Origin of the sequence: Nisaea sp. (assembly GCF_034670185.1) — a bacterium.
Classification (GTDB): Bacteria; Pseudomonadota; Alphaproteobacteria; order Thalassobaculales; family Thalassobaculaceae; genus Nisaea.
In genome coordinates, this window is record NZ_JAXMNY010000001.1 from 1137324 (window position 1) to 1252666 (window position 115343).

Here is a 115343-nt window from a genome sequence, read left to right on the forward strand (position 1 = left end):
CATCGCACATCTTCCTTTAAGCGGACAAACGGGCGGACCTGTCGCCCTCTCTGGATAGATATAGATCGCGTGCCCTTTCTCGCGGCGAACTGGAGCCTTGGAGGGTTTCTGCTTGCCGAAAGGATTCCTGATCTGGAGATCGGCGACAGGGTGCTCACACGGTTGTCCCTCGATCCGATTACGGAATCTCCATTCGCTTACATTTTTGCGCGCGTTGTGCGGATCACATCGGAAGGAACCGGCTTCGCGTTCACCGAAATGCCGCAACTCGCCTTCGATCTAATGGAACGCGCGATCTTCGCGCGCCACCCGATGGAAAAGCGCGCCAGCAGCGCGCGGAACAAGAGGTCAAGATGACTGATACGCTCTTTGGAACAGATGGAGTGCGCGGCAAGGCAAATGCCGGAAACCTCCGCCCCGATGTTGTTGTCCGTATCGCTCAGGCTGCCGGCAGCCTACATCCCCCTTCACCGGGCGAGCGCCACTCTGTCGTTATAGGCAAGGATACGCGACTGTCCTGCTACATGATCGAAAATGCCCTGGCCGCCGGTTTCGCATCGGTCGGGATGGATATCGTGCTGACGGGACCGCTGCCGACCCCCGGTGTGGCGATGGTAACCCGCTCCATGCGGGCCGACCTCGGAGTGATGATCTCGGCATCGCACAATCCATTCGACGATAACGGTATCAAGCTGTTCGGTCCTGACGGACGCAAGGTCAACGGAGATGTTGAGCAACGGATTGCCGCACTTGTCGCGTCGCCAGACCAGATCACGCTCGCGGATGCCGGGCGCGTCGGGCGGGCCCGGCGGGTCGAAGACGCGATCGGTCGCTATGCCGAATTCGTCAAGGCCAGCTTTCCTCGCGAGCTCAGCCTGCGCGGCATGAGGATCGTCGTGGATGCCGCCAACGGTGCAGCCTACAAAGTTGCCGAGAGCGTTCTCTATGAACTCGGTGCCGACGTTATTGCAATCAATGTCAGTCCGAACGGCAGGAATATCAATGACACCTGCGGCGCCGTCGAACCCCAGGCGCTCTCCGAAGCGGTGAGCACATATAGGGCGGATATCGGGCTGGCACTCGATGGAGATGCCGATCGCGTCATGCTCGTCGACGAAATGGGATGTGTTGCGGACGGAGACCAGCTCCTTGCCTGTATTGCCCGGCGCTGGTCGGCCGCCGACCGACTTACCGGAAATGGCATCGCGGCAACTGTCATGTCCAATTTCGGGCTTGAGCGCTGGCTCGGCGAGCAAGGTCTGAAACTTCATCGTACGCAGGTCGGGGACCGGCATGTCGCCGAATGTATGTTGGCAAAGGGGCTCAACCTGGGGGGTGAGCAATCCGGCCACGTGCTTTGCGGCGATATCGCAACAACCGGAGACGGGCTCATTGCCGGTTTGCAGGCAATAGCGGCGGTGATCGAAACCGGCCGGCCAGCGAGCGAAGTTCTCCGTTTGTTTGAACCGGTACCGCAACATCTTGTTGCCGTTCAGTGCCGGGACAGATCCATTGTCCAGAGTGAAGCCGTGAGGACTGCGGTGGCGGAAGCCGAACGCGCGATTTCCGGCAAGGGGCGCGTTCTTGTGAGGCCGTCAGGCACCGAGCCTGTTGTCCGGGTCATGGTCGAAGGCGAGGCCCCCGCTCTTGTCGAAAGCCTTATGGAAACGTTGACGGATGTGATTGCCTCCGAAGATCGTGTCACCAGTAAAGCGGCGTGAGAAAGCGCTGGGTTGAATCTGTTCAAAAGCTGTCCGCTCATCGCTAGGATGGCTTTTGGACGGGCTCGGGTTTGACGGGGGAAGTCAGAACTTGAACGTGGAATCCAAGCGCTCGGTGCCACTGGTACTGGTTATTGCCAGCTTCATTCTGTTCACTGCCGTTTTTGGCATAGCGCTTTACATATTGATCGACCGTCACGAGCAATCGGAACGGGAAATGGGGGCTTTGCGGACTGCGGAGAACCTCACGCAGGGAATTTCCGCTTTTCGCTCTTATTACTCTGAACGGGTTCTGCCGCGCGCGATTGAGGCTGGGAGTGATATTGCGCACGGTCCGGATGCCGAAGGCGGAAAAGCGCTTTTACCTTTCACCATGGCCATGGACTTCAGCAGGTTCCTGCGCGAACGCGGAGCCCAGTTGAATTATACTCTCTTCAGCCGCCATCCTTTTCCGGGCCGGGAAGACCGGGCATTGGATGACGTTGAGGGTCAGGCGCTTGATCGGCTTGAAGAGCATGAAGTCAAGAGCGTCGCGGTTCAATCTCGTATCGATGGACGCGATGTTATCCGGTATTTCACCCCGGTTCTGATGGCTCAGTCCTGTGTCGACTGCCACAATTCGCACCCCGAGAGTCCAAAGAAAGACTGGACGGTCGGTGCCGTTCGCGGCGTACAGGAGGTGGTCATCCCTGTCGACGCCGCAAGCGGCAGCTCTGGAGAGACCGACGAGAGCTTTGCCAACATTCTCTTTCTGGTCGTCACCGGTTTGCTCGGCTTAAGCGGTTTTGTCTGTTTTCTCCTCTACCGTGATCGTCAGGCAGTGATCGCACTCGGCCGAATGGCCGATCTTGAGCGCGGGAAGAACGTGGAGCTCGCCGAAACGGCATTGAAGCTCGAAGAAGGCATGGCGCGCTTGAACGCCGTGCTTGAAAATGCCGCGGACGCAGTCATCACGATCGATGCGGACGGGATCATAGAATCCGTCAATGGCGCGACCGAACAGATATTCGGATATCCGCGCGGTGAGCTGATTGGCCGCAACGTTAAGGTTTTGATGCCGGAATCCTATGCTTCCAGGCATGACGGATATATTCGAAATCATCTGGAAACCGGCGAAAGCCGGATCATAGGCGTTGGTCGGGAAGTTGAAGGCCGCAGAGCAGATGGCACTGTTTTCCCGCTGGATCTGTCCATCGGCCGTGTTGCTGTTGGCGGCAGGAAGATCTTCACGGCGATCCTGCGGGACATCGGTGAGCGCCGAAAGTCGGAAGAAACCGAGAGAATGCTTTCACTGGTTGCGTCCCGCACCGACAACGCGGTGATAATCACGGATCGGAATGGCATCACCGAATGGGTGAACGAAGCGTTCGAAAGAATAAGTGGATATGCACCCAAAGAAATCATCGGAAAGAAGCCGGGGATGCTCCTGCAGGGTGACAAAACCGACCCACGGGCGGTGGAGCGTATTAGCGCGGCTTTGAGCGAGGCCCGCGGCTTCAGTGAGGAACTGGTCAATTACTCCAAGAACGGAACTCCCTATTGGGTCTCGATCGACGTTCAGCCGGTCCATGACAGTGCAGGGACCGTAGTCCGGTTCATCGCCATCGAGCGGGACATTACCGAAACCAAGGAGAGGGAAGAGGAACTCAGGCAGGCACGCAGGCAGGCCGAGATCGTCCAGCGCCAGCTGACCGAAGCCCTCGATAGCTTGCCCGACGCCTTCGTTATTTTCGATGCGGACGACCGGATTTCACTCTTCAACGCCCGCTACAAGGAACTGTACGCTGCCTCGGCACCGATGATTGAGACAGGTAACAGATTTGAGGACGTTCTCCGGTTTGGGCTGGAAAACGGGCAATACCCAGATGCGGTAGGGCGTGAGGATGAATGGCTCGCGGAGCGGCTGGCAGCCCACAACAACCCGTCGGAGCCTGTGGAGCAAAGACTGGAAGATGGGCGCTGGCTTCGCATCGTCGAGCGCCGGACCCCCAATGGCGGTTGCGTTGGCTTCCGTGTCGATATCACCGAGTTGAAGGAGAAGCAGCAGGCGCTGGATGATTCAAGGCTGCAGGCGGAAGTCGCCAACGAGACAAAATCCCGGTTTCTTGCCACCATGAGTCACGAGATCCGGACGCCGCTGAACGGGGTAATCGGCGCCTTGAGTCTGCTATCCGAGGCGACCCTAGACAAGCAGAACCAGCAGTTCGTCGCCACCGGACGGCGCGCTGCCGAAAGCCTGCTCAGCCTGATCAATGACATCCTGGATTTCTCCAAGATGGAGGCGGAGAGGCTGGAACTGGACCCGGTTCCCATTGATCTGACGCGGATTGTCGGGGATGTGCTCGCTGTTCTCCGTCCCAAGGCTGAGGAAAAAGGGCTGGCCCTGGCTGAGGAGTTCGATCCGGATCTACCGACCGCAGTGATCGCCGATCCGGATCGCCTGAAGCAGATTCTCTTCAACCTAGCCGGCAACGCAGTAAAATTTACAGATAAAGGCAGTGTCACTGTTCGCTGCCGAAAAATAGCCATTGCGGAGCCATCCGTCGTTCTGAGGTTTGAGATTTTGGATACCGGTAAAGGCGTTCCGGAAAGCGAGCAGAAGAACCTGTTTGACGAATTCTGGTCGACCGGGCGTGATGGCGGCACCGGCCTCGGTCTGGCAATATGCCGGCGCCTGGTCGACATCATGGACGGCGATATCGGTGTTGAAAGCACGTCCGGCGGCGGTAGTCTGTTCTGGGTCGAATTGCCGCTGAAACAGGCCTCCGCAGAGGCTGTGCAGGCACGGCAATGGCCACTGGTTCGTGGCAACGAGCGACCGGAAGATATCGGAATCCTCTCGGGTAACGTGCTTCTTGCCGAAGATAATCCTGCAAATCAGCTCATTCTGAAAGCCATGGTCGAGCGTTATGGCCTGAACGTGGAAACCGTCGGCGATGGACACGAAGCAGTCGAAGCTGTGCGTGTGCGCGACTATGATCTGGTCCTTATGGACGTGAACATGCCTCGTATGACCGGGACCGAAGCAGTCAAGGCTATCCGGAGCATGGCGGGCGGGAAGGCCGGTGTTCCAGTCGTTGCGGTCACGGCACATGTGATGTCGGGTGATAGGGAAACTCTCATTTCAGAAGACTTCGACGACTATCTCGGCAAACCGGTGCATTGGTCGGAGCTTGGACAATGCCTTGCTTACTGGCTGTCTCCCGAAAACCTTGGAGGCCGCGCGGCGGCTCTTGCAGCGCCGGGCGGCATCGAAGATCAGGAAGAGGCAGAATTAGCGGAGGAAAGGGATTCACAAGTGGACGGGCGCGCCGCGGCCACCGTGCCGGTGTCAGCTTATGACGCAAGTACGGTTGATGAACTCGTGCGTAATACCAGCCCGGAGATCGCTATTGAAATCATGGACCTTCTTGCGGGCGAACTGCACAAGAGCGAGGCAGAGTTACGTGGGTTGCTCGCGGAAGAGAAATGGACCGACGTTGGCCGGCTGGCACACCGGATCAAGGGCAGTGTCGCCAATCTTGGTTTGAAGGGAGTGACAAATCTTTGCCTCCACATGGAGATAGCTGCCGCATCCGGCCGCGTTGAGGAGCTCCCGGTACTCTGCGAAACCTATCTTGCTTCGATTGAAGGCGCATGCGACCGCCTTCGTTTGTTCCAGGAAGAACTTGTCAAAGCATAGATATTCGTCGGTGGGGCTTGCTCTCATTGCCAACAGAATGTGCAATAGATATATTTCCCATAATATACATTATGAAACTTTTCTTGTGAGCCCGGGCGCTCTAGCCGAGCGCTGAGATTGAGTTACATGATTTCCCGTAACAGCGCGGGCACCTCACCGACATTCTTCAGGCGCCTGAACTGTTTTGCTTTGGCTGGCTCGTCCGCATGCTCCAGCGCCCAAGTAAGGTCATGCGGGATATGCACCCCCCAGCTTCCGGCCGCGATTGCGGGAACAATGTCCGACTTCAATGAGTTACCGACCATCATTGCGTTCTCCGGGCTTTGACCGGCCTCTGAGAAAATCCGGCTGTAGGTATCGGCCGTCTTGTCGCTGACGATCTCAATCGCATCGAACAGTTCCCCCAGCCCCGACGCCGCCAGTTTCCGCTCCTGATCAAACAGGTCGCCTTTGGTGATCAGCACCATGCGATAGTCCGGCGCGAGCTGTTCGAGGGTTTCACGCACGAAAGGAAGTGTTTCGACAGGATGCGCATGCATCTCCCTGCCGGCAGACAGGATTTGCTCAATCACGCGCGCCGGAACGCGTTCATCCGTCACTTCAATCGCGGTTTCCACCATCGACAGGGTAAAGCCCTTGATCCCGAACCCGTAGACCTTGAGGTTGCGTCTCTCCGCAGCCAGAAGTCTTTCGCGGAGATGGTCGGGCTCAGCGAAATCGATGAGGAGTTCGGTGAAGCGCTCTTCCGTCAGCTTGAAAAAGCGCTCGTTCTCCCAGAGCGTGTCATCGGCATCGAAGCCGAGTGTAGTCACTTTCATGGTTACTCCATTTAGGCCAATATCGGCATCCGAAGCATCAGGCCATCTGCAGGATCTCATTCTGCCTCAGATTCTCCACCATGAAATCCACCAGCGCCCGCACTTTTGCCGAGGCGATGCGACCTTCCGGATGAACCACGTGTACGGGAACCGGGACCGGTCTGAAGGCATCAAGGACCGTCTTTAACGTACCGTCCCGGATACCCGCTGCAACCTGATAGGACAGCAGCCGCGAAATCCCCCATCCGCCGCGCAGAAGTTCAAGAATTGCATCGTTCGTATTGAGCGCCAGACGCGTTTCGGATTCGAAGACGAAAGGCTTTCCGTTCTGCATGAAGGTCCAGGAGATCCGGCTGCCAAATGCAAGCGGGTTGATAAGGCGATGGTCGGCAAGATCGGAGGGATGTTCCGGTGATCCGTGCTTTTCGAAATAAGCCGGAGCCCCTACGACCACGCGGCAGACCGATCCCACGCGGATCGCCGTCAGGGATGAGTCCGGTAGCTCCCCGATGCGGATGGCGACATCCAGCCCCTCCTCTACAACATTCACGACCCGGTCGACGAACAGGGTTTCGGCCGTGACGTCGCCGAACTTGTCGAGAAACGCTCCGAGTATGGGTGTAACGACGTGACAGCCGAACAGGACAGGCGCTGTCACCCGGATGTGTCCTCTTGGGGCCTGGGGGGAGCCTCCGACCGATTCTTCAGCCTGCTCGAGCGCATTCAGGATTGAACGCCCGTCCGCCAGCAGCCTGCGGCCGTTTTCGGTCAGGCGAACGGACCGGGTCGTGCGGACAAGGAGCCGGGTATTCAGACGCGCCTCAAGCGCGGAGACCGCGCGCGTGACCGCAGGCGGCGACATGGCAAGTAGCCGCGCCGCAGCGGCAAAACCGCCCGTTTCAGCGACTTTCACAAAGACCTGTAACTCGCGAAATCGATCCATCGTTAATTCCGGAAATTGGAATAGTTTTTTCCATTATATGCGCATTCATTCTTTTATCGGAATAGACGATCTGAATTGGGCGCCGGAGATCACTGCTTCCCCAATCCATAACCGCCGGCGATGAAAGGATCTGACATGAGCCGTATTGCCAAAATCACCACGGAAACCGCAAACAATGAACAGAGCGCCCTGCTCGATGCCATTAAAGGCAAGCTGGGTATGGTGCCCAATTTCCTCGCCGTTCTCGCCCAGTCGCCGACAGCGCTGACATCCTTCCTCGGCCTGCATGAAATCGCCGGCTCAGGAGCCCTCGACGCACAGACCCGGGAACGGATCGCCATTGCCCTCGCCGACCGGAACAGCTGCCAGTATTGCCTCTCCGCCCATACAGCCATTGGCCGCAAGTCGGGCCTGACGGATGCGGACATGACCGCAAACCGCTCCGGCGGGTCGACCGATGAACGGGCTGCGGCCGCCGTTGCCTTCGCGCTGGCCTTGAGCGAGCACAAGGGATCACTGACCGAGGCCGAGTTCAGTGCTGTCCGGGACGCCGGCTATTCGGATGCAGAAATCGTCGAGATCGTGGTCCATGTCGGCATGAACCTGCTGACCAACATCCTCGCTAAATCGACCGAGGTCGATATCGACTTCCCGAAGATCGCGCTGACGGCCCGCGCCGCCTGAGCGCTACCGGAGGGGCGGCCTGCCTGCCGTCCCTCCTCGCCCATCAGACAGGAGACCGCGACCATGCCCAGACCGTTCGCAGAAATCAGCTTTACCCCCAATGTTGAGGCCGCGCAGGAACGCTACGGCAGCCGGACGCAGATGAGCCGCTTCCAATCGTCCGGAGAAGACAGCTTTATCGGGCTGAACGAGACCGAGACCTCTTTCATCGAGGCCCGGGATGGCTTTTACCAGGCAACCGTGTCCGAGACCGGCTGGCCCTATGTCCAGTTCCGTGGCGGCCCTGTGGGGTTTCTCAAAGTGCTCGACGAGAAGACCATCGGCTACGCGGATTTCCGGGGGAACCGGCAGTATCTCAGCGTCGGCAACATGAACGGTAACGACAGGGTCTCGATGATCCTGATGGATTACGCAAACAGGCGCCGGCTGAAGCTCTGGGCACGGGCGGAAATCCGGCATGCCGAGGATGCGCCAGACATGCTGGAGCGCCTGCAGCTTCCCGATTACCGGGCGCGCGTCGAACGCGCAGTCGTTCTTACCGTTGAGGCAACAGACTGGAACTGCCCGCAGCACATCACGCCCCGCTTCACGGAAGCAGACATTGACAAAGCCGTTGCGCCACTGCGTGACCGGTTGAGCTATCTGGAAACCAGGCTGGCCGAACTGGGGGGATGATTCTGTGCCGAACCTTCTTAGGAAAATGACCGGCGGTGGCGCCTGCCCTGAACCGGCAAGACCGACCGCAGCGCTTCTCAGTGGCCTTGGCGCCATGCTTGCCATCGGTTTCGCCGCCGGCCTCTCGGAAATGCTGGACGCCGTGCTGATGATGGCACCGTTCGGTGCCTCCTGTTTTCTGGCCTTTGCTCTACCGGAAAGCCCCCTCGCACAGCCGCGCAATATTGTATTTGGTCACCTGATGTCCAGCCTCGTCGGTCTTGCGGTTCTGTCTATCTTCGGCCCGGAGTGGCCCGGCATGGCACTCGCTGTCGGACTGGCTATTTCCGCGATGATGTGGACTGGAACAGGGCACGCACCGGCGGGGGCCGATCCGGTCGTGATCTTCGTACTTCAGCCGGGCCCGGCATTTCTGCTGACACCCGTCCTGTCCGGAGCTCTTTTGATCGTCGTCGCGGCGCTGCTTTTCAACAATCTGCGCCCGGGTAAGAAATATCCGGTCTATTGGTGACTGTTCAGTCGCCCCTCACCGCGCCTTCACGCCGCGGATCGGCCGCGCCGGAGAGCTTGCCGTCACCGATCATGATGGCGTGGAGTCCGGAATTCATGGACCGGACCTTCACCGTGTGTCCTTTCGCTTCGAGCGCCGAACGCCACGACGCAACCGGCGTTCCTTCTTCCAGATCCGTCGGGCCGTTCCGGTTGCTGACATGCCCCATATCGACCGCCTGCTGCGGGTCCATACCCCAGTCGATCATCCCGATCAGCGCCCAGGCCACATAGGGAATGATCCGGCTGCCTCCGGGTGAGCCGATAAGAATCACGGGACGCCCGTCCTTCAGAACAATCGTCGGCGCCATGGAGCTGCGCGGGCGCTTGCCGCCTTCAACGCGATTGGCGATCGGCTTGCCATCCTTCTCCGGGAGGAAAGAGAAATCGGTCAGCTCGTTGTTCAGCAGGAAACCACCAGCCATCAGACGGCTGCCAAAGCCGGTCTCGATCGTCGTGGTCATGGAGACCGCGTTTCCAGCAGCATCGACAATGACAAAATGACTGGTCCCGGCCCGCTCCGGCTGCTGATCGGGAAAGAGATCCCCCTTTCTGGCGAAAGGAGGAGTGCCGGGCTCAGCTTTTTCCATGGCATGCCGGGTATCGATCAGTGCCGCCCGCGCTCTCAGATAGTGCGGGTCGAGCAAACCGCGTACGGGAACCGGCACGTAATCGTCATCCGCCATGTAGAGCGCCCGATCCGCGTAAGCGAGCCGCGACGCCTCGGCAAAAAGATGCGCTGCAACAGGGCCATAGCCGACGGACCTCATGTCGAATTGAGCAAGCATTCCCAATATCTGGCCGACAGTCAGTGCACCGGAACTTGGCGGCCCCATGCCGCAGATTTCATATGTCCGATAGGCAACGCAGACCGGTGCCCGCTCAATCGCCCGGTATCCCGCTAGATCAGCCGCTGTCATGAGGCTGGGGTTATCCGGTGTGGACGCCAGTGCGGTCAAAATGCTTTCCGCGATCTCGCCTTCATAAAAAGCTTTCGCGCCGCCGGTCGCTATCGTCTCCAGACTGTCTGCAAAAGCCGGGTTCCTCAGGACGGCTCCAGAGGATTTCGGCGAGCCGTCTGAATTGAAGAAATAGTCGCCGCTGCCTGATTTCTGATCAGGCAACCCGCGCTCTGCCGCCCGGGCAATGGCTCCGGCGAGCCGTGGTGAGATTTCGAAACCGTCCCTTGCCATCCGGATCGCCGGCTGGAACAGATCAGGCCACGGCAGGCTTCCATGCGCTTCATGTGCCATATCGAGTAGTGCGACCGTACCAGGCACACCGACGGAGCCGGCGCCGTTCACAGCCTCCCAAAACCCTTTCCGGTTGCCGTCAGACTTCAGGAAGTAGTCAGATCCCGCCGGAGCCGGTGCGGTCTCCCGTCCGTCATAAGTTGTGAGTTGTCCTGTAGCTGCGTCCCAGTAGACGAGAAACGCACCACCGCCGATACCAGAGGATTGCGGCTCCACGAGATTAAGCACCATCTGCACGGCAACCGCCGCGTCGATGGCGTTGCCACCTGCCTTGAGGATATCGTACCCGGCTTCGGCAGCATGCGGATTGGCGGCCGCTACCATGAACTGCTTGGCAGTCGCACCGGTTTGCTCCGTCAGCCCGCTTGGGCCTTCCGGTTGAATGTCGGCTGCGAATGCCGCGCCGCCGATCAGGCCAAGCCCGACAGCAGCTATCAAATGCTTGTAAATGGTCATCAGTCACTCCCCCCGTCGGATGTACAGGTGGTGACGCGGGCGGATTTTGGGAAGATTAAATTTTGGTGACCCCTACGGGAATCGAACCCGTGTTTCAGCCGTGAGAGGGCCGCGTCCTAACCGCTAGACGAAGGGGCCGAAGCCAGAATTTTCGCGTCAAACACGCGATCAAGCAGGATACAGGTCACGTCAGAAGAGCTTTCCACTCCGCCTCAATCACCGGCAAATCGTACTTGTCGCGAGTATATGCCTGCCCCTGATGCAGTTTGTCGAGATAGAAATCAGGCCGCGCCAGAACATCCCTTATCCCGCCGAGAAAATCATTTGTCAGAACTGACCATTCGGCAAGAGACTGATAGCTCGGAATTGGCGCTGCAATGGCAAGCCGCCCGGCTGCAATGGCCGTAACCAAGCGGTTGGCGCTCTTCAATTCACTCCAACCGTCATTCCGTTTAGGGATCAGCACCAGATCGGTTTCAGCCAGGATCTTATCCTGAAGATCGGGAACCCATTCCTCGAACCGGATAACAAAGTCTGCCGTGCTTGTGGCCAGAACCTGATCGAACGACGATTTGAAAGCTGACAGTATGGTCAGTTCAATCCGTCTGTCCGCTGTCAGAGGAGCAAGAGCATCGGCTATGCCCGCTAATGATGCTGCATTCGTGTTGGAACCGTACCAGAGAAGCCGAAGCCGGGAGTCATTCGGTGCCAGAACCGGCTTACCAAAGGTGCAATCCGGAGGCTCGTTCACGGTTTTGATCGGGATACCGAGCCGTGATCTGAGCTTGGCTGCAAGTCCGTCTGAACTTGTCGTGCAGAAATCAGCCTGCGCAGCCAACGGTATCATTTCATGCAGCTCAGGATAATCCCACGGATCATCGCAAATATCGAAGATGACCCGTTTTCCATCGTCCCGGCACTTCTCTAACAACCAATACATCGGCTTGACCATCTTGCCGAATACGACCTGATCCGCCTTTTGAAATTGCTTCGTGCTGATTACATCGGCTTCGTCGGCTGAAGCGAAAATCGCCGGATTAAAGCCTGCCCGCAACAAAGCGTTATAAGCCGGCACCAAGCGCAATCTGTTACCCGCGGTGAGAAAGTAAGGTTCTCCGCCTCTATTGGCGACCTTGGAATAAGTGATTAACGCTGTTCGCATCGCCCTATCGTGACGAGTCACCCCTTTACCAAAGATCAAGCTCTTTGATGACGACCTCTACGGGATTCGAACCCATGTTGCCAGCTGAAAGACCGGTGGTCCAGGTCTCTAGACGAAGGAGGAGCCGGCGAGCGCAAGGTGTGAACAATACACTCGGCATACTGATGAAAGTGGTGACCCCTACGGGATTCGAACCCGTGTTGCCGCCGTGAAAGGGCAGTGTCCTAGGCCTCTAGACGAAGGGGTCGCCGATGGAGATCACGAATCACTCCAACCGCTCGACACACCGAGAAAGTGGTGACCCCTACGGGATTCGAACCCGTGTTGCCGCCGTGAAAGGGCAGTGTCCTAGGCCTCTAGACGAAGGGGTCATCGTCGAGCGAGGCGTTGGTGTACTCGTTCAACATCGGGAAATCAAGCCCAGAATCTTCATTCGCGCCACACGCGTTAAATCCCTTTTGATGTTCTTTCAAAAGTCGCGAATAATCACCACCAAGAGCAAGGACGGCCTCTTTGTCCCCTAAACGTGCCGTCCGCAAACCAGGGAGGAATTCATGAAAAAATATGTAGTCGCCGTAATGGCAATCGCCGGGGCGCTCGGATTCGGGGGTGCAGCCAATGCTGAGTGCACACCGGAAAACTGGAAAGGGTGTGCCGGCAAGCCCTGGGTCGACGGTGACAAGATGGAAACGCCGCTCGGCTCGAAATGGTGGCCGAATCCGCTGTGGGGCGCTGGGGATGAAGCCGGTTCAACGAACTGGTATCTGAAACCGGAAGTCGTGATGCGCGCCCTATCCCAGATCAAAACCGGGAAAACCTACAAGCTCGGGCATCCGTATACAGCGGACATGCCGCTTTTCGGCGCCCGTAAATTCTCGCTCCGCATTCCTGGGGCGCCGACCGGAGGGGCCTTCGGCGGCAATCAGGTGCTGTGGAATGACGAGTTCCTGGCGACCGAGATCGGCCAGGTCGGCACGCAGTTCGACGGCCTCGGCCATATCGGTGTGAATAGTGGAACCGGCGGCAACAAGGGCGAAATGCGTTGGTACAACGGCTTCACCGCCGATGAGATGATCACGCCTTACGGGCTGAAAAAGCTCGGCACAGAGAAATTGCATCCCATTGTGGCCCGCGGCATCCTGCTGGACATCGCTGCGGCTCGTGGTGTTGACGCAATGGCTGCGGGTGAAGTCATCACCATGGCCGATGTGCAGGCCGCTCTGAAGAAACAGGGAATGGAAGGCTTCCAGTTCACCGAGGGAGACGCGATTATCTTCCGCACCGGGTGGGAAAAGTACTGGGACGACGCCGCAACCTACAACAATGGCTGCCCCGGAATCGGCATGGAAGTCGCACGCTGGGTCGCCGAAGACGTCAAGGCCGGCGTAACCGGTGCCGACACCTGGCCGGTCGATGCGGTTCCGAACCCGGATCCGGCCTGTGTGTTCTGCGTTCACACCTTCCTGCAGACCAGGCACGGTATCGTTAATCAGGAAAACATGAAGCTTTCGGAGCTGGCCGCCGACGGCGTCTACCAGTTCGCCTACATCTACACGCCGACTCCGGTGGCGGGTGCGACGGGCTCAATGGGCGCTCCTCTTGCGATTCGGTAGAGGCGCAACCTTACGATCAGAAAAGCGGTGCTTCAGGGCACCGCTTTTTGTTTGTCAGGAAACGTCTGCGGCGTCGTCGATCATGATCTGCACATCGTTGCGGCCATTCCAGTCATCCGGCCGGAGGTGGCCCGCGACATGGATCGGGCGTCCACTGCTCTTAAGCAATGCCGGTCCGAGATCACCTTCCAGAGCGCGAAAAGCGATGCCTTTCAGACGCTTGCCGTCGGGGCCCGTAAAGACACAACGCACATGGCCTGTGCCGACTTCACGAACATCAACAAGGCGAACATCGGTCAGAACGAAACGCGGCTCTGAATTTCCGGCACCGAACGGGCCGACTTTCTGGATGGTGTCGACGAGATCCCTACTCGCTCCCCCAATGGCAAGCGGCGAATCGACCGAAAGCGTCGGCACTATAGGTTCGCCTTCCAGCTCGCTGTGAATACGCTCCCCGATAAAGGCCCGGAAGGCATCCAGCTTGTCTGCTTCGATTGTGAAACCAGCAGCCATGGCATGCCCCCCGCCCGCGACCAGCAGTCCCGCCTGATGGGCCGCGATGATAGCTGGGCCGAGAGACACGCCCGGAACGGAGCGTCCGGAACCCTTGCCGATCCCGTTATCCAGCGCGATCACGCAAGCCGGACGATCATACCGTTCTTTCAGGCGTCCAGCGACAATACCGATGACGCCGGGATGCCAGTTCTTTGCAGCCACAACAATTGCCGGCGCATCATCAGGTTGCTCCGCTGCAAGTGCCTCGGCTTCCGCCAGCACCTGCGCCTCGATCTCACGCCGGTCCGTATTGAAGCTGTCGAGTTCAGCCGCCAGTGCGACGGCCTCTTCCGGAGAATCGGTCAGAAGCAGACGTGCGCCCAGATCACTTTTGCCGACACGCCCGCCCGCATTCACACGCGGGCCGAGGACGTAGCCCAGATGATAAGGCTCCGGACGTGCATCGACACCGGCAACGTCAGCGAGCGCCACAAGGCCCTTGTTGCCGCGCTTGGCCATGACCTTGAGGCCCTGGATGACGAAGGCACGATTCAGGCCTTTCAAGGGCACCACGTCGCACACCGTGCCGAGCGCCACCAGATCCAGAAGGTGCAGCAGGTTCGGCTCCTGCCGACCATTGAAATAGCCAGCCTCGCGCAGAGCCCGGTTCAGTGCGACTGTGACGAGGAACGTGACACCACATGCCGCAAGATGGCCGAGCGATCCGTCCTCATCCATCCGGTTCGGATTGACGATCGCGAGCGCTTTCGGCAGATCCGGTTCCGCCATGTGATGATCGACGACAATCATCTCGATACCGGCATCTGCCGCTGCTTGCAGAGGATCGTAGGCGGTCACGCCGCAATCGAGCGTGATAATCAGGGAAGCACCCTGCTCCTTCAGCTTCAAAAGCGCGGGCGCGTTCGGCCCATAGCCTTCGCTTATCCTGTCCGGGATGTAGAGCAGCGGATCAACACCGACCCAGCGCAGGTAGCGGATCAGAATGGCGGCAGAGGTCGCTCCATCAACGTCATAGTCGGAGAAAACCGCGATCCGTTCGCCGTCTCTCACCGCTTTAGCGATCCGCTCGATGCAGGGCGCCATGTCCTGCAAGATGCCCGGATCCGGCATCAGGGATTTCAGGGTCGGATCGAGAAAGCTCTCGACCTCATCCAGCCCTATATTGCGGGAGGCGATCAGCCGCCCGACCAGTTCCGGAAAACCGAATCTCTGGGCGATAGCGAGCCCGACACGTTCGGTTTCCGGATTCGTGCCATGCCTCGGGATCCAGCGTTTGCCGGTGAAGGAGCGCTCAACCCCGAGGAAACTCTGCACGGGTTTACTGGTCTTTGTCGAAGCCGGTTTCGGAGGATTTCCGGGTCCAGTCGTGATGCGCTTCAACAGTCCGGACGGTGCCGGTCTTGGAACGCATGATGATCGAGTGGGTCATTGCCCCGCCCGGATATTTGCGCACGCCCTGCAGCATTGTGCCGGTGGTAACGCCTGTTGCCGCGAACATCACGTCGCCGCTGGCCAGATCCAGCAGGCCATACTTGCGATCGAAATCGGTGATCCCGAGACGGGTCGCCCGGCCACGCTCATCATCATTACGGAACAACAGGCGGCTCTGCATCTGACCGCCGATGCAACGCAGTGCTGCCGCGGCCAGAACGCCCTCGGGGGCGCCGCCGGAGCCCATATAGAGATCAACGCCGCTGGTCGGCTGGGACGTCGCGATAACACCGGAAACATCGCCGTCGTCGATCAGCATGATCCGTGCACCCGCATCGCGCACCCTGGCAATCAGATCGCTGTGCCGCGGGCGGTCGAGGATACAAACCACCAGATCCTCAATCGCCATCTTCTTCGCCTTGGCGAGATTGGCGAGATTTTCCGCAACGCTGTTGTCAAGATCGACCACGCCTTCCGGCAGATCGGCGCCAACGGCGATCTTGTCCATATAAACGTCCGGCGCATTCAGGAATCCGCCCTCGTTCGCCATTGCCACGACGGCAAGCGCGTTCGGGCCGCCCTTGGCTGTAATCGTGGTGCCTTCCAGCGGATCGAGTGCGATATCAATCTTCGGGCCACCCTTGCCGACCTTCTCACCGATATAAAGCATCGGCGCCTCGTCGCGTTCGCCTTCGCCGATTACCACGGTGCCGTCGATCTCAAGATTGTTGAGGGCACTCCGCATAGCGTCGACGGCAGCCTGATCGGCTTCCTTTTCGTCGCCACGCCCCATCAGGCGGGACGCCGCGAGCGCCGCTGCTTCCGTCACCCGCACAGCTTCGAGCGCAAGGTTCCGGTCCATGGTCAGCGCGCCCTGCGTTTCCCTCTCAGCCATAATTGTCGTCCTTTTTTGTCATCTTGGTTTTGTTAATTCCTGTCCGGTGCCTGTGGCAGCCGAAAGTCAGAAGTCTTCTATCCTGATCTGCCGCGGCTCTTCCAGCACGCAATCCAGCCTCGCCAGTTCCTCGAACGATGCTTTGATCGCCGTTTCCGAGGTTTCATGCGTAGTCAGAACCAGCGGCACCGCTTCTTCCGGATTGCGCGCCCGCTGGATCATCGCCTCGATAGAGACATCATGATCCCGGAAAATTGCCGTTACATCGGCGAGCACACCCGGCCGGTCGATCACCATCAGCCGCAGATAATAACATCCCGTTAATGAAGAGATCGGCGCTGTCCGGGCCGCCGAAAGCTTGCTTGAATCAAGACCGAATACCGGCACCCGACGGCCAGCCGCGAGATCCATGACGTCGGCAATCACCGCCGATGCAGTTGGCCCTGCTCCGGCGCCGCGCCCGTAGGAGAGCGTTGTGCCCACGGCGCTGCCTTCCGCAACCACGGCATTAAACACATCCTCGACCTGCCCGATAGGCGTATCCGCCTTCACCATGCAGGGGTGGACGCGCTGCTGCACGCCTGAATCCGTTTCCTCGGCAATCCCGAGCAGCTTGATGCGGTAACCGAGTTCCTCGGCGAACGTGATGTCCAGTGGCGAGACATGACGGACCCCCTCGACATGGACGTTCTCGAAATCGACATGGTGTCCAAAGGCGATGGCCGAAAGAATAGCGAGCTTGTGCGCCGCATCTACCCCGTCCACGTCAAAGGACGGGTCGGCTTCGGCATATCCAAGCCGCTGTGCATCGGCCAGCACATCGTCGAACGGGCGGCCGGTCTCGCGCATCACACTCATGATGTAATTGCAGGTGCCATTCAGAATTCCATAGATCCGCTTGATATGATTCCCAGCAAGCCCTTCACGCAGCGACTTGATGATCGGGATACCGCCGGCAACTGCAGCCTCGAACCCGAGGCCAACATCTTTCTCTTCGCATGCTTTGGCTATTTCGGATCCGTGATGCGCGACCAAAGCCTTATTCGCTGTAACGACCGACTTGCCCGACTTTATAGCGCCCAGCACGAGGTCATAGGCCACGCCTTCAGAGCCGCCGATGAGTTCCAGCACGCAATCGACGTCGTCGCGGCTAGCCAACGCTGCCGCGTTGTCAACCCAGTCAACACCGGCAAGATCGACACCGCGATCACGGCTCCTGTCCCGAGCCGAAACGGCCTTCAACTCGATGGCACGCCCGGCACGGGCGCTCAGCATCGCTGTGTCAGTCAGCAAAATACGCGCCGTCTCCGCCCCGACAGTACCCAGCCCGGCGATTGCTACTCTGAACGGCTGCATGGATGCATTCTCCCTAACGGACATGCGCCGGAATCCGTCCATTTATGGATCCCGCCGCAGCAGATTTAACGTGCGGCCCGGCGGCGGAGCCACCAAGGCCCCGCTTTCATACCCCGCAGGGAGCGCGGGTCAATAGATGAGATAAATTTCAGCCCGACGATTTTCCGCTTCTCCTGCCGGCATCGCTTCTGAGGAGACAGGCTGGCTGTCGCCAACAGCAAGCACGGAAATCCGGTCGGACGGCGCTCCCGCATTGATCAGCGCTTCGGCAACCACGTTCGCACGCTTCAAGGAAAGCTCGAAATTAATCAGCTTGTGCTCGGACGGATCCATGTTCCGGGTACGGCTCGACGCGTGGCCGACGATCTCGACACTCGCGTTGTAGTCCCGAATCAATGGCACCAGCTCGCGAATTACACCGCGGTCCGAGCCGGACAGCCGGGAGGACCCATTGGTAAAGCGAATTACTCCTGCCTGGTATGAACCGCCACCACCAACTGGATAGTTTTCGAAGGATCCCGGCAGTGCACTCTCGTCAACGATCACACTCGGGTCGTCGAAATTGAATGGCTGGTTCTCCGGAATAGTAAGGGCCAGAAGCCCGGTTTCCGCAGCAAGCGGTGCCGGAACCGGCTCAGGTTGGATGACAGGCTCCGGGGTCGTTGGAACCGATGCCGTCTGAGTTACTGTTGCCGCCGCCGATACTTCCTCCTGGGCTGTTTCCGATGCCGGAGGGGGTTCAACAGCAACGGCTTCTGAGGAGCCAGTTTTAGCGTCAGAGATAAATTTCTTATAGCGCGCGCCGAGCGTCCCGGTTTGGGGCTGGTCTGCGCGACTACTGCGTGTTGTCGGCTCCCCTACCCTGGCGCTTGTTACCGGCCGATCGCCCTCTGATTCAGGCGCTGGCGAATTTGGCCACAAGCTGGACCGCGATGAAGTGTTTCCGGTATCGGCCACAGCCTGAGACGGCAGCGACGAAGCTGCTGCCTTCGCCGGCTCCTCCATCTGCTTGGTTGCTTCATCCGAAGCTGTCATCCGAATTGGTTTAATCTCTTCTGCGGCGACACTTTCGGTCCCTCCGCTAGGCTCGGAAGCAGCAGGGGCTTTCGGTTGAATCTGCGCAAGTGAGCCAGTGCTGGCATCTGTCACCGATGGTGCGGAGCCTTTGTCGTCATACTGCGCATTCGCCCTGTCAGAGACCAATTCATCCTTGATATCCGCCCGCTCCGCAGCCGTCGTGCGCGGCGCCGGATTATCGGGGACAGAAGAGACATTCGGATAGGTGCCGGTATCGCCGGACGTATCGGCATCGGAATCATCGAACCAGCCACCGACGGCAGACGCGGAGTCATTATACCATTCAACCGGATTAAGCGCGTCCGGCACGGATGAGCACCCCGCAAGCGTCAAGCTTAAGGCCGTTACAAGACCCAAAGCCGATTTGTGGCGCCCTTTATACATTTCCGTCATCCTTCAGAAACTCCGACCCTCGGGCCAGTCTCGCGAAACCGGCCTTAGACAGTAAACTTGCTGCGAACGGATTTATCATAGTTGCTTGGAAAAACACAGATTACTATCTGATTTTAAGGGTATGATTCTTTGAAATGCCACACTCTATCCCTACTATTGCTACAATCGATTTCAAATGATCGGCTGAGAGAGTGAGGCGGGGATGCATGAGCATTCGGAGGAGATGAAGCAAATCGACCCGGTTGAATTCGCCAACACCATGCAAGACATCGCAACACGATCGCAAAAGCTCGTGAGCAGCTTCATGGAGCGCCAGAAACTTGACGGCAAGGCTGCGGATTCCGATCCGCTGCATCTGGCCGACGCTTTCATGTCCCTGACGAATCAGATGATGAACAATCCGGCTCATCTCGTTCAGGCCCAGATGGACCTCTGGCAAGGCTATATGGATATCTGGAACCGGTCCACGCAGCGCTGGCTGGGAAAAGAAACCGAACCAACCGTTCAGACCGAGACAACCGACCGCCGGTTTCGCGATGAGGCCTGGCAGGAAAATGTCGTCTTCGACTTCATCAAACAAAGTTATCTTCTGACATCACGCTGGACGCAGGACCTGGTCGGACAGACCGAGGGGCTCGATCAGAAAACCCAGCAGAAGGTCGACTTCTATACCCGCCAGTTTGTCGACGCGATGGCACCGACGAACTTCCTGATGACCAATCCGGAGGTGCTGCGGACCACCGTTGAAACCCACGGCGACAACCTTGTACATGGCCTGCAGAACCTGCTTGAAGACCTTGAGCGGGGCAAAGGCAAACTGTCGATCCGGATGACAGATCCCGATGCTTTCGAAGTCGGCAAGAACATCGCCACGTCGCCCGGAAAAGTGGTTTACCAGAACGACCTCATGCAGCTGATCCAATATTCACCATCGACCGAGACGGTCTATCGCCGTCCGCTGCTGATCGTGCCGCCGTGGATCAACAAGTTCTATATTCTTGACCTGCGAGAGAAGAACTCCTTCATCCGCTGGGCCGTATCCGAGGGCTTCACTGTCTTCGTCGTCTCCTGGGTCAATCCGGACGAGAAACTGAGCCGGAAATCCTTTGAGGATTATATGCTCGAGGGACCCTTGGCCGCACTCGATGCAATCGAGCAGGCAACAGGCGAGAAAGAGGCGAACGTCATCGGCTATTGCATCGGCGGCACGCTGATGGCGGCCACCCTCGCCTATATGACCGCGAAGAAGGACGACCGCATAAAGTCGATCACGTTCTTCACCACCATGGTTGATTTCGAGGAGGCGGGCGAGCTCAGCGTTTTCATCGACGAGGAGCAGCTCGCGGCACTCGAAGAGAAGATGAACAAGCGCGGCTATCTCGACGGCTCCGAGATGGCGACGACATTCAACATGCTGCGCGCCAACGATCTTATCTGGTCATTCGTGGTGAACAACTACCTGCTCGGCAAGGATCCCTTCCCGTTTGACCTGCTGTACTGGAATTCCGATTCAACCCGGATGCCGGCAGTGATGCACAGCTTCTATCTGCGCAAAATGTACCAGGAGAACAAACTGATCGAGCCAGGCGCCCTCACGCTTGCGGGGACGCCGATTGACCTCAGCACGATCAAGACACCGGCATTTATCCTTTCGACCAAGGAAGACCATATCGCCCCATGGAAATCGACCTATCGGGCGACACAAATCTATTCCGGTCCCATCAAGTTCTGCCTTGCAGGCTCGGGCCATATCGCCGGTGTTGTCAATCCGCCCGGCGACAAGCCGAAATACGGCCATTACACCAATAGCCGGCGCCCGAAATCACCGGATAAATGGCTCGAGGGGGCGACCTATCACGAAGGCACCTGGTGGCCTGAATGGGCGAAATGGATGTCTCGCCATGGTGGCGGTCAGGTCGAGGCGAGGGTCCCCGGTGACGCAGCCTTGAGCGTGATCGAGGATGCACCCGGCAGCTATGTGAAAGTACAGAAAAAGGACTGACAGACCTTAGGGGCACCGCGTCAGTCCTCCGCTAGGTATTCCTGCGCCAACTCCCAATAATGGACGGAGACATAGGAGAGATACTGTTTCTCCTGCTCCGTCAGATCGCGTGTGTATCGCCCCGGATTACCCATCCAGAGTTGGCCCGTGCGAACAATCTTGCCCGGAGCGACAAGCGCGCCCGCAGCAACCATCGCGCCGGTTTCGACGATGGCTCCGTCCATCACGGTCGCCCCCATGCCGACAAAGGAGCGGTCTTCCAGAATACAGGCGTGAATGATTGCAGCGTGTCCAATCGACACATCGTCGCCGATCTCCGTGCCCTGCCCTATTGAGCTGACATGCACGATTGTCCCGTCCTGGATATTGCTGCGGCGCCCGACTCGGATCGGATTGTCATCACCACGCAGGACAGCGCCGTACCATATGCTGCTCTCCGCACCGACGGTGACGTCACCGATAAGCGCTGCAGTTGCCGCCAGAAAGGATGGGGCCGCGACCGTCGGCGTCTTCCCCTTAACACGTCTCAAAAGTGCCGGCACTCTCGTCTCCAGGTAGCCAGTGTATGTCATCACATATCTAGACCAGTCCCGGCCGTCATGCAGCATCAGGACTTGAATTGTCAGGAGCGAAAGTTCAGAACCGCTCGTCCTTATGCAATACGGCAATTAAGCATTCCATGAACAGTGACCAGCGAATCTCCCCGTCATGCTGAATCGGAAATGGCGCAACGTCGCGCTGCTGACCTTCTGCGAAGTCCTCGCCATGACGCTCTGGTTCAGCGGCTCGGCGATCATTCCCGGACTTCGACAGGAAATGGTACTGAGCGACAGTCAGGCCGCTGCCATGGCGAGCGCCGTATCCTTCGGGTTTGTCGCTGGCACTCTGCTGAGCGCATTTTTCACACTTGTCGACCGGGTCAGACCGCAGACGCTGTTCATGTTAGCCGCGCTCACGGCTGCCGCCGCCAATCTGGCGACGCTTGCGATCGATCCGGCCGGCCCCTGGATGCCTTTCCTGCGCTTTATCGTCGGCGCCTGCATGGCCGGGGTCTATCCGGTCGGCATGGTTCTGGTTTCCTCCTGGACAGAGAAAGACCGCGGCTTCCTGGTCGGACTGCTGGTCGCGGCCCTGACACTGGGCTCCGGGGCGCCACACCTGATCGATCTGTTCGGTGGCCTCGACTGGCGTTTCACCATTATTGCCAGCTCATCCATGGCCGCAGTCGCCGGGCTTCTCTGCCAGCTCTTCGAGCCCGGCCGTCCCTTTGCCAAGGCCGCGGCCTTCAAGCCCGGCCAGATGCTTCAGGCCCTGACCGATCCGGCACTCAGGCTCGCCAATTTCGGCTATTTCGGACACATGGTGGAACTCTATGCCGTCTGGGCCTGGATCGGCCTGTTCCTCGCGTCCAGCCTGGCAATCTATCCGGGCGGTGAACATGCTCCGGAACTGGCAAAACTGCTCGCCTTCACCATGATCGGCTCCGGCGCCGTCGGCAGCATTGCCGGTGGCTTTCTCGCGGATCGCATCGGCAGGACCCGGCTTACCATCGGCGCGATGGCAATCAGCGGAGTTTGTTGCATCCTCGCCGGTTTCGCGTTTGGTATGCCAACTTATGTACTTGTCATCTTGTGTGTGGTGTGGGGTATTTCCATCATTGCCGACTCAGCCCAATTCTCCGCAAGCGTAATCGAGCTCTCCCCGCCTGCCTATGTCGGCACCATGGTCACGACGCAGACCTGCATCGGCTTCGTGCTGACCATCGCGACGATCCATGCCGTTCCTTTCCTGGTCGATTGGTTGGGCTGGAGCGGCGCTTTTGTTCCACTAGCGGCCGGCCCATTCCTCGGCGTTTTGGCCATGGCTAAACTCCGGGCCATGCCGGACTCCGTCAAGCTGGCACACGGACGCCGTTGACACTGGGATGTGGCGTTCGTCCTCCTTGGAATCTCGCGGCGTCACTCACCCAGAAACAGAAACAGTCTTTTTCCAGATACAGGAATCCTCTTTTTAACCTTGTCCAAATGTGGCCATCTCCCATCTGGACAAGAACCGGAACGTCGGCCCGGACCCGAAACCATATGAACGGATGAGGCTTCATGAACGATCAAGCGCCCTATACGCCCCCGAAAATCTGGACCTGGGATAAAGAGAATGGCGGCAAGTTCGCCAGCACCAACAGGCCGATCGCAGGCGCCACGCACGAGAAGAAGCTTCCGGTCGGGGACAACCCGCTCCAGCTCTACTCGCTGGCAACGCCGAACGGTGTGAAAGTCACCGTCATGCTTGAGGAACTGCTGGAGCGCGGCCACAAGGGCGCTGAATACGACGCCTACACCATTCGTATCGGCGACGGCGACCAGTTCGGCAGCGACTTCGTTGCCATCAACCCGAACTCCAAGATCCCCGCCCTGCTCGACCGCAGCACACCAACGCCGACCCGCGTTTTCGAGTCAGGCTCGATCCTGCTCTATCTCGCCGAGAAATTCGGCGATTTCATTCCAAAAGATCCCGCCAAGCGGGCAGAATGCCTGAACTGGCTGTTCTGGCAGATGGGCAGCGCGCCGTATCTCGGTGGCGGGTTCGGACATTTCTATGCCTATGCGCCGGAGAAGTTCGAATATCCGATCAACCGGTTTGCCATGGAAACCAAGCGTCAGCTCGATGTTCTGGACCGGCAGCTTGCCGAGACCCCATACATCGCCGGCGATGACTACACCATCGCCGATATTGCGATCTGGCCGTGGTACGGCGTCCTGGCACAGGGCAAGATCTACAACGATTCCGGCACCTTCCTTGAAGTCGACAGCTACAAGAACGTTCAGCGCTGGACCAAGGAGATTGCCGCTCGCAAAGCCGTGAAACGCGGCCGCGTCGTCAATCGTGTCTCCGGTGATCCGAGCGAACAACTCGAAGAACGGCATTCCGCCGCCGATATCGACAAGCTCGGTCTCTAGAGCCGCGACATAGAACCGCCCAGGCCATCAAGTGGCCTGGGTGGCCATCTTTCCTGCCCGCTTCCTCGCGTAAATCACAACGATTCCTCCGCTTACGATCAACACTCCAGCGGCTACCTGGAGCGACCCGATATTCGGCCAGGCACCGTAGCCGTACGTGGCGATGAAACACTCGAGCACAGCGCCAACCATCGGCAGCGCGAGCGCCGCGGCAAGGTAGTTGTGCGTGCCGGCGACTGCGGCTGCGCGCAAGCCGAGATATGTCGCCAGTCCCCTGAGTGTAATCCCGAGCCCAAGTCCTGCCGCCCATAGCTCCGGCCTCATAAGCTCGGCAATATCCGCATCTCCAGCCAATCCCGCCGCTGACTGGAGGATACGCCAGACGGCAAAGCCGATTGCGGTCAACAACAGGACAATCCCCGTAAGACGCAGGCGCGTGCGCGGCGCCAGTGCCATCATGTGGGGATGCCGCTCCGCAAACAGACTGGCACTCAGAACGCAGACTTGCGACAGAGCCAACAAAAGGAGTGCCGGGTTTTCGAGGCTGCCATCGAACCCGAAAGCTGTCGTTACGGAACCCGCAACAAGCGGAATATGCCCCAGCAACTCAAGGCGTGTCGGTTGCCGGTTAAACAGCAAACAGACAGCAAGCGCAGACATTGGAACGCCAATGGATCCGAAAAACCCGGCCTGAAGCACATCGACATGGATCAGCGCGGCCATATACAGCGCCGCTGTTCCAATTCTGAAAATGCCAATCAGCCAGGTATCCAGCCGCCAAAGAGCACTGACGCCGACTTCCGCCCCCCGTGAAATCACGATGAAAAACAGGCCGCCGGAACCCATTTGCAGGAACGTAAACATCCATGGATCGAGGCTGAGTCCGATTATCAGGGCACGACTGCACACAAGCAGCAATGCCCAGGTCGCGATGGATGATATCAAAACCGGGGCAGCTGATCTCTGCATGAAAATTGATCCGCGACAGCGTCGGAGTGAAGACAGAATAGCGATACATTTGTCGGCTAAAACATCAATTACTGACTCGATTGATACAAAAATTAATCAATTGGCCTAACGTCATGAACTGGGATGATCTCCGCATATTTCTGGCTGTCGCTCGAGAGGGAACGCTGCGGCAAGCAGCGGCAACACTCGGCATTACGCAGCCAACCGCCGGGCGCCGATTGCAGGCCCTGGAAGCGGCTCTTGGTGTCACATTGTTCACGCGCGGACGCTCCGGACACCGACTGACAACAGCGGGGAAATCCCTTAGACCGACCGTGGAAGCGATGGAGAAATCGGCGGCCGAACTCGCCCGGCAAAGGGATCACCTGCAGGCACCGGCCGGGGGCATTGTCCGGATTAGCGTCATGGAATGGCCCGGTGCATTCCTTGCACGCCACTTGTGCACGGCACGCCAATCCGGCCTTGCCATTGAACTGGTTTCATCGGAGCGGACCGAGAGCTTTGCACGCCGGGAAGCGGACCTCGCGGTGCGCCACGGCCTGCCGCTCACCGGAGCATTCATCACGCGCAAGGTCGGGACCATGAGACCTGCGATCTACGCAAGCCACGCCTACGCCTCAGGTCATCCGGAAGCCCAAACGGAACACCGCTACCGGCACTGTGACTGGGTGCTCTTTACCGAAGAGCAAGCCCATTACAAAAGCATGCGCTGGTTGGATACCCGTCTCGACCCATCGAGACCTGCCTTGCGGGCGACAACGACCGATCTCGTCCGCGAGGCGGTCGGGTGCGGCGGCGGACTGGGGCTACTGCCCTGCTTCATCGGCGACGAAGATAAGCGGCTTGTTCGGGTCACGCCCCCGATTGACGAACTGGCGTCGGAATACTGGATAATCATGCCACCCGAGACCGCAGAGTTTCCCTATCTGAGGCGGGCCGTCGACTGGGTCGCCGACAGCTTCAAGGACGATCGGGTTTCCCTGCTCGGATAGCACACGGGATGCACGTCATTTGCCGGTGCCCTTGAGCACATCACGCACGATGTCGAGAACGATTCCGGTTGCCTTCTCGATCAGTACCACGTCCGTTCCGGCGATCAGCCGCTCCGTTCCCGGCACGGCCGGTCCCAGTCGCGCCGTCAGACCGGGCGGCAACGGACGACCTGACAAACCCGGAGGCAGCGGCTCACCCCGGTCCAGACGTTTCTGCAGTCCGGGCGGCAGTTTCCCGTCCTTCGCGCGACCGGACGCCGCCCCTTTACCCGGCTTCTTGCCTTTGGCTTTCCCTTGGTCCTGGGTGTCGTCTCCGGCAGGTTTCAAAAGAGTGCCGACCAGATCGGTGATGACCAGGATATCCTGTTGGGAAAACTTGGCGCCGGACGGCGCCTGACCTGCATTTGTCAACGAGGGTGTCGCTGCAAGCACGCATGTCATCACGGCAATCAGCAAAAATCTCATAGTGTGTCCTTTTCATCCCCTGGATGTTCTTCCAGATTGAGCCGACCCAGAGAGATCCTAACCCCAGATTTACCGGCGTGGTCAAAAACACTGCTTCAAAACAGAAATTCTGGTTTAAAAGGTATCCAAAATGGCGGCCGCGTGCGCTGCGAGCGGATGATTTTGCAAAAGGACTGATACCATGGGTGCGAAACTGAAGATCCTGTCGGCCATCCTGCTCATTGTCGGGCTTGCCGGCTGTTCTCCGGAAATCGGATCGGAAGCCTGGTGTGCTGACATGAAAGAAAAGGCCAAAGGGGATTGGACCGCCAACGAAGCCGCCGACTTCGCTAAACACTGCCTGGTCTAGCGGGCTGAGGCGCTGGCCTACCGCCCAGGCCGATCGGTCTCCGCGTAGCATCCGCGTTCGATTTCCTCGATCAGGCTGAGCGATTTCGGCGCCCAACCCATTTCCGAGCAGTCGAGGCCGACGGCGGTCATGGCCTGCTGCCATACTTCATAGGAGACGAGGATCAGCGGCTCTCTCGCGTCACCCCTCCGATTGAGGAGCTGGCAGCCGAATACTGGATGATCATCCCGCCCGAAAGCGCGCAGTTCCCTTATCTTCGCCGCGCAATCGACTGGGTGCCAAACCGGGCTGACTATTCACGCGTGATCCCTGGTCGATCAATTCAATTCCAGAAAGCTTCCTGGATCTCAGCAGTTCGGGGACCGTCAGGGGTAACTACGCTCACCTTGGTGCCGCTGTCCCAGTGCGTAACGTGAACCATGCCGATTGAGACATTGGTCTTGAAGTCTGGAGACCATACTGCCGAACTCACGCGCCCGACTGTCTTTCCGTTCGCCTTAATCGTCCAGAATTCCTCACAAGCGGGCACCGGGTCCCCATCAATCGAGATCGGCCGAATTTGTTGAACCGGCCCTTCCTTTGCCACTCTCAAGAGAGCATCCCGTCCGATACACCCGATTGCGCTTTGCGTATTACAGAACCGGCCCAATCCGCATTCGTGCGGTGTGTTGTCGTCGGTCATGTCGTTTCCGTAAGAAAGAAGACCGCTCTCTATTCGCTCGATCAGATTTGGGCATCCGGCATGAACATCCAGGTCCTTCCCTGCTTCCATCAGGGCATTCCATAGAGGCATTCCCATATCGGAACCATTGAGATAAATCTCGAAACCGCCTTGTTTCGAATATCCCGAACGGGCAACAACCATGTCCCGCCCCATGAATTCAAAGTGGCTGAAGCGGAAAAACCGAATCCTGCGAACAGAATCGCCGAACACCCGGGCCATCAGGTCCTCGGCTTTTGGTCCCTGAACGGCCAATGGCGAAACATCGGGTTCGTCCACCAAAACATCGAGGCGGTATCCGTAGGCCAGCCCTTTCACCCAATAGAGCAGATCGCTGTCAGCAATGGATATCCACCATCTGTTATCGCTTAACTTGAGGAGTACCGGGTCATTCAGCATCCCTCCCGTCTCATCCACGATCGGTATGTAAGAACACTGGCCCGGCAACATGCTTCTCAAGTCGCGAGGGGTCAGCATTTGTACCAGTCGACCTGAATCCGGTCCGCGGATCTCCACCTGTCGCTCACACGAGACGTCCCAGACCTGCACGGCTTCTTTTAGATGGCGATAGTCTTCCTCTACCGACCGGAACACCGTTGGCAGCAACATGTGATTATAAACAGTGTAAGCACGGACACCGGCCTGCTCGACTCCGTCTGAGAAAGGCGTGCGGCGCAATCTGCGTGACGCCGAAAGGAAAGGAACACCCATGGAATTGCGCCTTGAACCTATGCAACAGATTTCTTCTGTTTACTTTGGTTAGCGCCACCAATACTTTCTTTTAAACGACAAAATGCAGTAACGAAAAAACAAAACGTGGAATTTAGACCATATTATCGGTCTGTGTTTGATGTTCGAAAGAAACAAAACACCGTCATCTCAACATAATAATACTGCAGTTGAGAGAGCGCCAAATACCCTCAAAACTGCAGTTTCCGATCAGCTTCCCGGCTTAGGCTCCTGCGTAGCAGCCGCTCTCAATTTCCTCGATCAGGCTCGGTCCATTCGGCTCCCAACCAAGTTCAGCCCGAGCCCTTAGTGCCCGCACCCGGCTATTCGATCCCATGGTGTCGTTTGCCGGCCCCTCGCCCCAATGCCCCGCCGCTTCAGCCAGGGTCATTTCCGTGGTGCCTTCGCCATAGCCGAGCGTTTTGCCAATCGCGGCGCAGACGTCGCGCATCGCGTTCTCTCCATTCTCGGCATAGAAGAACGATCCGGCTGGCGCGTTCTGCAATGCGAGAAGATAGAGATCTGCAAGATCGCGAATATGGACATTCGACCAGACATTGGTTCCGGGCCCGATATGGCGCGCTGCGCCGGTCTGCTGGGCGAGATCAATCAGCCAGGGAACCTGCATGCTATCCGGATTGACGCCGAGACCTTCTCCATAAATCAGACTGGGCGCTATAATCACGGCACGCACACCGTTCTCCGCCGATGCCAATATATCCCGGTTGAGAGCGACACGCGCCGCACGCGCCGGCGACGGCTCGATAGGCGTGTTCTCATTGAATACGGCCTCGCCATACCGCCCTTCGTCGCGGCGTCCGACAATGCTCGATCCGCTTGTATGGAGAAAAACCTTACTGCTTCCCGCCAGTGCAGTGAGCATCGCCTCGGCGGCTGGCCGGTGGTCAGCGCTTGCCGCATTCACGACAGCGTCGGCGGCCTGCGCCTCCCGCACCAGAAGTGAACTGTCATCGAGATCGCCGATAACCGGATCAATGCCCTTCGCCCGAACGAGGGATGCTTTTTCCTCTGTCCGCAACAGACCTCGAACAGTATGGCCATTCTCCATTAAACGGGCAGCAACTGATCCGCCTATATATCCGCTCGCTCCAGTAAGAAAGATGTTCACTTCATTCCCCCAAAAGCCGGTTTTTTGTTATCTGATGCATATGGCTCCGGATCTACCTGAAGATATCAAACACCCCATGGCGCCGAGGCACAGCAGCCCCATTAGACGTTCAGAGGGCCTGGTAGAACAGTCAACAGGTTGCCAATAATCTGGTTCCGTATTTTGAAAGTTGGCCAAATAAAAAAACGCGGCACAAGGCCGCGTTTTTCCGTCTGAGATATTTGGTCGCGTTAACGCTTGGAGAACTGGAAGCTCCGGCGCGCTTTCGCCTTACCGTATTTCTTACGCTCGACCACACGCGAGTCACGGGTCAGGAAGCCAACCTTCTTCAGCGGCGGGCGCAGGCCCGGCTCGAAGTAGGTCAGTGCCTTGGATATACCGTGACGCACGGCACCGGCCTGGCCCGAGAGGCCACCACCAGTGACGGTGCAATACACATCGAACTGGTCTTTGCGGTCCGTAACGTCGAACGGCTGATTGATCACCATGCGCAGCACCGGGCGGGCGAAGTACACGCTGTCTTCGCGACCGTTAATGCTGAACTTGCCGGTACCCGGCTTAATCCAGACGCGGGCGATTGCGTTCTTACGCTTGCCAGTGGCATAGGCCCGACCGAACTTGTCGAGTTTCGGCTCAGCTTTCACCGCCTCTTCGGCCGCGTCCTGCTTCAGAGCCTCGAGCGCTTCCAAGCCTGCGCCTTCGTTGGTCTCTTCAGTCTCAACTGACATGGCTTACCTCTTGTTCTTCGGGTTCATCGCGGCGACGTCCAGCACTTCAGGCTGCTGCGCCTCATGCGGATGCGCGGCACCGGAATAGATACGCAGGTTGCGCATCTGCTCACGGGCGAGCGGGCCACGGCTGATCATCCGCTGCACGGCTTTCTCAAGCACCCGTTCCGGATGCTTGCCGTCCAGGATCTTGTCCATGGTACGGGACTTGATGCCGCCCGGATAACCGGTGTGCCAGTAAAAGGTTTTGTCGGTCCGCTTGTTGCCGGTGAGCTTCACCTTTTCAGCATTGATCACGACGATGTTGTCGCCACAATCCATGTGCGGGGTGAAGGTCGGCTTATGCTTGCCGCGCAGGTAGTTTGCGAGAACGGAAGCGAGGCGGCCCAGGATCATGCCTTCGGCATCAACGATCCACCACTTCTTTTCGATCTCGCTCGGTTTTGCCGAGTAAGTACGCATCTCTTTAACCATCCAGTGATGCTGCTAAATCCAATAGCCACACAAGAACAGAAGTCCTCTGCAGCGGTCGGCGTAAAATACGGATGCGCGTTATGAAGTCAAGCGCGAAAAAGTACGTTTTTTCAATAGCTTTACAGCAACGGTATTATATTACCGCGCATGTAAGTCGTTTTATAACCGAATGAAAGGCTTAACGTCCCGCAAACCCTGGTTTGAACCGCATCGAAGCGACGAGCCTTTCGCCCGGCGGGACCGCCTGTATCCCCGTTCCAGTAACGCCTGCCGCCGAGAGATTGATGGCATCGATACAGTGAGTCACGGGCTCCACACAGAAGAACGGCTTTCCGTCAGGCGTAAACAGAATGACATGGGAGAGCCCCTTGCTGCCGTCGATTTCAAGGCTTAGGCCATCGCCTGGCCAATGCAGCAATGCACGGCCTCCCCAGCCGCCGAAACCGGTATCAAGCCCACGTGGCAATGGCCGCCCCTCTGTCCCGGAAAAACCCAGATCTCCGGGAACACTCTTCGGACCGGCAGGCAGAACTCCATCAACAGCCGGCCAGATCGAAGCGAATGAGGTTGTCAGTACCGGCCCCGCCCGCCATGGCAGATACGGGTGATGGCCGAGCCCGCCCGGCATGGCCATCGGCCCGATATTATCCAGCTCCATTGAAATGCGAAGCGTTCCACCCGTCAGATCGAAAACCTGCCGCGCCTGATAGGGAAAGGGCCAGTTCTCGCCCGAATAGACATAGGACAGCGCAGCGTAGGTATCGGAAACGGTATCGACATCCCAGGACACCGAGCGGCCATGTCCGTGAATGGCGTGTGGGGCGTTCTTCTCCGTCACGGCGATCCGATGCTCAGCGCCATCCCAGATAAAGCGGCCATCCCTGATGCGATTGGAGAACGGCACCAGGGGAAAGCTGCCCCATGCAGTTGCATCTCGACCGTCAGAGCCCCCCGATTTCGGCCGAGGCACAAACCAGTCCGTCCGTTCCTCATCAACCTCGCTCCAGAAAGCGGAGATGCGGCCGCCCGATTCCGGCAATATCTCGATATTCAGGGGGCCATCTGAAAGCCGGATGACAGATTCGGAACTCATTCCTGCTCTCGCGGCGGGATCGAATAGGTCGCGGTTACATGGCAAACCGGATCGTCTTCTTCACCTGCGCTGAACAGGGTGACTTCGCCATAAGCCAGCCGCTTGCCGCATTTCAGCAAACGCCCTTCCGCGACCAGGTCCACCGGCTTTGGACGGCGCAGGAAGTTGGCATTCAGGCTGGTGGTCACGGCGAGCTTCACAATACCGATGCGCGACAGCACGCAGGCATAAACCACGACATCCGCCAGCCCCATCATCACCGGACCGCTGACCGTGCCGCCGGGGCGCAGGAAATCCTGCTGATAAGGCAGCACCGCCCGGGCTGTCCCATCGCCGATCTCCTCGAACCGCACGCCGTACTGTCCGACCGCAGGCACTTCCTCCCGCGCGATCCGGTCCATTTCGGCATTGCTCAACTTCGTCATTCAGTCCTCCCCCGGGGGCGTAATACCGATATTGTTGTGTTCATACGGTATTTTACGCGCCAGCATGTGCGGCCAGTATGTGCGGATAAAACCTAGGATAGAGCCCCATGAGCAGTCATCTCTTTTCCCCGATCAGTTTTCGTGACCTGACCTTGGATAACCGCATCGCCGTATCGGCCATGTGCCAATACGCGTCCGAGAACGGGTCCGCGAACGACTGGCACCTGATGCACTATGGAAACCTCGCCATGGGCGCAGGCGGGCTGCTGATTACCGAGGCGACGCACGTTTCCGCCGAAGGCCGGATTTCGCCCAAATGCCTTGGCCTCTATTCGGACGAGAATGAAGCGACGATCAAACGGTTCGTCGACTTTTGCAAAAAGTACGGAACGGCAAAGCTCGGCATCCAGATCGGCCATTCAGGCCGCAAGGGCTCGACCAATCCTCCGGGCAAGGGCGGCAAGCCCGTTGACGAGGGCGAAGGTCGCTGGCAGACCGTCGCCCCCTCGCCTCTTGGCTATGCGGACTGGCCGGCGCCGCTCGGACTCGACGATGCCGGACTGGCCAAGATCAAAGCGGAATTCGTCGAGAGCACCATACGGGCGGACAGAGCGGGATTCGACCTCGCCGAGCTGCATGGCGGGCACGGTTATCTGTTGCATCAGTTCGTCTCGCCGCTGAGCAACCAGCGGACGGACAGCTATGGCGGCAGTCTAGAGAACCGTCTGCGCTTCCCGCTTGAGGTTTTCGAGGCATGCCGTGCCGTCTGGCCAGCAGGAAAGCCCTACGCTGTCCGGTTCTCGGCGACAGACTGGGTGGATGGTGGTTTCACGCCTGATGAGGCAGTGGCTTATGCGAAGGAGCTGAAAGCCCTCGGATGTGATTTTATTGACGTCACAACCGGTGGTCTCGACCCGCGCCAGAAAATCGAGGTCAAGGCCGGATACCAGGTTTTCCTTGCCGAAAAGATCAAGAAAGAAGCCGGTATCCCGACCATGGCTGTTGGCATGATTGTCGGAGCGCAGCAGGCGGAAAACATTATAGCCAAAGGCGAAGCTGACATGGTCGCATTGGCCCGCGGCGTGATGGACGACCCGCGCTGGGCCTGGCACGCGGCGCAGGAGTTGGGTGAGAGCATTGCCTACCCGGAGCAATATGCCCGCTGCGCGCCGAATCTCTGGCCTGGCTCCGCATTGAAGTAACTGGCTAGCCATCTTGCGGCCAATCAGTCAGATGCCATTGTTACTGCTTTTGAGCCAGGCGATTGCCTCTTCGCGACCGCAGAATATCTCGTGCTCTACAGGAGAAACTGCGCTCGCCATGTTGCTATAGGCCTGCAATAGCTGACGCTCGGACGGAATGCTAACGACAATCGCGTTCCGGGCCCCTAGACCGCGTAAATTGGCAAGATCCGAGCCTTTCATGGCAACTCTCTGAAAGTTCGCGGCTCTGAACGATGAAACGCGCGCTCCAAGGAAATTCCAGAGCGCGAGTTTTCTCGGGCTGTTTGCATGGTATGTCGAGGATACCGAAATTATTTCGTCGGCAGACAAATCACCAGTGCCCACAAACTCGACAAAGTCGTCATGCTCATGGACTTCGATCGGCACTAATTGAACCTCCCTAATATCTTTTGATTAAGTAGAGATCATCTGCCGGCCGAATATCAACCTCCGCAAAGAACGCCTCTTCCCGGGTGCACTCGATATACGACTTCAAAGGACGCAAACGCATGCAGAATGAAACCAGCCAGATCCGCCGGGTGTTGATGAAGCATGCGAAGAATGCCTTTGTTTCGCAGGGAAAATTGGCTTCTGAATGGCGCAGCCTGAACTATCTGGAGGAGCCGGATTTCTCGAAGGCTTGCGCCCAGTCGGACGCTCTGGCCGACATTCTGATTAGGCTTGGCTGTTCCGTCGAATGGCTTGGATCTGACGAAACGGTCGGGATTGATTCCATCTATGTGCGCGACAATGCCATCGCCTCCGACAACGGGCTTGTCCTCTGCCGAATGGGCAAGGAAGCGCGTCGTCCGGAACCTGCGGCGATGGCGCCGGGTCTGAAGCAGGCTGGAGTGCCTGTCCTCGGCCAGATTGCCGGCACCGGGAAGATCGAGGGCGGCGATTTGATCTGGCTGGATGGCAACGTCCTGTGTGTGGCCGACGGTTACAGGACAAATCCGGAAGGTGTCCGGCAGCTAACGGAATTTCTCGGAGATGCCGTATCGGAAGTCATCACCGTCCCGCTGCCACATTGGAACGGCCCCGACGATGTATTGCACCTGATGTCCTTCATCAGCCCGATCGCGCCAGACCTGGCGTTGGTCTATTCCCGAATGATGCCGGTCTTCTTGCGCAACTGGCTGCAAGAGCGCGGTATCGAGCTGGTCGAGGTGCCTGACGAGGAATATGACAGCATGGCATGCAACGTGCTGGCAGTCGCCCCTCGGGTTGCCGTTATGCTGGATGGCAATCCGGTAACGCGGCAGCGCCTTGAGCAAGCCGGTGTCGACGTCCATGTCTATGATGGCTCGGAGATATCCGCGAAGGGTTGCGGTGGGCCGACCTGCCTGACCCGTCCGCTAGAACGGGGCTGATCGGCTTCCCGGTCAGCCGACGTCTCAGCCGACTTCGCGCGAGGGAATATCCGGGGTTGCGATCCCGAGCAGCTCGGGCAGCTTTGCCATATCATCGAACAACTCATGCACACCAACGGCGGCGAGCCCGTCCGGGCCGTGATCGGCATAATATCCAAAGACCCGCATGCCAGCTGAAATTCCGGCGCGGGCGCCCGTCGGACTGTCTTCGACCACGACACAGTTCTCCGGCGCCACCCCCATGCGCTCCGCGCAATAGAGATAGAGATCCGGCTCCGGCTTCGGAATGCCGACCATGTCGGCAGAGAAGATACGACCTTCGAAATGTCGCTTCAGGTTCGTCACACCAAGCGTGACATCCATCTTTTCAACCGGCCCGTTGCTACCGACACAAATCTTCGTGCCGGAGTCCGAAATTACGGACAGTGCGCTGTCGATCCCGGGAATGGCCCGCAGCTCCTTGCGATAGAGCTTGAACTGCTTGGCGTAGATGTTCGGGACCCAGTCTTCGCCGAGTTCCCGGCCGATCATCGCTTCGACGTCCTTCTGGATGAAGGTGAGCTTGCCGCCGAGAAAACGCTTCAGCGCATCCTCAGCCATGATCTCGACACCGGCTTCGGTCATGGCGGCGGCTATGATCCGGTTTGCAATGGCTTCGCTGGCAACCAGCACACCGTCGCAATCAAAGATAACGAGTTCGCATTTCATGCCATCGGTATAGCAGCCGAGGACATGTCCCGTCACCAAATGTATCGAGACAATTTCGCGCGGAGCCTGAAAACCCGGCATTCTTTTCTGGTTAAAAATTAAGCAGAGTCCATTTCTGCTTGCAGAACAGGCAACGGTTATTAGTCTCCCGGCCTGAGGGGTACGGGGGTACCCGCATCGATAACCGACTTTCAGGGGGAAACACCTTTCATGACACATATCCGGAGGCTCGCCTCCCTCGGCTTCACCACTGCCGCCGCCTTCGGGTTCGGCATCGGTGAAGCCCGGGCGGCAGATGCTTTGAGCGGCGGGGATACAGCCTGGATTCTGACGGCTACCGCGCTCGTGCTGTTTATGACCTTGCCCGGTCTGGCACTTTTCTATGGCGGGCTTGTGCGCGCCCGAAACGTGCTGTCCGTCCTGATGCATTGCTTTGCCGTTGCTTGCGTGGCTTCAATTGCCTGGCTTATCGCGGTCTATAGCCTCGCCTTTGACGATGGCGGAGCGCAGCAGGCCTGGATCGGCGGACTTGGAAAGATGTTCCTCGACGGTGTCGGCACGGACAGTCTCTCGGGCACGATCCCCGAGACTGTGTTCTTCATGTTCCAGATGACGTTCGCCATCATCACCCCGGCCCTTATTGTCGGAGCCTATCCGGAACGCATTCGCTTCGGCGCAGTCGTGGCCTTCAGCTTCTTATGGCTGTTTCTGGTTTATGCACCGGCCTGTCACTGGGTCTGGGGCGGCGGCTGGCTCGCCGATATGGGCGTGCTCGACTTTGCCGGCGGTATCGTTGTCCATGTCACGGCAGGTGTTTCGGCATTGGTCCTCTCTATTGTCCTCGGCCCGCGTCGTGGTTTCCCACATGAAATCCGTCCGCCGCACAGTCCGGGAATGACAGTGACCGGCGCTGCGATGCTGTGGGTCGGATGGTTCGGCTTCAACGCCGGCTCCGCGCTGGCCGCGGACGGAAATGCTGGAATGGCCATGACCGTGACGCATATATCCGCGGCGGTCGCCTCACTCGTCTGGGCAGTCACCGAGTATTTCCGCTTCGGAAAACCGAGCGTGATCGGGATTGTCACCGGCATGGTCGCCGGACTGGCCGCGATCACGCCCGCGTCCGGATTTGTCGGGCCGATGGGAGCTGTCGCTATTGGTCTCATTTCGGGTTTTGTCTGCCAGTGGTTCACGACCTGGATCAAATTCAAGATCAAGATTGACGATTCTCTTGATGTCTTTGCGGTCCACGGGGTTGGCGGCATTATAGGAACGCTGCTGGTCGCCGTCTTTGCTGTGCCCGATTTCGGTGGCCTTGGCCTTGCCGAAGGCGTCACGATAACGGACCAGCTCTGGGTTCAGATGATCGGAATCCTCTCCGTCGCAGTCTGGTCTGGCGTGATTACCTGGGTGCTTGCCCAGATCATTTCGCGGACAATCGGTCTGCGTGTCAGCGAAGAGAGCGAGATCGAAGGCCTTGATATCATCGCGCACGGCGAGCGCGGCTACGACCTAACCTGAGGAGACCGGTGATGAAGATGATTATCGCGATTGTGAAACCACATCGCCTGGACGCAGTACGCTCGGCACTCAACGAGGTCGGCGTTCATGGAATGACCACCAGCGAGGTCAAGGGATATGGTCGTCAGGGCGGTCATAGCGAGATTTACCGCGGTGCTGAATACACGGTGAGTTTCGTTCCGAAAGTGAAGATCGAGGTGGTCACCAGCGATACGCTTGCCGACCGGGCGGTCGAGGCCATCGCCCAGGCCGCGAAGACAGGCAAGATCGGCGACGGCAAGATCTTCGTGATGGATGTAGCAAAGGCCGTCCGCGTCCGAACCGGCGAGCAAGGCGACGACGCACTTTAAGCTGTGGCACTATCGCACACGGAAAAGGCCGGGACATTCCCGGCCTTTTTTGCTTTCATACCTTATCGCATCAATCTGAACTGATCAGTCGACGCCGCCCGGCATTGACTGGATTCATCGCATGAGCAGCAACGTCACCCCATCGCCGGCCTTCAAAGGGCCGAGCTTTCTTGAAGCATTTACCCCGAAGCTGGTGACAGTCCTGCGCGAGGGGTACGGGCTTGCGAATTTGCGGGCCGATGCTGTCGCCGGCCTGACCGTCGCCATTGTTGCCCTGCCACTTTCCATGGCCATCGCCATTGCCTCGGGGGCAACCCCGGCACAGGGCCTTTACACAGCGATATTCGGCGGCTTCCTGGTCTCCATGCTCGGCGGTAGCCGGTTCCAGATCGGCGGGCCGGCGGGCGCGTTTATTGTCTTGGTGGCTGCCACAGCGCAGGCGCATGGCATGGACGGATTGATCCTCGCCACCATGCTCTCCGGCCTGATACTCGCGGCCGTCGGCCTGCTGCAACTCGGCACCTACATCAAGTTCATCCCCTATCCGGTGACGGTCGGTTTCACCGCCGGTATTGCCGCCATCATTTTCGCCAGTCAGATCAAGGAACTGCTCGGCCTGACCCTGTCCGGGCCGGAGCCGGGACCACTACTGGAAAAATTGCCTGCACTCTGGGTCGATCTGCCGACCGCAGAGCCTGTCACCATAGTGATGGCAGCTGCGACCATCGCCGTCATCACCGGGCTCAAGCATTTCCGCCCGCATTGGCCCGGCATGCTCATAGCGGTCGCCGGTGCTGCAGTCGCAACCACCCTGCTCGATCTTCCTGTCGCCACCATCGCTTCTAGGTTCGGCGGCGTGCCCAGCAGCCTGCCCCTGCCATCCCTGCCATCCCTGGACACGGCAAAGATCGTGGCCGTCCTGCCGAACGCAATTGCCTTTGCCTTGCTCGGTTCCATCGAATCCCTGCTCTCCGCAGTCGTTGCCGACGGCATGACGGGACGGCGGCACCGCTCCAACTGCGAGCTGGTGGCGCAAGGCGCTGCCAATGTCGTGTCGGGTCTGTTTTCCGGGATCTGCGTCACCGGGACCATTGCCCGGACGGCGACAAATGTCCGGGCGGGCGCACATGGCCCAATAGCGGGCATGCTGCACGCGCTGTTCCTGTTGGGCTTCATTCTGATCGCGGCCCCGCTCGCCGGTTTCATTCCGCTCGCAAGCCTCGCAGGGGTACTGGCACTCGTGGCCTGGAACATGGTCGAAAAGCATGCCTTTATCACCCTGCTCCGGGCCTCACGCGGGGATGCGGCCGTCCTGCTGACGACCTTCCTGCTGACCATCTTCCGGGACCTAACAGAAGCCATCATTGTCGGCTTTGCCCTGGGATCGGTCCTGTTCATTCACCGGATGTCGAAGACCACGGCCATCGAGACCCAGCGCCCGTTCGTTATGGAAGATGAGGCGGACAATTCCGACCGTCCCCGCGCGCCCTATGAGGAGGAAGCGGAGAACGATCCCGAGATCGTCATCTATCGTATTTCGGGGGTGTTCTTTTTCGGCGCCGCCGCTTCCATCGGATCGGTACTCGACCAGATAGCCGACACGCACCGGGCCTTGATCATCGATTTCAGCGCCGTGCCCTTCGTTGACTCAACTGCAGCTAACACGATTGAAGTGCTCGCACTCAAAGCCGAACGGCGGGGTGTTTCCGTTTATCTCACAGGAGCGGTTCCGGACTCCCGCCGCGACCTCGTCGCGCACGGCCTTCGGCCACCCCTGGTGCACTACTCAGACAGCATTGAAAGCGCCGTACGCGAAGCCAGAGCGGAGGAGCGCCGCTAGGCGACGCTCCAGAGGGGCAATTTGCTTAAAGAGAATCGGCGAACGTCATGATTTCAGACGAAAATTTCTCCGGCCGCTCTGCCGGGATCAAATGTCCTGCGTCACCGAACACGACATGGGACTTCTTCGGGATCCGGGCTTCAAGCTCCGCAATGTCTGCCTCGATACGGAACACCCGGTCATGTTCCCCCGTCATCAGCAGCACGGGAATGTCCAGCTTCTCGTATGGGAAATCCCATTCCGTGCTGACCGATCCCTTCATCAGCTCGTAAAGGCCCTCGCCGTCTTTCATGCCTTGGTAATCGCCCTGCAGCAAGGTTGGCCGCATCTTCGCCAGCTGTTCCGGATTGACCAGCATCGGCAGATTGGCCTCCATGATGAGCTGCCCGCCACCGGTTGCCGCCATGCGGACCATGGCACTGTTGATCCATTCCAGCCGGAGGCTCGGCTTGCGCAGGGTGTTGATCAGCACCAGCCCTTCGGCGGCAGCACCTTTCAGATAGGCCTGGGCGGCAAAAAGTCCGCCGATGGACAGCCCGGCCAGAATCGGACGCGGCGGCGCCACATGATCGACAATCCGCTTCAAATCATCCACGATGGTGAGCGGTCCGAGATCCGCATCAGGGGTAAAAGTGCTATCCACCTGACCGCGGAAATTATAGACGAGCGTGCCGTATCCGGCGGCCCGGAGAGCCGGGCCGATGGCGTCGACTTCCCACATCCCGGTATTGCCGGTCAGCGCATTCACGAAGACGAATGTCTGCCCCTTCGCACCCGGCGCCTGATACTCATAGTAGAGGCTGTTGCCGGCGCTTATTTCCAGATTCGCCATTTAGTCCTCCCATCCATATTTTTTTGACGACTATAGGCTGAGAGTCCCGGGGCTTCCAGCCCTTGCCCAGTCCGATCGAGTGAGAATTGTTGATCTGGCACCGCCTTCCTGACCGGGGCCTCAGCCATGCCTATCTTGGAGACGCTACGTTGCCGGTGCACCGGCAACGGCAACACCCATGCTGCCGTCGGCATCCCTTTCGTTCGGTACGATCACAACCGTTCTCACCTTGCTGGAAATCAAATGGGCCGAACCATCGGAATATCAGTGCCGCCAGGGGCCCAGTTTCAATGTCAGGGCATTGAACAGGCCGTAGGTCGCCATGGCTCCGGCCACGAGAAGGAATACCGTTGTTTCGTTGAACGTCGAAGGCTCCAGAAAGAGGCTCCCGCCGCCGAGTAGAACGGCAAACCGGATTCCCGCTCCGGTGACGGGCCAGAGCAGTGAGTTCATTGCCTGGCTGGCGAAATAAAGACACAGGCCCAGCCCAAAGAATGCATAAGCAGGTCCGACAATGCGCAAGTACAGAGCGGTCGTTGCCGCAATTTCCGCATTGTCTGTGAATAGCCCACTCCATAACCACGGCGCCATGGCCAGCACAGTACCGATCAGGCCAACGAACAGGGCGGCGAACCCACTCCCGATCCAGCTCACCCGGATGGCGCGCCCGCGCAGGCCGGCGCCGACGCTCAAACCCGCCATGGCGATGCTGGCGCTACCGAAAGCAAAAATGATCGGAATGAGGATCAGCTCGAGTCGCACCCCTATGCCATATCCCGCAAGGGATTGAGGGCCGATCCGCGCCATATAACCGGTCACCACCATCGCCATTGCAATGGTCAGCGCGGATTGCACGCTGGCAAATGCCCCCCTGCGGCCAACAATCAAAACCTGCTGCCAACGGATCGGCCCGCCAAGCCGCACCCATTCCGGCCGTTTGATGCGGAACAGATAGATCGCGAGATAAAGGCACCCGGCGCTGTATCCGATCAGGATCGAAAGTGGCGCGCCTTTAATCCCGAATGCGGGAACAGGGCCAGCCCCCCTCACAAGGAGTGAGGCGGCAATGAAATGCACGAGCACAATGACACCGAGGCCCAGTGACGGACGCAGCATATCTCCGCTGCCGCGCATAAGGCTCGCCAGCATATTGAACTGCCAGACAAGCACGATGCCCGGAAACAGCACCGCCGCATAATCGAGCGCGGTCTGCAGGATCGCCCCCTCGCCGCCGAGAACGCGGAAAAGCGCCGGCCCAAAGAGCCAGACGATGACAGCACTGAAAATCCCGCCGAAGGCGGCAAGGATGAGCGCGGTCCGAACCAGCGCTCCCGCCGCGTCATAATCCTTCGCACCAAGCGCGCGCGCCGTTGCAGCGACAACCGCCCCGCCCATTGCACCGGCGGAAAACATCACGGAGAGGACAAACAGCGGAAACACCAACGCGACACCGGCAAGCGCCAGCGGGCCGAGCCTGCCGATGAACCAGCCGTCCGCCACGAAAAGGGCGGACTGCAACAGGCTGCCAAGCAACCCCGGAGCCGCCAGCCGCAGGATCCTGCTCGCGATCGGCCCTTCCAGAAACGGGTGCGCAGGTGAGTCGGCCTTGTCTGTCTTGGCTGTCATCTAGAGGATTTTTCCGCTATCGAGGATAGAGTTACGAGCTGCCTTACCGGCGCTTCTTTTCCAAACCGGACCGTCCATGGAAATCCTGATCGACATCATCCTGCCGGTCTTCGGCACAGTCTTCATTGCTTATTTCGCAGTCCGTCTCGGGCTGTTCCCGGAAAGTGCAATCGACGGTCTGTCCAAGTTCGTCTTCAATTTCGCCATCCCGCCAATGCTGTTCCACACCATGTCGCGCCAGACCTTGCCCGACCCGATCGAATGGGAGTTCCTGTTCTCCTTTTTCGGTGCGGGCTATGTGGTCTGGGTGCTGGGCATGCTGGTGTCATTGTGGTGGTTTCGGCGGGACTTCGCTCATGCTTCGTTGGCAGGGATGACAGGCGCCTTCGGAAATACAGTTCTGCTTGGCATCCCTTTGATTTTGACCACTTTCGGTGAGGCCGGAACTCTGCCGGTCTTCCTGATCATCGCTTTCCATTCCTGGCAGTGGTTCGCGGTCGTCACGATCCTTGTGGAAGGCGGCCGCGGGCAAAAAGGTGCGATGATTGGCATTCCCTGGACCATCGTGAAAAGCCTGTCGAAAAACCCGATCCTGATCGGCCTGATGCTGGGCCTCGTCTGGAACATATTTGCGCTGCCATTGCCCCAGCCTGTTGTCGACATCACCGGGTTCCTCGGCCGCGCTGCACTACCCTGCGCTGTCTTCGCCATGGGCGCATCGCTCGCCAGATACAGGATTTCCGGGGCCATCTGGGAGGCTCTTGCCGGCAGCGTCCTGAAACTGATCGCCTTCCCGGCCATTACCTATGTGATCGCGACCCATGTCTTTGTCATGGACCCGCTCTGGCGCGACATCGCGGTCATCATGGCCGCGCTGCCGGTCGGGGTGAATGTCTACCTGTTCGCCGACCGCTACGATGCGGGCGCCCCTGCCGCCGCAACATCGATGCTGATCTCTACCTTCCTGTCTTTTGGCACCATCGGTCTGCTCTTGCATTTCCTTGGCGTTCGGTAGTCCCATATCAATGGTATTCGCCGTAGTACGGAGACGGTCGGAAGAACCGGGAAAGGCAAAGCTGGTGCGGGAACTCTCAAGACGGAACTTGCTTACCGCCATGGGCGCGGCGGGGATCGCAAGCGCGGTCGCGGCACGTCCGGGATATGCTGCAATCGCGCTAAAGGCTCGTCTGGAGGCCCGCCCTGGAACAGCGCGTCTGGCGCCAGCCGAGTACGAGCCGACACCAATCTGGGGATATGACGGCGGCGTGCCCGGCCCGACGGTCCGCGTCCGGCAGGGCGACCGCATCGACCGGGAATTTCTCAACAATCTGCCGCAGGCGTCCACAATCCACTGGCATGGCATCAGGATCGACAATGCCATGGATGGGGTTCCTGAGCTGACCCAAGCCGCCGTCCCTCCGGGCGGGACTTTCGACTACGGTTTCACCCTGCCCGACGCAGGCACATACTGGTATCACCCGCACAACCGGACCTGGGAGCAACTCGCGCGCGGTCTCTACGGTGCCCTGATCGTCGAAGAGCCCGAGGCGCCAGACGTGGACCGGGACGAGGTCCTGCTGATCGACGACTGGCGACTTACTGAAACAGCGCAGATCTCCGAGGATTTCGGCGCCATGCACGACTGGTCCCATGGCGGACGCATCGGAAACTGGATCACGGTCAACGGAGACGGGTACTGGGCATCCGACGCGCGGCAGAATGAGCGGCTAAGGCTCCGCCTCGTCAATGCGTCGAATGCACGGATCTACAATCTCAGCCTGAAGGGGCTTTCCGGCTGGGTCGTCGCGCTGGACGGACAGCCGCTTTCGACACCTCAGCCAGCCGAAAAGCTCGTGCTCGCTCCGGCGCAACGAGCCGATCTCATCGTCGATGTCACAGCGGAAGCAGGTACGGAAGCCTCCCTCGTCTCTCACGAGCGCGGCGGCAGCTACGCGATCGCTATCTTCCGCGTTGGCCAGGCCGTCGCGGAGCGGCGGACAGAGAGACCGGCGCCACTGCCAGACAATGCCCTTCCCGCAATCGGACCGCTTGCGCATGCCCGCGCCGTCGACCTCGTCATGGATGGGGGCGCCATGGGACAGATGCGCAGCGCGATGCTAAACGGAAAGAACACCGATATCCGCACCCTGGTTGGTCAGGGCAAAGCCTGGGCCTTCAACGGACAGGCTGAGATGACGGACACGCCCCTGTTGACGGCCCGGACAGGAGAAACCGTGCGCATTCGCATGGATAACCGTTCACGCTGGCCCCACGCCATGCATCTGCACGGCCACCATTTCAGGCAAGTGCTTCAGGAAGAGCAAATGGGGCCGCTGCGAGACACACTTCTCATGCAGTCCGGCGAGACTGCGGAAATCGCGTTCGTCGCCGACAACCCCGGCGACTGGCTGCTGCATTGCCATATGGTCGAGCATGCCGCCGCAGGCATGATGACCTGGCTGAAAGTCAGCTGATCGAAGCAGCACTCACACCACTATGTTTCTATCCTCTTATCTGTTCCTCAACGCCTTACGGGGCTAGTGTTCACCCGGAGCAAAGGCGGAAAAGCCAATCGGGAGGAAGCTATGTCTGTCGCGGAAGAATTGGAAGCCGATCTTGTCTTGCGCGAGGATCGGGACGGTGTTGCCCGCCTCACCCTGAACAGGCCAAAAGCCTATAACGCGCTCTCGCTTGGCCTGATGGCGGCTCTCCAGAACGAACTGGAAGAGATAGCCTCCAACCGGACCATAAAAGCGGTAGTGATCGAGGGCTCCGGCAAAGGGTTTTGCGCCGGACACGATCTCCGGGAAATGCGCTCCCGTACTGACGAGACCTTTCATCAGACGGTGTTTGCCGCCTGCTCTAAGCTGATGCTGACTATCACGGACCTGCCTCAGCCGGTTATTGCAAAAGTGCACGGCATCGCGACCGCAGCCGGTTGCCAACTCGTCGCCACGGCCGATCTCGCCATCGCTGCCGACAGCACCCGCTTTGGCACTCCCGGCGTCAATATAGGCCTGTTCTGCTCCACCCCGATGGTCGCCGTCTCCCGCGCTATTCCACGCAAGCAGGTTATGGAAATGCTGCTGACAGGCGAAATGATTGATGCCGGAACCGCCGTCACGCATGGCCTGATCAACCGTGCGGTTCCGGAGACCGATCTCGAAAACGCGGTGCAGGAGATGGTCGGCAAGATCGCCTCGAAATCGCCGCTGGTCCTGAAGACCGGCAAGAAAGCCTTTTACCGGCAACTCGAAATGACCCTCGCCGAGGCTTACGCCTATACCAGTCAGGTGATGGTCGACAACATGCAGGCCCGCGATGCGACGGAAGGGATCGACGCTTTCATCGAGAAGCGCACGCCCGAATGGACCGGAGAATAGACATGGCCGAGAGCGAAGCGAAGCACCGGATCGACCACGAGCACTATCCGGACAACTACATTAAGGAGATCCTCTCCTCTGTCCGCACGATCGCCGTTGTCGGAGCCAGCCAGAAATGGACCCGGCCGAGCTATTTCATGGCGAAGTATCTACAGGGCAAGGGCTACCGGATCGTTCCGGTCAATCCCGGTCTCGCCGGTCAGGAAGTCCTGGGAGAGCCGGTCTATGCTTCGCTGAAGGACATCCCGTTCAAGATTGATATGGTTGATATTTTTCGCAATTCGGAAGCTGCTGGACCGATCGCGGAAGAGGCCATCGAAATCGGCGCCGACGTGGTCTGGATGCAGCTCGGCGTCCGCAATGACGAAGGTGCGGAGAAGGCGGAGAAGGCAGGCCTCAAGGTGGTGATGAACCGCTGCCCGAAGATCGAATTCTCGCGCCTCTATGGCGAGCTTTCCTGGCATGGTTTTGACAGCGGAGTGATTTCGTCCAAACGCCGCGCCGTCGGCACACCTGGCGCCGAGGAAGCAGTAAACCCGGCAGCGGCCCCTCGCCAAAGGGCGGGCTTCGAGACCCGCGCCATCCATGCTGGCGCTGCGCCGGACCCGACCACGGGCGCCCGCTCGACACCAATCTACCAGACCACGGCCTATGTCTTCGAGGATGCGGATCACGCCGCCTCACTGTTCAACCTGCAGACATTCGGCAACATCTATTCGCGTCTCTCGAACCCGACAACGGCGGTGCTTGAAGAACGGATCGCCAGTCTGGAAGGTGGCCGGGGCACGACCTGCACGGCCTCGGGCCATTCAGCCCAGATGCTGGCCCTCTTCCCGCTGATGCAACCGGGAGACAGACTGGTTGCCTCCACCCGGCTTTATGGCGGCTCGATCACCCAGTTCGGTAAGACATTCAAAAAGTTCGGCTGGGACTGCGATTTCGTCGATATGGACGATCTGGAAGCGGTGCGTGCCGCTGTCGCCAATCCGTCCTGCAAGGCGCTCTTCGCGGAGTCTCTTGCCAATCCGGGCGGCGTGATCAGCGACATCGCGGCACTGGCCGAAATTGCCCATGAGGCAGGCGTTCCGCTGATCATCGATAATACGATGGCGACCCCCTATCTCTGCCGTCCGTTCGAGCATGGTGCCGACCTTATCGTGCACTCGACTACCAAGTTTCTCTCTGGCCACGGCAATGCCATGGGCGGCGCCGTCGTCGACTCAGGCACATTCGACTGGGGCCAGAACGACAAGTTCCCCTCCCTCGCCGCGCCGGAACCTGCCTATCACGGCATTTCCTTCTGGGAGAGCTTCGGCGACCTTGCCTTCACCACCTATGGTCATGCGGTCGGACTGCGCGATCTCGGGCCGACCATGGCGCCGATGAATGCCTATCTCACCATCACCGGCATCGAGACCCTGCCGCTACGCATGGAACGGCATGTGGCGAATGCGGCAAAGGTCGCGGCCTATCTTGACCGGCATCCGGCTGTGTCATGGGTTTCCTATGCCGGCCTTGAAAGCAGCCCCTACCACGCACTGGCCAAGAAATATCTGCCCGGCGGAGCCGGCTCCGTTTTCACCTTCGGGATCAAGGGTGGGTATGCAGCCGGCGTTAAGATTGTCGAGCGGGTCGAGTTGCTGAGCCATCTCGCCAATATCGGCGACACCCGCTCCCTGATCCTGCACCCGGCATCGACCACGCACCGGCAGCTCACAGAAGAGCAACGGGTGGCGGCCGGAGCCGGAGACGACGTGATGCGAATTTCAGTCGGACTGGAGACTGCGGAGGACATTATCGAAGACTTGGAACAATCCCTAAAATAAGAGACAATTAATTTAAGCAGGGATTGCGGGTGATGTTTAAAAATCCCAAATAAATTGGGGAATTAAATCTATGAACAACTGCGACGGTTCGGCAGCACTCCACATACTGACGACGCCAACAAAATTGTCCGTTGTTCAATCCGCCGCTGAACTGCAGCACCCGGAACTTGTTGCACTCTATGATTTCTGGAAGGAGCGCGCCGGTGATCGCATTGCTCCGGCGCGCCAGAACTTCGATGTACCTGAACTCAAGCGCTGGCTCCCCCATCTGATCTTGCTGGACGTCCTCGAAGACTTATCGGACGTCCGGTATCGCGTCATTGGAACTTGGGTCGCAGACTGTTTCGGTCGAGATGACACAGGTAAGACACTCGCCGAGATCGGACTGACTGATCGCCGTCGGGAAGTCCGGGATGAATTCCTTCTTACGGCCCGGACCATGCTGCCCTATGCCGTCATCCGTCCGTTCTATGATCGCGCCGGGGTCAAGGAGTATCTCCGGGCCGAACGCGTGGTTCTGCCGCTCAGCAGCAATGGCGAAACCTGCGACAAGGTTCTTTCCGGGATATACGCGCTCGACGATCCGTCCTAGTCGCCCGCCCGGACGCTTATTCAATATCAAAAGCTTTCCAGCACGGCGCCGTGTCCCGGAAGGAAAACCAGTTTCCGCCCTCGTTTCGTGGCTGATCCAACTCACGCGATATAGGCAACCCAAGCAGATGCGCCAACAGCAGCGCACCGACGGCGCCATGAGAGACGATCAGCGGCGTCCCGTTCTGTTCCGTGTTTCCGACAGCATCGCAGGCGGCAACAATCCGGCCCTGCTCGACACGAGCCGGTGCCCAACCACGCACGGACCGCTCAGGACTGGCAAAAAACGCATCCGCAGTCCTCTCGAACTCCGCGCGAGGCAGATACCCAGTGGAAGATCGGTCATTCTCGCCGAGATCAGCCTTGATCTGCACATCCAACCCGAGATGGCTCGCCAGAATTTCGGCTGTATCGAGAGCCTTACGCTCGGCGCTCGACCAGATTGCTGTTACCGAAGGCAGCCATGGCTGCACAAGTCCGGCCCTAACGCGTTCACGTCCCCGTTCAGAGAGGCCCCAGTCCGTGATGGGAATCGCCGGATCGATGACGACATCCGCGTGGGTGAGAAAGTACAGCCCTTTACTCCGCTGCCGCATTGGCGGGGACACGTAATGAGGCAAGTCGGTCCAATGCCTCGTCCATTTCGTCCACCATTCGATCGATGATGTCGCCCAGCGGCTCGATACGGTCCGCGAATACCGCAGATTGGCCCATAGAAAGCAGCCCCTTCTCCGGGTCACCCTCTTCATAGGCTTCCCGTTGCAGGGTTCCCCGGACATGCTTGCGGTAGCTGTCGTAGTCATTCGTCCCGGATGATTCCAGCTCTGCTACGGCTCGAGCGGTCTGGTTATCCATCACCCGATAGGTGTTCCGCATGGAAGCGAGCACCAGACGTGAGCTGGTCTCGTCAGCCTCAATAACCCGTTTCTTCACGGCATCGTGGCTCCATATCTCGGATGCGACCAGCAGACGGGTGCCAAGAATCACGCCATCCGCGCCAAAAGAAAGCGCTCCCGCCACCTGACGCCCATGACCGATGCCGCCGCCAATCACGACGGGGATATCGACGCGGAGTGCGGCTAGCACGCCCTGCACCATATTCCCGATCATGTTCAGCCCCGGATGGCCGCCGCATTCCATACCCACGACCGAAACCGCATCGATATCGAGCTTCGTTGCCGCCGAAACCGCATGGCGCACGGAGGCGACCTTGTGGATCACGACCGCACCGGCATCCTTCAGCTGCTTCACCAGATCCGCCGGTGGCATCGCTGCCGTTTCGAAACGCCGGACACCGGCCTGCAAAGCCAGATCGGCATGCCCCGTCAGCATCTCGTTCTCCTCAGGACGCTGTGAGATATAGAGATTGACGCCGATGGGGTTGCCGTTCGACAGCGCGTTCGCCTTCTCCAGCTCTTCTTTCCAGCGGCCCGGGTCGGGGAAGGTCTTCGCCGTCATGAAACCAATGCTACCCGCATTGGCCGCAGCGGCGACATAATTGGCGTCGGACAACCACATCAGGCCGCCGCAGAGGATCGGGTGCCTAATTCCGAAGAGATCGGTGATCCGGGTACGGACGCTTTGCGGCCTCATTACGCGTTGTCCTTCCTGCTTGCCGAGGGAACGATCAGCGCATCGACGGCAACGGCGCCCTGACCTTCCGGAAGCACGATAAACGGATTGATATCGATGCTGTCCAGCTTGTCCGCATTCTCGGCGGCAAAGACGGAGAGTGCGGACAGAGCCTCGGCCAATGCCGCGATATCGGCGCGCGGTGCACCTCGCACGCCTTCCAGGACCTTGTAGCCCTTGATCTCGCGGATCATCCGGTGCGCTTCCTCGACCGAGAACGGGGCCAGTCGGAAGCTGACATCCTTCAGGACCTCAACCAGGATACCGCCGAGCCCGAACATGACCGCCGGGCCGAACACCGGATCAACCTGAACCCCGATGACGGTTTCCACACTGCCGGAGACCATCTCGCAGACGATTACCCCATCGATACTGGCATCAGGCCGTTTTTCTGCCGCTCGTGCCATCAGAGTTGCGAAACCGTCCCGCACGGCGTCCGCGCCCTCCAGCCCGACCAGTACGCCGCCAATCTCGGTTTTATGGGCGATATCCGGTGAGGCAATCTTCAGCACAACCTTGCCGCCGAAAGATGCTGCATATGCAACGGCATCCTCCGCCGAGGTTGCGAGCTCCTCGCGAACGACAGGCAACCCGGCAGAAGCGAGAATCCGCTTTGCCTCATGCTCCGCCGTAGGATGATCCGGTACCGGTTCCGCATTTGCCGGCAACGCCGGAGTAATTCCCTGGTTCGCCGCAAAGGCACGGCCGAAATACATCAACCCGTTCGCCGCCGTGATTGCCGGCACCGGATCGTCAAACATCGGGTAACCGTTGCTCTCATAAAACCGGCTGTTCTCTTCACTCGCGAGGATCGAGAAGAACAGATGCTTGTCCGGGTGGCTTTCCCGGATCGGCTTCAGGGTCTCGATAATGTCATGCGCGATTTCCGGGCGTGCCGCTACCGCAGTGAAGAACGAGATGACGACGTCATAATCGCCCTCCTCCATCATGATCTTCAGGCAGGCGGCGATCGCATCGCGCTGATTGAAAACCTGCCCCGTCACATCTACCGGGTTACGGGCAGCAGCGTAGGGAAGCAGTTCCAGCATCTTCTTCTGCCCGGCCTCGGAAAACTCCGAGACATCCAGGCCAAGTGCCGACGCGCTGTCCGCCATCTGTACGCCGAGACCGCCAGAGATCGTGATAAAGCCGATCTTGTTGCCGTCCGGAAAATGTCCCTGCTGGCAACCATAGGCGACCTCGAGCATCTCGTTCGCGTCGTCAGCGCGGTAGACACCATATTGCTTGAACATGCCGTCGATAACCGCATCCGTCCCGGCCAGAGCCGCCGTATGCGAGGCTGCAGCCGCCGCACCGATATCGCTGCGACCGACCTTGACCATAATGATCGGCTTGCGCAGTGCCCGCGCTTTCTCGAAAGCAGCCCGGAGGCCCACCCCGTCACGAATGCCCTCGGCATAGGACATCACCACCTTCACCTCCGGATCGTCGAGGAGATAGGAAATGCATTCGGAAAGCTCGACATCGGACTCGTTGCCCGTGGTGATCCAGCGTCCGACCTTGAGGCCGCGCTTGCGGGCAAGATTGTAGATATGACCGCCATAGGCGCCGCTCTGGCTGGCGATGGCAATGGGTCCCGGTTCCGGCGGATCGACCTGTGGCGAGGAGGAGAAGGTGCCGGTCCATCCGCTCGACGCATTGAACGCCCCGAGGCAATTGGGCCCGAGCACGCGGATGCCCGTCCGCTGGGAAATCTCCGTCAGACGGGCCTGCATGGCCTCGCCTTCCGCGCCGAGCTCGGAAAACCCGGAGCTGAAGACGATACACGCCCCCACGCCTTTGGCCGCACAGGCCTCTATCGTCTCGGCGACTATCGGCGCCGGCAACGCGACGATGGCAACATCCACGGCTTCCGGCACGTCGCTGATCGTCGGATAGGCTTTGAAGCCCTGCACGGTCTCCCGCTTCGGGTTCACCGGATAGATGGCGCCCTTGTAGCCGTGCCGCACGGAATAATCGATCGGCCGGCCACCAATCCGCATCGGATCGTCCGACGCACCGATGACGGCGATGGATTTCGGCGCAACGAGCCTCGCCAGATTACGTTTCCGGATATCGCTCAGATCGTTCATAGCGGTGCCGACCCAATGGTGAGACCGCCGCAGACATAGAGCACCTGGCCTGTACAAAATCCGGCATCCTCGCCCGCGAAGAACGCCACGGCCGAGGCGACGTCCTCCGGCTGGCCGATCCGGCCTACCGGGATCGCCGCCTCGATGGCGTTACGGCTGTCGGAGCCAACCGGGTTGCCTTCTTCGAACATCTCGGTGGCAATCGGTCCCGGGGCGACGCAATTCACGGTGATACCGTCCGGCCCGGTCTCGATGGCCCAGGTCCGGGTGGCGGCGGCTATGCCGCCCTTCGTCACCGCGTAGGCACTGCGCCCATGTTTTCCGAGCGCGGCACGCGAGCCGATATTGATCACTCGTCCGAACCCGCGCTTCCGCATGCCTGGCAAGACGGCCTGCATGCACTGATACGGCGCTCGAACATTGACGGACATAAGATGCTGCAGCGTCTCCGGCGTCACTTCCTCGATGGTTCCAAGCGGGGCGATGCCGGCATTGTTCACCAAGACATCGATCTCGAATTCATCGACGATCGCAGCCAGCGCCCCACGCGTGGCATCGACGTCGTTCAGATCTGCCGTTCTGAACGTGCCATCAAACCTGCCGGTCGGAGCTGTCCGCGCCAAACCGACAACGCTATATCCACGATCTGCAAGATACGCCGCAACGGAGCGTCCGATGCCGCGACTCGCGCCTGTCACCAAAACAGTTCTAGCACCCATATTCTTCCCTTCCCCGGATCCGGCTGATTTCGGTCTCTTGCCGAATTGTCACCGATCTTTTCGCGGTATCTCGTTCGGATTCCGCGAGAATGTTTTTCAAGACAATGCCAGTCTCGCAGCTTGTTGGCGGCACACAAGACCGCCTAGAGTTACGAAAACGAAATTGAATTTCGCAATAGCGATTAACAGGAGGAAACAGGTCCATGCAAATGCGTAGTTGGAAAGTCACCGATTTCGGGAAGCCGCTGGAAATGATCCAGCAGGAGATCCCGGAGCCGACCGGAACCGAAGTTCTCGTCAAGGTGACGCGCTGCGGGGTCTGCCACTCCGATCTGCATATCGGCGACGGCTATTTTGATCTCGGTTCTGCCGGGCGCCTTAACATGGGCGATCGAGGCGTGCCCTTGCCGCATGTGCTTGGTCACGAAATCCTCGGTGAGGTGGTCAAAGGTGGCCCGGATGCGGGCCCCGTTCCGACCGGTGAGACCAAACTGATCCATCCCTGGATCGGCTGTGGCGAATGCTCTATCTGCAAGTCTGGGCAAGAGAACCACTGCGCCAAGCCACGTACCCTCGGCGTTTATCGCGACGGCGGGTATCAGGAATATGTCCTGGTTCCGCACGCGATGTTCCTGGTCGATATCGGCGATGTCGATCCCTCCGAGGCAACGCCTTTTGCCTGCTCCGGCGTCACGGTCTACAGCGCACTCAAGAAGGCGCAGCCGGTGCTCGACGACGAATGGCTGGTGATCATGGGCGCTGGCGGGCTTGGCCTTGCGGCTGTCGGCATCGCCCGCGCCATGGGATTCAAGCAGATCCTGTCCTGTGACATCGACGACAAGAAGCTGGCGGCAGCGAAGGAAATGGGTGCGACCGCGACCCTGAATATCTCCGGTGACGATGCGGCCAAAGCTCTGGCCGCGGCCACCAGCGGTGGGCCGCGCGCCGTTGTCGATACTGTCGGGGCCAATCCGACCGCCAAGCTCGGCTATGGATCGCTCGTCAAGGGCGGTCGCTATGTCATTGTCGGCCTTTATGGCGGCGATTTTACCATCCCGCTGCCTACCCTTCCGCTTCGCGCTGCCTCGGTCATCGGCTCCTATGTCGGCAGCCTGAAGGAGCTGAAGGAGCTCATGGAACTGGTGAAGGCGGGCAAGGTGAAGCAGGTACCGATCGAGAACCGACCGATGGACCAGGTTCAGAGGAGCCTGGATGAACTCCGCGCCGGCAAGATTGTCGGCCGCGTGGTACTGACGAACGACTGAGAAAATTGCGCCGGGCGGTCGACGTCCCGCCCGGCGCACTATTTCTTCAAGATCTTTCTTGTTATTTATTTCGGGCTGCGGATGTATTCTCTCCGTAGCACTTCATCCAGCCTGGAATATTTCTCATGCGCGTCCTTCTGCTCGGCGGCACCGGCTCTATCGGTTCCGCCATACTCGAAGAGCTGCTTTCACATCAGCATCAGGTGACAGCCTTGGCCCGCTCCGACAAAGCGGCAGAGCTGCTGCGCGCCAAAGGGGCGGAGCCACTCCCCGGCGACCTGACGAGACCGGCCGAATGGGCGGGGGCCGTCACCGAAGTCGATGCCGTCATCCAGGCTGCCGCCGCGTTCGACACCGACATGGGCGCAATCGACAAATCAGTGCTCGAAGCTATCGCCGCCGCGGCCTCCGGACGGGATGTCCCGCTCCGCGTCCTCTATACAGGCGGTTGCTGGCTCTTTGGTGAAACCGGCAACCGGGTCGCCGATGAAAGCATGCCGTTTGATCCGTTGCCCAGCTTCGCTTGGATGGTGGAGAACTGGGAATGGCTGCGCAAGGCACCGGGTATCGCCCCGATCCTGATTCACCCGGCGATGGTCTATGACGAGGCGGGCGGCGTCCTCCATCGCTATCTGGATGCGGCGTCGCAAGGCGTCTCGATAGAGATTTGGGGATCTGCGGATGTGCGCTGGCCACTCGTCCACCGAGCGGATCTTGCATCCGCCTACCGGCTCGCGCTGGAAAAGGGAATTCCCGGGGAAAGCTATTGCGTTGCAGCCGAAAGCGGCGTCCCGACCGGCGCGCTTGCCGATGCGATCAAAAAACGGGCCGGCTCTCTTGCGCCGCACATGGTCCTTCCCGTTGCCGAGGCGGTTGCCCGCCATGGCGCATGGGCTGCCGGCCCGGCGCTGCAACAACGGATGCGCAGCAGGAAGATAAAACGGGAGCTCGGCTGGGGGCCGCGCCATACCGATGCGGTTGCATTGCTCGGCAGCCGCCCCCCGATGGATCAGGGATCGTTCGGCCGCCAGTAGCCGATCAGGATCCCCTGCCGGTCCGCGCCGCCCGTTCTGGCGACGATCTCATCGTCAGAAATGGTGACGCGAAGCCGACGGTTCCGGAACCAGGTGAACAGCTTCTCGTGCAGCTCGGCCCGGATCGCGGCGTGACCCGGGTCGGCGCCGAGGTCCGAAAACTCGTCCGGATCGGCGTCGAGATCGAAAAGCTGCGGCCGAAACTTTTCGTGCAGAACATATTTCCAGCGCTCGGTCCGCAGCATGAAACAGCGGGCATCCATCGGGTCGAGACCGAGGTCGGCACGGGCATCCCGTCCTGAATAATCGCTTTCGGAAACCGCGAAGGACCGCCAGTCGACATTTTCACCCTCAAGCAGCGGCATCAGGGAACGGCCTTCCAGCCGATGATAGGGAACCTCTCCCCCCGCCGCCTCGATGAAAGTCGGCACCAGATCGATAGCCTCGACCAACTCCTGCGAGACCGTTCCCCGCGTTGCGTCCGCCGCAGCACGCGGATCGCAGACGATCATCGGGATGCGCACGGATGCCTCATGGAACAGGTCCTTCTCGCCGAGCCAGTGGTCGCCGAGATAGTCCCCGTGATCGGACGTGAAGACGATCATGGTATCGTCGAGCCGGCCGAGGCGCTCCAGTTCCCCCATCAGGCGGCCAAAATGATCGTCGATCTGCTTGATCAGCCCCATATAGGCGGGAACGATCGTTGTTCGTGCTTCCGGGCGCCGGAACAGGCTGCTGTCCTTGTGCCGCATGAAAGCCGCATAGACCGGATGCGGGTCAGTTTCCTCACGGGCGTCCCGGTGCACTGGGAGAATCTGCTCTGGCCCGTAGAGCGACGCATAGGGTTCGGGAACGATGTATGGCCAATGCGGCTTGATGTAGGACAGATGCAGGCACCAGGGCCGGTCGCCCATCCCGGTGATGAAATCGATTGCCCGATCGGTCATGTAGGGCGTCTCGCTGTCCTCCTCACGGATACTCGCAGCGCCGTTCGAATGCCCCCAATACCAGCCGTCCAGGGACTCACCCGTCTCGCCTCGCACCGAATTCGCATGACTGGACCAGGGGTTTTCGCCGGAATAGCCCTTCTGGCGAAGGAAATGATTGTAAGGCAGATCCGGATCGACGCTCCGGTCCGGGTGCAGACCGTCATCCCGCTCGAACGGCTCGAAGCCGCATTCGGAGACCAGCACGCCATGTTCCGAAACAGGGTTCATGCCAAGCCGGGCCATGCCCGCACGGTCTTCCTTCATGTGAGTCTTGCCGGCCAGCGCAACCCTGAGGCCGAGCGGCCGCAGATAGTCGCCAAGGGTCCATTCATCGACACGCAGTGGGTAGTTATTCCACCCCGCGCCGTGGCTGAACATGTACCGGCCCGTATAGAACGACATTCGAGATGGCCCGCAGATCGGCGATTGACAGAATGCCCGGTCGAAACGGACCCCGCGCGCCGCCAGGGCGTCGATATGCGGGGTATGAAGATGAGGATGACCGGCGCAGGACAGGTAATCCCAGCGCAACTGATCACACATCACGAAGAGGATGTTCCGGACGGTCTTTCCGCTCATCTGGTCAGGCGTAGGAAAGCGAAGAGACGGTCAGCTCGGCAGTCATCTTCCCGCCCGCATTCAAGGCGCGCATGCTGTCGATAAAGCCGGTTTTTGCCCGGTGCAGCCAAAGGCTTGCTTCTTCATCCCAGAACACGGGTCGGCGGAAGGTCGCCGCCAGCTCGAACGAAGCCGGAGGCCCATCCTCAGTAAGTTTACCCATCATCCAGACCATGGTCTGCAGACCCTGCGCGAGCGGCGCGCGGTAGCCGAGGTTAGCGGCGAAATCAGGCTCGAAATGGATCAGGTTTCCGACATCTGAAGAAAACAGTGTAACATCCTCCGGAGTCATACTTTTCTCGGAAGATAACGTATATCCGTCCCGTGGATCGGACGGAGTTGATTGGGCCGCCTTTTTTGCCGCCGCCGCCCACTTTTCCCTGTCTGGAACCAATCCAATAACATCCGCAGTGAGTGCAACTGTCCCGTCTTTCCGCACAAACTCAAATTTACGGTGCAACCGATGGCCGCGCGGGACCTCTTCATATGCCTCGATCCAGCCGCGCTGGGTGACGGTCTCCCCTACGGCGATCGGCTTCAACTGCCGGAACCGCTGTTCTGTTTGGACCAAACCATCGACTTGATGACCCGCCGCTCGCATGGCCTTGAAACAATCCTGCCCGAACAAGCCGGCCGCTGCCTGATCGCCATAGAGCGCGGGATTGACACCACAGGCCTGCAACCTGCTGTCCTGATATTCCCGCGTGCGGATCACGGGCCGCTCCGGGAAGCGGAAACCAGGATAGAATTCTTCCGTCTTGGTGCGCGGCGCAGGGGCTGCATGGACCATTTCACTCTCCCGCCAGAAAGGCACTAGAAAGAAGGATAGGCTACAACTCGATCACCGATTTTGACCACCTTGTGCTGATAATCGGGAGAGTGAGATCGTATTTCAACTGTCGCCTCCGACCGCAACAAGAACTGCTCGGCAAACACCGTGACACCTGCGTGAAGCGACTTTGCCAAAACGTAGGAGGGAAAAAACTCCGAGATCATCGTTATGGCGACAAGATGCGCCCCTGATTCCCTGATAAAGTCACGCACACCAGAGACAACGCCGAAACCACGCGCCCGCGCCTCCGGACTGTTGGAAAAGTCATGCCCGAGTATCAGCCCATCGGGCTTTACCTTCGGCCAAACGAGTCGAAGATCCTCTCGTACCGCGTCACGCGTATGCATGGCATCCACATAGGCCCAGTCGAAGGTATGGTCTTCGAATTCCGGGAGCACATCCTGCGAGAAGCCGCGTTGAACATGGACCACGCCGCTTTCGATTTCGGCACTGAATTTTCTCAGGACCGCCCGGTAACGCTCCTCGTTCGCCTCATCGTCAACATTGTTGGCATCCAGCTGGTAGTCCTGCCGGCTTTGGTGGACCCAGGGATCCACCAGATGGAGATGCGATGGTTTGGCCATCTCGAGAATATCAGAGGAAAACACACCTTCGGCGACACCGATCTCGATCGCCGCACCGCCCGTTGGCAGGCAGGCGAGCAGGTTTTTCCGAGTCATTTTACCGACCAGCATTGCCTTCCGACTCTCACAAAGCCCAGATTAACAAAGGCACCGAACAGATTCTCTTTTAAGCCTTTTCTTCAATCCGCGGCGGCACGAAAGACGTCACCGGCGGCGGCGTTCCTGCGTATTTCTCGACTTCAATCAGCACTGACTGCGCGCTCGGGCCCTGCCCTATCCGAGACGTTCCGATGTCTCGGGTCAGCACGTTCGGATTGCCGTGCTTGCAGAGCGAGCCAACCACTCCCGGCTCTTCCGGATCATACCAGGCACCGGTCGAGAGCTGCACCACACCCGGACGGACGGCATCGGAGATGATCACACCGGCAAGACAGGCGCCCCGGTCATTATAGAGCCGGACCACATCCCCGTTTTCGATCCCGCGCGCGGCGGCATCGGACGGATGCATACTCATCGGCTCGCGATCCTTGATCTTCGATCCACGGCTGATCGCGCCGCTATCGAGCTGGCTGTGCAGCCGGGTCTTCGGCTGGTTCGAGATCAGGTGCAACGGATAGGTTCCGGTTAAAGGTGAGCCCAGCCATTCATAGGGCTCTACCCAAGCCGGATGCCCCGGCGTGTCTTCATAGCCAAACCCCGCGATGGTCTCCGAGAAAAGCTCTATCTTGCCGCTCGGAGTGGTCAACGGATTGGCCTCCGGGTCTTCACGGAACTTCCGTAGCAGAACAGCAGGTTCTTTCGGCTGCAGCACCTCCATGGTGCCGATCTCCCGGAAGGTCTCAAGATCGGGCAGCTCAAAATCGGCTTCCGCCGCACGCTGCCGTGCCTGATCCCAGAGATGGCGCAGCCACGCTTCCTCGTCCCGGCCCTCGGTGAAGGTTTCGGCAACCCCGATCCGCTCCGCTAGCCCGGTGAAGACATCATAATCATGACGGGAATCACCAATCGGTTCGATCGCCTTCTGCATGGCGACGATGGTCTGCTCCCAATGGGTCATGGAGAGATCGTTACGCTCCAGAGCCGTCGTCGTCGGGAACACAAAGTCCGCATGCCGCGCCAGAGCGGTCCACCAGATCTCGTTGACGAACACCGTGTCCGGGCGACGGATTGCCTGCACGAGACGGTTCAGGTCCTGATGATGGTGGAACGGGTTTCCACCAGCCCAGTAAACGGCTTTGATATCGGGGTAGGTATGCGTTCCGCCATCGAACTCGAAACTGCCGCCTGGATTGAGCAGCATGTCGGAGATTCGCGCGACCGGGATGAACTTGTCGACCGGATTGCGGCCCTGCGGCAGCGCCGGCCATTTGAACATTTCGACCGGATTGCCGATGCCGTTCTCGGAGCCATAGCCAAGCCCGAAACCGCCGCCTGGCAACCCAATCTGCCCGATCATCGCTGCCAGCAGGATTGCCAGCCAGTAAGGCTGCTCTCCATGGTCCGCGCGTTGCAGGCTCCAGGCCACCATGATCATGGTACGGCCGCCAGCCATACGCCGGGCAAGCGCGCGCAGAGTCTCGGCCGGAACCTCGGAGATCCCTTCAGCCCATTCCGGCGTCTTCGGCTGCCCGTCAGTCTTGCCCAGCAGATAGGGCAGGAACTTGTCGAAACCGACGCAATACTCGTCGAGGAAACCTTCGTCGTGCAGTCCCTCTGTGTAGAGAGTGTGAGCCAATGCCAGCATGATCGCCGCATCCGTATTCGGACGCGGTGCAATCCATTCCGGCTCGACCAATTCGATCACGTCGTTCCGGATCGGGCTGATATTGACGAATTCAACCCCCATCTCGTAGGCGGTTTTCAGCCCTTCGAACACGGTATGCCGACCGACGCCGCCGGACGTCACCTGGCCGTTCTTTACCGGCACACCGCCAAACATCACCACCAGTTCGCTGGTCTCGGCGATCACCGGCCAGGTCGTATGTCCGTCGAGCAATTGCTTGAAGTGACCTACGACGTGCGGCGTGATCGCCTGCCCCGCCGCATAGCTGTATGTCCCTTCATGGCGAACATAGCCGCCCATGCAGTTCAGGAACCGGTGAACCTGGCTTTGCGCATGATGGAACCGGCCAGAACTGGACCAACCGTAAGAGCCCCCGAATATCGCCTCGTTGCCGTGCGTGTCCGCGATACGCTTCAGCTCAGCCGCCGCCATGTCGAGCGCCTCGTCCCACGGCACGGCGACATAGGGGTCGCTGCCCCGTCCTTCGCGCGAGGCCGGGCCGTTCTCCAACCAGCCTTTGCGGATCATCGGGCGACGCACACGGACCTCATCGTCGATTGCATCGACAATGCCAGGGCCGATGATGGCAGGAGCCGGATCTTTTTCGTAATCGTGTACGGCGACAAGCTTGCCGTTCTCGACTTCGGCGAAATAGGTACCCCAATGGGCGGATGTCGGTATCAGGCGGCGGTCGGTCTTGAGCGACATGGTCTCTTCCCGGTTTTTGTCCGCGACGACTATGTGACAGGCGCTGCACCAAGACAATGGACTGCTTGGCAATATGGACATCGTGGAATGGGACCGGTTCCGAATAACCCGTCCGCCGCAGATGGACAGACGCTGTGGTGCCGGGCAAGGTTATCCGCAAATCGATAAAAGGGTGGGAAACACATGAGCGGCGATTGGAGCGCGAACGCGCACAGCCTCTTCAAGGAACACGGCATCAAGCAGGTTGCCTATGTGCCCGATGCCGGCCTCAGCGGTATCATTAAAGCCAGCCTTGCCGACAATGATATCCAGACTGTTCCGCTGACCACCGAAGAAGAAGGTATCGCCGTTGCCGCAGGTGCCTGGCTTGGCGGGCAAAAATGCGCCGTCATGATGCAGAGCAGCGGCGTGGGCAATACGATTAACATGATCGCATCGTTGACCACGACCTGCGCTTTTCCGCTTTTCATGATCGTGACCATGCGTGGTGATTACGGCGAATCCAATCCCTGGCAGATGCCGATGGGCCGGGCGGTCGAGCCGGTGCTCGAAGCGGTCGGTGTACGGTGTCTGCGCGCGGACAGCGCCGAGGAGGCGGCAGAAGCCATCGAGGCGGGTTTGATGATGTCGTTCCATGGCGGCGAAGCTGTCGCCATTTTGATCAGTCAGAAACTGATCGGTGCGAAAGCCTTCTCCGCACCGGCAGCGCAAGACGCGGCAGGAGACTGAATTATGAGCAATAGCAAACTATTCCGCCGCGACGTTGTTAAAAAATTGATGTCGGTACGTAGCGATGCCTTGTGCATCAGCGGTCTCGGCTCGCCGACTTGGGACCTTGCTGCAATCGATCACAGACCGGAAAATTTCTATATCTGGGGTGGCATGGGTGGCGCTGCACCGACGGGGCTCGGACTAGCCCTGGCACAACCCGACCGCACCGTCTGGGTACTGACAGGAGACGGCGAACAGCTTATGGGCGTCGGTAGTTTTTCGACCATCGCCCTGCAACAGCCAAAAAACCTGGCCATCATCGTGCTCGACAATGAGCATTATGGCGAGACAGGCATGCAGGCCGCACCTACCGGGCGCGGCACAGATCTCGCCGCCATGGCAGCCGGCGCCGGCATCGGCAACACAATGACTATCCGGAATGAAGCAGAACTGGATGAACTGGTCGCAGTGTTGAAAAAAGGTCAGTTCCCGCTTGTTGCCGTGATCAAGATCGATGTGGCAACCGGTGAGACCATCATGCCGCCACGCGACGGGAAGTTCGTAAAGAACACCTTCCGCAGTGCCGTACTCGGCCCGGACAAGGCATTGCACCCGAACTGACGGCGCACGCCTAAATGACACACCCCACAGAGACCCAACCGTCACCGCCTCTCCGCGACACGGTGACGGTTGTCTTCTTCATGATCTGGGTCCAGCTGATCGGCTCGATGGCCTCGCTGTGGCTGCCGGCAATCGCGCCGGAGGCTGCGGCAGCGCTCGGCGTCGATGCTTCGCTCATCGGCCTGCAGGTCGTTGTGGTCTATATCGGCGGAATGGTCACGAGCCTGCTTGCCGGAGGTCTGGTGGCACGGCTTGGTGCCTGGCGGGTTTCCCAGGTCAGCCTTTGTCTCTTCGCGCTTGCTCATCTGGTGATCGCCAGCGGTGTGCTGTCCCTGATGGCGCTCGGTTCCTTCATCATCGGGTTTGGTTATGGCCTGATAAATCCGCCGGCAGCCCATCTGATGTCGAAGATTGTCACAGCGAAGAACCGCAACCTCGTCTTCTCTATCCGGTTTACCGGCGTCCCCCTCGGCGGGATCGCTGCCAGCACATTCGCCCCCGCCCTTGCCTTGGCGCTCGATTGGCAGACCAGCATGCTGGTGACCATCCTCGCCGCACTCACGATGGCGCTCGTTATGGAGTTCTTCCGGAAGCGCTGGGATAGTGACCGTTCCCGCACAGCCCCACTCATCCGGTCCCCTCTTGCCGACATCAAAGCGGCCTGGAAACTGCCAGCTATCCGCTGGCTTTGCTTTACCGGGCTGTTTCTGGCCGCTATCCAACTTTCCCTGAATGCGTTCGCCGTCACTTTTCTGGTCGAGGAAACAGGCTACACGCTCGTCGCGGCAGGTCTAGCGCTGACTGCAGTGCAGGTTGCCGGCGTCATCGGCCGTATTGCATGGGGAGTTCTTGCGGATCGTATCCGGAGCGGATTCGTCGCGCTCATCATCAATGCATTGCTCACGGGACTGTCCGCTCTGGCGACGGTCTTCATCGCGCCGGATTGGCCCGTTGGCTTTGTTTATGCTTTGTTTTTTGTCTTCGGATTTACGGCCATGGGCTGGAACGGAGTGTTCGCATCTGCCGTCGTCCAGCACAGCCCCGACGGGAAAGCAGGAAACATGACTGGCGCGGCGCTGTTCTTCACTTTTTCAGGGGTGATTGTCGGGCCGGCGATCTTCACACTCGGCTACCAATTACTTGGCACATACAGCGGCAGCTTCTTGGTCACCGCTATCCTGGCTGTTGCCGGCGCAGGCACCATCGCACTGGCTGCTCGGGGCGCCAGAACAAGTTTGTAAACGTCAGGAACCCAGCTTTACGGAACGTGCACGGATATCGCTGTAATCAGGATTCGGCTTCATATCGTCGGTAGGATCCGAATACTCGCCGTGCTCCACAAAAAGCGACGCGGTCTCAAGAGCAGATTTCTCGACTTTGCGGGTCTCGCGCGGGTTCAGCATGCGGAATGCCTTGCCCGCAGCATTGAATTCCTTCTCTTCGAGCGTCTTGGCCGCTTTGGCAATCGCTGCATGGACGAAGCCGGATCCAACCGTTCGATCAATCGCGTCGGCGAGGATCTCAAGGCTTTTACGCTCAACATGTTTGCTATCGACGGCACCCATTGCCTGTACTCCAAGTTGTCGCGTATTCAAGCCGCAATGCTTAATATAGTGGTGATTCGTCTAAATTTTGCCAAGCCCTTTTTGTAGTAAATGCGATTTGTCTGAATTAGCACCGCATTAACCGCCTGAAAACCACAACACCTTTCGCACGACAAGTTAAATGGGTATGCACCTTAAATAACGTAAGTTTGATGTCGTGAGACCTTCTACAGGATCTCCAGCGCCTGTTTTTGGCGCGGCGCGGGAAATGAACGATCGAGCAAAGCCAGATCGTCCTCGTCGAGAACAAGCTCAAGAGCGGCATTGTTCGCCTGCACATGAAGCGGGTTCGATGCTTTCGGAATGGCGATGATTGATGGGTTACGGAGGACCCATGCCAGCGCAATCTGCATTGCCGTTACACCGTGCTTGTCCGCGACCGAGTCCAGCCCCTTGTCCCGCAGGCGTCCCTGCTCAAGCGGCGAGTATGCCATGAGCGGGATCGCCCTCTCCCGCGCCCAGGGCACAAGATCCCATTCGATACCGCGTCGAGAGAGATTGTAGAGCACCTGATCTGTCTGGCAGGCACCGGGACCGGTGGCCTTTTCCCATGCGGCCATCTCGGCCACATCGAAGTTGCTCACGCCGTACCCGCCTATTTTCCCGGCCGCCTGCAAGGCTTCAAACGCCTCGATTGTCTCGGCAAGCGGGTGAGAGCCCGGCCAGTGCAGCAGATAAAGATCGATATGATCTGTTCCAAGCCGCCGGAGGCTGGCTTCACAGGCGGCGATCGTCCCTTTCCGGCTGGCATTGTAGGGCAGCACCTTGGAGACGATGAAAACCTGATCGCGGCGCCCCTGGATGGCATCGCCGACGACCTCTTCCGCCCCACCTTCGGCATACATTTCCGCCGTATCGATCAGGGTCATCCCGAGATCCATGCCCGTCTGCAGCGCCCTGACTTCCTGCTCATGGGCGTCGGCGCTCTCTCCCATATACCATGTGCCGAGGCCAAGAGCCGGTACAGACCGGCCGTCCGGAAGTGTCAGGGTGCGCATCGTCCGTTCCTTCTTTCCGACTGAATACTCAGACTTCAGCTACCCGCCGGGCGACCGCCGCGCCGAATGCATCCGTGCTGAGTGCGCCGCCGATATCCTGTGTCCGCGTGGCCGCGCCCGCGACGCAGGCCATGACAGCAGCTTCAATTGCCCTTGCGCTTTCGCGCAAGGCGTTGCTATCGCTGCGATCCGCAAGCCATTCAAGCAACATACCCGTAGACAGCATAACGGAGCTCGGGTTCGCGACGTTTTTGCCGGCGATATCCGGTGCCGATCCATGGGCCGCTTGGGCGACCGCGTGCCGGAGCCCGGCATTGAGAGAGCCCGCAAAACCAAGACCGCCAGCGAGTTCCGCTGCTTCATTAGAGAGAATATCGCCGAACATGTTCGAGGTGACGATAACGTCGAACGCACCGGGTTTCCGCACGAGATGAGACGCCATCGCGTCGACAAGCACTTCCTCGACCTCAAGCTCCGGAAATGCGCTCGCACCCGCCGTCACGGCCTCCAGGAAAAGCCCGTCGCTGAGTTTCAGGACATTCGACTTGGTGACGATCGTCAGTTTCTTCCGGCGGGTCATCGCCAGTTCGGCAGCCGCACGGCCGATCCGTTCCGCTCCCTGCCGGGTGATCTTGCGAACGGCGAGCGCCATGTCCTTGTCCGGCATGAATTCCCCGCCGCCCGCGAACATCGTCCTAACCGCGTAAAAACCCTCAGTGTTCTCGCGCACGATCACCAGATCCATATCCTTGACCAGCGCCGCATCATGTCCAACCGACCGGCTCGGACGGATATTGGCGAACAGGTCCAGACGGCGCCTGAACTCAGCCGACGGGTTGAGACCGCCGTCAGAGGGTGACGGATAGGTGGCAGTCGAAACCGGGCCGAGGATGACTCCGTCTGCCTCAGACGCGCTCTCGAATACCGGCTCCGGCAGCGTGGAGCCGTCGCGTGCAAGCGAAACTTCGCCGATCGCATGCTCTTCCAGTTCCAGTCCAAGCCCAAACCGCTCATCTGCGGCCCTCAGAACTGTCAGCGTGGCGTCGACAATTTCGGGACCGATCCCGTCTCCGGGCAGAACAACGAGCTTCATGTCTTGTTTCCTCCAGTATTTTCGTCCGGCATTTGAATTGCCGGATCGTCGAACCTCAGGGTGTCTGTCTGAGCATCCCGAGGTAGCATTTATTGAACGCGTCAGCCGCCTCGTACTGAACCCAGTGCCCAATGCCATCCATAACGACAATTTGAGCGCCGGGATCCGCGTCTTTTATGGCTGCATTCCGCTGGGTCAGCATCCCCTTCGCCGTGATGTCCTCGGCACCCCAGATCGCATTCCGGCTCGCGGAGATCCGGGGCAGGTTCTTCAGCACCGTATCGGAGAGAGAAAGCGGCCGTGACCGAAACCGCGCCCGCGCCGTATTCGCGATCTGAATATCGATGGCCAGATCGTCCACGTTCCCAGGATCGGCAAACATAAGAACCGCAAGATTGTTCCGTGCTGTCGCCCGGCGTGTGACCTCATCCATCTCCGGCAAGATCCGAATCAGACCATCGGTCGGCCGCTCGCGCGGGCCGAATCCGGCAGCTCCTACCAGGGTGAAGCTGCGTACCCGTTGCCCATGGTGAACAGCAGCTACGCTTCCGGGAACAGCACCGTAAGAGAAACACCCTAAATGAAACCTGGACCCTGATGGGATGACCCGCTCAAGCCCGTCAGTCAGGATTTTGCCTATATGCTCCGCCGTTTTCGGATCATCTGGAGTATCGCTATCCCCAAGCCCCGGAAGATCCGGCGCAATCACGGTAAATTCACGCGACAGCGCCATGATGTTCCGACACCAGTGATTCCACGATCCGAACCCGCCATGCACAAGAACGACACAAGGCCCCTCGCCCCATTTGCGCCAGACCATTCGGCCATCACCGCATGGGGTTTCGATCACCTGTGCCTCCTCTTGGAGAGTCTTCAGGATGTTTTCCGTCAAAGGCTCAATGCTTGCCTTTGCAGCAGGTTTTTCAGACATGATAATCGCGGAATTTCAATCGCAGGATAGGAAGAGCGATGATCTTTAGCATATATGCGGGCAGATTGGCCCTCCGTTTTTAGGACCATTCCACGGTCCCTGCGGCAACAACTTATCGGTGCTGATTTGGGTACAAAGCAATTGACAACAACCAAAAATACATCACGAATACCGTCGTCAGGAAATATGTAAGCGAACTTCATGCCCGAAAGCTTGGAAACTCGGAAAAACCTGCTCGGAAGCCGACAGGTACAGAGCAAGACGTCTCAAATCTGGAGTCGCGTGCCCGAAAATCTGAAGGGTTGCATCTGGCTGATCCTCGCTTCGCTTATTTTTACAATTATGATGGCAGCCATCAAGGATGTGGGACAACGGATTCCGGTCTGGGAAATCCTCTTCATTCGTCAGATCTGTGTAATCGTCATCCTGTCCCCGCGGATGCTGCAGTCCTTTTCCCACGCGTTCAAAACCGACCGCTTGCAACTCCATGGAGTACGCATCTTTTGTTCAGTTTGCGCCATGGCAGCCGGCTTCACGGCGGTGATTCATATGCCTCTAGCCGATGTGACCGCGATTTCATTCGCGCGCACGCTGTTCATCACGCTGCTTGCGGTCGTCCTGCTGAAGGAAGTTGTTGATCTCAAGCGTTGGGGCCCCACGATATTCGGATTCATTGGCGTCTTGATCGTGTTGCAACCCAGCTTCGACGGGATCGATTACTACGCTTTCCTCGCGCTCGCCTCTGCGGTTTTCCTCGCGGTTGTCATGATTGTCACCCGGGTCCTAACCAAGACAGAGAGTCCGGTGACCATCATGACGTACCAGTCATTCGGACTGGCCGTCGCCTTCGCGATTCCGGCCTATATTTATTGGGAAACACCGACTGCGTTTGAACTCATCGCGATGGTGTTGATCGGCGTACTCATGTCCATGGCCCAGTATTCGAATATCCAGGCCTATAAACACGGCGAGGCATCTGCCGTACAGCCGATGGAATATACCCGCCTTCTATTCGCGGGTCTGATCGGGATCCTGTTCTTCCAGGAAACACCGGGCCTTCTTACCATCGTCGGATCACTGGTGATTTTGGCCGGAGCCGTCTATTCCGTGAAGGAAATGCGGCGTGAACAACGCGTTCCGGATGAGTAAGCCGGAACCTCGGATACATCGCCCTAACCTGATCGTCAGTAATACGACATGAAGCCGCGCTCATAGAGGTGCGCGATCAACTGCCGAAGCCGATCCCAATCAACGGGTTTTGTCTCGAAATCGGTGAGCCCGGCCTCAAGATACTTCGCCCGGTGCTCAGGCATGGCATCGGCAGACAAACCGACAATTGCCGTCTCGCGATTTGGCCCGGTTCCTGCGCGGATTTCGCGCGTGGCGTCAGGGCCGTCCAACTCCGGCATTTGCATATCCATCAGGATCAAATCGAACTTGGTGACGGTCGCCTTGTCCACAGCCACTCGGCCATCCGGAGCAATATCCGTTTCATGCCCCCATTTTTCGAGCATCATCGCGATCAGGTCGGCATTAAGACCATTGTCCTCGGCAATCAATATCCGCAGGCTCGGCGTTACACTCGGGTCTACTTGATCAACCGGCTCGGCATCGAGGTTTGGCGCGCCAGCCGAAAGAGCCGGCTGCTCACTTGCTGAACCAGCCTTAAACGCAACCGAAAACGTGAATGTACTGCCCTCGCCCGACGCAGAGCTCACCGAAATGCTCCCTCCCATGGAGGCCAACAATCTCTGACAGATGGAGAGGCCAAGGCCACTTCCGCCAAACTTCCGCGTAGTCGATGTGTCTGCCTGATCGAATCTGTTGAACAGACGAGGCATTGCCTCTTCAGAAATGCCTATACCGGTATCCGAGACACTGCCGGACACCGTGACCGTGCCTCCGTCCAAGACTCCGTCCAGCGTCAGAACCACCTCGCCTTCGGCGGTAAATTTAATAGCGTTGCTTACGAGATTTGCGAGAATTTGCTTGAAGCGCAAAGGATCTCCGCGCACCGCCCGAACGGCCGTCTCCGGCATTCGGTAGATAAGCCGTATCCCCTTGTCCGAGGCGCTCCCGCGGAACAGGCCGACAATCTCCTCTGCAACACGCCCCAGGTCGAATTCAATGCTTTCGAGACTGAGTTGGCCCGCCTCGATCTTCGACAAATCCAGAATATCGTTCAAAAGACTAAGCAGCGTGTCCGTACATTGTCCCAGCACATCGAGATAATCCCGCTGCCGATCGCTGAGGTCTTCGTCCCGGAGCATCTGGACCATTCCCAGCAATCCGGTCATCGGAGTCCGGATTTCATGGCTCATCATCGCCAGGAACTGGGATTTTGCATCGTTCGCAGCTTCCGCTGCGCGACGGGCAGCATCAAGGTCGTCAGCCAGTTTTTCGAGCGCATCGTGCTGGCTCGACAAACGCGCATGCGCCTCTTCAAGAGCGGATTCGCGGCGTTTGAGATCGGAAATATCCGTAAGGGTGATAACAGTACCGCCTTCTTTTGTGCGGCGTTCCGAGACCAGATGCACACGGCCGTCCGGCCATACCTGTTGTACAGGCTCAATGCTCGGATTGCGGTGCATTTCGAGACGGTCGCGAACCCATTCTTCTCTGCCTCCATACCCGCTCGGGATATAGTCGTAATCAGCCAAAAGTTCGACAAAAGTCTCGAAAGGCAATCCAGGTTCGATATGGTCGGCGATCGCCGGGCGCAGATTCTGGTACGTCTGGTTGCAGATCATCAGACGGTCTTCATTGTCAAAATATGCGAAGGCTTCATTGATCGACTCAATGGCATCAACCAAGCGCCGTTCGCTTTCGAAGATCTTGTTCTCGGCTTCTTTGATTTCCGTGACGTCAACCATGACACCGGTAAAATCAATCCGGTCATCCCAAACGTTGACCACTTCCGACATGTTGCGAATCCAGCGGATACCGCGCTGTGGTAACTCGTAACGCGCCTCGAAGCGAAGCTGATCTCCTGTCCGGAAAGAAGCAGCCAAGGCAGCATTTACCGCAGCCGCATCCGCATTGACCGGCCGCAGCGATGCGGAAACACCACTTGGGCTCACATCCTCGAACCCGAAAATCTCGGCAGCCTTCGGACTGAGATAGGAATAGCGGGGGCTTTGTTCGGTTTCGAGCGACCATTGACAAAGAACACCGGGAATCGTTCTTGCGATTTCGCTCAGCCGCGCTTCGCTCTGGATAATGCGCTCCTGATCGAGCTTCCTCCGCGTTACGTCGACGATCGAGCCGACAATACGCAAGACCTCGCCGTTATCGTCAGCAATTTGCCGACCTCGCCAATGCACCCATTTCATCTGTCCATCGAGAGAACTCATCCGGACCTCGATATCCATAACCGCCCGGTGCGTCAGACAGGCCCAGTATTGTCCTCTGAAATGCTCCAGGTCCTCTTGGATCACGGCATCAAACAGAGACTCAATGTTGCCAGGCTCCGCCGCCTTGCCATCAGTCAGGATCCCGGAGGCGAAATCTGACCAGTAGAACGAGTCTGCAGACCGGTCATATTCCCAGACACCGATTCCCCCTGCCGTCACCGCGAGTTCATAGCGCTCCTTGACCCGTTCAAGCTCCTGGCTGGCGAGTCGCTGCTCAGTGACGTCCCGGCGCATTGTTATATGCGCGTCAGCGTAGGTCCGGAACTCACGGGCCGCATACCAGCGCCCGCTCTTGTGCAGTCTGTCCCCTAGTTCGCCCGCAACCTCCTTGCGCGCTTTCAGACGTTGCGCGATGTAAGCTTCGGGGTCCTCCCGAGCCAGTGGGCTATCAACGACGCGGTTTTGCAGGCTGATACGCAACACGTCCTCGAAGGATTTTCCCTCAAGGTCCTCGATCTCTTTCAAATACGGGAACAGATCGAAATATTTCGGATTGGCGTAAACGTACCGATCGTCGGGATCATAGATACTGACTGCCTCATCCAAAGCGTCGATCGTCTGGCGCAACAACTCATTGGTTCTGTGAGTTTTTTCGATGTCATCTTCGGTCGTAACGTCCTGGAAAATGCCGCTGATCGCAACGACAGCCCCGGCTTCATCAAGTTCCGGAAGGCCGGCAGACCGCACGTTGCGCACAGCACCATCCGGGCGCCGGATCCGCAAAGTGAACTCGAAGGGTTCCGCCGCCGCGATACATCGTTCAATTGCGGCATTAACTTTTGGTCGATCTTCGGGAAGGTACGCCGCCAGGGCAGCTTTCAGATCCGGCCCCCCGCTTTCAGGCTCCAGACCATGCAAAAGATAAACGAACTCGGACCAGAAGACGGCATTGGTCGCAAGATCGAGCCGCCAGTATCCAAGCTTTGCCAACCGTTCTGCGATCTGCAGCAAACGGGCACGATTTTCGGCGTCTGGCGCAGCAGCAGTCTCAACTGTTTTTTGCTGAACAGACTTTGATCGGGTCATCTTCAAAGAAGGTCCCACGGCCGCAGATGACCGATGCCAACGCTTACCTTATCGGCAAGGTTCCGATTGCGAAATCCAAACCCGCAGGACTGGATGCGTAGTTTTATTTTACCGCACCGACGCGCTGCTCGATATCCTTGATGCGTTGCAGACCGGGTCTGATTTCTGAATTAATGAACTCCAGCCGCTTCACCGGCCCCCCGCCATGGTTGGGAAACCGCGTTTCGTAGAGGTCCATCTTCACTGCGAGACCACAGAGCACGGCACCGATGCTCACATGGTGTGCGGTGACCAATTCCTGGAACGATTGAAACGAATCCGCGCTGATATTGTCCCAGAAATCATGTGAGCGGTGGTTGAAGTACTCAAATCGACCAACTAGAGATGTCGAAATCTCATTCAGGTCAGACTCGATATCCTTAAGGATTTTAAGCTGATTTCGGTCGTTCTGGATCTGGTAGTTGCTATGCAGCTCTTCCATCCAGGAGATGAAGGGCGGGAGCTGCTGCATGATCTTGTCGAGGCAGTTCCGGAAATACGAAAGTGACAGGAAAATATCGCCATAACGTTCGAGAAACTTCGGCACTTCTGTCAGTTCGGTATTCAGCTCTTCGGCAAGAAGCTTGAGCTTCGCCATCGCTTCGTTCCGGTTTGGAGAGGCCATCATCTTGAAGATCTGTCCGACGTCACTGATCTCTTCTGACTGATCGCTTCCATAAACGCGCTGGATTAGCGGGCGTGTAAAGGCACGCATATATTCGGTCAGCTCGGCACGCTTGGCCTCGGAGAGCTGTAGCGCCGAGAAATCCTCGAATCCGATATCCAGGTTACGCAGCTCCAGACGCAGCGAATAGACGTCGAACGACTCGAGGGAGGATAGCCTGTCCAGAATGATGAGGTCATGGGACAAAGCTCCCCCAACGTCCTGGAAGTATCCATGCAATTCCTTTGGCTCGACCTGGCCACTGCCCGAGCCACCGTCACGAAAAAGCTCGATCGCGCTTTCCAAGCGCGCATTCTTGATCATGAAGGCTTTCTTCAGGCCTGGCGTCTGCAACGGGATGATTGAAAGCGGCAAGGTATGCAGCGAATCGAGGGCATCCTCGTCGATCTTGACCTTGTCCGACTTCTTATCCTGCAATTTCACACTCATGAAAAAGCGCTCTTTCTTATCGGGTACACGCGCACCTTATCAGCCATTGAGCTTAATATTTCATAAACATAAGCACATCAGTATCGGCCGGAACGCCATCAGACCTGGTTCATAGATGGCATATCAATTCCAGATCGACTTTCAGATCTAAAAGCCAAACCCCAATATGGCGTCACAATCGCCTCTTGGAAATAGGGCTTAACGATCGTTGGAGCTAAGGTTTTCAAAAAACTTACCGCACGCCTGACACATAAGGATATGCAATCCATGAACAGACGCGAACATATTGAGACCAAAAAAAGTACACGGTTTATTTTTTGATTTTTTTCTCAAAATTCGCCCCGGTGATTCACGAGCGATTCACGTTTTGAAGCCTAGAGTTCCTTCAGACGCCAACTGGAGCGCCGCAAAACCGCGACGCCCGGCAAATTCAAATGACAGACGCAACCTAGCCTGGAGTGATAGATGCTCGAAAGTTTAGAATTAAACAATCGGGATCCCCGCGGACGCGAGCTCTATGTTCGCCATCAACAGGTCTATTCACTGCTCGAACTGAATGTTCAGCTCTATCAATTGAAAAGCACCTCCGATGGTAAGCTCGAACTTGATTCCGCGATCAGGGACACATCTCTTCTGATTTCCGAACTCGTCACGCGCTTTGAGGAAGCGGCGGTTCAGACCCGCGAAGCGCAAGTGTATTCGGACAATCAGATTTCCGCATTACAACGGGCGATCAGTATGCTGGAAAGTCTCCGCACGGAGGAAGCTCCCGTTGCCAGCCTGATGGATGCAGCGCGGACAGTCGTGACTGCTGGCTCGCAGCCTCGTTTTCCCAAGCCCCGTCTCGTGGTTTCGAACAACTAGAAACACGCTCAATAAAAATGTCCGGCGCTCAGCTTGAGCGAAACATGAACTTTGTAACGTCGATGCCGTTGACCATCGACCAGAAACGCGATATTTCGCTGCCCACTTCGATAGCCGGTTTAGCTCAGTTGGTAGAGCACCTGATTTGTAATCAGGGGGTCGGGGGTTCGAGTCCCTCAACCGGCACCATTTCCCGCAGGCGCAAGGCGGGTATGCTCAATTCCGCGCCCCGATCTGCTTCTCTCTTTTTCCTTCCGACTCACTGAGCCTCATCGCCAAGCGCCGTTCGTCACACAGCGCGCGATAGTGGTTCATCACAGTGCATCGCAGAATTGATACGAGAGACTCATCGGGAGACAGTCCAGCCAGGCAATCTTCTATCAGCAGCCTCAGCTTTTCGCCCGGCGCCATATCATCCAATGCCGACCAGAATCCCGGTTCAAGCGCGATTGAGCGGCGCAACTCATCTCCATGAGGTCCACGTAAGCGGAAATGTCGCCGAACGAGGCAGGATCGATTTTTCTTAGCCACGTTGAACCTTCATAGCTTGAAACAGAGTTGAGGGACGAAATATAGATTTTGTTTATGGGTAACCCGGAGGGTGAAATACACCCTATAGGTTAACGCCGTTCATTTCCATTGGGATTTTAATATAATTAGAAGGACATAAGCTTTTACTGAAATCAAAATGATGCTTCAGAGAGAGCGATCCTTGGGGAATGTAAGATCAACGGAGGTTCCCTCGCCGACGCGACTTTCCAGATCTATCGTTCCGCCATGCAGTTCAATAAATCTTTTCACGAGCGAAAGACCCAGCCCCGACCCCTCGTGGCTCAATAATGCAGTCTCACGAACCTGGACGAACGGCTCGAACACCCGGATAAGATGTTCCTTCGGGATGCCGCTCCCTGTATCGGTAACTTTAATGTGCACGCATCCATTATCGTCGCGTTCCGATACGATCCTAATCGTGCCGCCATAATCCGTAAATTTTATGGCATTCGAGACGAGATTCATCACCATCTGGCGGACTATACGTGTGTCCGCGCGGATATAGGCCGCATCATCCGCGACCGTAAGATGAATGCCGATCCCCCGCACTTCTCCATGCCGTCTGAATCCGCGCCGCACGAATTCAAAAGTATCGGCGAGGTCAATCTCGTCTTCGGACAACTCGAATGTGGAGGATTCTATCTTCGATAAATCGAGTACGTCATCGACGAGCGAAAGCAGATGCCGACCGGAGGACACCACGTCACTCGCATATTCAGCGTATTGCGGCTTACCGATGGGGCCGAGCATCTGATCACGGATCATTTCGGAAAAGCCTATGATTGAGTTAAGTGGAGTTCGCAGCTCGTGGCTCATTCCTGCAAGAAAATTGCTCTTTGCCTGATTAGCGGTTTCAGCGTGCTCCCAAGCGCGACGCAACCGCTTTTCCGTGCTGACCTGCTCGTTGATAGACCGGTCGGCTCCCCTGTAGCCAAGAAAGCGCCCTCCAGCCGAGAAACGTGGTTTTCCCGATGATGATATCCACGTCTTGGTCCCGTCTTCAGACACTGAAGCAAAGACAAAACTCTCGAACGGCTGCTTCCGTGCCATCACCTCCGCATGCTGATCGAGGCTCTCGCCGGTAGCGGTTTGGACATTGCAATCGCTCAGCCTGCGCCCGAGGAATTCGCTCGCCGGACGCCCGGCAATTTCCTCAAAACGAGGCGACAAATAAGTAATCCGTTGCTCCCGGTCTGTCTCCCAAAGGTAGTCGAAGGCTATTTCGGTATAATCGCGGAGCCGTGACTCGCTTCTGGCCAGTAAGCCGACTTGCTTCAGCAACAGATAAATGGCGCCTGCAAACAACAAGTTCACGATTATGATCAGCAATATCGGATTGATATAACCGACTGCCGCTTCGTGGGACCGGATTTCGATCTGGTAGGTACGGTCAAGGATATCCAGATCGTAATAGAGAGAGGTGTAGTCCTCACCACGTGGCCCCTTCGACTGTGACAACACGTATTTGCCGTCATAATGGAGCGCAACGGAGATTGACCCTCTTGGGTCCAGGCCGGCGATGCTGTCCAGAAGATCCGAGAAACGAAACACGACATTGATGAAACCGGCAATTTCACCGTTTCGTTTAACCGGGAAATAACTCGCAAAGCCAATACCGCCCTGAAGCAAAGTGATCGGCGGTGTGGCATGAGCCCGGCCGTCGGAACGCGCGGCGGCAATAGCCATGCCTGGAATACTGAGACTGCTCAGGTCCTTGTCTTTAACCTGCTCATTTCCGGCCAGAGGAACAATCCAGCGCGCCGTACCGGAGCTATCGACCCAGTTAACAGCCTGCACGCCGCTAAAATTCTCGTGGAAGGGCCGAGCCAGCTCGGCATACTCGGCTTCGCTCGACGGTGCGCTCTTCTTCTCCAGGGCCACGGCGATGCCGTTCACAGAAAGAAACCGGGCTTCCAGATAGTTTTTCAGGTTCTGACCAATGTGCGCGCGAGCAAACTCATGATGAGCTTCCCGCTCTTCATCTTCACGCGCTTCGATTGTGAACTGGGCGTAAAGCGTAACAGAAAGAACGACGACAAAAGCAATGCCTGCGACAGCAAGAGGCGACGTGGTGAGGCGCGCTCGCAGACCGGACGAAATCCCGTTATTCGACTTGTTCGAACCGACCAATCTGTTTTCCACTCTCAGTTCTAATGAGCAAACACCGAAAAATGGGTAACAGAAACATTATTTGGTCACCGGAAACCCACCGACTTCTAGGTTTTCAGAAACTTCTTTTTTAATGGTTAAAATATCATTTTCATCTGACACGGCGGCCTAGAAATTCTTCGATCCGCGCATGCCGATGGGCCCTGCTCGCGAACCGGGTCGGGTCGCCAGCGATGCCTAAAGACTCTTCAACCGGCCATACTTCCCCTAACAGGCGGGCTACGAGCAGTTCGGCGGCAAGCGGTGCCGTAACAAAGCCGCGCGAGCCCAGCCCCCCAAGGATCAGCAGATCGCCGCCCGGAAAGGTTACATAGCCCCGGCCCGCCGGATTACGAAACGCGTCAGCCAAACCAGCGACACTCGGAATGGCGCCAAACAGGGGAACGCGGTCGGGCGTCGCCGACCGCAGTCGCGCGCGCCCGGACCAAGAGGCATCGGGCTTATCGACGAGATGCGTCAGGCAGCCCGGCAGGCTTCCGTGGTTGTGGCGATGGTCCTCGTCAAGAACGGCCCACCCCCAATCTTCGCCAATCTTGTTGGTTCTGTCGTTGGTCGCGCCAAGCATGTGGCGTCCATCCCGTACCGGAGAAAGATATCCACTCCAGGACAGGGCGCATTTCAGGGTGTGGCTGGCATCCGATGCCGGAACCTCGGAAACCTGACCGCGCACAGGTGTAAGCGGGATCCAGTGCGTGTCGGCAAAGTGACGGTTGCCGTCGCCCGCGGCAAGAATGACGGCATCCGCCTCCCCGGCAACATTTCCATTTGAATCCATCAGCAAATATCCGCGGGCGGATCGTGAAACTCTGTCGATGTTGGTACCGATAACTCTGGTCGAGCCGATCCAGTCACTGAGCAGGCGCTCCGTTTGCAAAAGCCCCGCCGTCTCATAAAACAGGCTTGGACAATCCAGCTCCACGCCCGCTCGCTGGCTGGCTTGTGCCCGGTCAAGAAGGCTGCCGCTGGCCGCGGGCTGCCACGCAAAGTCCCGGGCCTTTCCAGCCCGCGCCAGCGTCTCCTCATCTTCCAGCATGACAAGCACGCCGCACGGATCCCACCCCGGCCCCTCGCCATATTGCGCGATCGCATACCTGTAGGCCGCTGCAAAAAACCGGGCGACGGCACTGTCTCCGGCATCCATCCGAGGCGTCACAAGTGCATAAGCATTACCGGAGGCGCCCGCGCCGGGTCCGGCGCCGTCGTACAGCACCGGGTCCATGCCGCGCCGCCGCAAGGCCCTGACCAGGGACGCGCCCGCGATGCCGCCGCCGACAACAGCAACCCGGTCCAGCCGTGACCGCTCACGGACCGGCACTGCCCGCCTAGACAACCGTGCCCGGCTGTCCGGCAGATCAGGCACCTTTTGCGCGACGATCATCTTCCACTTGCTTCCGAAGCCAGGCGTCTTGCGAACTTTGAAGCCGCGCTGGGCAAGGCCTCTTTTGACATCTCCCACAGCAGTGAAAGTCGCCAGACTTCCCTCCGGCACCGTCAGACGGGAAACCTCAGTCAAGACCTCGTCGCGCCACATCTCCGGGTTTTTGGACGGCGCGAAACCATCGAGGAACCAGGCGTCGATCCGCCCATGCAGGCCGGACAGCATCGCGCCCACCTCGCCGATAGCCAGCGTGAGAACAACGCCCCATTCCTCGAAATGAATTCTGTGCATTCCGGGAACGGGCTTGGGATAGCGATGCCTCAAAGCAGCTGCGATGAATTCCAGTTCCGGCCATTGCGCAAGCGCCCGGAAACATTCATCAGCATTCAGCGGATACCCTTCAACACTGACATAGTGCAGCAAGCCGTCCCGTGGTCTGGTTTCCAGCCACAACTGGACCGCAGCACAGAAATTCAATCCGGTTCCAAAACCGGTTTCCGCGATGGTGAAATCACTTTGTCCGGCCCAAGCCGCCGGCAAGCCATTACCTTCCAGAAAGACGTGCCGGCTTTCCGCAAGCCCGCCTTCCGTCGAGAAATAGATATCTCCGAAACGGTTGGAAAAAGGCGCATTGTCCTCTTTCCAGACGAGATCGGCCGACATCGAATCCTCTTCAATCGGCCGATCAGGCATCTGTCGAGCCAATGGCGTCAGGCTTCGGGGCCGTCGACCTCGTAAGTTTTGAAATCGGCCGGGGCGACCACTTCGATAAGTTCAAGATCCGCCGAATGTTCGATCTCCCGATGCTTGATCATCGGCGGCTGCATGACGCAGTCGCCAGCCTTCATGGTGTGCACGCCCTGCCCCTCATACTCGAAGCGGGCCCACCCCTTCAGCACATAAAACATCTGGAACTTGCAATCATGCACATGCCAGGCGCCGGTCGCGTTGTGACCGTCTCGTGCGCGGATCACATGCGAGACGACATCGCCCTTGGAGGCGTCCTCGATTCCCAGATCGCGATACTCGAAATAATTCCTTAGTCCACGCGCAACGAACGGGTGCTCGTCTCCGACGTGATGCAAGAAGTCATGATTTTCCGACATGTTTTTCCTCCCACTGCTTATCGTTTCAGTCTAGCGTTCGGCAGGCGCCAGCCTCAAGCAACACTAAAACTAATGTGAGGCTTCCTACGGAGCCGGAACCAAAGACTTGCTGGAGAGACACATGTCGGACTCAGATGCGGGCGTTTTGCCGGATGACGAACAGAAACGCATCGCCCTGAAACTCATCCTCGAGGCCTGGGACGAAGCGGTCGATAATGGCTGCGCCCCGGAAATGGTCGCCTCGTCCGCGATCTTTGCTGCCCTGACGGATATGATCGAGAATTACGGTGAGCAAGCCGTCGCGGACATGGTGGCAGAGTGGCCGGACCGCATTCGCGAGGGAGAATTCACCCTCAACACCAAATAGAAACAGGGATCAGGTAACAACCGGGCCGTTACGAGCCAGGGTTACAAAACGCGTTTGGGAGAAACGCCTTGAAGGATGGGGAATTCAGCGACCGCTCCGCGATTGTAACGGGCGGCGCAAAGGGCATCGGTCTTGCCGTTGCAATACGCATTCTCGAAAACGGGGGAAAAGTCGCGCTTTGGGATCAGGACGGTGACGCTCTCGCCGCCGCCTCCGAAGCGATAGGCGCGCCGGATAAACTCATCACCACAGTGGTCGACGTATCATCCGAATCCGACGTTTGCATTGCCCATGCCTCGGCGACGAGTGCGCTAGGCCCGATCGACCTGCTGGTGAACAGTGCCGGCATTGCCGGACCGACGGTTTCCACAATCGACTACACATTGGCTGACTGGCAACGTGTGCTGAATGTCGATCTGACGGGTGTTTTCCTGTGCTCGAAGACCATCGCCCCGGGCATGGTCGGCCGGGGATACGGCCGGATCGTGAATATCGCGTCGCTCGCCGGCAAGGAAGGCACCCCGAATGCGCCCGCTTACAGCGCGGCAAAGGCCGGGGTCATCGCCCTGACCAAATCCATGGGCAAGGAGCTTGCGGGCACCGGCGTGCTGGTCAATTCGGTTGCCCCTGCCGCCCTCGATACCGAGATGGTGGACCGGATGGATCCCGCGCATGTGGAGGTCATGATCTCAAAAAGCCCGCTGAAGCGTCTCGGAACAGCAGAGGAATGCGCCTCAATGGTGTGCTGGCTGCTGTCCGAGGAATGCAGCTTCAGCACCGGCGCCTGTTTCGATGTTTCCGGTGGCCGCACCGTCTACTGATCTCAAGCTCCTGTATGAAGGCTCCCCGGAAGAAGGAGAATTTCCGTGTTCGAATGCCTGAAAGATGCCGTCGCCGCGCGACCGGACCTGCAGCGGATTGGCCGCTATATGGATTCCCGTTTCCTGCTCGAAGTCGGTGACACGCCCTATCATGTCACGGTCGTGAACGGCCACGTAACGGCAGTCGATAAAGGTCCGTTCAAGATGCGGAGCTGGGATTTCGCCATCCGGGCGCCAAAGGAAGTGTGGGATGTGTTCTGCTCGGACATGCCGCCGCCGGGCTACCAGGACCTGTTCGCCATGACCCGCTACGGCCATGCAAGCCTGGACGGCAATACAGCGCCCCTGCTGCACAATCTGCGTTACGTAAAGGAATTGCTCGCCCTGCCGCGCCGCCTCCGTCAGGAGGCGGGACAATGAGCGCACAGATCGAGCCGATTACCGGGCGCTATGTCCACCTCGATATCGAGGGACGGCCTTACCGGATCTATTTCGAAGAGGCCGGCTCCGGTATTCCTCTGCTCTGCCTGCATACCGCCGGCGCGCATTCCAGCCAATACCGCCACCTGATGTGTGACGACGCGGTCACGGACCGCTTCAGGGTCATTGCGTTCGATCTGCCCTGGCACGGAAAGTCAAACCCGCCCGTCGGCTGGGAGGGTGAGGAATACAAACTGACCAGCCAATTTTATGTCGCGGCGATTGCGGCGTTTTCACAAGCCCTGGACCTTGAGCGCCCGGTGGTCATGGGCTGCTCCATGGGCGGACGGGTCGTGGTTCGGCTGGCTCTGGAACAGGGCAAGGCCCTGCGGGGCGTCATCGGGCTTGAGGGCTCGGACAGTCCTTCGCCCTGGTACGACAATAGCTGGCTCGACAGTCCTGAATTCCTCCGAGGCGACTTCTGCGCCGCCCTGGTTTCCGGCCTCGTTGCACCGCAAAGCCCAGATGAATTCCGCTGGGAGACCCTCTGGCATTATTATCAGGGCGGGCCGGAGGTCTTTAAGGGCGACATGCACTTCTACCGCACTGACAGTGACTATGCCCGGGAGAGCAGCACCATCGACACCGGGCACTGTCCCGTCTATCTGATGACCGGAGAGTATGATTACTCCTGCACTCCGGAAGACACGCTACGGACAGCAGAGCGTATCCCCGGTGCGGAAGCGATCATCATGGCCGGCATGGGGCATTTCCCGATGTCGGAGAATCCGGCGGCTTTCCGGGAACATATCCTCCCGGTGCTGGCAAAAATCGCGGACTAGGACTGAATGGCTGTAGATCAGCACGAAGCAGAGACGCCTTACTGGAAAACCACACCGCTCGAGCAGATGAGCTCGGAGCAGTGGGAAGCCTTGTGCGATGGCTGCGGCAAGTGCTGCCTCGTCAAGCTGATCGACGATGTGACCGACGAGCTGCATTACACGGATGTCGCCTGCACCCTGCTCGACTGCGGCTCATGCAAATGCGGGGATTACCCGAACCGGAAGGCGAAGGTACCGGACTGCGTGATTCTCACGCCGAATGTGCTGGAAGAACTCATCTGGATGCCGTCGACCTGCGCTTACCGGCTGGTGAAGGAAGGCAAGGACTTGCCGCACTGGCATTACCTTGTCTGTGGCGATCCGGACATGGTTCATGTCGCCGGTATCTCTGTCCGCGGCCGGGCCGTTTCGGAAAAATATGTGCCGGACGAAAAGCTGCCGGATCATATTGTTGAATGGGCCGAGTAGGAAAATGCAACGTTAACCCTTTTCTCGTGATCTGAAGCTTCCCACTTGAAGCCGGACGGAGGAGCAAAGCCATGAGTCGGAATATGTGGATCCTTGCCGCCATTCTTGCGGCGGTCGTTTTTGCAACGATCTATCAGGAAGAATTTGGGGGCGGCGTAGATCGCCCTTGGACAGCCTGCAAGGAAAGTATGGTTCAGCAATGGCTTAGCGGTGATTGCACGCCTCGCGACGGGGCACGCATCAAAATCGACTCCCAAAACTGAAGCTCGAAGAAAACAGTTGATCGATGGATATAAATGTAACGTTATAACGTTTCCTCTTTGTCTCGATCTTCCTCCCAGGAGCTTCGCAAATGACCCGACTTCCACTCTTCCTTGCGGCAATGCTGGCCACCACGAGCACAATCGCCGCAGCAAGTGAAACGCGCCACGCCGACGCGCACGAACATGGTCACGGTCAACTGACCATCGCCATAGAGGGCGCAACGGTCGAAATGGAGATCGAAATTCCGGGCGCCGACATCGTCGGTTTCGAACACTCCCCAGAAACCAAGGCACAGCACGATGCATTCGATGCCGGTAAAGCCAATCTCGCCAAAGGCGATACCTTGTTCAAGGCCGTCGGCGAAGCAGGCTGTACCCTCAAGGAAACCCGTTTCCTGGAGGAAGACGATCACGATCATGATAAAAAAACAGACCATGCGGATCATGACGGCGAACACATGGAATTCCATGTGAGCTACAGGTTCGCCTGCAATGACACTGCAAAAATCACCGGGTTCTCCTTTCCCTTCTTCAAGCATTTTCCGCAGAGCGAGGAACTTGACGTGCAAATCGTCTCGTCAAAAGGTCAGTTCCAGTTTGAAGTTAGCCCCGACAAGCCGGCACTGACACTGGACTGAGAGCCATGACCGAGCCATCTGCCCCATCGGCGTCGCCGACCGTCCTGCTGGAACATGTGGCATTCCAATGGCCGGGCAGCGCGTTCCGGTTCGGGGTCGACCGGTTCCGGATTGAAAAGGCCGAGCGGGTTTTACTGCTCGGCCCGTCTGGCGGCGGAAAATCCACTCTGTTGGGTCTGATTTCGGGAATTTCCCCGCCGCAGAAAGGACGGATCGAATTGCTTGGAACGGATTTGGCCAGCCTGTCATCGACGCAGCGCGACCGGTTCCGGGCGGAGCATCTCGGCGTCATTTTTCAGATGTTCAACCTGCTTCCCTATGCCTCAGCTCTGGACAATGTCCGTCTCGGACTCAGTTTTGCCCCGAACCGGGAACGCCGGGTTCGGGAAAAAGAAACTCCAGAGGAAGCGGCGGCACGGCTGCTGGCCGCTCTCGGCCTGTCGGAAGACATCCAGACGGGGCAACCAGCCTCCCTTCTCAGCTCCGGGCAGCAACAACGGGTCGCGGCCGCCAGGGCTTTGATCGGCGACCCCGAGCTGGTGATCGCGGACGAGCCGACTTCCGCTCTCGACGGAGAGTCACAGCAAGCCTTTCTCGAATTGATCTTCAAACAACTAGACCGGAGCGGATCGTCACTCCTCATGGTCAGCCATGATGAGGGGCTGTCAGGATGGTTCGATCGCGTGATCCGCCTGGCGGACATAAAGCACCGTGAGGAAGCGCCCGATGCTGCTACGTCTTAGCCTGCAGTCCCTGGCAAACCGGCGTTCTACGGCGCTGCTGACAATTCTCGCGCTCGCCATCAGCATCGCCCTATTCCTGAGCGTCGAGCGCGTCAGGACCGGAGCCCGCGCAAGTTTCGGGAATACCATCGCCGGCACCGACCTGATCGTCGGAGCGCGAAGCGGCAGCGTGCAGTTGCTGCTCTATTCGGTTTTCCGCATTGGCAACGCCACCAACAACATGACCTGGGAAAGCTATCGCGATATTGCCGGTCGGCCGGAAGTGGCCTGGACCGTACCGATCTCACTCGGTGATAGCCATCGCGGGTTCCGCGTCATGGGCACAACCGATGCCTATTTCGATCACTATCGTTTTCGCGGCAATGCCCCTCTGACATTCGCCACGGGTGACCGCTTCGAGGATCTTTTCGATACGGTCCTCGGCGCCGACGTCGCCGACGCACTCGGCTACAAAGTCGGCGATCCGATTGTCGTGGCGCACGGTCTTGGGGCGGTCGGCTTCACCAAACATGAAGACATGCCGTTCCGCGTCTCCGGGATTCTCGCCAAGACCGGCACGCCGGTTGACCGGACCGTCCATGTCAGCCTCAGGGCCATCGAGGCTATCCATGTCGATTGGCAAAGCGGGGCACGCACACCGGGGCATTCTACCGGCGCCGACGCAGTACGGGCCATGGACCTGACGCCAAAAAGCATCTCGGCCGCGCTGATCGGTGTGACATCCAAACTGAAAACCTTCCGCCTGCAACGCCACATCAACGAATATCCCGAGGAACCACTGCTGGCGGTCCTGCCCGGGGTCGCCCTGCAGGAACTCTGGTCGCTCATCGGTGTCGCCGAATCAGCGCTGGCCGGTGTTTCCGGAATGGTCGTCCTGACCGCCCTGATCGGCATGGTGGCGGCAATCCTGTCCAGCCTGTCAGAACGGCGCCGGGAGATGGCTATCCTGAGAGCCGTCGGCGCGGGCCCCTCGATAGTGGGTTGCCTGATGATACTCGAAGCAGGAACCCTGGCCCTAGCCGGTGCTCTATCGGGGACATTCCTGTTTCTTGCCGGTTTGGCTGTCGCCGGCCCATTTGTCGATCAAGCCTATGGGCTGTACCTGCCCTTCTCGTTACCCTCGACAAGAGAGCTTTTGATTTTGGGTGGATTCGTGTGCGCTGGTATTCTTTCGGGTCTTGTTCCCGCCATCGGTGCCTACCGTATGTCGCTTGCCGACGGTATGACTGTCCGGCAATGAGGAGAGCGTTTTGAAACATTTCGTATTCAACCGCCGCGCCGCGCTGCGCATTGCTGCGGCTTCCACCATAACATTCTTTATGCGGGATTATCCGGCTCTTGCCGCTGGCGAGCCCCGCGACCTTCTCTGGGAGGACCTCCTCCCCGAGATCGACAGTCCGTCACAATCATCAGGCATGAGCACACCTCTGCTCGACCACAGCAGCCCTCCTCCGGAACAGAGCATTACCGGCAAGGATGTTGTCCACGAACTGGCCGGAACCAGAATCCGTATTCCCGGATACATCATTCCGCTGGATTACAACGGCGAAGGCGTGAAGGAGCTCATCCTCGTGCCCTATGTCGGCGCCTGCATTCACGTCCCGCCGCCGCCGCCGAACCAGCTAATTCTGGTCAGGATCGAACAACCCTACAATCCGCGCGAGATGTTCGAGCCGGTCTACGTCACCGGCGTGCTCGGCATTCTCGAAGAGGAAACAGACCTGGCGGAAGTCGGATACAGCCTCCAGGCGGAGGCCATCACCCCTTACGAATAGTGAATTGCCCGAATGAGCGAATTGCGTCTGGGTTAATTCGCGTCCTAAACTCCCGCTTCATTCCACTTCGCCGTGGCCCGTCTCCTTCGCCATGGCATCCCCGGGAGTCAGAATAGATATGTCATCCATAGGTCAGATGCTGTCCTTCATCTATACGGATGACCTAGTGTCTTCCTCCGCATTTCTTAGAGAAACCCTGGGGTTTCGCCTCGCGCTCAATCAGAACGACCGCTGCCATATCTTCGAAGTGGCGCCAAACGCCTTCCTCGGCGTTTGTACGAACCGCCCCCCAGCAGACGATCCGGCCGTCACCATCTCTTTCGTGTCCGATGATGTGGACGGCTTCTACGAGCGTATGAAAGCCAAGGGCGTCGTCTTCGATGCCCCGCCCGCCTATAGCGAGACCTTCAACGTCTATTCAGCCTTCTTCCGGGGAATCGGTACTTACCGTTTCGAGATCCAGGAATTCAGGGATCCCAGTTGGCCCAAACCGGTCAGCTGATCTGTTTCGAGTACAGGAGTAATAGTATGAGCCGCGATCTCGCGATGATGAGTGCGACCGATCTGGTCCAGGCCTATGCCGCCGGAACCATCTCGCCGGTTGAGGCGGTGAAGGCCTCACTGGATGAAATCGGGAAGCACAACGAGGCATTCAATGCCTTTGTTCATATCGACGAGGACTCAACTTTGGCGGCCGCGAAAGCATCCGAGGCGCGCTGGAAGGCCGGGACACCAATCGGCATCGTCGATGGTGTTCCGACGACCATCAAGGATCTGGCCGAAGTAAAAGGCTGGCCAGTCCGGCGCGGCTCGAAAACCAGCGACCCGGATTTCAGAAGCGCAGCAGACTCTCCCTTCGTTGCCCGTCTGCGCGACCATGGCGCGGTCTTCATGGGCAAGACCACGACACCGGAATATGGCTGGAAAGGCGTGACCGACAGCCCGCTCACCGGCATCACCCGTAATCCATGGAACCCGGACAAGACTCCGGGCGGCTCTTCCGGTGGCGCAGCAGTGGCGACGGCACTGGGCATGGGGGCGCTGAACCAGGGGACGGATGGCGGCGGGTCGATCCGCATCCCAGCGGCCTATAGCGGCATCTTTGGCCTGAAGCCGACTTTCGGTCGCGTGCCGCAATATCCCGCCAGCGTGATGGGGACGGTTTCCCATGCAGGCCCGATGACACGGACGGTCGCCGACGCCGCCTTGATGCTGACCGTCATGAGCGGCCTGCATGTGATGGACTGGTACACTGCACCCGACGATGGGCTCGATTTCCGGCAACTCTCCGGGAAATCCGTCCGGGGCATGCGCGTCGCCTACAGCCCGGATCTGGGTTTTGCAAAAGTCGATCCGGAGATAGCCACACTGGTCGCCACGGCGGTGAAGCGCCTGGCCGAACTCGGCGCTCATATCGAGGAAGTCGATCTCGATTTTTCGTTTTCCGCGGAAACATTCAGACTTCACTGGTTTACCGGTGCCGCCAACGCCTACCGGAACCTCAGCCCGGAACAGCGCGAGATGCTCGACCCTGGCCTCGCCGAAGTCTGTCTGGAAGGGCTGGAAATCACGCTCCCCGATTACCAGGACGGAATTCAGGCCCGGGAGAGACTTGGCCTTGAAGTAAACCAGCTGCTGGACCGCTACGACCTTCTGCTGACGCCGGCAATGCCGACAGCGGCTTTCGAGGCCGGGCGTGAAGTCCCGGAAGGCTCGGGCATGCGCCGCTGGACCGAATGGACCGCTTTCACCTACCCGTTCAACCTGACCCAGCACCCGGCCGCATCCGTTCCCTGCGGCTTCACGAGCGAGGGGCTGCCGGCCGGATTGCAGATCGTCGGACAGAAGTACCGGGAAGACAAAGTGCTCCAGGCGAGTGCAGCTTACGAAGCGCTTTGCCCGTTCAAAATGCCAACCGTTGACTGACCACAATCACGCGCCGGCCTGTACAGATTGGCAAAAGACGCGAATACTGACTCTAGGTGGATTAAATATCTCACCAGAGTGAGAGGTAGTTGCCATGCCTGACCTGCGTCCGGACCAGACGAAAACCCTCTCAGAGGGGCTCTCAAGCATTCAGGGACAGGCTGAACGTCTGCTTGGCAAAACGTCGGGCGACATTATCGCATCCCAGGTCGCGGAACTGCTGCATGAGCTTGCCGCACTCCGCCTCCTGGTCGATTTGCCACAAGACGGAGACCGGCGGCGCGACCTCAGAGAGCCGCGCCGCGATATTTCAATCTTCCGGATCGATGGCAAGGACGTCGATTGCGCCATCGAGGACCTGTCAATCGGCGGCGCCTATATAATCGCGGATTGGCCGGTCAAGCCGGATACCGAGATCGAGCTGAACATTCCCGAGGCCGGAAATGTGGCTGCAAGGGTCGTAAGCAGCACCGAGAACGGCGTCCATGTGCAGTTCGACAACATCAGCGACCCGCAACTGATCGCCATCGCCAACAGCATGAGAGCGCATTACACCAAATAAACTGGCGCCCGTTAGAATGCAGAACCCGGCGCGATGATCGCGAACCGGTCCGAAAGTCCCGCCAGACTGGCTTCATGCAGCATATCTGCATCGACGACCTTGCCGCCCGTGGGACTCGGCAGAGCGCGGGTTGCGCAGCCATCAGAGATTACCGCAGAACTCCAGCCAAGATCCAACGCCGCACGGGTGGTTGAGCTGACGCACATATGGGTCATGAAACCGCCAATGATGAGCTTCTTGCGGCCCGTCGCTTCAAGCACGGCCTGAAGGTTGGTGCCTGCGAAGGAATTCGGCAGCTTCTTGTCGACAATCTCCTCGCCCGCATGCGGCGCGACCGCGTCGATGATTTCAAACCGGTCCGTTTCCGGATCGAACGCCCCACCCGGATTGCCCTTGTGACGGACATGAACGACCGGAGTGCCAGCCGCCCGTGCTTTCGCCAGCACCTTCGCCAACACGTCTGTTGCCGGTGCTACCCCCGGCAGTGCAAGCGCACCGCTGACATATTCGTTCTGTGCATCGATCAGCAACAGGACAGCCTCTCCGAGGGCTGGCGGCGTGTTGGGCACGCCAGCCATCTGGAGCAATGTTTTCGGTGTATCACTCATTTTTTGTTTCCTCAGGTTTGCGCGGTTTGGCGCTTTAAGCAGCGAGCGGTCCCATGCCCCGGCGCAGGGCCTTGCCCGGACGCGCGCCAGTATGAGCCCCCGCGCCCCAGACCATGCGGCCATTGACGAAGACACTCTCTATGCCGCCGGACGGCGCGGTCGGATTGTCAAAATCGGCCCGGTCGATCACCGTCTTCTCGTCGAACACGCAGATATCGGCAAAGTTGCCTTCGGCAATCCTGCCCCGCCCCTTCAGGCCGAACTTGTCAGCGGAAAGCCCTGTCATGCGGCGGACCGCCTCTTCCAGAGGGAAGAGTTCGAGATCGCGGCAATAGTGCCCCAGAACACGCGGGAACGTGCCCCACAAGCGGGGATGCGGGAATTCGTCATGCGGCAAACCGTCGGAGCCGATCATGGCATGTTTGAACTTGAGGATGCGCTGCACATCCTCCTCGCTCATGCTGAAATAAATCGCGCCGGCCGGCTGCAGCATCTCGGCAGCCTCAAACAGATCACAGCCGAATTCCTTGGCAATATCGTCCAGCATCCGCCCGGCCAGATCCGGGCGGGATTTCGACCAGGTGATCTTCACCTTCTCGGCAAGCGCGATGGCGTCGGCCTTCAGCACAGTCGAGGATGCCGCATAAGGATAGATATCGAGGCCGATATCCTGGTGATGCATGTGTTTCTCGATGCAGGCCAGGGTCTCGCAGCTACGGCCGAAATTGTGTTTTCCCTGCACCTTGTGGTGCGAAACGATCACCGGCACGTCCGCTTCACGGCCGATGGTGAAGGTCTCCTCAAGGGAGTCGATGACCTGGTCCGACTCGTTGCGCATATGGGTCACATAGCGGGCGCCAAAAGCTTTCAGGCTGCGTGACAGCTCGATCACCTCTTCGGTCGGCGCCTTCTGCGACGGTGCATAGAAAAGCCCGGTGGAGAAACCGACGGCTCCGGCTTCCAGCCCTTCTTCAAGCAGGCCGCGCATGGACTTGATCTCTTCGCTGGTCGCTCCCCGATCAAGACGGTCCATGATGCCGACCCGGAGGGTTGAATGACCGACCAAAAAGGCCGCGTTCACCGAGGCGGGCGCCTGCTCCACAGCGCGCAGGAAGGAATCGAATGTGGCGAACTTGTACCAGTCAGCGTCCCCGATCAGATCGAGCGGTGGCGGCGGCACGTCGGTCACCAACGGTGCGAGGCTGATACCGCAATTGCCGACGACCACGGTCGTGACACCCTGGCTGACCTTCATGTCGAAATCCGGCTCGCACAGCAGCATCCGGTCGTCGTGAGTATGCACGTCGATGAAGCCAGGCGCGACGATGCGGTTGCTGACATCGATCCGGCGTCCAGCATCCGACTCGGACAGATCGCCGATAGCTGCAATCTGCTCGTCCCGGATACCGACATCCGCACGCCGTCTCGGCGCGCCGGTGCCATCAATGACATCGCCGCCCTCCAGAACAACATCGAACCCTGCCTCAGCCATTACCCGATCCCCTCTGTCGAAATATTTCCAGACTAGATCGGACGAGGACGCGCGGATGAAGTCAATGGCCGCAGCGGAACTTATGCCCGAGCCTGTCAGCATAAGTAGGACAAGCCTTGAGATTGGGGAAAGTCACGGCGTAGGCTCTGGGTCCCTCTCGAAATGGATCACAACATGACTCCCAGCACGAACCGCCAGGCGGATTACATCATTATCGGCGCCGGTATGGCGGGCGCATCCTGCGCTTACTTTCTTGCTCCGCATGGCTCCGTCCTGCTGCTGGAGCGGGAAAGCCAGCCCGGCTATCACACGACCGGACGCTCCGCTGCCCTCTATATCGAGAGTTATGGAAATGCCGCGATCCGCGCGTTGAACCGTGCCGGAAAGCCGTTCTTTCTGAACCCGCCGGAGGGTTTCGCCCAAGATCCTATACTGACGCCGCGCGGCTCGCTGATTCTGGCCGAAGCAGACCAACTCGATGCGCTGGCCGAAATACACAAGGAACTGGCGGCAAACACGACCGGAACCGAGATCGTCGAGGGCGCCCGCCTGCTGGAGCTATTCCCGGCAATCGATCCCGCCAAGACCGTGCGAGGCCTCTATGATCCGAGCGACATGGACATGGATGTCCATGCCCTGCACTGGGGCTTTATCCGCGGCATGCGCGCCAGTGGCGGAGAAATCGTGACAGACGCCGAAATCCAGGGACTGACCCGAACTGGGGACGGCTGGACGGTCGAGACACGGGCAGGAACCTTCACTGCACCCGTCGTCATCAATGCTGCCGGCGCCTGGGCGGACGAAGTTGGCAAGATGGCCGGCGCCAAGCCGATCGGACTCATACCGAAACGGCGCACAGCCTTCACCTTCGATCCGCCGGAAGGGATCAATCCGGATACATTGCCCGCAGTCGTGAACGTGAACGAGGACTGGTACATCAAGCCGGAGGGCGGACGCTTCCTTGGCTCCCCCGCAGATGAGACCCCCTCCATGCCCACGGATGCCCAGCCCGAGGATCTCGACCTCGCCATCGCCGTCGACCGGATCGAGAATGCCACCACGCTGAAGGTAGGACGCTTTCACAGCCGCTGGGCCGGGCTGCGCTCTTTTGTCGAGGACAAATCCCCGGTCGTCGGGTTCGAGCCCGGCCTTGATGGGTTCTTCTGGCTTGCAGGACAAGGCGGATACGGCATCCAGACTTCCGCTGCCATGGGAATGACGTCCGCCGCGCTGGCGCAAGGCAAGCCACTGCCCGATCAGGTCGCCGCCGAGGGACTCGCTATTGCGGATCTCGCTCCTAATCGCCCGTCGCTCGCAAATGCTGCCTACTTCACTGGCGCGGAGTCCTGAGTAGGAAAAAGATTTCCACTGGACCGGGGTAAAGAGGCTAGGCTTTCCCTGTACAACGCAAAAAGGCGACCGAACTGTGCAAATGATTCCCTGCCCCTTTTTGCGCTTTTGACAAGAGGCCATATGACGCCTAGAAACCGCGCTCCACTTGGATTTTGAACGGAACACCCGGCCCGATGGATCATCTCGACGCGCTGGAAGCGCAGAGTGTCTATATTCTGCGTGAAGCATTTAACAAGTTCGACCGTATGGGCATGCTCTGGTCCCTCGGCAAGGATTCGAACGTCATGGTGTGGCTCGCCCGCAAAGCGTTCCTGGGCCATGTCCCGTTTCCGTTGATGTTCTGCGACACCGGAAAGAAATTTCCGGAGATGTATGACTTCCAGAAAAAGTATTCCGCCGAATGGGGTGTGAACCTGATCGTCCGGGACTGCCCGCCGATTGAGGAGATCGATCCGACGCTGCCGCCGGCCACCCGCTCCGCCGCCCGCAAAACCGAGGCGCTCAAGCGCCTGATCGCCGAGCAAAACATGCAGGCCGTCGTCGCCGGTATCCGCCGGGACGAGGAAGCCACCCGCGCCAAGGAACGCGTCTTCAGCCCGCGCGGCACGAACGCCGAATGGGATTTCCGCGACCAGCCGCCGGAATTCTGGGATCAGTTCAAGACCGACTTCGCGCCCGGCACCCATATCCGGATCCATCCGATCCTGCATTGGACGGAGCTCGACATCTGGCGTTACATCCAGCGCGAGGGCATTCCGATCGTCGACCTGTATTTCTCTAAGAACGGCAAGCGCTATCGCTCTCTCGGCGATCAGGACATAACGAACCCGATCGAGAGCGAAGCCGGCACGATCGAAGAGATCATCACCGAGCTTGAAGGCACCAGTATCGCCGAACGCAGCGGCCGTGCCATGGACCACGAGGCGGAAGACGCCTTCGAACGGCTCCGCACCGCAGGCTATATGTAAGCCCTATTGCCGCATCTGATCGGTCAAGAGTTTCAAAATGCACGTTTCCTCTGAAATCCCTCCCCTCAAGCTCGTCGTCGTCGGCCATGTCGATCACGGCAAGTCGACCCTGATCGGCCGCCTGTTGCACGAGACCAACTCGCTGCCGGACGGCAAGGCCGAAGCCGTCATCGCAATGTCCGAACGGCGCGGGATGCCAGTCGAATGGGCCTTCGTCCTCGACGCCCTGCAGGCGGAACGTGATCAGGGCATCACCATCGACACGACGCAGATCTTCTTCAATACGGAGAAGCGCAACTACGTCATCATCGATGCACCCGGCCACAAGGAGTTCCTTAAGAACATGGTCTCCGGCGCGGCGCTGTCCGACGCGGCGGTGCTGGTGATCGATGCCAAGGACGGCATGCAGGAGCAATCCCGGCGGCACGGCTATATCCTTCATTTGCTGGGCGTACGGCAGGTTGCTGTCGTTATCAACAAGATGGATCTCGCGGATTATCGTGAGGAGCGTTTCCAGGAACTGACGACCGAAATCCGCACCTACCTGTCGGAACTCGGTCTCGAAGCCTCCGCCATCATTCCGGTCTCCGCCCGCGAGGGACAGGGGCTGATTACGGCGCCGGACAAAATGCCGTGGTACCAGGGACCCTCCCTCGTCCAGGTGCTCGACAACTTCACGCCGCCCATTCTGCCGACCGAGCGGCCTCTGCGCTTCCCGGTACAGGATGTCTATAAATTCGATGAACGTCGGATCATTGCCGGCCGGATAGAGAGCGGCCGTATCCATACCGGTGACAAAATCCTGATCTCTCCGTCCAACAAGACGGTAACAGTCAAAAGCATAGAGAGCTGGAACACCAAGGCCCCGGCATTGAGTGCGTCCGCGGGACAATCAGTCGGCATCACGCTGAGCGAACAGCTTTTCATCGAGCGCGGCCAGATGATCAGCCACGAGTCCAATGCTCCGTTCGAAACCAATGTATTCCGTGCCCGGATCTTCTGGCTCGGCCACAATCCGCTGGAAGTCGGCAAGCGCTATAAACTGAAGCTCGCCACCAATGAGCAGATGGTCGAAGTCCAGTCTATCGAGATGGTGATTGATGTCGAGAACCTGACACACGATACGGGTGACAGGCTGGAGCGCAACGCCATTGGCGAGGTGACGCTCCGCGCCCGCGCCATGCTGGCGCTTGATGAATTCTCCGACAATCCGAAAACAGGACGCTTCGTCCTCGTCGACGGGTACGACACGGTCGGCGGCGGCACCATCTTTATGGAAGGCTACCCGGACCAGCGTAGCCGCACCGACGTGCGCTCGACCAACATCACAGCAGTCGAGCACCGGGTGACACCGGAGTTGCGCGCCCATGCCAATGGACATGAAGGCGGCGTTCTGTGGCTGACCGGCCTATCCGGAGCCGGCAAGTCGACCATCGCCATCGAGCTGGAGCACCAGCTCTTCGCCAAGGGCTATCAGGTCTATGTGCTCGATGGAGACAATGTCCGCTTCGGCCTTTCCTCCGATCTCGGCTTTGCACCGGAAGATCGGGTCGAGAACATCCGCCGCGTCGGCGAGGTTGCCAAACTCTTCGCCAGCGCTGGTGTTCTGGTCGTCACAGCCTTCATCTCGCCCTACCGCGCCGACCGCGACCGGGCCCGTTCCATTGCCCCGGATATGTTCCACGAGGTCTATATCGCGGCCGATGTCGCCACCTGCGAAGGGCGTGATCCAAAAGGCCTCTACAAGAAGGCCCGTGCCGGCGAAATCAAGGAATTCACGGGCGTTTCAGCGCCCTATGAGGAACCCGTAACGCCGGAGGTCACGGTCGAGACAGCGGATCGGACAGTGAATGAATCCGTCGCTGAACTGATGGCCTATGTGGAAGAGAATTTCAGCATGGTGAAACGGAACGCCGGCGGGCGCTGAAGAGATTCAAACTCAGTCTCCGAGTCCATAGCTAATCCATTGACCGCCCAATACTCTGAAACGATGCTGCGTCAGCATTTCATACTCCTTCACGAAAAATAAGGCGCAACAGCAATGCTTCTTTTTAGAATTTTTGGGTGTTTCATTGCTACGCTATTGCTGTCCGGCTGCGTAACAAACCAACAATCCCGATCTTCAACCTCTGACATCAATCAAATGTTGGCCACTATTTCCGCTGCCGAAGCCCAGCATGAAAGGGGCAGTAAAACCGCAAGACAGGCGTACCAACAATTACATCAAGCACAGGTACTCGGTCTGAAAGGGCAGATGCAGGCAGCAGATTCGTTGATTCTTGAATCCTTAACAACTCTCGATCAGTCCGAACTTCCGCCATTGAACAAGAGCCAAGCACTGATTAAAGCTGCAGGCATTCTATGGACCATGGGATATCGGTCTGCGAGCCGTGACGTGGCCCGACGCGCCGCCCACCTCGCAGAAGCAATGGTTAGGCTCGACGATCCGAAAAACGCTAAAAATCCTTTTGTTTACCAGCTGCGCAGGTCGATTGCAGACCCGTATGTCCGACTTGGCCGAGTAGAACGCGCCCTGGGAAACCACGACGCGGCCAGACACGCATTTGCCCGAGCCGTAGAAATTTTACCGGAAGATTCAGCCGCATCAAATCCAGCCCCCGGAGTCGTAAAGACCGAAAAGACAGAACCTCTCTTGGTTGAATCTCTGACTGGATTGGCTCGGGCTGAGGTTGCACTTGGTGACCTAGAGCCCGCGCGAACTCACGCTTTGAAAGCCATCAGCATAGCGGAACGCGAAGGGCTTGATGTACCACGTGCCGAAGCGAAGATTGCTTTTTCTGAAGCCGCACGAGACCTAAAAGCGCTTAACGATGCACTGGGCGAATTCGCATCTGTTAAGAAAGGATACGGAAACTATGACGCCGCCCAAGGATTTTTGCGTCTAGCCTGGTTTCATTCTGCTGGTAGCAGCCTGAAAGCCAAGAAACGAGGCTTGACCATGGCTGAAGCTGCCGCCGTGATGGTCGAGGCATCCGACTTGAGAATGGAAGCCTCCAGAGTCGCGCTAGAGATCGCTGATGAGATCCGCGAACTGGACCCCGATGCATTGACCGAAAAAGACCTCTATGTTCTGAAAGATGTCGGGAGAGTTTATGGTGTTCTTAGCTCCAAGCTCCTAAAATACGCTGATCGTCTTTCACCAGTCCAGTGGCCAGCCTTGGCCCAGTAGAATCAGAACTGAAAACTTCGATTTTTCAGCCCCTTGTCAAGCGCGTCAGCAGGTGAAGCGCTTTGACCCGCTTCCCGCTGGCTCGGAGAATGCGAGCACTTCCTACTGTCCGGCGACAAAAGGCGATCCACAATGCTCAAGAGACTGTTCTTTTCAGTCCTTATCCTTTCTCTGCCCCTGACTGGCTGCCTTGCGACCAACGAGCCGTCGAGGCAGACGAACATCCAGTCGAGCCTGTCGAGTCTGGAGAGAATGTTAGTACAGGACAAAACGGACAAGCTGTTCAGGGAAGGCAAGGTCGAGCAAGCCATTGCCCGGTACAAGAAGGCAATCGCCGACGCCCGTCCGGGAGATTTTCCCGGCCCGATGAATCTCTGGCTCAATCTCTCTGACCGGCTCGTCCGTGCCGGAAGAGTGGATGAGGCAAGACAGGAACTGATTTCCTTGCGGGACTGGGCAACCAAGGAAAACTTGCCTTTCGCACGGGGTAAAGCCGCGGACAAAATGGCCGAGTTGGAACGACGGGCCGGAAACAACCGTGTCGCTGCGAGTTGGTCCGAAATAGCAGTTACAGCCTACGACGAAGGTGGCTTCGAAGAACCGGCGATGAAGGCGCTAATCACTCTCGCAAGGACGATTGGACGCGAGAATCCAGATAAAGCAGTGGAAGTCCTCAGAGACGCCTACCAGCGCGCGGACCAGAATCCCAAGCTTTCAGACAAGAAAATCTCCATCGACACGACGCTTTCCGACATCGTCTTTCGCCGCAAGAAGTATTCCGAAGCAAGCACTTATTTGGCACGCGCCGCACGAGATCTTATAGCTGCCGGCAAGACTGTCGGTACCGGTTGGGCCGATATCCACATACGGCAAGCCAAGCTCGCCCTAATCAGGGGCGAGGAAGCACGGGCCGACGAAGAAGCCCTCAAGGCGATACATGCGGTTGATCAGGCAAAGCTCCCCGCAACGAACAAATCCGGGGCCTTAATTGCCGTCGCCATGCATCTATGGAGCCTCGGGTATCACGAAGCAAGCCGGGACGTTGCCGAACACTCGGCTCAGATCGCCGAAGGCTCGGTCTTCAAGAACGGCGTTACTGAAAAAGCGGCCAACAACGCCCCGCTCGCGGTTCAGGCGGCCGAATACCGAATCAAACACGCTAAATTCGAGAGCCTTCTCAGCAATCATGAAGCGGCTGCTCGGGCGTATGCTCGAGTGCTGGAAATCCTACCGGAGAATGAGGGACTGGATAGCGGGCGGACTTTCATTCGGCTCCCGACCTCAGTGCCGTACAGGACGGGGGCTCTGATAGGGCTCGCAAAAGCCCATATTGCGAGAGGAGAGCTGAAGAAGGCCGAATCGTTTGCACAAGACGCGCTGCAGCTCTCCACGAGAATCGGAACCAAGTTCGATATGGTCGAAGCCGAGATTACACTGGCCGAAGCAACCCGGAACAAAGAAGTGTTCACCGACGCGATCAACCGCCAGGCCAAATCCAGAAAGCCGGGTCAGCAGCAGGCAACCATCAAGTCTCTACTGCGGGTCGCGCGGTTTCACGCGGCATCAGACAGCCTCAAAGACAAGGAAGCAGGTCTGAATATCGCCCTGCTCGCCATTATTTCCCTGAAGTCCCAGACGGACCGGCTCGAAGCGGCGAAACTGGTACTCGATCTTTCAGATGAAATCGTCTCAAAAGGTCCACCTGAGTTGAAGCTCAAGGCAGCCGGACTTGCCGAGACCCGGAAATTCTATGAAACCCGGAAATCCGAAATCCTCAAACGGGCGGAGCGCCTCTCGCCTGTTCCGTGGTCTTGACCGGACCGTACGCCAGACCAGAACGTTGCGTCAAAGATGCCTTCCGCGCTCCAGGATCTCCAGCATGTACTCTCTATAGGTCATGCCCAGTTCTTTCGCTCGTTTGAGCCGGCGCTGCAGGATCAGGCGGTCGGGCGGCGGCTCCCACGCCTTGGCAACGGCCTTTGTCCAGTATCTGAGTTGATAGGCGTTGCTCAGCGGCGGCCCCATATTGTGCCCGATGCCAATTGGAACCCTCTTGCGCAGGCCGACCAGCGCGGAAACCTTCTTCCGTTCAATGCGATTCATCGAGGCGTGATCCGATAGGCGCAGCGACGTGCGCCTGCAAGAATGTGATCGGTCCGCTCTACCATGCAATCCGGTCCGAGAACATCCTGAAAAAGCTCCAGTTCGGCTCGACAAATGCCCTGGCATTCCGCCGCCGCCGCACAGATCGGGCAATGGTTCTCGATAAGTAGAAACGCGCCGTCCTCAGTCTCTGACCAATCGGCCATATAACCTTCCCGCTCCCGCATCGCGGTCAGCCGATCCAGCCTCTCCGGAAGGCCCCCGTCCTGCCCGGTTTCAGTCCTGTATGCATCAAGGGTTTCCGCCCTCCGCTTGTCGATCAGCCGGTCGAGCCCCGCCTCTCCGAACAACTCCCGGACGGACTGGAGAAGCTCCACGGTGAGTTGCGCGTGATTATCCGGAAACCGGGCGTGCCCACTCTCGGTCAGCATCCAGTAGCGTCGCGGCCGGCCACGCCCCTGGCGTCGGTCCTCGGGCTCGACAAGACCGGCATCGGCGAGTTTTGCCAGATGCTGACGCGCCGCTTCCCCGGTCATCGAAAAATGCGCACCGAGATCGCCGATGGTCTGCGGACCCCGGGTTTTCAGCTGGAACAGGATGCGATCGGCGGCGCGGTCATTCATGGCGTTTTTCCAAGACGTTACCTGTCTTTATCAAGAAAACGCTTGGCTTGGAAAGACGGGATGGAGAAATCGTCTCAACTGATCAGCTTCTCGAGATTTTCCAGACGATCCGCTTCTTCCGCCGGTTTGTCCCAGCGAATGCGGTGAAAGCGCGGAAAGCGCATGGCGACACCGCTCTTATGACGCGAGGACCGGTGCACGCTGTCAAACGCCACCTCGACAACGAGCGCCTGTGTCACCTCGCGGACCGGGCCGAACCGGTTCACCGTGTTGTCACGCACCCATTTATCGAGCCTCTTCAGCTCTTCGTCCGTAAATCCGGAATAGGCCTTACCGACCGGCACGAGTTCAAGGCCCGCCTCTCCATCCCGCCAGGCTCCGAAAGTATAGTCGGAATAAAAGGACGAGCGCCGTCCGTGCCCGCGCTGGGCATACATGACAACAGTATCGACGGTCAGCGCATCCCGCTTCCACTTGAACCACGGCCCTTTCGGCCGTCCGGCCTGATAGATACTGTCGCGGCGCTTCAGCATCAGGCCCTCGATCTGTGCCCCCCGGCATCCGGCCCGAAGCGCTTCAAGCGCCGCAGGACTGTCGAACGGGACCAGCTCCGAGATGTCCGTCCGCTCCGGTTTCTCCCGGTCCCAGAAAGCTTCCAGCCTGGCGCGGCGCTCTTCAAAGCCGAGAGAACGCAGGTCCTCCGCGCCGTCGAACAGGATGTCGTATAGCCGAATATGGGCGGGATGCTGCTGAAGCATCTTCGCCGTCACCCGCTTGCGATTGAGGCGCTGTTGCAAATCGTTGAATGGAGCAACCTCACCATCCCGAACCACCAGCAGCTCTCCATCCAGCACGCCCTCAAACCCCATAAAGTCGACAATATCCGGAAAGGCGGATGAGATATCGTCACCGGTCCGCGAATAGAGCCGCCGCTCGCCCGCTCGGGCCGCAAGCTGGACTCTGATCCCGTCCCACTTCCATTCAGCCGCATAGTCCGCCAGGGGCAGTTTTTCCAACTCCATCTCTTCCAGAGGACTGGCCAGCATCAGGGGCCGGAAAACAGCTCGATTACTCATATCGGGACGCGGCGCCGTACCTTCCAGCCAGGCGAACAATGGCTCGTAAGGCGGCTCCAGCCCGTGCCAGACCTCTTCGATATCGTCCGCGGAGATCCCGAAAGCATCACCCAGCGCCGTTTTTGCGAGCCGGGCCGAGACTCCGACCCTCAGTCCGCCGGTAATCAGCTTCAATAGTGCCCAGCGCCCGGTCGCATCCAGCGTATCGAGCCAGCTTTCAAGCAACACGCCAGCTTCGGCCGGCTTCAGGTCGGCAAGCATGGCAGGGATCTTGCCCAGTTCCGGCGCAGTCGCATTTGTCGGCCGTTCGGGCCAGATCAGGGCCACGGTCTCGGCTAAGTCACCGACGAAATCGTAAGACCACCCAAACAGGTCAGGATCCACACGCTGCATGCCCAATTGACGGATCAGGGCCGGCTTCGCGTTTTTCAGATCCAGCGCGCCGGCCAGCGCCGCAAGGGCGATGCCACGATCCGGGTCTGGCGCATGGGAGAAGTAATCCGCCATCAACTTCAGCTTGATCGTCCGCTGCGGGGCATAGAGCAGCCGGTCGAGAAGTTGAGAGAAACGCTCCATCAGCCTTCCTCCTCATACCCGATCAGCCGGAGCGCCTGCGCCTCCATGCCTTTTAGCCGGGCCGCATGGACCAGTGCTTCCTCGCGTCCGTGTGTGACCCAGACCTCCGGTGCCCCGACGTCGTCCAGCGTCGCCAGCAACTCGTCCCAGTCGGCATGATCGGAAATCACAAGGGGTAGTTCGACCCCGCCCTGCTTTGCCCGTTGCTTTACCCGCATCCAGCCTGACGCCATGCAGATCACCGGATCTGGCAGTCGGCGCGCCCATCGGTCCGCGATGGCTGATGGCGGTGCCAGCACAATCTCGCCCTTCAAGGCATCGCGCGGCTGGCCTTTTTCTCCCGCCGTCGCCGGCAGCAACTCACCCAAGCTTACTCCATGTTCCTGATACAGCGCGCAAAGCGGCAAGAGCGCACCGTGCAGATAAAGCGGACGATCATATCCACTCGCCCGGATCAGCGATATCAGCCGCTGCGCCTTTCCGAGGGAATAGGTCCCGATCACATGGCAGCGCTCGGGAAACAGCGCATGCGAATGCATCAGGCTTGCTATTTCGTGACTGTCCTCCGGATGCCGGAAAACCGGCAGGCCGAACGTCGCCTCGGTGATGAAAACATCACAGTCTACAGGCTCGAAACCGGTGCATGTCTGATCTGGGCGGCGTTTATAGTCGCCGGAAACGACAACCCGCTCGCCCCTATGTTCCAGCACGACCTGCGCACTGCCGAGCACATGCCCGGCCGGCGCCAACCATACAGTCACATCATTGACGGTGATCTTCTCGCCGAAGCAGAGTGCCTGGCTGCTTTTGAACGGTGTTTCGCCGTACCGCACCCGCATGATGGCAAGCGTTTCAGCCGTGGCGGCGACCGTGCCGTGGCCCGGACGGGCATGGTCTGCGTGCCCGTGAGTGATCACCGCACGATCAACCACGCGGGTCGGATCGACATAAAAGCCGCCTGGCTCGACAAGCAGACCTTCCGGCCTGACTTTTATCCAGCTTGCCCTGCGCGCGGCTTTTGCCATCCCTACTCGATATTATCCGTTCGTGCCTGCTTACCGAGATAGCCGCCGTGATGGCGAAGTCCATATTCATGCCGTGAGACGCCCTTGCGCTCCATCAGCACCAGCGCCAGCGCATCGCTGACGGCGGACATGACGGCCATACTCGCGGACGGTGTCAGACCCAGCGGACACGGTTCTTTCACCGCGCCCATATCAACGATCACGTCCGACAGGTCCCGCAGGCCGCTATCAGGATGCGAGGTGATACCGATAACCTTGCCGGCATCGACATGACGGCTAAGTTCGATGAATTCCAGCACTTCCCTGGTCTTGCCACTGGTCGAGAAGGCAACGATGCAATCCCCCGGCGCGACCATGCCCAAATCGCCATGGGCGGCCTCACTCGGATGAATGAAGAAGGCCGGTGATGCCGTGGAGCTCAGGATCGCCGCGAATTTATGCGCGATGAAACCCGCCTTCCCCATCCCGGTCGTGATGATTTTGCCTGGTGTGCCCTGAAGGATATCCAGCGCTTTCTCATAGCTTTCATCGATCTTGATGGCATTGATGGCGGCGGCTTCCGCATCCAGGATCATCTTGATGCGAGAGGTGATGTCGGAACTGTTCAAGGGAGCCTCGAAATCTCGGGTTTTCCAGATGCCGGAACTTAACCGACCGCTGGATGAGACTCCAGCGTCACGGCGTCATGTTTTGCGCACTCTTTATCATACCGTCGACTTATTGATCGCCAATCGGCATTAATTCAATGCTGCATTGCAGCATTTTCATTTTACGCTCTCGTAATGATCTTCTACACAAGATCACAGGATGTTGTTGCCTGCACAGGAGCTATACATGTTCACTGAAAAAACCAAACGCCCCCGGGTCTATTTTGCCGACACCCAGCGCAAATGGTCGACTTTGCAGGCTGAGTGCGCACAGGAAATGATCGACGGTCTGGCACGTCATAACGATGCAGCCGAGATGCACGGCGAAACAGCATCGGCAGCCCAGAAGGCTGCCTGATAATTCCGCGACTGCGAACATAGAGGCCGGATGAGACTGAAATAGTCTCTCCGGCTTTTTTGTTGCCTGTTCCAACCACTGGATGTGCCCAGCCTCAGGGTTGGATTACCGGAAATCCCGGCATACTCTTCGTCGGCTCCGTCCGGAGCTAATTCCAACGCTCGAAGAGGCCCAGCCATGTCCGAACCCGTCGTCCTGTTATCAAAAGACGCGCGCGGCGTCGCCACAGTCACCATTAATCGGCCTGACGTGAACAACGCCTATAACGGTGATGTCATCCAGGGGCTTATCGATGCTTTCGGCGACTGTGCCACGGACGATGCCGTTCGTGTCGTGGTGCTCCGGGGCAACGGTAAGCATTTCCAGGCCGGCGCAGACCTGAAATGGCTTAATGCCATCGGCGCGCTCTCTCCGGAGGAGAATGTTGAAGTATCACGCCGCACAGCTTCCGCCGTCTGTGGCCTGAACGACTTCACGAAACCGACCGTGGCGCTGGTGCATGGCGGCTGTTTCGGTGGCGGTGTCGGTATTGTGGCTGCCTGCGATGTTGTGATTGCCAGCGAGGATGCAATCTTCGCCATTACCGAAGCCCGCTGGGGTGTGATGGCCGGGATTATTGTGCCTCACCTGAACGCCGCCATGGGGCCGCGTAATGTCCGCCGCTACGCCCTGACCTGCGAGCGTTTCAAGGCTGCGAAAGCTGCGGAAATGGGGCTGGTGCATGAAGTCTGCGCGACCGGCACGCTCGACGAAGCCGCGGCACCGGTGATCGACCAGTTGCTGCTTTCGGCACCCGAGGCCATGACGCAGACCAAACAGGTCATCCTGGAACATGCCAACATCACGCTTGCCGATGCCTATTTCGAGCGACTGGTCGCCCAGCACGCGGCAAAAAGGCAATCAGATGAAGCCTCCGAAGGGCTGAAAAGTTTCGCTGAGAAACGCCAGCCGTCCTGGTATCCAGGAGCGGCCTGAATAAACGCTCTATAACCTCGGCAGAGGATCGGGCTCTGCCGAGGTTCATTTGGACAGTTGATTTTGATCTCTCTGATAATTTTGTCTTTTTTTTATCATGGGTATTGGCGTATGCTACCTTGTCGTCGTAACTGAGTACACAGACATCCATCGCAACCGGATTGAGCGAGGAATAAATGAAGACATTCCTTACTCCGGCGCAGTATCAGCTGCCGACCATCAAACTGCCCCAGTGGTAAAATGACCGTTTCCGGAGTGAGCGACCGCTACTCAAACAGGACGGAGCCCCTTTCCTGGCGTGTGGATATGGACAGGCAATTGCTGTTTATCGATCTGGCGCCAGGCTTTACGGATTACGACCTCACAAAACATGTGCCCATGATCTGGAAAGAAAATCCGGACATCATCTGGTTCAACGTGGTTGTCGATCAGCATCGCAATGACGAAACAAACAACTGGAGCTGGAACGGCCTGCTCACCGTCGCGCAGGAATGGCACGCATACGCGCAAGGCAGGAACTCAGGCAAACATGTTGCCATCGTCACCAAGAATTACTGGATCACTCAGCTTGTAAACAAAGCCTTAGGCCAGATCTTTCCCGGCAGCACGTTCAAGTGCTTCAAGGATCATGCGGATGCGACCGCATGGGCCCTCGCGGGGCCTCGACCGGAAGCGCAATAGCCGCTTGCTGTAATCCCGCTCAGCGACCACTTTTGGACCATGCTGGATAAAACCGCACAGTCCCGGCCTGATATGACAGGCCTGCCAAAAACCTTCCGCGACTGGTTTGCCGATAAAAACTGGCAGCCGCACTCGCACCAGCTTGAAATGCTGGATGCGGCCCGTAAGGGCAAACATGCCTTGCTGATCGCACCGACCGGAGGCGGCAAAACCCTCGCCGGCTTCCTGTCCAGTCTGGTCGAGTTGGCCGAAACACCTTTTGACGGTCTGCACACGCTTTATATCTCGCCGCTGAAAGCCCTTGCTGTCGATATCCATCGCAACCTGACGCAGCCGATCGAGGAAATGGCGCTGCCTGTCACGGCGGAAACCCGGACCGGCGATACCCCTCAGGCTAAAAAACAACGCCAGCGTGGCAGCCCGCCCAATATCCTGCTGACCACACCGGAAAGCTTTGCCCTTTTGCTTTCCTATACCGATGCGCCGAAAATCTTCCGGCGGCTGCGCACCATTGTCATCGACGAGCTGCATGCACTGGCCCCCAACAAGCGCGGGGAGCTGCTGTCGCTCGGTCTTGCCCGCCTAGCGAAACTCGCGCCGGAAGCACGCCGCGTCGGGCTTTCCGCAACCGTCGCTTATCCGGACGCACTGGAGGCCTATCTGTCTCCTACTGGCCGGACGGGAAGCGGGATGGTTGAACGCGTCACTGGTGGCGGTGCGGTTGCAGCCGATGTCAGGATCATGATCGGGCGCGGGCATTTTCCCTGGTCCGGCCATATGGGCAGCTACGCGGTCGAGGATATCTACGAGCAGATCTGCGGCGCCGCGACCACACTCGTCTTCGTCAATACGCGGGCACAGGCAGAGATTCTGTTCCAGGCGCTCTGGCGGATAAACGAGCAGAACCTGCCAATTGCCCTGCATCACGGCTCGCTCGCGGCGGAGCAGCGGCGCAAAGTTGAGGCGGTCATGTCGAAGGGTGGGCTACGGGCCGTTGTCGCCACCTCTTCCCTCGATCTCGGGATCGACTGGGCGGCGGTCGATCTGGTCATCCAGGTCGGTGCCCCGAAAGGCTCCTCGCGCCTGCTGCAACGGATAGGAAGGGCTAATCACCGGCTTGATCAGCCAAGCCGTGCCATCCTGATCCCGGCGAACCGGTTCGAGGTGCTGGAATGCCAGGCCGCGATCGACGCCGTGAACGAGATGAGTCTCGACGGCGAGTTGCCAAGCGAAGGCGCGCTGGACGTGCTGGCGCAGCATATCCTCGGCACCGCCTGCGCCGGACTGTTTCATCCGGATCAGCTTTACGAGGAAGTCCGCACCGCCTCGCCATATGCCAATCTCAGCCGGGAGGATTTCGACGCGGTCCTGCGGTTCGTAACAGATGGCGGATACGCCTTGCGCACCTATGACCGGTTCCGCCGGCTGCGGCCGACCGCCGACGGATTGCTGACCGTGGTCAATCAGCGGGTCGCCCGGTCCTACCGGATGAATGTGGGCACGATTGTGGAAGCGGTGACACTGAAGGTCCGGATGCGCCGGGGACGTTTTCTCGGTGAGATCGAAGAGTATTTCGTCCAGGGCCTGACATCAGGCGACACTTTCCTCTTCGCCGGCCAGCTTCTGACTTTCGAGGGTGTCCGTGAGACAGTCGTGGAGGTCAGCCCCGGCAAGGGAGAGGAGCCGGAGATCCCCGCCTATATGGGCGGACGCCTGCCCTTCACCACGCACCTGTCGGACAGGGTCCGGGCCATGCTGGAGGATGACAAGAACTGGCCAACCCTGCCCGCGCCTGTCGAGGACTGGCTGCGGATGCAGCAATGGCGTTCCGTCATGCCTAAACGGGACCGGCTGCTGGTGGAGGTTTTTCCGCGCAGCGGGAAATTCTATCTTGTCGCCTACTGCTTCGCCGGACGGAACGCGCACCAGACACTGGGTATGTTGCTGACCAGGAGGATGGAACGGGCGGGACTGGACCCGCTCGGCTTCGTTGCCACCGATTATGTGATCGCGATCTGGGGCTTGAAGGAGCCCCGTGCCGAAGATGTAGCCGGGCTATTCGACCAGGACATGCTTGGAGACGATCTTGAGGAATGGATGGCGGAATCAACGCTGCTGAAGCGTACATTCCGGAACGTCGCGGTGATCGCCGGCCTGATCGAACGGAAGCTGCCGGGACATGAGAAAACAGGCCGGCAAGTCACTTTCAATGCCGACCTGATCTATGACGTGCTGCGCAGCCATGAGCCCGATCATGTCCTGCTCCGTGCCACCCGCGCGGACGCTGCGCGCGGCCTGACGGATATTCGCCGTCTGGCCGAGCTTCTGGTCCAGGTGCATGGCAAGATCGATGTCCGCCACCTCGACCGGGTCTCTCCGCTCGCCGTTCCGATCCTGCTTGAGATCGGCAAGGAACATGTCTACGGCGGTGCACTCGACACCCTGTTGGAAGAGGCGGAAGCTGAACTGGTCAGCGAAGCGACCGGCGGTAATAAGCAGGCAAACCTGCCGATATAACCGGTGCTTTAATTCACGACGATGGTTGAGGCGCTGCCATACATTTCAGAGATGATGGTGCGGGCATGGCCAATCATTTTGGGATTCTCGGTGCCTCTAATGGAAAAGACGTTCGCACCGCTTGATCGGGAAAAAGAGACGTAGTTGTGAAGGCCGTAGTTGGTAAGAAAGTTAGATTCGTAGTTCATAATATCCTTGAGAGATCATAGTAGTTGGGGAAAATCTGAATAGGTGGCGGATCAAATCTGATCGGACGCGACCTGCAGTCAGTATGAATAAGGGCGATCAGCGACCGCCCTTATTCTTTATGTTCAGTGCGTTAGTCGACGATCTTTACGTTTTCCGCAGACGACTTTCCACCCTGGCCCGGGACCAGGTCGAACGACAGGCGCTGGCCTTCGTCGACGGAGGTCATGCCGGCGCGCTCAAGAGCGGAAATGTGCAGAAAAGCGTCTTTAGAACCATCTTCCGGCTCGATAAAGCCATAGCCCTTGGTGGCGTTGAACCATTTTACAGTACCTGTGGTCATGATTTTTCCTTTCACGACAAATTAAGCGGTCCGGAGCCCAATGCGACGGACCGAGGGTAACGCTCAAAATATCGGAGAAGGAACATGATCGACGGCAAAGCGGCGAGACAGTCTTTTAACAGCGACTTCTAAACGTGAATGATACATAGAACGAATATGGACAATCGCAAGTTATTTTACGTCGGAACATATTATTTTCATCAGACTGAAACATGCGCCACCCCGACAATAAAACAGACCAGGCCATTGGTACGATTACATAATTATGCCGCATGAATACCGCCTCATACGGGATCACCATTGACCCGGCTCCTCGGATCCGCCAAAGCAGCGCCATGACTTCAGAACCACTCACCCTTAACGGCGTCTCACTGGTCGCCGATCTTTCCGGCGCCTTGTACTGGCCCGATCGCTCCCTGCTCGTGGTGTCCGATCTGCATCTGGAGAAAGGATCGAGCTACGCGTCAAGAGGCGTTCATCTGCCGCCCTACGATACGGCGGACACTCTGAACCGCCTGGCTAAAATCTGCGGCCATTACAGGCCTCAATCAGTGATTTGCCTTGGCGACAATTTTCACGATACCGGCGGGCTGGACCGAATGGGAAAAGCCGACCGGGCCGCACTTGAGCATCTGATCTCGGCACATGACTGGCTCTGGATCACCGGTAATCACGACCCGGAGCTGCCAGATGACCTTCCCGGCCGGAACACGACGGAAGCAACCATCGGCGCCTTGACCTTCCGTCACGAAGCCTCAAGGTCACCTGCCCATGGGGAGATCAGCGGTCACTATCATCCATCGGCGCGGGTACGGACCCGTCAGCGCAATCTCAGCGGACGTTGTTTCGCCCACAACGGGGACAGGCTGATCATGCCGGCATTCGGTGCGCTGACAGGCGGCCTGACAGTCCGCGATGCAGCCATTCGTGCAGTGCTCGGCACGCATTTCGATGCTCTCTTCCTTGGCCCCAAACGCATCTACCGTTTTCCGACCGACAAGCTTTGCTGAACGGAAGTGATCCGAGTCCGAACCGGGCCCGTAAGTCCCCTTGCAGGTTCTTAAAGGTGGTAGCGTGACCGAACGTCCTATTATTCTCTGGTTTCGTCAGGATCTCCGGCTCGGGGACAATCCGGCCCTGGCAGCGGCTGTGGCATCCGGCGCCCCCATCCTTCCAGTTTTCATTCTCGATGATGACACACCGGGGAAATGGGCCCCGGGAGGCGCATCCCGTTGGTGGCTGCATCAGAGCCTCGATGCGCTTCGGCAATCCCTCGCCACCCTCGACTGTCCCCTGCTGTTGCGTCGCGGCACCGCGGCCGAGACCATCCGGACGCTTGCGGCGGAAACCGGCGCAAGTGCCGTTTACTGGAATCGCTGCTACGAGCCCTTCGCCATCCGCCGCGATGCCGCACTGAAAAGCGCGCTGAAAGAGGATCGTATCGAGGCCGAGAGCTTCAATGCAGCGCTTCTGTTCGAGCCCTGGCAGGTGAAAACCAAAACCGGCACGCCGCCAAAAGTTTATTCGCCTTACTGGCGGGCCATGCGCCTTCTCGGCGACCCGGCACCGGAAGGCGCCACTCCCCAATGCATCCCGCGCACCGCAAAGCTCCCGGCAGGCGATCAACTTGACGACTGGAACCTGCAGCCGCGCGATCCCGACTGGGCATCCGGTTTCTCCGCGCTCTGGCAGCCGGGCGAACAAGGCGGGCTCGACAAGTTGGACGAGTTTCTGGAAAACGCGATCGACGGGTATAAGACGGGCCGTGATTTCCCGTCACGGCCACTTGTCTCGCGACTCTCGCCGCATCTTCACTTCGGAGAAATCGGCCCGCGCCAAGTCTGGCACCGCACCGTCGCGCATTGCATCACGACCGGCCGCGATCCGTTTTCGGGATCGGTAGAGCATTTCCTGAAGGAGCTGGTATGGCGCGAATTCTCCCACGCCCAGCTTTATTTCAACCCGGACCTCCCGGACGTCTGCCTGCGCCCCGAATATGAGCGCTTTCCATGGGACCGGGCAGAAAAGCCCCTGCGCGCCTGGCAGCGCGGGAAAACCGGTATCCCCATCGTGGATGCAGGGATGCGGGAGCTTTGGCAAACCGGCTACATGCACAACCGGGTGCGGATGATCTGCGCGTCCTTTCTGGTGAAGCACCTGATGGTGGACTGGCGCGCGGGCGAGGCCTGGTTCTGGGATACGCTGGTCGATGCAGACCTGGCGAACAACGCCGCATCATGGCAGTGGATCGCTGGATCCGGTGCCGATGCAGCGCCCTATTTCCGGATCTTCAACCCCGTCCTGCAGGGCGAGAAATTCGATAAAGACGGCGCGTATACCCGCAACTGGGTCCCGGAGCTTTCCGAGGTTCCCGACCGATACCTGCACAAGCCATGGGAAGCGCCGGGAGACCCGGCACCGGACTATCCGGAACCCATCGTAGATCTAGCGTTCGGTCGCGACAGAGCACTTACGGCGTTCAAAAGGCTGAATGACGGACTTTCGTCCGACATCGCCGCGTGCGCTTAACCATACGCGAAATGCTGCACAGTCGGCACGATTATGATTAGAGTTTTCCCTGGGGGTAATGGAATGCGCATAGCTGTCATCGGAAGCGGTATCGCCGGGTTTGGCGCGGCATGGTTATTGTCTTCGCGTTATCAGGTCACCGTGTACGAGGCGAACGACAGGCTTGGCGGGCACAGCAACACGGTTTCGGTGGATTATGACGGCCGGCAGATCCCGGTCGATACAGGCTTCATCGTCTATAACGAGGCGACCTACCCCAATCTGATCAGCATGTTCGAGGTCCTCGATGTTCCAACAAAGCTCAGCGACATGTCGTTCAGTGTTTCCGTCGATAACGGTGCGCTCGAATATGAAGGCTCGCTCAAAGGTCTGATTGCGCAACCGGCCAATCTCTTAAAACCGAGCTATTACAAAATGCTGGCGGACGTTGCGCGGTTCTTCTCCGCTGCCCCGCGCCTGCTTGATGAAGACGGCGATCCGGGCCTCACGCTCGGCGACTTCCTGAAACGTGAAGGCTATGGCGACGGCTTCCTCTACGACCACCTGCTGCCGATGGCCGCTGCGATTTGGTCCTGTCCAGTAGAGACCATGCTGGCCTTCCCGGCCCGCAGCTTTGTTCGCTTCTTCGTCAATCATGGCCTGCTCAAACATGCGAACCGGCCACAGTGGTTCACCGTCGACGGCGGCTCCCGCTCTTATGTGCAGCGCCTCGCCGCGGAAATCGAGCAGCGCGGCGGACAGATCCGGACCGGCCAGCCCGTCCGCCGCATTCGTCGTCTTGAGACCGGCGTGATGATCGGGGAGCCGGACGGCTCCGAGACTTACTACGATCAGGTCGTCATCGGCGCCCACGGCGACGAGGCACTCGCCATGCTGAGCGACGCCAGCGACGCCGAACGCGCCTTGCTCGGCTGCTTCAGCTACCAGGACAATGTTGCGGTGCTGCATCGGGATCCGCGCCTGATGCCAAAGCGTCGTCAGGCCTGGGCCTCCTGGAACTATCTCTCGGAAGGCCGCCGCGACATGGACCGCGCCGTTGCCCTGACCTACTGGATGAACCGCTTGCAGGGTATCGACGACAAATATCCACTATTCGTCACCATGAACCCGCTCGAGGAGCCCGACCCGGCGCTGGAGTTCGCACGTTTCACCTACACACACCCCGTATTCGACAGCGCCGCAGTCTGGGCCCAAGGCGAAATGATGCCAATTCAGGGCGTCCGTAACACATGGTTCTGCGGCAGTTATTGTGGCTACGGATTCCATGAGGACGGGTTGAAAGCGGCGATTGCCGTCGCCCGCGGCCTTGGTATAGCGCCGCCCTGGAACACCGATGTCGAGCCGGCAAGCGGGCACTGGCTCGACCAGAACAGCGTGTATGCGCCTGCTCAGGACGCAGGAGACGACTGAGATGGTGGCTCCCGCACATACAGGGCCCGCCACACCGGCAGAGTCTTGCCTCTATCGGGGGGTGGTCACACATGCCCGGCTGATCCCGTTCAGGCACCGCTTCGTCTATCGGGTTTTCTCAATGCTGCTGGATCTGGAAGAGGTCGATGGCCTCGCGGGCAAGCTAAAGCTATTCTCCCATAACCGTTTCAATCTGTTCTCCTTCTTCGACAGAGACCATGCGTCACGCGACGGCACGTCCGCTCTCGAATGGGTCCGACAGCAGCTTCGTTCTGCAGGCTACGAGGCACATGAAGGAAAAGTCTTAGTTCATTGTTTCCCAAGAATTCTCGGGTATGTTTTCAACCCTCTTTCGATATATTTCTGCCACCATCAAAATGGCCATCTGCAGGCCATACTGTATGAGGTGAAAAACACTTTCGGCCAGCAGCATTGCTACCTGATCCCGGTTGAGCCGATCCAGGATGATGGCGGTACGATCCGGCAGAGTTGCGATAAGAGTTTCTACGTTTCCCCCTTCATGGAGATGACCGCTACCTACCGCTTCCGGCTGAAGGAGCCCGGCGATAAACTCTCCATCCTGATCCGGCAGGAAACGCCGGAGGGAGAGACCCTCGTCGCGACCCATACCGGAACGAGAGAAGCAATGACGGACCGGGCCCTGCTCAAGGTGGCCCTGCTCTACCCACTTCTCACGGCGAAGGTCGTCGCAGGCATCCATTGGGAAGCCCTGAAGCTCTGGATCAAGGGAGCTGTCTTCCACAAACGGCCGGAGACACCGGGAGAGCCGGTATCCGTCATTAATAAATCATCCACTGGGCCACATGTTGCGTAAGACGAGTGATCATAATTGGGGCGCGTTGAAATGACTGATCGCGAGATCTGCGAAACATCCACATTGCCAGAATCTACGTTTCCGAACGGGACCATCCCGGTCAAACCGGACTCATTCATGCCCTGGACACGGGCTGTGCTGATCATGTTGAAAGCCGTCCGCATGGGTGAGTTGCATTTGCAGACACCCAATGGTCAGCTGCATATCATCAAGGGAAGCGAGCCCGGCCCGAAGGCGCACTTGCAGCTACGAAGCGACGCAGTATGTCGGCGCCTGTTGCTCGGAGGCGATCTCCGTTTCGGCGAAGACTATATGGACGGTACCTGGGATACCCCGGATCTGCCTGCCCTGCTCTCGTTCGGCGCCGTAAACCGCAATGCACTGGCCAAAGCGCTCGACGGGACGCGCTTAGGACGCTTCATGAAAACCCTTGGGCACTTGTCCAACCGCAACACCAAACGCGGGAGCCGGCGCAACATCGCCCACCATTACGATATCGGGAACACCTTCTACGGAAAGTGGCTGGACCCGAGCATGACGTACTCCTCTGCCGTCTTCGAGCCGGGTGTGGAAGAACTTGAGCCGGCGCAGCGCCGGAAATACCAGCGCATCGCCGACATGCTGCAACTTGAGCCGGGCCAGACCGTTCTGGAAATTGGCTGCGGATGGGGAGGCTTCGCATCCGTCGCCGTACGCGAATACGGCGCCCGCGTCGTTGGCCTCACGCTTTCCCAGGAACAGCATGACTACGCGATTGAGCGGGCGAAACGCGAGGGTATAGCCGACAAGGTTTCGATCCAGCTTTGCGATTACCGGGACGTCGACGGACGGTTCGACCATATCGCCTCAATCGAGATGTTCGAGGCGGTCGGCGAACAGTACTGGCCGGTCTTTTTCGATCAGGTAAAAGCGCGGCTGACCGATACCGGCCGTGCCGCAATGCAGATCATCACCATCAACGACAGGGATTTCGAATCCTATCGCCGGAACCCGGACTTCATCCAGAAATACATCTTTCCAGGCGGCATGCTGCCGTCGGAAGTGCGCCTGACCGATCATTTCGACGCCTCCGGTCTGGAATGCGTCGCCAATGACGGGTTCGGTATCGACTATGCCCGTACACTGGCGATCTGGCGGGAACGCTTCCTCGCCCGCTGGCCGGAGATCGCCCCACTCGGCTTCGACGAGCGGTTCCGGCGGATGTGGGAATATTATCTCTGCTATTGCGAAGGTGGCTTTCGTGCCGGCCTCATCGATGTCCGGCAAATCGCGCTGAAACACGCTTAAGCGAATGGCAGTCACAGCGCCGGTCGACGGCACTCCCGCGCGCTATTCACGGGGCCAGCTTCTTGCCTACGGATTGCCGGGTCTGCCGTTGGCCGGGCTCGGTGTGCCGCTCTTCATCTTCTTGCCCGCCTTCTACGCGCAGAACCGGGGTCTAAGCCTCGAAGCTGTCGGTTTCGCCCTGCTGCTGGCCCGGTTGTGGGACGCCGTCTCCGATCCGCTGATCGGCATGCTAAGCGACAGAATAGAAACCCGTTTCGGCCGACGAAAGCCCTGGCTCTTCGCCGGGACACCGATTACCTGCCTTGCCGTCTACATGCTTTTCGTCCCACCTGAAGGGGCTGGCACGCTCCACCTCTTCGGCTGGAGCGCCCTGCTGTATCTGGGGTGGACCATGGTGCAACTGCCCTACACGGCGTGGGGCGCAGAGCTGTCCGGCGGGTATCACGAGCGCTCGCGGATAGCAGGCTTTCGCGAAGGTATGCTGGTTTTCGGCACATTGCTGGCAGCTGGTATGCCCGCCATCGTGTCGGCAGCCGGTGGCGGCGAGGATACCGGAACGGTGCTCACTGTCCTGGCGCTCTTCCTGATCGTTGCACTGCCTGTCGCAATCACACTCGCAGCCGCAATCATGCCGGAGCGCCCGAAGCTTGCCGCGCTCCAACATCTCAAGGCCGACAGGCGCGCCGGGGCCGCGCTTCTGCTCCGAAACAAGCCCTTCCTCCGGCTGATCCTGGCTTATTTGCTGAACGGTCTGGCAAACGGGCTAGCGGCAACCCTCTTCGTGCTCTTCGTGGACAAGGGCCTCGGCCTGCCGCAGGAGACGGACGGACTGCTGCTGATTTACTTCCTCGCCGGGATCCTCAGCGTCCCCGTCTGGCTCACCATCAGTCATCGTGCCGGGAAGCATCGCACCTGGATCGCCGCCATGCTGGTGAACAGCGCAATCTTCGCGCTCGTGCCTTTGCTCGGCCCCGGCGACTATCTCGCCTTCCTTGCCATCTGCATCGGCACAGGCGCGTGCCTCGGTGCCGATCTGGTGCTGCCTCCTTCCATGCAGGCCGACGTGGTGGATGTGGATACGGCGGAGGGAGGCCGCAGCCGAACCGGCCTATATTTCGCGCTCTGGGGCATGGCGACGAAGCTGGCCCTTGCCTTGGCCGTCGGCATTGCCTTTCCAGTGCTTGCCGCCTTTGGTTTCGATGCTAACGGCAGCAATGATGCGGATGCCCTGCTGACGCTCTCTCTGCTCTACGGCGCGGCACCCGTCATCCTGAAACTTACGGCCATCGCCATCATGCGCAACTTCCCCCTGACCGCGACGCGACAGGCCGCATTGCAACGCAAGATCGCCGAAAACATCCAATAAACACCATCCGGAGATGATCCATGACCCGTGTCTTGCCGTATCTGCTTGTAGTGCTGTTGAGCCTCGGAGCGTGCAGTTCAATGAAGATCGATGATTTTGCAGGAACCGGGCCCGACTTCCGTCCGGAAACATATTTCGCCGGATCGAGCCGGGCCTGGGGCATGTTCGAGGATCGCTTTGGCAACCTGAAGCGGGAGTTCACTGTCGACCTGCAGGGCGACTGGGACGGCACCACGCTGACGCTGACCGAGGATTTCGTATATGGGGACGGAGAGAAGGAGCAGCGAATCTGGCACATCACCAGGACCGGCGACGGCACCTATGAAGGCCGAGCGGATGATGTGGTCGGTGTCGCCAACGGCGTTGCCCGGGGCAAGGCGCTGAACTGGTCCTACGATCTGATGCTGAAAGTCGGCGACAGCCGGATCAAGGTCAGCTTCGACGACTGGATGTTCCTGCAGCCGGACGGCGTGCTTATCAACAAGGCAGACGTCTCGAAATTCGGGATTACGATCGGCACCGTTACGCTGTTCTTCCAAAAAGGCGCACTGCCGGAGAGCGCATCATCTGGCCGGCGAAAAACCGCGGCTTAGCCAGCGCAGAAGCGGACCGAGCACCGGAAACAATCCGAAGACCTGAGAGGCCGCGTCCCAATGGTCGATATGCGAGATGACGAGGCCATCTTCGCTGAACGTCACCTCGCTCATACCAATAATTTCAATCTCTCGCCGGGCAGCCGACTTCACCCGCCCGGAAAACCGCCATTTGAGATAACAGGCCTCTTTGCCGACAGCCTGATCCAGCACAACGAAAGTCGGTGCTTCCATTGCCTCGAACATGTGCCGGAAGATTCCAAGCACGGCCTGCCTGCCCCGCACGTCACTGAACGGGTCACGGAAGCGGACATCGTCCGCCAGGAGTGGCGACAGGGCTTCGAGATGATCTGAAGTCAGTTCCTCAAAACAGATGGCATAGGCGGCCAGTGCCGTCGCTCTGTCATCCCCCGTCACTTGCCAGTCCCCCGCTTCACCAGTCGGAAATAAAGGCTATAGGGCAACGCGTTGAGGCAGCGCAGAATAATGGCGAAGATCCTTGGAAAAGTGATCTCGAACCGGTCGGACCGAAGTCCGCGATAAAAAGCCTCTGCAGCATCTTCCGGCTCCATCAGAAACGGCATTGGAAACGGGTTCCGGTCTGTCAGCGGAGTACGGACAAAGCCCGGGCACACCAGTTGCAGTTTCACGCCGTTCCGGTCGAAATCCGGTTTCAGCGCCTCGGTCATGTTGATCAGGGCCGCCTTGGTCGCACCATAGGCTGATGCAGTCGGCAAACCGCCATAGCCAGCAACGGATGAAACCACGGCAACATGGCCACGGCGCCCCTCGATGAAACCCGGCGTAACCGCAGCCAGACAATTCACCACCCCCATCAAGTTGATATCGATCAGGTCGCGGAAAGTCTCGATGCGAAAGTCCTCAACCTCTACGGGCTTGTGAGTTCCGGCGGCGAATACCGCCATATCGAGCCCGCCCCGCTCCTCCCGGATACGGGTGACGGCAAAAGCTGCCGCATCCGCGTCGGTCACATCCAGCGGATAGGCGAAGAACCGAGCTTCATGCTTTGCCGCCAAATCCGCCAGCGCACCGGCTGAACGGGCTGATCCCGCAACAATCCAGCCATCGCGCATCATCCGCTCGGCCAGTGCAAGCCCGATACCGGAGCTTGCCCCGGTAATCCAGACACACCGCGATGTCATCCCGGCCTCTCCATTTCTCAAAACGCTACTCGAGTTCGCTGAGGACATTACGGATCTCCTCAGAGCCGATATCCTTGACGCTTTCAAGTTCCAGAAAACGGGTTTCGTCACCGGCGCGCGGGACGATCCTGACATACTCGAAATTGGAATCGTCGACGGTAAAGCTCATCTTGGCCCATTCGCCGCGCTTGTCGTACCAGATGTCGAGATCGAGCTCGCCCCGCATCTGGTAGCGCTCAGCTTCGATCCGCTCACCCTTGGACAGGATGGTTTCCGGCCCGGTCTTGGTCATGGTGATTTTGCGCAGCCGGCCATATTGCAGGTCGATCAGTTCGCTTGCTCTCGTCAGGGCCGTATTCCAGTAGGTTGACGGCACGGACGTGCCGAGCGGCGCCAGTTGCTCGCCCTCGCCACCGGAAAACCGGAACCCGTCCGGCCCGGTTTCTCCATCGACCCGGAAGATCTCTCCATCATCATTGACCATCCCGCGCGCTGAAATGAGGAGTGGCCCGCTCCATTCATCCCGCGCCCGGAGCGCGTAATAATAGAGTGAGAACGGACCTATTCGATAATCAAATAACGTCTGAGTATCAACGGTATATACATCGTTATTGACGTTGAACCGCAGCATGACGACTCCCAACGGAGAGTCGTTCCTGAAGACCTGGAACTTGATCAGCCCGTCTTGCGCCCAGCCGGACGGCGCATTCGCCCATAGCGGCGACGAAAATGCGAACGCCCCTGGAGTGACAAGCAGGAGCAGAGCAAAAACCCGGAAGTATCGAAATAGCGAACATTTCATGAAACAAGTCCTCAGCTAACCCAGGTCGCCGGCCTCCGGCACCCGATCCGCATATGGCTTTACGTCCGCCATAAAGATCCGGATCAATGCCGGGCCTTGGATAGCTCATATGAAACATTATACTATTGCATTGACGCAGCTTCGAACGCGATGGATCCCGCACCTTGTCACATGCCCGCGACAGCTTTCCCAAACCAGATCATGACCATGGCCGGTGTCTGAAAGACGCCCTCGGCGCCGCTGAGCGGCTCTGCGCCGAACGCGGTGTCCGGATTACTCCTGCCCGCCGACGGGTGCTGGAGCTTGTCTGGCAGCGCCATGCGCCGGTTGGCGCCTATGACATCCTTTCCGAAATGCAGCGGGATGCAGAGAAAGACGGCAAGCCGGGCGCCAAGGTCGCCCCGCC

109 protein-coding genes and 4 tRNA genes (1 of these 113 only partly in view) are annotated in these 115343 nt (G+C 58.7%); 60 read left to right on the forward strand and 53 right to left on the reverse strand.

The genetic code is table 11. The features are described 5' to 3' along the window. The first annotated feature begins 69 nt into the window (after window positions 1–69). The 3 genes from VOI22_RS05375 (at window position 70) to VOI22_RS05385 (ending at window position 5403) form a co-directional block, all read left to right on the forward strand. On the forward strand, window positions 70–357 hold the full coding sequence (locus VOI22_RS05375) for a PilZ domain-containing protein (RefSeq protein WP_323795533.1): 288 nt from the start codon (window positions 70–72) through the stop codon (window positions 355–357). Beyond that, window positions 354–1721: a phosphoglucosamine mutase gene (gene glmM / locus VOI22_RS05380; RefSeq protein ID WP_323795534.1), complete on the forward strand. Its 1368-nt coding sequence runs from the start codon at window positions 354–356 to the stop codon at window positions 1719–1721. The genes VOI22_RS05375 and glmM overlap by 4 nt, the downstream gene beginning before the upstream one ends. A 97-nt stretch (window positions 1722–1818) precedes the next feature. After that, entirely contained in the window at window positions 1819–5403 is a 3585-nt protein-coding gene (locus tag VOI22_RS05385; protein WP_323796286.1) for a PAS domain S-box protein, read from the forward strand. Window positions 5404–5525: 122 nt separating this feature from the next. Here the strand turns inward: VOI22_RS05385 and VOI22_RS05390 are convergent, their stop codons facing one another. Together VOI22_RS05390 and VOI22_RS05395 are read right to left on the reverse strand one after the other, a co-directional pair. Continuing rightward, the gene (locus VOI22_RS05390) at window positions 5526–6221 is read right to left on the reverse strand and encodes an HAD family hydrolase (protein WP_323795535.1); all 696 of its coding nucleotides are present in this window, start codon (window positions 6219–6221) and stop codon (window positions 5526–5528) included. Window positions 6222–6258: 37 nt separating this feature from the next. Further along, window positions 6259–7164: a LysR family transcriptional regulator gene (locus VOI22_RS05395; protein WP_323795536.1), complete on the reverse strand. Its 906-nt coding sequence runs from the start codon at window positions 7162–7164 to the stop codon at window positions 6259–6261. A gap of 135 nt (window positions 7165–7299) precedes the next feature. Between VOI22_RS05395 and VOI22_RS05400 the strand changes: the two genes are divergently transcribed. The 3 genes from VOI22_RS05400 to VOI22_RS05410 all read left to right on the forward strand — a co-directional run bounded on the left by VOI22_RS05400 (window position 7300) and on the right by VOI22_RS05410 (window position 9034). After that, window positions 7300–7848, forward strand: coding sequence for a carboxymuconolactone decarboxylase family protein (locus VOI22_RS05400; RefSeq protein WP_323795537.1), 549 nt, complete (start codon window positions 7300–7302; stop codon window positions 7846–7848). Window positions 7849–7911: 63 nt separating this feature from the next. Then, the gene (locus VOI22_RS05405) at window positions 7912–8523 is read left to right on the forward strand and encodes a pyridoxamine 5'-phosphate oxidase family protein (RefSeq protein ID WP_323795538.1); all 612 of its coding nucleotides are present in this window, start codon (window positions 7912–7914) and stop codon (window positions 8521–8523) included. Between the two features lie 4 nt (window positions 8524–8527). Beyond that, window positions 8528–9034 carry an HPP family protein gene (locus tag VOI22_RS05410; RefSeq protein ID WP_323795539.1) on the forward strand — a complete coding sequence of 169 codons (507 nt, stop codon included), beginning with the start codon at window positions 8528–8530 and terminating at the stop codon, window positions 9032–9034. A gap of 4 nt (window positions 9035–9038) precedes the next feature. Here the strand turns inward: VOI22_RS05410 and ggt are convergent, their stop codons facing one another. From ggt to VOI22_RS05435, 5 genes are all read right to left on the reverse strand, one after another. Further along, window positions 9039–10781: a gamma-glutamyltransferase gene (ggt, locus tag VOI22_RS05415; RefSeq protein ID WP_323795540.1), complete on the reverse strand. Its 1743-nt coding sequence runs from the start codon at window positions 10779–10781 to the stop codon at window positions 9039–9041. Window positions 10782–10844: 63 nt separating this feature from the next. Then, a tRNA-Glu gene (locus tag VOI22_RS05420) sits at window positions 10845–10919 on the reverse strand. A gap of 46 nt (window positions 10920–10965) precedes the next feature. Beyond that, complete coding sequence (locus tag VOI22_RS05425) at window positions 10966–11943, reverse strand: hypothetical protein (protein ID WP_323795541.1); 978 nt, start codon at window positions 11941–11943, stop codon at window positions 10966–10968. A 171-nt stretch (window positions 11944–12114) separates the two neighbouring features. Further along, window positions 12115–12190: transfer RNA gene (locus tag VOI22_RS05430), tRNA-Glu, on the reverse strand. Between the two features lie 48 nt (window positions 12191–12238). Further along, window positions 12239–12314 (reverse strand) — tRNA-Glu (locus tag VOI22_RS05435). A 183-nt stretch (window positions 12315–12497) separates the two neighbouring features. Here VOI22_RS05435 and VOI22_RS05440 point away from each other — a divergent pair. Beyond that, the gene (locus tag VOI22_RS05440; protein WP_323795542.1) at window positions 12498–13556 is read left to right on the forward strand and encodes a cyclase family protein; all 1059 of its coding nucleotides are present in this window, start codon (window positions 12498–12500) and stop codon (window positions 13554–13556) included. A 54-nt stretch (window positions 13557–13610) separates the two neighbouring features. Here the strand turns inward: VOI22_RS05440 and recJ are convergent, their stop codons facing one another. The 4 genes from recJ to VOI22_RS05460 all read right to left on the reverse strand — a co-directional run bounded on the left by recJ (window position 13611) and on the right by VOI22_RS05460 (window position 19215). Then, window positions 13611–15386 carry a single-stranded-DNA-specific exonuclease RecJ gene (gene recJ, locus VOI22_RS05445; protein WP_323795543.1) on the reverse strand — a complete coding sequence of 592 codons (1776 nt, stop codon included), beginning with the start codon at window positions 15384–15386 and terminating at the stop codon, window positions 13611–13613. 4 nt (window positions 15387–15390) lie between these two features. Beyond that, window positions 15391–16365: a class II fructose-bisphosphatase gene (glpX, locus tag VOI22_RS05450; RefSeq protein ID WP_205620627.1), complete on the reverse strand. Its 975-nt coding sequence runs from the start codon at window positions 16363–16365 to the stop codon at window positions 15391–15393. Window positions 16366–16464: 99 nt separating this feature from the next. After that, complete coding sequence (locus VOI22_RS05455; RefSeq protein ID WP_323795544.1) at window positions 16465–17754, reverse strand: homoserine dehydrogenase; 1290 nt, start codon at window positions 17752–17754, stop codon at window positions 16465–16467. 129 nt (window positions 17755–17883) lie between these two features. Then, window positions 17884–19215 carry an OmpA family protein gene (locus VOI22_RS05460; RefSeq protein WP_323795545.1) on the reverse strand — a complete coding sequence of 444 codons (1332 nt, stop codon included), beginning with the start codon at window positions 19213–19215 and terminating at the stop codon, window positions 17884–17886. A 211-nt stretch (window positions 19216–19426) separates the two neighbouring features. Between VOI22_RS05460 and VOI22_RS05465 the strand changes: the two genes are divergently transcribed. Continuing rightward, on the forward strand, window positions 19427–21226 hold the full coding sequence (locus VOI22_RS05465) for a class I poly(R)-hydroxyalkanoic acid synthase (protein WP_323795546.1): 1800 nt from the start codon (window positions 19427–19429) through the stop codon (window positions 21224–21226). A 20-nt stretch (window positions 21227–21246) separates the two neighbouring features. Here VOI22_RS05465 and VOI22_RS05470 read toward each other — a convergent pair whose 3' ends face one another. Continuing rightward, window positions 21247–21768: a gamma carbonic anhydrase family protein gene (locus VOI22_RS05470; RefSeq protein ID WP_323795547.1), complete on the reverse strand. Its 522-nt coding sequence runs from the start codon at window positions 21766–21768 to the stop codon at window positions 21247–21249. A gap of 166 nt (window positions 21769–21934) precedes the next feature. On the opposite strand from VOI22_RS05470, the gene VOI22_RS05475 reads away from it, so the two are divergent. Both VOI22_RS05475 and yghU read left to right on the forward strand, forming a co-directional pair. After that, a complete protein-coding gene (locus tag VOI22_RS05475) occupies window positions 21935–23143 on the forward strand; it encodes an MFS transporter (RefSeq protein ID WP_323795548.1) in 1209 nt (402 codons plus the stop codon). Window positions 23144–23325: 182 nt separating this feature from the next. After that, window positions 23326–24183 carry a glutathione-dependent disulfide-bond oxidoreductase gene (yghU, locus tag VOI22_RS05480; RefSeq protein ID WP_323795549.1) on the forward strand — a complete coding sequence of 286 codons (858 nt, stop codon included), beginning with the start codon at window positions 23326–23328 and terminating at the stop codon, window positions 24181–24183. A gap of 27 nt (window positions 24184–24210) precedes the next feature. On the opposite strand, the gene VOI22_RS05485 is transcribed toward yghU, so the two are convergent. Further along, complete coding sequence (locus tag VOI22_RS05485) at window positions 24211–25152, reverse strand: hypothetical protein (protein WP_323795550.1); 942 nt, start codon at window positions 25150–25152, stop codon at window positions 24211–24213. A 113-nt stretch (window positions 25153–25265) separates the two neighbouring features. Between VOI22_RS05485 and VOI22_RS05490 the strand changes: the two genes are divergently transcribed. After that, the gene (locus VOI22_RS05490) at window positions 25266–26144 is read left to right on the forward strand and encodes a LysR family transcriptional regulator (RefSeq protein ID WP_323795551.1); all 879 of its coding nucleotides are present in this window, start codon (window positions 25266–25268) and stop codon (window positions 26142–26144) included. 15 nt (window positions 26145–26159) lie between these two features. Here VOI22_RS05490 and VOI22_RS05495 read toward each other — a convergent pair whose 3' ends face one another. Then, window positions 26160–26609: a hypothetical protein gene (locus VOI22_RS05495; protein WP_323795552.1), complete on the reverse strand. Its 450-nt coding sequence runs from the start codon at window positions 26607–26609 to the stop codon at window positions 26160–26162. A gap of 181 nt (window positions 26610–26790) precedes the next feature. Here VOI22_RS05495 and VOI22_RS05500 point away from each other — a divergent pair, with 181 nt between their 5' ends. Further along, window positions 26791–26958 carry a DUF3012 domain-containing protein gene (locus tag VOI22_RS05500; protein WP_323795553.1) on the forward strand — a complete coding sequence of 56 codons (168 nt, stop codon included), beginning with the start codon at window positions 26791–26793 and terminating at the stop codon, window positions 26956–26958. A gap of 322 nt (window positions 26959–27280) precedes the next feature. Here VOI22_RS05500 and VOI22_RS05505 read toward each other — a convergent pair whose 3' ends face one another. From VOI22_RS05505 to VOI22_RS05530, 6 genes are all read right to left on the reverse strand, one after another. After that, window positions 27281–28390: a dimethylsulfoniopropionate demethylase gene (locus tag VOI22_RS05505; protein ID WP_323795554.1), complete on the reverse strand. Its 1110-nt coding sequence runs from the start codon at window positions 28388–28390 to the stop codon at window positions 27281–27283. A gap of 241 nt (window positions 28391–28631) precedes the next feature. Further along, window positions 28632–29537, reverse strand: a complete 906-nt coding sequence (locus VOI22_RS05510) for an NAD-dependent epimerase/dehydratase family protein (RefSeq protein ID WP_323795555.1) — start codon at window positions 29535–29537, stop codon at window positions 28632–28634. Window positions 29538–29767: 230 nt separating this feature from the next. After that, the gene (rpsI, locus tag VOI22_RS05515; protein WP_323795556.1) at window positions 29768–30265 is read right to left on the reverse strand and encodes a 30S ribosomal protein S9; all 498 of its coding nucleotides are present in this window, start codon (window positions 30263–30265) and stop codon (window positions 29768–29770) included. Window positions 30266–30268: 3 nt separating this feature from the next. Continuing rightward, window positions 30269–30727 (reverse strand): 50S ribosomal protein L13, encoded by a 459-nt coding sequence (rplM, locus tag VOI22_RS05520; RefSeq protein WP_028465003.1) that lies wholly within the window; start codon window positions 30725–30727, stop codon window positions 30269–30271. 190 nt (window positions 30728–30917) lie between these two features. Beyond that, window positions 30918–31832: an aldose 1-epimerase gene (locus VOI22_RS05525; RefSeq protein ID WP_323795557.1), complete on the reverse strand. Its 915-nt coding sequence runs from the start codon at window positions 31830–31832 to the stop codon at window positions 30918–30920. Beyond that, window positions 31829–32257, reverse strand: coding sequence for a PaaI family thioesterase (locus VOI22_RS05530; RefSeq protein ID WP_323795558.1), 429 nt, complete (start codon window positions 32255–32257; stop codon window positions 31829–31831). Before VOI22_RS05530 ends, VOI22_RS05525 begins: the two co-directional genes overlap by 4 nt. A gap of 107 nt (window positions 32258–32364) precedes the next feature. Here VOI22_RS05530 and VOI22_RS05535 point away from each other — a divergent pair, with 107 nt between their 5' ends. Further along, window positions 32365–33459 (forward strand): NADH:flavin oxidoreductase/NADH oxidase, encoded by a 1095-nt coding sequence (locus VOI22_RS05535; protein ID WP_323795559.1) that lies wholly within the window; start codon window positions 32365–32367, stop codon window positions 33457–33459. A gap of 27 nt (window positions 33460–33486) precedes the next feature. Here VOI22_RS05535 and VOI22_RS05540 read toward each other — a convergent pair whose 3' ends face one another. Further along, entirely contained in the window at window positions 33487–33867 is a 381-nt protein-coding gene (locus VOI22_RS05540) for a hypothetical protein (RefSeq protein ID WP_323795560.1), read from the reverse strand. Window positions 33868–33989: 122 nt separating this feature from the next. Between VOI22_RS05540 and VOI22_RS05545 the strand changes: the two genes are divergently transcribed. Continuing rightward, entirely contained in the window at window positions 33990–34853 is an 864-nt protein-coding gene (locus VOI22_RS05545; protein ID WP_323795561.1) for a dimethylarginine dimethylaminohydrolase family protein, read from the forward strand. A 24-nt stretch (window positions 34854–34877) separates the two neighbouring features. Here the strand turns inward: VOI22_RS05545 and VOI22_RS05550 are convergent, their stop codons facing one another. Then, the gene (locus tag VOI22_RS05550) at window positions 34878–35597 is read right to left on the reverse strand and encodes an HAD family hydrolase (RefSeq protein WP_323795562.1); all 720 of its coding nucleotides are present in this window, start codon (window positions 35595–35597) and stop codon (window positions 34878–34880) included. 174 nt (window positions 35598–35771) lie between these two features. On the opposite strand from VOI22_RS05550, the gene VOI22_RS05555 reads away from it, so the two are divergent. From VOI22_RS05555 to VOI22_RS05565, 3 genes are all read left to right on the forward strand, one after another. Then, entirely contained in the window at window positions 35772–37082 is a 1311-nt protein-coding gene (locus VOI22_RS05555; RefSeq protein ID WP_036553145.1) for an ammonium transporter, read from the forward strand. Between the two features lie 11 nt (window positions 37083–37093). After that, on the forward strand, window positions 37094–37432 hold the full coding sequence (locus tag VOI22_RS05560) for a P-II family nitrogen regulator (protein WP_323795563.1): 339 nt from the start codon (window positions 37094–37096) through the stop codon (window positions 37430–37432). A gap of 121 nt (window positions 37433–37553) precedes the next feature. Beyond that, window positions 37554–39272, forward strand: coding sequence for a SulP family inorganic anion transporter (locus tag VOI22_RS05565; protein ID WP_323795564.1), 1719 nt, complete (start codon window positions 37554–37556; stop codon window positions 39270–39272). A gap of 25 nt (window positions 39273–39297) precedes the next feature. Here VOI22_RS05565 and VOI22_RS05570 read toward each other — a convergent pair whose 3' ends face one another. Further along, window positions 39298–40104: an alpha/beta hydrolase gene (locus VOI22_RS05570; protein ID WP_323795565.1), complete on the reverse strand. Its 807-nt coding sequence runs from the start codon at window positions 40102–40104 to the stop codon at window positions 39298–39300. Between the two features lie 264 nt (window positions 40105–40368). Continuing rightward, on the reverse strand, window positions 40369–41730 hold the full coding sequence (locus tag VOI22_RS05575; RefSeq protein ID WP_323795566.1) for an MATE family efflux transporter: 1362 nt from the start codon (window positions 41728–41730) through the stop codon (window positions 40369–40371). A 76-nt stretch (window positions 41731–41806) separates the two neighbouring features. Here VOI22_RS05575 and VOI22_RS05580 point away from each other — a divergent pair, with 76 nt between their 5' ends. From VOI22_RS05580 to VOI22_RS05600, 5 genes are all read left to right on the forward strand, one after another. Next, complete coding sequence (locus VOI22_RS05580) at window positions 41807–42745, forward strand: AEC family transporter (protein ID WP_323795567.1); 939 nt, start codon at window positions 41807–41809, stop codon at window positions 42743–42745. 64 nt (window positions 42746–42809) lie between these two features. Continuing rightward, window positions 42810–44204 carry a multicopper oxidase family protein gene (locus VOI22_RS05585; protein ID WP_323795568.1) on the forward strand — a complete coding sequence of 465 codons (1395 nt, stop codon included), beginning with the start codon at window positions 42810–42812 and terminating at the stop codon, window positions 44202–44204. 111 nt (window positions 44205–44315) lie between these two features. Further along, window positions 44316–45113 carry an enoyl-CoA hydratase gene (locus VOI22_RS05590; RefSeq protein ID WP_323795569.1) on the forward strand — a complete coding sequence of 266 codons (798 nt, stop codon included), beginning with the start codon at window positions 44316–44318 and terminating at the stop codon, window positions 45111–45113. A 2-nt stretch (window positions 45114–45115) separates the two neighbouring features. Then, window positions 45116–46939: an O-acetylhomoserine aminocarboxypropyltransferase gene (locus VOI22_RS05595; RefSeq protein ID WP_323795570.1), complete on the forward strand. Its 1824-nt coding sequence runs from the start codon at window positions 45116–45118 to the stop codon at window positions 46937–46939. Window positions 46940–47009: 70 nt separating this feature from the next. Then, on the forward strand, window positions 47010–47531 hold the full coding sequence (locus VOI22_RS05600) for a PAS domain-containing protein (protein ID WP_323795571.1): 522 nt from the start codon (window positions 47010–47012) through the stop codon (window positions 47529–47531). Window positions 47532–47547: 16 nt separating this feature from the next. On the opposite strand, the gene VOI22_RS05605 is transcribed toward VOI22_RS05600, so the two are convergent. The 4 genes from VOI22_RS05605 to VOI22_RS05620 are packed head-to-tail and all read right to left on the reverse strand — an operon-like array spanning window position 47548 to window position 51953. Continuing rightward, entirely contained in the window at window positions 47548–48126 is a 579-nt protein-coding gene (locus VOI22_RS05605) for a histidine phosphatase family protein (protein ID WP_323795572.1), read from the reverse strand. Beyond that, window positions 48110–49123, reverse strand: coding sequence for a nitronate monooxygenase (locus tag VOI22_RS05610; protein WP_323795573.1), 1014 nt, complete (start codon window positions 49121–49123; stop codon window positions 48110–48112). The genes VOI22_RS05605 and VOI22_RS05610 overlap by 17 nt, the downstream gene beginning before the upstream one ends. Next, window positions 49123–51255 carry an acetate--CoA ligase family protein gene (locus VOI22_RS05615; protein ID WP_323795574.1) on the reverse strand — a complete coding sequence of 711 codons (2133 nt, stop codon included), beginning with the start codon at window positions 51253–51255 and terminating at the stop codon, window positions 49123–49125. The genes VOI22_RS05610 and VOI22_RS05615 overlap by 1 nt, the downstream gene beginning before the upstream one ends. Next, window positions 51252–51953: an SDR family NAD(P)-dependent oxidoreductase gene (locus VOI22_RS05620; protein WP_323795575.1), complete on the reverse strand. Its 702-nt coding sequence runs from the start codon at window positions 51951–51953 to the stop codon at window positions 51252–51254. The genes VOI22_RS05615 and VOI22_RS05620 overlap by 4 nt, the downstream gene beginning before the upstream one ends. Before the next feature lie 224 nt (window positions 51954–52177). Between VOI22_RS05620 and VOI22_RS05625 the strand changes: the two genes are divergently transcribed. Both VOI22_RS05625 and VOI22_RS05630 read left to right on the forward strand, forming a co-directional pair. After that, entirely contained in the window at window positions 52178–53239 is a 1062-nt protein-coding gene (locus VOI22_RS05625; protein ID WP_323795576.1) for an alcohol dehydrogenase, read from the forward strand. 125 nt (window positions 53240–53364) lie between these two features. Then, the gene (locus VOI22_RS05630) at window positions 53365–54273 is read left to right on the forward strand and encodes an NAD-dependent epimerase/dehydratase family protein (protein ID WP_323795577.1); all 909 of its coding nucleotides are present in this window, start codon (window positions 53365–53367) and stop codon (window positions 54271–54273) included. On the opposite strand, the gene VOI22_RS05635 is transcribed toward VOI22_RS05630, so the two are convergent. The 4 genes from VOI22_RS05635 to VOI22_RS05650 form a co-directional block, all read right to left on the reverse strand. Further along, on the reverse strand, window positions 54249–55841 hold the full coding sequence (locus VOI22_RS05635) for an alkaline phosphatase family protein (RefSeq protein ID WP_323795578.1): 1593 nt from the start codon (window positions 55839–55841) through the stop codon (window positions 54249–54251). The genes VOI22_RS05630 and VOI22_RS05635 overlap by 25 nt on opposite strands. Window positions 55842–55845: 4 nt before the next feature. Next, window positions 55846–56595 (reverse strand): hypothetical protein, encoded by a 750-nt coding sequence (locus tag VOI22_RS05640; protein WP_323795579.1) that lies wholly within the window; start codon window positions 56593–56595, stop codon window positions 55846–55848. 98 nt (window positions 56596–56693) lie between these two features. Beyond that, window positions 56694–57407: a class I SAM-dependent methyltransferase gene (locus VOI22_RS05645; RefSeq protein WP_323795580.1), complete on the reverse strand. Its 714-nt coding sequence runs from the start codon at window positions 57405–57407 to the stop codon at window positions 56694–56696. 55 nt (window positions 57408–57462) lie between these two features. Continuing rightward, window positions 57463–59787 carry a molybdopterin guanine dinucleotide-containing S/N-oxide reductase gene (locus VOI22_RS05650; protein ID WP_323795581.1) on the reverse strand — a complete coding sequence of 775 codons (2325 nt, stop codon included), beginning with the start codon at window positions 59785–59787 and terminating at the stop codon, window positions 57463–57465. Between the two features lie 183 nt (window positions 59788–59970). Here VOI22_RS05650 and VOI22_RS05655 point away from each other — a divergent pair, with 183 nt between their 5' ends. Genes VOI22_RS05655 through VOI22_RS05665 form a run of 3 tightly spaced genes read left to right on the forward strand, consistent with a single transcriptional unit; the run spans window position 59971 to window position 62360 of the window. Beyond that, window positions 59971–60516 (forward strand): thiamine pyrophosphate-binding protein, encoded by a 546-nt coding sequence (locus VOI22_RS05655; protein WP_323795582.1) that lies wholly within the window; start codon window positions 59971–59973, stop codon window positions 60514–60516. Window positions 60517–60519: 3 nt separating this feature from the next. Next, window positions 60520–61119, forward strand: coding sequence for a thiamine pyrophosphate-dependent enzyme (locus VOI22_RS05660; protein ID WP_323795583.1), 600 nt, complete (start codon window positions 60520–60522; stop codon window positions 61117–61119). 14 nt (window positions 61120–61133) lie between these two features. Further along, complete coding sequence (locus tag VOI22_RS05665) at window positions 61134–62360, forward strand: MFS transporter (RefSeq protein WP_323795584.1); 1227 nt, start codon at window positions 61134–61136, stop codon at window positions 62358–62360. Window positions 62361–62363: 3 nt separating this feature from the next. On the opposite strand, the gene VOI22_RS05670 is transcribed toward VOI22_RS05665, so the two are convergent. From VOI22_RS05670 to VOI22_RS05685, 4 genes are all read right to left on the reverse strand, one after another. Next, window positions 62364–62684 (reverse strand): hypothetical protein, encoded by a 321-nt coding sequence (locus VOI22_RS05670; protein WP_323795585.1) that lies wholly within the window; start codon window positions 62682–62684, stop codon window positions 62364–62366. Between the two features lie 206 nt (window positions 62685–62890). Beyond that, window positions 62891–63721 (reverse strand): aldo/keto reductase, encoded by an 831-nt coding sequence (locus tag VOI22_RS05675; RefSeq protein ID WP_323795586.1) that lies wholly within the window; start codon window positions 63719–63721, stop codon window positions 62891–62893. 28 nt (window positions 63722–63749) lie between these two features. Next, a complete protein-coding gene (locus VOI22_RS05680) occupies window positions 63750–64814 on the reverse strand; it encodes an isocitrate/isopropylmalate dehydrogenase family protein (protein ID WP_323795587.1) in 1065 nt (354 codons plus the stop codon). A 55-nt stretch (window positions 64815–64869) separates the two neighbouring features. After that, entirely contained in the window at window positions 64870–65664 is a 795-nt protein-coding gene (locus VOI22_RS05685; protein WP_323795588.1) for an alpha/beta fold hydrolase, read from the reverse strand. Between the two features lie 282 nt (window positions 65665–65946). On the opposite strand from VOI22_RS05685, the gene VOI22_RS05690 reads away from it, so the two are divergent. Further along, entirely contained in the window at window positions 65947–66894 is a 948-nt protein-coding gene (locus tag VOI22_RS05690) for a DMT family transporter (RefSeq protein ID WP_323795589.1), read from the forward strand. 35 nt (window positions 66895–66929) lie between these two features. Here the strand turns inward: VOI22_RS05690 and VOI22_RS05695 are convergent, their stop codons facing one another. Both VOI22_RS05695 and VOI22_RS05700 read right to left on the reverse strand, forming a co-directional pair. Then, window positions 66930–70184 carry a PAS domain-containing protein gene (locus VOI22_RS05695; protein ID WP_323795590.1) on the reverse strand — a complete coding sequence of 1085 codons (3255 nt, stop codon included), beginning with the start codon at window positions 70182–70184 and terminating at the stop codon, window positions 66930–66932. 103 nt (window positions 70185–70287) lie between these two features. Next, window positions 70288–71337: a hypothetical protein gene (locus tag VOI22_RS05700; protein ID WP_051284481.1), complete on the reverse strand. Its 1050-nt coding sequence runs from the start codon at window positions 71335–71337 to the stop codon at window positions 70288–70290. A 465-nt stretch (window positions 71338–71802) separates the two neighbouring features. Here VOI22_RS05700 and VOI22_RS05705 point away from each other — a divergent pair, with 465 nt between their 5' ends. After that, complete coding sequence (locus tag VOI22_RS05705; RefSeq protein WP_323795591.1) at window positions 71803–72201, forward strand: hypothetical protein; 399 nt, start codon at window positions 71803–71805, stop codon at window positions 72199–72201. Between the two features lie 113 nt (window positions 72202–72314). Then, window positions 72315–72390: transfer RNA gene (locus VOI22_RS05710), tRNA-Thr, on the forward strand. A 27-nt stretch (window positions 72391–72417) separates the two neighbouring features. Here the strand turns inward: VOI22_RS05710 and VOI22_RS21115 are convergent. The 4 genes from VOI22_RS21115 to VOI22_RS05725 form a co-directional block, all read right to left on the reverse strand. Beyond that, complete coding sequence (locus VOI22_RS21115; protein ID WP_416366086.1) at window positions 72418–72732, reverse strand: ribbon-helix-helix domain-containing protein; 315 nt, start codon at window positions 72730–72732, stop codon at window positions 72418–72420. A gap of 165 nt (window positions 72733–72897) precedes the next feature. Further along, window positions 72898–74883: an ATP-binding protein gene (locus VOI22_RS05715; RefSeq protein WP_323795592.1), complete on the reverse strand. Its 1986-nt coding sequence runs from the start codon at window positions 74881–74883 to the stop codon at window positions 72898–72900. 130 nt (window positions 74884–75013) lie between these two features. Beyond that, entirely contained in the window at window positions 75014–76963 is a 1950-nt protein-coding gene (gene mnmC / locus VOI22_RS05720) for an FAD-dependent 5-carboxymethylaminomethyl-2-thiouridine(34) oxidoreductase MnmC (protein WP_323795593.1), read from the reverse strand. 47 nt (window positions 76964–77010) lie between these two features. Then, window positions 77011–77406 (reverse strand): cupin domain-containing protein, encoded by a 396-nt coding sequence (locus tag VOI22_RS05725; RefSeq protein WP_323795594.1) that lies wholly within the window; start codon window positions 77404–77406, stop codon window positions 77011–77013. Window positions 77407–77527: 121 nt separating this feature from the next. Here VOI22_RS05725 and VOI22_RS05730 point away from each other — a divergent pair, with 121 nt between their 5' ends. The 13 genes from VOI22_RS05730 (at window position 77528) to VOI22_RS05790 (ending at window position 86231) form a co-directional block, all read left to right on the forward strand. Beyond that, complete coding sequence (locus tag VOI22_RS05730) at window positions 77528–77773, forward strand: hypothetical protein (protein ID WP_323795595.1); 246 nt, start codon at window positions 77528–77530, stop codon at window positions 77771–77773. Between the two features lie 68 nt (window positions 77774–77841). Next, complete coding sequence (locus VOI22_RS05735) at window positions 77842–78594, forward strand: SDR family NAD(P)-dependent oxidoreductase (protein ID WP_323795596.1); 753 nt, start codon at window positions 77842–77844, stop codon at window positions 78592–78594. Between the two features lie 45 nt (window positions 78595–78639). Continuing rightward, a complete protein-coding gene (locus VOI22_RS05740) occupies window positions 78640–79014 on the forward strand; it encodes a hypothetical protein (RefSeq protein WP_323795597.1) in 375 nt (124 codons plus the stop codon). Continuing rightward, window positions 79011–79856, forward strand: coding sequence for an alpha/beta hydrolase (locus VOI22_RS05745; protein ID WP_323795598.1), 846 nt, complete (start codon window positions 79011–79013; stop codon window positions 79854–79856). The genes VOI22_RS05740 and VOI22_RS05745 overlap by 4 nt, the downstream gene beginning before the upstream one ends. Before the next feature lie 6 nt (window positions 79857–79862). Beyond that, window positions 79863–80324 (forward strand): YcgN family cysteine cluster protein, encoded by a 462-nt coding sequence (locus VOI22_RS05750; protein WP_323795599.1) that lies wholly within the window; start codon window positions 79863–79865, stop codon window positions 80322–80324. Window positions 80325–80395: 71 nt separating this feature from the next. Further along, the gene (locus tag VOI22_RS05755; RefSeq protein ID WP_323795600.1) at window positions 80396–80587 is read left to right on the forward strand and encodes a hypothetical protein; all 192 of its coding nucleotides are present in this window, start codon (window positions 80396–80398) and stop codon (window positions 80585–80587) included. 89 nt (window positions 80588–80676) lie between these two features. Continuing rightward, window positions 80677–81225 (forward strand): DUF2796 domain-containing protein, encoded by a 549-nt coding sequence (locus VOI22_RS05760; protein WP_323795601.1) that lies wholly within the window; start codon window positions 80677–80679, stop codon window positions 81223–81225. A gap of 5 nt (window positions 81226–81230) precedes the next feature. Beyond that, window positions 81231–81968, forward strand: coding sequence for an ATP-binding cassette domain-containing protein (locus tag VOI22_RS05765; RefSeq protein WP_323795602.1), 738 nt, complete (start codon window positions 81231–81233; stop codon window positions 81966–81968). Continuing rightward, window positions 81952–83208 carry an ABC transporter permease gene (locus VOI22_RS05770; protein ID WP_323795603.1) on the forward strand — a complete coding sequence of 419 codons (1257 nt, stop codon included), beginning with the start codon at window positions 81952–81954 and terminating at the stop codon, window positions 83206–83208. The genes VOI22_RS05765 and VOI22_RS05770 overlap by 17 nt, the downstream gene beginning before the upstream one ends. A gap of 10 nt (window positions 83209–83218) precedes the next feature. Next, window positions 83219–83743, forward strand: a complete 525-nt coding sequence (locus tag VOI22_RS05775) for a DUF3299 domain-containing protein (protein WP_323795604.1) — start codon at window positions 83219–83221, stop codon at window positions 83741–83743. Between the two features lie 118 nt (window positions 83744–83861). Beyond that, entirely contained in the window at window positions 83862–84245 is a 384-nt protein-coding gene (locus VOI22_RS05780) for a VOC family protein (protein WP_323795605.1), read from the forward strand. Window positions 84246–84271: 26 nt separating this feature from the next. After that, on the forward strand, window positions 84272–85669 hold the full coding sequence (locus tag VOI22_RS05785) for an amidase (protein ID WP_323795606.1): 1398 nt from the start codon (window positions 84272–84274) through the stop codon (window positions 85667–85669). Between the two features lie 94 nt (window positions 85670–85763). After that, window positions 85764–86231 carry a PilZ domain-containing protein gene (locus VOI22_RS05790; RefSeq protein WP_323795607.1) on the forward strand — a complete coding sequence of 156 codons (468 nt, stop codon included), beginning with the start codon at window positions 85764–85766 and terminating at the stop codon, window positions 86229–86231. A gap of 11 nt (window positions 86232–86242) precedes the next feature. Here VOI22_RS05790 and VOI22_RS05795 read toward each other — a convergent pair whose 3' ends face one another. Then, a complete protein-coding gene (locus VOI22_RS05795) occupies window positions 86243–86839 on the reverse strand; it encodes a cysteine hydrolase family protein (RefSeq protein ID WP_323795608.1) in 597 nt (198 codons plus the stop codon). A 34-nt stretch (window positions 86840–86873) separates the two neighbouring features. Beyond that, a complete protein-coding gene (locus tag VOI22_RS05800; protein WP_323795609.1) occupies window positions 86874–88331 on the reverse strand; it encodes a D-aminoacylase in 1458 nt (485 codons plus the stop codon). A gap of 174 nt (window positions 88332–88505) precedes the next feature. Here VOI22_RS05800 and VOI22_RS05805 point away from each other — a divergent pair, with 174 nt between their 5' ends. The 5 genes from VOI22_RS05805 to VOI22_RS05825 all read left to right on the forward strand — a co-directional run bounded on the left by VOI22_RS05805 (window position 88506) and on the right by VOI22_RS05825 (window position 95657). Continuing rightward, window positions 88506–89681, forward strand: coding sequence for an FAD-binding oxidoreductase (locus tag VOI22_RS05805; protein WP_323795610.1), 1176 nt, complete (start codon window positions 88506–88508; stop codon window positions 89679–89681). 176 nt (window positions 89682–89857) lie between these two features. After that, on the forward strand, window positions 89858–90652 hold the full coding sequence (cysD, locus tag VOI22_RS05810; protein WP_323795611.1) for a sulfate adenylyltransferase subunit CysD: 795 nt from the start codon (window positions 89858–89860) through the stop codon (window positions 90650–90652). Window positions 90653–90689: 37 nt separating this feature from the next. Beyond that, complete coding sequence (cysC, locus tag VOI22_RS05815) at window positions 90690–92579, forward strand: adenylyl-sulfate kinase (protein ID WP_323795612.1); 1890 nt, start codon at window positions 90690–90692, stop codon at window positions 92577–92579. Between the two features lie 114 nt (window positions 92580–92693). After that, on the forward strand, window positions 92694–93842 hold the full coding sequence (locus tag VOI22_RS05820; RefSeq protein ID WP_323795613.1) for a tetratricopeptide repeat protein: 1149 nt from the start codon (window positions 92694–92696) through the stop codon (window positions 93840–93842). A 252-nt stretch (window positions 93843–94094) separates the two neighbouring features. Next, a complete protein-coding gene (locus tag VOI22_RS05825) occupies window positions 94095–95657 on the forward strand; it encodes a hypothetical protein (RefSeq protein WP_323795614.1) in 1563 nt (520 codons plus the stop codon). A gap of 30 nt (window positions 95658–95687) precedes the next feature. Here the strand turns inward: VOI22_RS05825 and VOI22_RS05830 are convergent, their stop codons facing one another. The 5 genes from VOI22_RS05830 to VOI22_RS05850 all read right to left on the reverse strand — a co-directional run bounded on the left by VOI22_RS05830 (window position 95688) and on the right by VOI22_RS05850 (window position 99853). Next, window positions 95688–95945, reverse strand: a complete 258-nt coding sequence (locus VOI22_RS05830; protein WP_323795615.1) for a hypothetical protein — start codon at window positions 95943–95945, stop codon at window positions 95688–95690. After that, complete coding sequence (locus tag VOI22_RS05835) at window positions 95942–96568, reverse strand: metalloregulator ArsR/SmtB family transcription factor (RefSeq protein WP_323795616.1); 627 nt, start codon at window positions 96566–96568, stop codon at window positions 95942–95944. Before VOI22_RS05835 ends, VOI22_RS05830 begins: the two co-directional genes overlap by 4 nt. Before the next feature lie 74 nt (window positions 96569–96642). Next, the gene (locus VOI22_RS05840; RefSeq protein WP_323795617.1) at window positions 96643–98220 is read right to left on the reverse strand and encodes a cisplatin damage response ATP-dependent DNA ligase; all 1578 of its coding nucleotides are present in this window, start codon (window positions 98218–98220) and stop codon (window positions 96643–96645) included. Further along, window positions 98220–99245 carry a ligase-associated DNA damage response exonuclease gene (locus VOI22_RS05845; RefSeq protein ID WP_323795618.1) on the reverse strand — a complete coding sequence of 342 codons (1026 nt, stop codon included), beginning with the start codon at window positions 99243–99245 and terminating at the stop codon, window positions 98220–98222. Before VOI22_RS05845 ends, VOI22_RS05840 begins: the two co-directional genes overlap by 1 nt. Window positions 99246–99247: 2 nt before the next feature. Then, complete coding sequence (locus tag VOI22_RS05850; RefSeq protein ID WP_323795619.1) at window positions 99248–99853, reverse strand: SIS domain-containing protein; 606 nt, start codon at window positions 99851–99853, stop codon at window positions 99248–99250. A 226-nt stretch (window positions 99854–100079) separates the two neighbouring features. On the opposite strand from VOI22_RS05850, the gene VOI22_RS05855 reads away from it, so the two are divergent. The 4 genes from VOI22_RS05855 to VOI22_RS05870 all read left to right on the forward strand — a co-directional run bounded on the left by VOI22_RS05855 (window position 100080) and on the right by VOI22_RS05870 (window position 104423). After that, on the forward strand, window positions 100080–100250 hold the full coding sequence (locus VOI22_RS05855; RefSeq protein WP_323795620.1) for a hypothetical protein: 171 nt from the start codon (window positions 100080–100082) through the stop codon (window positions 100248–100250). A gap of 177 nt (window positions 100251–100427) precedes the next feature. Next, window positions 100428–101225 (forward strand): enoyl-CoA hydratase-related protein, encoded by a 798-nt coding sequence (locus VOI22_RS05860; protein ID WP_323795621.1) that lies wholly within the window; start codon window positions 100428–100430, stop codon window positions 101223–101225. A 240-nt stretch (window positions 101226–101465) separates the two neighbouring features. Further along, window positions 101466–101906 carry a hypothetical protein gene (locus VOI22_RS05865; RefSeq protein WP_323795622.1) on the forward strand — a complete coding sequence of 147 codons (441 nt, stop codon included), beginning with the start codon at window positions 101466–101468 and terminating at the stop codon, window positions 101904–101906. Between the two features lie 39 nt (window positions 101907–101945). Continuing rightward, on the forward strand, window positions 101946–104423 hold the full coding sequence (locus VOI22_RS05870) for a ligase-associated DNA damage response DEXH box helicase (protein ID WP_416366087.1): 2478 nt from the start codon (window positions 101946–101948) through the stop codon (window positions 104421–104423). Window positions 104424–104742: 319 nt separating this feature from the next. Here the strand turns inward: VOI22_RS05870 and VOI22_RS05875 are convergent, their stop codons facing one another. After that, window positions 104743–104952 (reverse strand): cold-shock protein, encoded by a 210-nt coding sequence (locus tag VOI22_RS05875; RefSeq protein ID WP_323795623.1) that lies wholly within the window; start codon window positions 104950–104952, stop codon window positions 104743–104745. A 335-nt stretch (window positions 104953–105287) separates the two neighbouring features. Here VOI22_RS05875 and pdeM point away from each other — a divergent pair, with 335 nt between their 5' ends. The 7 genes from pdeM to VOI22_RS05910 all read left to right on the forward strand — a co-directional run bounded on the left by pdeM (window position 105288) and on the right by VOI22_RS05910 (window position 112972). Next, window positions 105288–105962 (forward strand): ligase-associated DNA damage response endonuclease PdeM, encoded by a 675-nt coding sequence (gene pdeM, locus VOI22_RS05880; protein ID WP_323795624.1) that lies wholly within the window; start codon window positions 105288–105290, stop codon window positions 105960–105962. Window positions 105963–106026: 64 nt separating this feature from the next. Further along, window positions 106027–107481: a deoxyribodipyrimidine photo-lyase gene (locus VOI22_RS05885; RefSeq protein WP_323795625.1), complete on the forward strand. Its 1455-nt coding sequence runs from the start codon at window positions 106027–106029 to the stop codon at window positions 107479–107481. Window positions 107482–107544: 63 nt separating this feature from the next. Then, on the forward strand, window positions 107545–108891 hold the full coding sequence (locus tag VOI22_RS05890; protein ID WP_323795626.1) for an NAD(P)/FAD-dependent oxidoreductase: 1347 nt from the start codon (window positions 107545–107547) through the stop codon (window positions 108889–108891). Between the two features lies 1 nt (window position 108892). Beyond that, complete coding sequence (locus VOI22_RS05895) at window positions 108893–109726, forward strand: DUF1365 domain-containing protein (protein WP_323795627.1); 834 nt, start codon at window positions 108893–108895, stop codon at window positions 109724–109726. Between the two features lie 117 nt (window positions 109727–109843). Beyond that, window positions 109844–111013, forward strand: a complete 1170-nt coding sequence (locus VOI22_RS05900) for a cyclopropane-fatty-acyl-phospholipid synthase family protein (protein ID WP_323795628.1) — start codon at window positions 109844–109846, stop codon at window positions 111011–111013. Window positions 111014–111017: 4 nt separating this feature from the next. Then, on the forward strand, window positions 111018–112379 hold the full coding sequence (locus VOI22_RS05905) for an MFS transporter (protein WP_323795629.1): 1362 nt from the start codon (window positions 111018–111020) through the stop codon (window positions 112377–112379). 20 nt (window positions 112380–112399) lie between these two features. Beyond that, entirely contained in the window at window positions 112400–112972 is a 573-nt protein-coding gene (locus VOI22_RS05910; protein WP_323795630.1) for a DUF3833 domain-containing protein, read from the forward strand. Here the strand turns inward: VOI22_RS05910 and VOI22_RS05915 are convergent. From VOI22_RS05915 to VOI22_RS05925, 3 genes are read right to left on the reverse strand one after another with little or no spacing between them, the layout of a single operon-like run. Next, window positions 112943–113389, reverse strand: coding sequence for a nuclear transport factor 2 family protein (locus VOI22_RS05915; RefSeq protein WP_323795631.1), 447 nt, complete (start codon window positions 113387–113389; stop codon window positions 112943–112945). The two genes, VOI22_RS05910 and VOI22_RS05915, sit on opposite strands and share 30 nt — an antisense overlap. After that, a complete protein-coding gene (locus VOI22_RS05920) occupies window positions 113386–114135 on the reverse strand; it encodes an SDR family NAD(P)-dependent oxidoreductase (protein ID WP_323795632.1) in 750 nt (249 codons plus the stop codon). The genes VOI22_RS05915 and VOI22_RS05920 overlap by 4 nt, the downstream gene beginning before the upstream one ends. Before the next feature lie 25 nt (window positions 114136–114160). Next, window positions 114161–114937: a DUF6134 family protein gene (locus VOI22_RS05925; RefSeq protein ID WP_323795633.1), complete on the reverse strand. Its 777-nt coding sequence runs from the start codon at window positions 114935–114937 to the stop codon at window positions 114161–114163. A gap of 164 nt (window positions 114938–115101) precedes the next feature. Between VOI22_RS05925 and VOI22_RS05930 the strand changes: the two genes are divergently transcribed. Next, on the forward strand, window positions 115102–115343 hold the 5' end (the start) of the coding sequence (locus VOI22_RS05930) for a Fur family transcriptional regulator (protein WP_323795634.1). The gene runs 271 nt beyond the window's last position; the window shows 242 of its 513 coding nt (coding positions 1–242); the start codon lies at window positions 115102–115104; the stop codon falls past the right edge of the window.

Excerpts from the sequence above, each read along its gene's own strand:
- glmM (WP_323795534.1), top strand. The coding sequence starts at position 354 with ATGACTGATACGCTCTTTGGAACAGATGGAGTGCGCGGCAAGGCAAAT.
- VOI22_RS05390 (WP_323795535.1), bottom strand. The coding sequence starts at position 6,221 with ATGAAAGTGACTACACTCGGCTTCGATGCCGATGACACGCTCTGGGAG.
- VOI22_RS05395 (WP_323795536.1), bottom strand. The coding sequence starts at position 7,164 with ATGGATCGATTTCGCGAGTTACAGGTCTTTGTGAAAGTCGCTGAAACG.
- VOI22_RS05400 (WP_323795537.1), top strand. The coding sequence starts at position 7,300 with ATGAGCCGTATTGCCAAAATCACCACGGAAACCGCAAACAATGAACAG.
- VOI22_RS05405 (WP_323795538.1), top strand. The coding sequence starts at position 7,912 with ATGCCCAGACCGTTCGCAGAAATCAGCTTTACCCCCAATGTTGAGGCC.
- ggt (WP_323795540.1), bottom strand. The coding sequence starts at position 10,781 with ATGACCATTTACAAGCATTTGATAGCTGCTGTCGGGCTTGGCCTGATC.
- VOI22_RS05425 (WP_323795541.1), bottom strand. The coding sequence starts at position 11,943 with ATGCGAACAGCGTTAATCACTTATTCCAAGGTCGCCAATAGAGGCGGA.
- VOI22_RS05440 (WP_323795542.1), top strand. The coding sequence starts at position 12,498 with ATGAAAAAATATGTAGTCGCCGTAATGGCAATCGCCGGGGCGCTCGGA.
- glpX (WP_205620627.1), bottom strand. The coding sequence starts at position 16,365 with ATGGACCGGAACCTTGCGCTCGAAGCTGTGCGGGTGACGGAAGCAGCG.
- VOI22_RS05455 (WP_323795544.1), bottom strand. The coding sequence starts at position 17,754 with ATGCAGCCGTTCAGAGTAGCAATCGCCGGGCTGGGTACTGTCGGGGCG.
- VOI22_RS05460 (WP_323795545.1), bottom strand. The coding sequence starts at position 19,215 with ATGTATAAAGGGCGCCACAAATCGGCTTTGGGTCTTGTAACGGCCTTA.
- VOI22_RS05465 (WP_323795546.1), top strand. The coding sequence starts at position 19,427 with ATGCATGAGCATTCGGAGGAGATGAAGCAAATCGACCCGGTTGAATTC.
- VOI22_RS05475 (WP_323795548.1), top strand. The coding sequence starts at position 21,935 with ATGCTGAATCGGAAATGGCGCAACGTCGCGCTGCTGACCTTCTGCGAA.
- yghU (WP_323795549.1), top strand. The coding sequence starts at position 23,326 with ATGAACGATCAAGCGCCCTATACGCCCCCGAAAATCTGGACCTGGGAT.
- VOI22_RS05485 (WP_323795550.1), bottom strand. The coding sequence starts at position 25,152 with ATGCAGAGATCAGCTGCCCCGGTTTTGATATCATCCATCGCGACCTGG.
- VOI22_RS05490 (WP_323795551.1), top strand. The coding sequence starts at position 25,266 with ATGAACTGGGATGATCTCCGCATATTTCTGGCTGTCGCTCGAGAGGGA.
- VOI22_RS05495 (WP_323795552.1), bottom strand. The coding sequence starts at position 26,609 with ATGAGATTTTTGCTGATTGCCGTGATGACATGCGTGCTTGCAGCGACA.
- VOI22_RS05500 (WP_323795553.1), top strand. The coding sequence starts at position 26,791 with ATGGGTGCGAAACTGAAGATCCTGTCGGCCATCCTGCTCATTGTCGGG.
- VOI22_RS05505 (WP_323795554.1), bottom strand. The coding sequence starts at position 28,390 with ATGGGTGTTCCTTTCCTTTCGGCGTCACGCAGATTGCGCCGCACGCCT.
- rpsI (WP_323795556.1), bottom strand. The coding sequence starts at position 30,265 with ATGTCAGTTGAGACTGAAGAGACCAACGAAGGCGCAGGCTTGGAAGCG.
- rplM (WP_028465003.1), bottom strand. The coding sequence starts at position 30,727 with ATGCGTACTTACTCGGCAAAACCGAGCGAGATCGAAAAGAAGTGGTGG.
- VOI22_RS05525 (WP_323795557.1), bottom strand. The coding sequence starts at position 31,832 with ATGAGTTCCGAATCTGTCATCCGGCTTTCAGATGGCCCCCTGAATATC.
- VOI22_RS05530 (WP_323795558.1), bottom strand. The coding sequence starts at position 32,257 with ATGACGAAGTTGAGCAATGCCGAAATGGACCGGATCGCGCGGGAGGAA.
- VOI22_RS05535 (WP_323795559.1), top strand. The coding sequence starts at position 32,365 with ATGAGCAGTCATCTCTTTTCCCCGATCAGTTTTCGTGACCTGACCTTG.
- VOI22_RS05545 (WP_323795561.1), top strand. The coding sequence starts at position 33,990 with ATGCAGAATGAAACCAGCCAGATCCGCCGGGTGTTGATGAAGCATGCG.
- VOI22_RS05555 (WP_036553145.1), top strand. The coding sequence starts at position 35,772 with ATGACACATATCCGGAGGCTCGCCTCCCTCGGCTTCACCACTGCCGCC.
- VOI22_RS05560 (WP_323795563.1), top strand. The coding sequence starts at position 37,094 with ATGAAGATGATTATCGCGATTGTGAAACCACATCGCCTGGACGCAGTA.
- VOI22_RS05565 (WP_323795564.1), top strand. The coding sequence starts at position 37,554 with ATGAGCAGCAACGTCACCCCATCGCCGGCCTTCAAAGGGCCGAGCTTT.
- VOI22_RS05570 (WP_323795565.1), bottom strand. The coding sequence starts at position 40,104 with ATGGCGAATCTGGAAATAAGCGCCGGCAACAGCCTCTACTATGAGTAT.
- VOI22_RS05575 (WP_323795566.1), bottom strand. The coding sequence starts at position 41,730 with ATGACAGCCAAGACAGACAAGGCCGACTCACCTGCGCACCCGTTTCTG.
- VOI22_RS05580 (WP_323795567.1), top strand. The coding sequence starts at position 41,807 with ATGGAAATCCTGATCGACATCATCCTGCCGGTCTTCGGCACAGTCTTC.
- VOI22_RS05590 (WP_323795569.1), top strand. The coding sequence starts at position 44,316 with ATGTCTGTCGCGGAAGAATTGGAAGCCGATCTTGTCTTGCGCGAGGAT.
- VOI22_RS05595 (WP_323795570.1), top strand. The coding sequence starts at position 45,116 with ATGGCCGAGAGCGAAGCGAAGCACCGGATCGACCACGAGCACTATCCG.
- VOI22_RS05600 (WP_323795571.1), top strand. The coding sequence starts at position 47,010 with ATGAACAACTGCGACGGTTCGGCAGCACTCCACATACTGACGACGCCA.
- VOI22_RS05605 (WP_323795572.1), bottom strand. The coding sequence starts at position 48,126 with ATGCGGCAGCGGAGTAAAGGGCTGTACTTTCTCACCCACGCGGATGTC.
- VOI22_RS05610 (WP_323795573.1), bottom strand. The coding sequence starts at position 49,123 with ATGAGGCCGCAAAGCGTCCGTACCCGGATCACCGATCTCTTCGGAATT.
- VOI22_RS05615 (WP_323795574.1), bottom strand. The coding sequence starts at position 51,255 with ATGAACGATCTGAGCGATATCCGGAAACGTAATCTGGCGAGGCTCGTT.
- VOI22_RS05625 (WP_323795576.1), top strand. The coding sequence starts at position 52,178 with ATGCAAATGCGTAGTTGGAAAGTCACCGATTTCGGGAAGCCGCTGGAA.
- VOI22_RS05630 (WP_323795577.1), top strand. The coding sequence starts at position 53,365 with ATGCGCGTCCTTCTGCTCGGCGGCACCGGCTCTATCGGTTCCGCCATA.
- VOI22_RS05635 (WP_323795578.1), bottom strand. The coding sequence starts at position 55,841 with ATGAGCGGAAAGACCGTCCGGAACATCCTCTTCGTGATGTGTGATCAG.
- VOI22_RS05645 (WP_323795580.1), bottom strand. The coding sequence starts at position 57,407 with ATGCTGGTCGGTAAAATGACTCGGAAAAACCTGCTCGCCTGCCTGCCA.
- VOI22_RS05650 (WP_323795581.1), bottom strand. The coding sequence starts at position 59,787 with ATGTCGCTCAAGACCGACCGCCGCCTGATACCGACATCCGCCCATTGG.
- VOI22_RS05655 (WP_323795582.1), top strand. The coding sequence starts at position 59,971 with ATGAGCGGCGATTGGAGCGCGAACGCGCACAGCCTCTTCAAGGAACAC.
- VOI22_RS05660 (WP_323795583.1), top strand. The coding sequence starts at position 60,520 with ATGAGCAATAGCAAACTATTCCGCCGCGACGTTGTTAAAAAATTGATG.
- VOI22_RS05665 (WP_323795584.1), top strand. The coding sequence starts at position 61,134 with ATGACACACCCCACAGAGACCCAACCGTCACCGCCTCTCCGCGACACG.
- VOI22_RS05670 (WP_323795585.1), bottom strand. The coding sequence starts at position 62,684 with ATGGGTGCCGTCGATAGCAAACATGTTGAGCGTAAAAGCCTTGAGATC.
- VOI22_RS05675 (WP_323795586.1), bottom strand. The coding sequence starts at position 63,721 with ATGCGCACCCTGACACTTCCGGACGGCCGGTCTGTACCGGCTCTTGGC.
- VOI22_RS05680 (WP_323795587.1), bottom strand. The coding sequence starts at position 64,814 with ATGAAGCTCGTTGTTCTGCCCGGAGACGGGATCGGTCCCGAAATTGTC.
- VOI22_RS05690 (WP_323795589.1), top strand. The coding sequence starts at position 65,947 with ATGCCCGAAAGCTTGGAAACTCGGAAAAACCTGCTCGGAAGCCGACAG.
- VOI22_RS05695 (WP_323795590.1), bottom strand. The coding sequence starts at position 70,184 with ATGACCCGATCAAAGTCTGTTCAGCAAAAAACAGTTGAGACTGCTGCT.
- VOI22_RS05700 (WP_051284481.1), bottom strand. The coding sequence starts at position 71,337 with ATGAGTGTGAAATTGCAGGATAAGAAGTCGGACAAGGTCAAGATCGAC.
- VOI22_RS05705 (WP_323795591.1), top strand. The coding sequence starts at position 71,803 with ATGCTCGAAAGTTTAGAATTAAACAATCGGGATCCCCGCGGACGCGAG.
- mnmC (WP_323795593.1), bottom strand. The coding sequence starts at position 76,963 with ATGTCGGCCGATCTCGTCTGGAAAGAGGACAATGCGCCTTTTTCCAAC.
- VOI22_RS05725 (WP_323795594.1), bottom strand. The coding sequence starts at position 77,406 with ATGTCGGAAAATCATGACTTCTTGCATCACGTCGGAGACGAGCACCCG.
- VOI22_RS05730 (WP_323795595.1), top strand. The coding sequence starts at position 77,528 with ATGTCGGACTCAGATGCGGGCGTTTTGCCGGATGACGAACAGAAACGC.
- VOI22_RS05745 (WP_323795598.1), top strand. The coding sequence starts at position 79,011 with ATGAGCGCACAGATCGAGCCGATTACCGGGCGCTATGTCCACCTCGAT.
- VOI22_RS05750 (WP_323795599.1), top strand. The coding sequence starts at position 79,863 with ATGGCTGTAGATCAGCACGAAGCAGAGACGCCTTACTGGAAAACCACA.
- VOI22_RS05755 (WP_323795600.1), top strand. The coding sequence starts at position 80,396 with ATGAGTCGGAATATGTGGATCCTTGCCGCCATTCTTGCGGCGGTCGTT.
- VOI22_RS05760 (WP_323795601.1), top strand. The coding sequence starts at position 80,677 with ATGACCCGACTTCCACTCTTCCTTGCGGCAATGCTGGCCACCACGAGC.
- VOI22_RS05765 (WP_323795602.1), top strand. The coding sequence starts at position 81,231 with ATGACCGAGCCATCTGCCCCATCGGCGTCGCCGACCGTCCTGCTGGAA.
- VOI22_RS05770 (WP_323795603.1), top strand. The coding sequence starts at position 81,952 with ATGCTGCTACGTCTTAGCCTGCAGTCCCTGGCAAACCGGCGTTCTACG.
- VOI22_RS05780 (WP_323795605.1), top strand. The coding sequence starts at position 83,862 with ATGTCATCCATAGGTCAGATGCTGTCCTTCATCTATACGGATGACCTA.
- VOI22_RS05785 (WP_323795606.1), top strand. The coding sequence starts at position 84,272 with ATGAGCCGCGATCTCGCGATGATGAGTGCGACCGATCTGGTCCAGGCC.
- VOI22_RS05790 (WP_323795607.1), top strand. The coding sequence starts at position 85,764 with ATGCCTGACCTGCGTCCGGACCAGACGAAAACCCTCTCAGAGGGGCTC.
- VOI22_RS05795 (WP_323795608.1), bottom strand. The coding sequence starts at position 86,839 with ATGAGTGATACACCGAAAACATTGCTCCAGATGGCTGGCGTGCCCAAC.
- VOI22_RS05800 (WP_323795609.1), bottom strand. The coding sequence starts at position 88,331 with ATGGCTGAGGCAGGGTTCGATGTTGTTCTGGAGGGCGGCGATGTCATT.
- VOI22_RS05805 (WP_323795610.1), top strand. The coding sequence starts at position 88,506 with ATGACTCCCAGCACGAACCGCCAGGCGGATTACATCATTATCGGCGCC.
- cysD (WP_323795611.1), top strand. The coding sequence starts at position 89,858 with ATGGATCATCTCGACGCGCTGGAAGCGCAGAGTGTCTATATTCTGCGT.
- cysC (WP_323795612.1), top strand. The coding sequence starts at position 90,690 with ATGCACGTTTCCTCTGAAATCCCTCCCCTCAAGCTCGTCGTCGTCGGC.
- VOI22_RS05820 (WP_323795613.1), top strand. The coding sequence starts at position 92,694 with ATGCTTCTTTTTAGAATTTTTGGGTGTTTCATTGCTACGCTATTGCTG.
- VOI22_RS05825 (WP_323795614.1), top strand. The coding sequence starts at position 94,095 with ATGTTAGTACAGGACAAAACGGACAAGCTGTTCAGGGAAGGCAAGGTC.
- VOI22_RS05830 (WP_323795615.1), bottom strand. The coding sequence starts at position 95,945 with ATGAATCGCATTGAACGGAAGAAGGTTTCCGCGCTGGTCGGCCTGCGC.
- VOI22_RS05835 (WP_323795616.1), bottom strand. The coding sequence starts at position 96,568 with ATGAATGACCGCGCCGCCGATCGCATCCTGTTCCAGCTGAAAACCCGG.
- VOI22_RS05840 (WP_323795617.1), bottom strand. The coding sequence starts at position 98,220 with ATGGAGCGTTTCTCTCAACTTCTCGACCGGCTGCTCTATGCCCCGCAG.
- VOI22_RS05845 (WP_323795618.1), bottom strand. The coding sequence starts at position 99,245 with ATGGCAAAAGCCGCGCGCAGGGCAAGCTGGATAAAAGTCAGGCCGGAA.
- VOI22_RS05855 (WP_323795620.1), top strand. The coding sequence starts at position 100,080 with ATGTTCACTGAAAAAACCAAACGCCCCCGGGTCTATTTTGCCGACACC.
- VOI22_RS05860 (WP_323795621.1), top strand. The coding sequence starts at position 100,428 with ATGTCCGAACCCGTCGTCCTGTTATCAAAAGACGCGCGCGGCGTCGCC.
- VOI22_RS05865 (WP_323795622.1), top strand. The coding sequence starts at position 101,466 with ATGACCGTTTCCGGAGTGAGCGACCGCTACTCAAACAGGACGGAGCCC.
- VOI22_RS05870 (WP_416366087.1), top strand. The coding sequence starts at position 101,946 with ATGCTGGATAAAACCGCACAGTCCCGGCCTGATATGACAGGCCTGCCA.
- VOI22_RS05875 (WP_323795623.1), bottom strand. The coding sequence starts at position 104,952 with ATGACCACAGGTACTGTAAAATGGTTCAACGCCACCAAGGGCTATGGC.
- pdeM (WP_323795624.1), top strand. The coding sequence starts at position 105,288 with ATGACTTCAGAACCACTCACCCTTAACGGCGTCTCACTGGTCGCCGAT.
- VOI22_RS05890 (WP_323795626.1), top strand. The coding sequence starts at position 107,545 with ATGCGCATAGCTGTCATCGGAAGCGGTATCGCCGGGTTTGGCGCGGCA.
- VOI22_RS05895 (WP_323795627.1), top strand. The coding sequence starts at position 108,893 with ATGGTGGCTCCCGCACATACAGGGCCCGCCACACCGGCAGAGTCTTGC.
- VOI22_RS05900 (WP_323795628.1), top strand. The coding sequence starts at position 109,844 with ATGCCCTGGACACGGGCTGTGCTGATCATGTTGAAAGCCGTCCGCATG.
- VOI22_RS05905 (WP_323795629.1), top strand. The coding sequence starts at position 111,018 with ATGGCAGTCACAGCGCCGGTCGACGGCACTCCCGCGCGCTATTCACGG.
- VOI22_RS05910 (WP_323795630.1), top strand. The coding sequence starts at position 112,400 with ATGACCCGTGTCTTGCCGTATCTGCTTGTAGTGCTGTTGAGCCTCGGA.
- VOI22_RS05920 (WP_323795632.1), bottom strand. The coding sequence starts at position 114,135 with ATGACATCGCGGTGTGTCTGGATTACCGGGGCAAGCTCCGGTATCGGG.
- VOI22_RS05925 (WP_323795633.1), bottom strand. The coding sequence starts at position 114,937 with ATGAAATGTTCGCTATTTCGATACTTCCGGGTTTTTGCTCTGCTCCTG.